The following is an 82,717-nucleotide window of genomic DNA, read 5'->3' as shown; positions in this document are numbered from 1 at the left end:
GGACCCTTCTCTGCTTCGGCGCACCCTCACGCAAGTGGCCTGCTTTTACTCCGCCGCAGTGGCCTGGAATTGCTCCGCCGTTGACACTTCAATCTCGCCTTGATGAGCCAGATCACCCGAGATCACGCAAAATTCGGTCTCGGGATGGTATCGACCAATATCCCGCAGGCATGCGTCCAGGCGGCTGAGGGGGTCCAGTCCGAGAAGGCGCTCTCCCGGTTTGGTCAGATGAATATCACTCAAATGAATGAGCTTCATCACTCCTGCTCCTCGGCGGTGGACAGCTTTCCCATTCAACTTCTCAAAGGTTTGCCCGTAGTGCAGAGACAGGATCGTCGTATCAGCGGCAGCGTCAAACAGGGCCTTCATCGAGTCGTCAGTTAGAGTCAGCAGACATTCCTCAACGACTGTCAGCAGGATCCCATACGAAAAATCGGGACGCTATCGCGGCGGCTGCGATTCCCCAAACAGCCATATTCGCTAAGTGAGGCAACATCGTGTACGTGCCATCGCTCACTTGCCACGCAAATCCCGTTCCCGTCAGATCTGGCCGAAACGCATCGCCGAACGCCAATGAAAAATGCTTCAAAGGAAAGATATCGGCCGCAGTTGTCATCCATAGGGGAAGGTCGTGAAAGGGGCGAATGAAAATGTTCGAGAGAAACGCCAAGGGAAGAAGGGTCGCGTTCGCGACAGCCTGGGTGGTCTCATTTGAACGGCAAAGTGCGACGACCATCATTCCGAGCGCTGCAAAAGCGAACGAACCCACAACGAGAACGATCAGTGCCGCAGGCAATTTCTCAGGATATAGGTGCACGCCGTAAAACGCAGCTCCTGCAAGCATGACGATCGTCGCAGACGCCATGGCAATTACAGTTACGGCCAGTATTCGGGCGCAAATGTAGGTGCTCGGCGGCAGCGGAGTGCCGCGGATGCGTTTCAGGACACCCTGGTCACGGGCGGAGGCCGTGGAGACTGCAAGATATGTATAACAGGCCGATACAACACCGAAGACGGCGAGGGCAGGGGAATAGAATTGAGCCGTAGTGTATGCTTCGCCCTCCACCAGTTCGTTGCCAAAGATCTCGGTGAAAAGGCAAAGAAGGATTAAGGGCATTACTGAGACAAAAAATACCGCCGCCGGTCGTCTTGAAAACAAAACAAGTTGATGGATCGCCTGAGACATAAGAATTCTCAAGAAATATTACTCCATTCTTTGGACGGGGCCTCGGTCCCTATAAATTTAAGATATATATCTTCCAGATTTGGCCGCTGCACCGTAAGATAATTCAGGGAGATGCGCTGACGAAATGCCCAGTTTGTCAAATCGGCAAGAACTGGAGCCGGATTCGCGACTGTGATCGCAGCCCAACCCTTGGCGAATGTCGTGATGGGTCGCAGAGGGTTTGGATAGTGCTCGGGGAGGTAACCGCCCTCCAAAAAAAACTTGATCTCGGTCGTTCCGGTGAACGCGTCACGGAGTTCTGCAGTCGTCCCTTCTGCCCGAATTGCACCATCTAAAAGGATCGCCACGCGATCAGCAAGCCGTTCAACTTCTTCCATATGATGCGACGAGAGCAGGATCGTCTTCCCGGTTGACGCCAGATCAGAGATCAGGTTCCAAATCTTTCGACGTGCTTCAGGGTCAAGTCCCGTCGTCGGCTCGTCCAAAAAAATCACACCGGGATCGCCTACCAAGCCCAAAGCTACGTCGAGCCGCCTTTTTTGGCCGCCGGACAGGGTCCTGACACGTTTGTGCTGAAGGCTAGCAAGGTCAACCCGTTCCAGGAGATTGGGAATTTCCACGGGCCGCGGATAAAGCAAGGAAAATGCCTTCACGGTCTCAAGAACGGTCAATTCGGGCTCGAGGGCTGTGGATTGCAGAACTATGCCGATTTGCTCTCGGAAGCGGCGGTTGTTTGTATCCGGGTCTATTCCCAAGACCGCCACATTACCCGAATCCCTCCGGCGATAGCCCTCAAGGATTTCGATCGTCGTGGTCTTGCCTGCTCCATTCGGTCCAAGCAGAGCAAAGGTCGCGCCACGCTCAACGCTAAACGAGATGCCGCGAAGAGCGGAAACACCCTTATAACTTTTGCAAAGGTCTTCAACCACTATAGCCGGACACAACTGGTCAACCGAAGACGGCGCCCGGCGACCTTGGATTACATTGTCTTGGGGCCAGTGCAACACGCTCTAAAATCCTAGGAATGAGGCCGGCGCATACCGCGGCTGATCATGTAGCGAAGTGCCTTAATACTGGCGATAACTCTTGCTGTCCAATTGCGACCGTGAGCAGCAACCAAATATTGCAACAGAAATTCGTGCTCGTCCGCCTGTTGCGGCTCAAAGTGTGGCCGGAAGCTGCCCTTCCGTAGAAACGTCACCTTTGGCCTCGTCATCTCCAACAAGCCATCCGGACCCCGCGTTGCTCCAAAGCCGGAGCCACGGCGACCAACAAACGAAGCTCTCGGGTCGGCGGTTGGTACGATCATATCATTAATGCAGACCATGCCGGCCTCTATTCGAGACGCAATCGTGATTGCGGTGGCCTCAGACCCAAAAATCGATGCGCCAAGTGCATAAGGTGACGCATTTGCCATGGCAACGGCGTCTTCAATCTCCTTGGCCTGAAACAGCATGAGAACGGGGGCAAAAATATCTGCGCGTGCCAAGGGTGAGGCTAGGTCGACATTCTCAATTATGAGAGGAATCATCGGTTGGCCCATCACGGGGAAGTCGCCGTGAATTTCTGCGCCTCCGGAGCGGGCGTCCCTTAGAAGCCCGGTGAGCTTAACCACTGCGGCGGTCGATGCCGGTCGACCAGTGATCTGCGTTCGGCGCAGAAGAAGGACATCACGCAAAGCCGCGTATGTCTCTCCAACCGCGATGACCCTCCTCGGAGCTATGCAGGTGGCGCTGCCATTGAGCCGCAGCCCATAAGCGAGGGCATTAGCGGTCATTTCGATGTCTGCATCCTGCAGCACAATGACAGGGTCACTTCCGGACAACTCAACGACAGCGGGAATAACTCTTTCGGACAAACGACTGAGGATGGACCGCCCGGTCTCATTTGATCCCGTCAGTACAACCTTGTCTACATGGTCGCGCAGTGCTGCCTTTGCGTCCTCCACCGTTTCAGAGGTTATCTCGAACAAACTCGGTGGAAGACCGGCCTCATCCAGCAGGACCCCCAGCCACTGCATTGCCAATGTGCCACCCTGACCCGGTTTGACAAGCACGGCGTTACCCGCGGCCAGAGCCTGGATTGCTTGTACGCCAGGCAACAGAAGTGGATAATTCGAAGGTCCGATTATCAAGATCAGACCAAATGGTTCTCGGTGGACGGTTGCAGATGACCCCATCAGCCAGAAAGGACGCCCCTCTCTGCCCAAGGGCCGGGGCCGCAGCAACTCCTCCGCCTTTTTTTCGACAAATCGGCACGCATCGGCTAAGGGGATGATCTCAGACGCGACGAATTCAGCCTGGCTCTTTCCGAGCAAGGGCGCGGCCTCTGCAGCGAACTGTGGAGCCTTTGCTGCGATAAGTTCGCGCAACTGCCCGATAACGCCGATACGACGTGCCAAGGGGCTTGCCGCCCAACTCGGTTGGGATGAGCGCAGGTTCGCAATGTTTTCGCCTACCGAAAACGACTTGGACATCTTTCCTGTGCTCGTTACGAATTTATCGCTTCTCTGCCTGCCTTACCGATGTTCGGCTAATTTGGCTAGCATGTGAGAGGCCTGATCTCGTAAAGTGCTGCTTGGCAAAAGGGGGAGCAGCCGTCAATTGGGCAACAGGCTAGTTCTGAGTGGGAGCCGTTTGATTTGAATTACCGAGATAAGCGTCGCGTCGTAATCGTTGGCGCCGGCCCTGGAGGCTTGGCAACGGCAATGCTGCTGGCGTCAAAGGGCGCTAAAGTCACCGTTCTTGAACGGCTTGGGCAAGTCGGGGGTAGAACAGGGCGCTGGCAACAGGATGGCTTCAGTTTTGATATTGGGCCAACTTTCTTCCTCTATCCGCGGGTTCTAGAGGACGTGTTCAGAGAATGCGGGCGCGATCTTTGGTCGGAGATCAAGTTCGAGCGAATCGATCCCATGTACCGTATCGCCTTCGAAAACGGTGGCTTTCTCGACGCGAAGTCGGATCCAGCTGCGATGAAAGCAGAAATCGCCCGTATCGCTCCTAAAGATGCTGAAAACCTGGAACGCTACACCTCTGATAATCGAAAGAAGCTCGCAGCTTTCAGACCTGTTCTGGAAAGCTCGTTTCATTCTCTTAAGGACTATCTGCGGGGAGACGTCCTAAAGTCTCTGTTCATGTTGCGGCCGCAAATGTCCTTGGACAAGGACCTCCGGGGTTATTTTTCGGATCGTCACGTACGACAAGCCTTTTCATTCCAGGCGAAGTATCTTGGAATGTCTCCCTATAATTGCCCAAGCCTCTTCACCATCCTCGCGTTCCTCGAGCACGAGTACGGAGTGTGGCACCCTGTGGGGGGGCATGCTGTCGTTATGGAACGAATGGCGGCCATTGCACGCGAGATGGGCGTCGATATTCGGCTCAATGAGCCTGCTAAAAAGATCGCGTTTGAAAAGCGCCGAGCGGTCGGGGTGGAAACCGATAAAGGACGCTACAGCGCTGACGCGCTGGTCATTAATGCAGACTTCGCTCACGCCATGACAACTCTAGTGCCCGACAAGATGCGACGCCGATGGACTGATAAAAAGTTATCTGAAAAGAAGTTCTCTTGCTCAACGTTCATGATGTATTTAGGCGTGAAGGGCCTGTATAAGGATGTTCCGCACCACACTATTTTACTGTCGGAAGATCTGGAAGCCAATATACAGGAAATCCATCACGGAAAAACTGTGCCGAAGGCGCCTTCAATTTATCTGCAAAACGCAGGTGTAACGGACAGTACGCTAGCGCCGGAAGGAATGAGCACCCTTTATGTCCTGGTGCCGGTGGCGCATACGAGCGAGGGGATTGCTTGGCCCCAGGTCACTGCCATGTTCAGAGAGCAGGTAATCGACCGTCTTGAGTTAATCGGTCTGAAGGGCCTCAGGGAGCGGATCGTCAGTGAGAAGATTTTGACACCCGAAGGTTGGCGAGACGACTTGGCGATCTACAAAGGTGCGACTTTCAATCTGAGCCACACGCTCGGGCAAATGTTGTACTTCAGACCTCACAACCGATTCGAAGACGTAGATGGCATCTATCTGACCGGAGGGGGAACACATCCGGGAAGTGGCCTCCCTGTGATTTTTGAATCGGCCCGAATATCGAGTGGATTGGTAGCCGAAGATCTTGGGCTCGAAAGATCCCTCGGAGCTGCACCGCAAACAATGGCCCCATCGGCGGAACTGGAATTGGAGAAGGCTTCATGAAGGCCGAAACAGCAAGAAGTGTTGCCGTTGTGGGAGCGGGGCTAGGAGGCTTAGCGGCGGCCTGCACGCTCGCGGCCCGGGGGCACAGTGTTACCGTCTTCGATAAAAACGAGTGGATCGGAGGAAAAGCAGCTGTTCTGCAGGAGAATGGCTATCGGTTCGACATGGGACCTACGATCCTGACCGTTCCAGGCGTGCTTTACCGGATTTTCAGCGAGGCGGGGAAGAAGCTTGAAGATTATTTAGAGTTAGTTCGTCTAGATCCCCAGTGGCGCTGCTTTTTCGAGGATGGGTCGGTTCTGGATCTGGTCGAGAATGTCGAGCAGATGTCCGGGAATATTCAGACCTATACGGGCGACTCGCGATCTTCCGAGGGCTACAAACAGTTCATCAAGTTGTCAGAGCGTCTCCACGATGTCTCTAACCGCTTCTTCTTCTGGAAATCTGTTGAAGATCTTAAGGATACGATCGATTTCAGGCGAAACCTGGATGCGAAGACGTTATCCGACGTGATGGCTTTAAAGATGGGTTCTACTGTCGCCAGTCAGATAAGGCGAAAAGTGCCCGATGAGCGCGTTGCTCAGATGCTGGATCATTTCACTCAGTATGTCGGATCCTCGCCCTATTCCTCTCCCGCGGTTCTTTGCTCCATCGCACATATGCAAACTGAGCTCGGTGTTTGGTATCCGATGGGTGGGACACGGGCCGTTCCTGTGGCGCTGGAGAAACTAGCGACGGAACTCGGGGTCAAATTTAGGCTCAGCACAAATGTCAACCGCATCGCCCAGGAGAATGGGAAGGTGCTAGGGATCGTTACTGATACTGGCGAGAGACTTTCCTTCGATCGTGTCGTGTCAAACATGGATGCCGTTCGGACGTATGCTGAATTGGTGGGCGGCGACATCGGAGCGAAGTTCACTGAAGCTAAGAAATACGAACCGGCCTGTTCGGGCGTTGTCCTCTATCTGGGTCTGAAGAAGGCTTACGAGCATATTCTGCATCACTGCTTCGTGTTCTCTCGCGATCCCGAGGAGGAATTCCAAGCGATCTACCATGATGGGGAGCCGGCACCGGATCCAACGTGCTATCTCGCCGCCACGTCGCGGACGGAAAAAGGTGTCGCACCAGAAGGAGGGGAGGCGCTCTACGTTCTGGTCCACACGCCCTATTTGCGTCCACACCATGACTGGTCGAAGATGCTGCCGCAATATCGGGCTGTCATTCTCGACAAGCTCAAGCGTTGCGCCGGAATGCCGGACATCGAGGAGAGGATTGAGTTCGAGGCGGCGCTTACACCTCAATCAATTCATGATCGATACAAGGTCTTGAATGGAGCCATCTATGGCCTTGCCAGCCATGGCCGCTTTTTAGGAGCATTCAAGCCGGGTAATCGAAGCCGTCAGGTTGAGGGGCTCTACTTGGCAGGGGGCGCAGCTCATCCTGGTCCTGGCATGCCGATGGTCATGATGTCGGGTTGGATCGCTGCGGATTCGCTTGATCAGGATGCGAAGGCGAAAGTTGCAGCCTAGCTGGAAAAGCAGCGAAGCATCGCGTCCGGGCCTCGATCTTTTGTTCTCCGCGCAGACATCGAGGGGCTAGACTTGAGCACGCGTGGAGTTGAGGCCGAAAAAGCACTGAAGTCTTACTCACCTAGGATTTTCAGCCTGTTCGTTCGGTACCTCGGCCGATATTTTGCGAAGAACTTCACTGCAGTTCGCGTTCTAAATCCTGGGTTGCCGACAATCGAGGCCCATCGACCCGTAATATTCTATGGAAATCACGTCGGGTGGTGGGATCCGATTCTTTATCTGCTGCTAATCGCACGATTGACCCCCCACCATCGGGGATTTGGCCCGATCGATGAAAACGCCTTAAAAAAATATGGTTTTCTTCGTCGGGTTGGCCTCTTCCCTGTGGCTCAGGACACCGCTCGGGGGGCCGTGCAGTTTCTGGCTACTTCCCGCAGAATTCTCCAGGAGCGGAACACATCCTTGTGGATGACGCCGCAGGGCGAGTTCTCGGATCCGCGAGCGCGTCCCATCATTTTCAAAGCAGGGATCGCGCATCTCGCGCGGGAAGTTCCCGGCCTTGTTTTTGTTCCCGTGGCAGTTGAATACACCTTCTGGACCGAGCGAAGGCCTGAGTGCCTCGTCGCCTTCGGGGCGCCATTCGAGGCACCGGGGGAGCAAAACCGATCCGTTGATGAGTGGCGAAAGGTGCTTGAGGAAAATCTCGAGGAGAGAATGAACGACCTGACGGCTGCTGCTATCCATCGCGATTCGACGGAATTTGACGAGTTGGTGCGGGGGTCTACGGGCATCAGCTATCCCTATGACGCGTGGAGGTGGCTGAAGGCGTTGGCCAAGGGCGAGCAGTTCTCATCCGCGCACAGGAGCAAGTGATTGTGTTTCTGACGGCTTTGATTTGTTTCATATTCGCGCTCATTCCTTTCGGCCTGTGTGCAATGAACCTTCTCATGATCCGTGGACCCAGCCCCTGGCCGGATGGCGGACTGCCCTCCGTCTCTGTGTTGATCCCTGCTCGGAACGAAGAGAAGCGGATAGTGCCTGTCCTCGAGGCAGTGTTAGCCAATCCTGGACGCTTCGAGGTGATTGTCGCTGATGATGCCTCTACGGATCGAACTGCCGAGATCGTACGAAGCTTTGCTGCCCGAGATAACAGGGTTTTCTTGATCGATACTCCAGCTTTAGGGCCGGGCTGGATGGGGAAGAACAATGCCTGCCAGGCACTAGGTGACGCGGCGAGAAACGATATCGGCCTCTTTCTTGACGCTGACGTCATCCTGCGGGAGGATGCTATTGAACGGATCGCCGGCTTCATGGCTTCTAAGAATGTGGGGCTGGCGAGCGGGTTTCCACATCAGGATGCCGTGGGATTTTGGGAAAAGGTCTTTATTCCTTTCATCCATTTTGTCCTTATCGGCTTCCTCCCGGTGCTAGGCATGCGGATGAGTAAGTCACCCGCCTTTGGTGCGGCCTGTGGACAGCTCCTAGCCGTGCGAATGTCGGCTTACAGGATGACGGGGGGACACCAAGCGATAAAGGGATACATTCACGACGGGGTTCAACTCTCGCGTTGGTTTCGCCGACAGAAAATCCAAACAGACCTCTTTGATGCAGAGCATCTTGCGAATACCCGAATGTATGAAAATCTTCGGGACCTGTGGTCGGGATTCATCAAAAATGCGCATGAGGGGATGGCCACTCCGGTCGGCCTGCCCATTTGGACTGCGCTTCTGTTCTTCGGTCAAGTTCTGCCATTCGTTCTCTTGCCGATTTGCCTCGTTCGCGACGCTGATGCGACCGTCATCGCTCTCTTGGGAGCCGCCGTTTTCTGTGCCTGGGGAGTCAGAGTTTTGCTTGCGTTCCGCTTTCGGCAATCCTGGCTCGGTGTCCTTATTCACCCCTTGGGAATCATTGCTCTCCTCGCATTACAGTGGACGGCACTGCTGGGCCGCTTGCGCGGTAAGCCGCTCCTCTGGCGGGGGCGGTCGTATCTTGATGATCTGAAGACACCTGCTCCTTAGTGCGTGGCCGTACGGTCCTTGGTTGTTGCGTAGTTACGGTGACATCGAACAGCGTATTTCCGCTAAACCAAGCCGATTGATAGGTACCGAGCATATCTTCCGGAGACGACGGTTGCGGCCTATAACTATTCGGGTCGCGAAGGGCAGTTCTCATTGGAAATGCTGAATGATGGTTGAACCGACAGGGCCTGTGCTTGAGGCGCGAAATCTGCATGCGCACCGGAGCGGGGCGCATATTTTGCGAGGAATTGATCTCGCGGTTAGGCGAGGGGAGGTCAAGGCTATCATTGGTGGCGCACAGTCAGGGAAATCGACGCTGCTCAGAACTCTGATGGGCATGATCACGCCGTCTGCAGGAGAGGTCCTTATCAACGGCCGATCGGTCGAAGGCTATCCTGCTCATGCGATCGCGGAATTGGGCGCGGCTTTCGTGCCCCAAACGCGACGGGTCTTTGGTCGTCTCACAGTTTATGAAAATATCGTGATGGGCCGATCCGCTTCGGCTGGGCGGAGTAAGGCAGCGTGGGGCGCGGAAAGAATCTTCGAAATTTTTCCTAAGCTGAGAGATATTCAAGACTGTATTGCGGATGAAGTCGATTCCGATCAAAGGCAATTTCTTACGATCGCTAGGAGCCTGTTCACGGGTCCATGTCTGCTCATGCTTGATGATCCAGCCGTTGGATTATCTCCAAATGCAATCAGTGAACTCGCTCGAGCCCTCGTTCGGCTTCGAGATGATGGTGTGGCCGTTCTTTTCACCGAGCGCGAGTCATCGTTGATGGAAGGCGTCGAACCTGCGGTCTTCGTCATGGATGCCGGGAGACTTGTAGATGTCGACGGCCGCTTCTGCGTTCTAGCCTCTGCTTGATGCAGAAGCACAAGTGAAGGGCTTGGCAGACCCATGCCATTGCCAAGACCAACCTCTAAACTACATGTGAAGGGAACGTGAATCCTCCTTGGGAGTTATTCTAAACATCACGAGGAGGGAGAGGGTCGATGCAAAGTAATCGTCGTGCATTCCTGGGATTGGCAGGCGGCGCCGTCCTCACATCAATTTTGGGAAAAGCTGCCCTGGCAGACGAATTCCTCAACGGAGAACTCCACCCCGTAAGGTACGTGCCGCCAGGCGAGTTGGAGCCGCGCTATCGCAAGCAGCTTGTTCGATATGACAGTGCGGAAACCATCGGTACTGTGATCGTGGATCCGGAGAGTTATTATCTCTATGTGACCCTCCCTGAAGGTCGCGCAATCCGATATGGTATCGGCGTTGGGCGCGAGGGTTTCGGCTGGAGCGGCGAGGCCACGATCCAGAGGAAGCAAATGTGGCCGAGTTGGCATCCTCCCAAGGAGATGCTGGCTCGCGAGCCTAACCTGCCAACAATGATGCCTGGAGGTCCAGACAATCCGCTTGGGGCGCGGGCTCTCTATTTGTTCCAGGGTAACAGGGATACGCTCTATCGTCTTCACGGGACGTCGCAGGTGAATTCGATTGGCCGATCTGTCTCGTCGGGTTGCATTCGACTTTTAAACCAGGACGTGATCGATCTTTACCGCCGGGTCCCGCTCGGAACCCGTGTCGTCGTTGGAGGCTCAGCGGCGACTGTCAGCTAGGCATCAGAAGACGCCGTCGGCCGCTTTTGAGCAAGATCGTCTTCTGATATTGGCAGAACGGGAATGCCGGCTCTAGTCAATTTCAGCCGCTCGAGCTCATAAGGCATCTGCAGGTCCTCCGGAATGTTACAGATCATGTGGCGTCTCGTCGCCGCGCCCAGGGCCGAAGATGCGGTGATCACGGCGATCGGAACTGCCAAGCAGAGGCCCACGAGGGTGGGGGCTGCCCAAATTAGAACCATAGGCGCCAATGCAGCGAGACAGAGGCAGAAGATTAATCCCGAGACTGTCTGTGGCCATAGCTGCGCAAAAGCAGTTCGTACGTTGATCTTATGAGCAGACCTGATTTGCGCGTTCCACGTTATCGAATTGCCGAAAAAAAGACTGATTAAAAATGTCGAGATGCGAAGTGAGATGATCGGGGCAAGGATCATAGAAAAGAAAATTTCTATAGAGGCATTACGTATCAGAACAAACGGACCTCCATACATTTTTGATTTTCGACTCAAATAGATGTCGGCAAAACCAGCCAGCTTCGGCCACAAGCTCATAGTCAGCATTACAATATAAATTGTAACCCCGATATCTGCATTAAGATGATCTAATTCTCCCCATATCAACTTTGATAGTGCAGATAGGATCATTATCAACCAGAATAATGACGACGAATACATAATGATCGCCGACAACAAGTTTAATCTTGATACTGGATTCAAACCCGGGAGTGTGAGGAGGCGAAAATACTGCATGTTGCCCTGGCACCATCTCGTCTCGCGGCGCATGTACTCACTTAGTGTTGGAGGATTATCTTCGTAGCTCCCGCACTCTTCGGGTATTACGCGAACCTCATATCCGCCTCTGCGCATCAGCACCGCTTCGACGAGGTCATGGCTAAGAAGGTGCCCCCCCAAGGGCGGTCCTCCGGGCAAGGGCGAGAGGCGGCAATGATCCGAGAAGGCGGCCACGCGAATGAGAGCGTTGTGTCCCCAGTACTGGCCGCAATCGGCAGTCCACCATGCGCTGCCCATGGTGTATGCCCGCATCCCTGCCCGCATGCCAAACTGGAAGATGCGGGCGAATGCGGTTTGCGCCGGAGCTCCTACAACAAGGGTTTGCATGATTCCGATTTGGCGATTTTGTTGCATTGTTCGGACCAAGCGAATGATGCACTCACCCGTCATCAAACTATCCGCATCAAGGGGGATCATGAATTCAAAGTCGTGTCCCCAACGATCCAGAAAATCCGAGATGTTGCCTGATTTGAATCCAGTATTCTGCATCCTACGGCGATAAACGAGATTATCCGATCCAAAATCTGAAGAAACATCTTTGGTATATATTTCTTCTTCCTCGGCAATCGCGATATCCGAGGTGTCGCTTAGAATGAAGTATTTGAATAGATCGCCGTAGCCTGTTTGTTGGATGCTGTGATTTATAACGCGAAGGCGATCGATCGCGGACCTTGGATCTTCGTTCCGCAATGTCATCAGAATGGCGATGCGGGATTGCTTGTGGAGAGGGCCCGCCAGGCTCAGAAATGGAGAAACGATGGGCCGCCAATCTTGTACCGCATGCAGCAGCCAGAGGCCGATTGTGGCATTCCAAAAACCCATTATCGTCCAAGGTGCTGCAGCTGAAATGGACGCGAACAGGACGAAGTCGAGTGCGGACCATCCATCACCTGCCAGGAGATAGCCCACGGACACCACCAGCAGCAGAAATGTGACTGCTACGAGTGTTGCCATGATGAGCCGGCGCCAACGTACATGCTCCGGGAGTTGAAGGGGATTAGATGGCGACCGGAAGTCTGATTGAGGTGCGGGACAGTTCATGTTTGACAATCCCGAAGATGTATCTCGGTCAGCATTAATGGGTTTTGATCGCAGCTTAATAGCCCAGAAGCAGGCTAATACGGAAGACGTGAACGATGACCATACAAAGCGCTTGTGCCTTATACTATGTTGGTCCCGGTCGGGCGGAGATCCGCACCGTGCCACAAGTCGCTCCTGGGGGTGATCAAAACTCCGACATCATAGAGGTTCGCACCTTGTACACCGGTATCAGTCGGGGAACAGAGAGACTCGTCTTCGAGGGCAGGATACCTTCATCGGAGTGGCAGCGCATGAGAGCGCCTTTTCAAGAGGGAACCTTTGAGTTTCCCCTGAAATATGGGTACTCGGCGGTGGGAGTCGTGGAGGAGGGGCCAAAGGACTTTGTAGGAAAGATCGTCTTTTGCTTATACCCACACCAAGATCGCTTTCGCGTTTCGCGTGACGAAGTGGTGCTGGTTCCACCGCACATCGACCCGAAGCGAGCGGTCCTGACAGCAAACATGGAGACAGCCCTCAACATCATCTGGGATAGTGGGCTGGGAGTAGGGGATCGCATCATCATCGTCGGGGGTGGAGTGGTGGGATTGCTGCTCGCTTTCATCGCATCGCAGATGCCAGCCACAACGGTGACCGTCATAGACATCGATCTCACTCGTGAGCGTTTTTGCCAAGGTCTCGGAGTCGAGTTTGGCGTACCAATCCAAACCTTCGATGAGGCCGATGTCGTTGTTCATACCAGCGCCACTCAGGCCGGGGCGCAGTTCTGCTTGGAGGTTGCCGGTGCGGGAGCGAGGGTCATCGAAGCAAGCTGGTTTGGGGATGAATCGGTCTGTCTGCCGTTGGGACGTGCCTTCCATAGCAAAAGGCTTCAACTGGTTTCATCTCAGGTGGGGAAGCTACCTGCATCGCATTCTTCCCGTTGGACTTTTCGGCGAAGGCTGGGTGTGGCGATCGATTTGCTAGACGACAGTCGTTTGGACAGCATCATTACTGCGGAGGTGCCGTTCCGTGACTTGCCCAATGCGATGCCTGGGTTATTGGCTAAGGGCGCTGCAGGCCTAATGACCGCTGTCAGCTATTGATTTGAGGAGACAACGTTCATGTTTGCTGTTGAAGTCCGCGATCACATTATGATCGCCCATAGTCTACCTAGGGAACTCTTCGGGCCGGCCCAGAGGCTTCATGGAGCGACCTTCATCGTAGATGCAGCATTCCTGCGGAGCAGCCTTTCTGAAGATGGTGTCGTCGTCGATATCGGCCGGGCGACAGTCGCGCTGAAAAAAATCCTCGATCAACTGAACTACCAAAATCTCGACGACATCAAGGTTCTAGAGGGGAAAATCACCACCACCGAATTCCTTTGCAGGTTCATTTTTGATGAACTGTCAAAACGGCTCAAGCAGGGAGAACTCGGGCCAGGTTCCGAGCAGGTCGAAAAGGTGAGGGTGACCCTTCAAGAAAATCACCTGGCCCGCGCGTGGTTCGAGGGGGATGTATAGCCTTGCTACCCGCTGTCCTCGTGATCCCAGGTAGTATAGAGACCCGAACCGGAGGATACGGTTACGCTCGGGAGATGCTTAAGCATCTGCCATTTCACGGCGTCGCCGCAGAGCATGTGGAACTCCCCAGTCACGGCCAGGGCGATTGCGGGATCAACGTTCGTCACTGGGAAGAAGCGGTTTCAAAAATTGACCGTAAGGCAGCAATCATCGTGGATGGACTGATCTATGGTGTCTTGCCCGCTGCCATGATCCGGAGAGTGAAAAGGAACTTCGTTGCTCTCGTACACCATCCCCTGTGTCTGGAAACTGGAATTGGTACCGATGAGGCGACGACCCTTTTCCAGAGCGAAAGAGCCGCGCTGGAACAAGCGTGGAAGGTCATCGTATCCAGCCGAACCACGGCGTCTGTTCTCGAAAATCTGTTTCGGGTCCCTCCTCGCAAAATAGCGATTGCGCCGCCGGGAACTCTGCCCGCGAAGCGTGCCAGGGGTTCCAGTCGAGATGTTGCTCAGATCATCTCAGTGGGTTCTATAATCCCACGAAAGGGTTTTGATACGCTGGTCGAAGCGCTCTCAATGATCAGAGGTGACAACTGGAATTGTTCGATTGTTGGTGACAGGAGCCGTGACAGAAGATGTTCAGAAGCCTTGCAGGCTCTGATCCATCGTCGTGGACTCTCAGAGCGGATAAAGTTGGTCGGAGTTCTGTCGGAAGCAGAGCTCGAGCCGCTCTATGATGAAGCGGACATGTTCGTCTTGCCGTCTCGATATGAAGGCTTCGGCATGGTTTATGCCGAGGCGCTGGCGCGAGGACTGCCCGTCATTGGAACTGATGAAGGAGCTATCCCTGAGGTTGTGCCACCGGAAGCCGGGATTCTCGTTCCCAAAGACTGCGCCAACTCACTCGCGGTGGCAGTCCGTCAGCTCGTGATAGATCGCGCCGCCAGGTTAAAGCTCAGTGAGGGAGCATGGTCGGCGGGGCAGAATTTGCCACGATGGAAGGACAGTATGCGTATCGTCGCGGAAGTTCTCAAGAGCTGTCCCTCATGACATTTTCAGCTGAGTGGTTGAGGTTGCGAGAACCGGTCGATCATCGATCTCGCAATGCCGTGGTCATGCGGGCGTTGGAGGATCATTTCGTCGACGCGGGCTCTGTGACGGTCGTCGATCTGGGATCCGGTATCGGGTCAAATTTACGTGGAACGTCACCTCTCCTGCCACCGAACCAGAAATGGATTCTTATCGATCACGATCCCATTCTGCTCCGCCAGACCGGTGCTACTGAGGGAATTCATGCAGAACTGCTAACCTCAGACTTGGCTATTTCACTCGAAGCGGTAATAGAGGAATTCAAACCGGATCTCATTACCGCTGCCGCCTTCATAGATCTAGCATCAGAGGCCTGGATCGAGCGGTTAGCTGAAGCTGCGCGCAGGCAACGTTGTGCTGTGTATTTGCCACTGAATTATGATGGCGTTGAACATTGGCAGCCCGCGCATGATTCAGATTGGCAAATATTGTCCGCCTTCACACGTCATCAGCTTCGCGACAAGGGCTTGGGCTCAGCACTGGGGCCGCGGGCGGCTTCGAAAGCGGTGGCAGTTCTTCAAAGCCGGCAATTCACTGTGGTAGCGGGTGAAAGCTACTGGCGCCTCGATGACGGTGACCAATGCCTCAAGCAACTTCTCGCTGCGGGGATTGCCGATGCTGTGAAACAGACGCAACTTGTACCGGAGCATGTCGTAACGTGCTGGGGCCTCGACAGGCAGATGGGGGGCAGTTGCACAATCGGTCATGTGGATATCTTTGCGGCACCCCCGTGATCGTCATCCCCTACGAAGCATGCGGTTCAGAACTTCGTCTCCCCGGATGAAGTGATGGTAGAGGGCCGCGGCTGCATGGACAAACAAGAGCGCAGTCAGCGTAAACGCAGCATATTGATGCAATGTCAGAAGCGTCGTTGCGAGATGCTCGTCCTTCGGCAGGATCATTGGCAACTCAAACAACCAGAACACTGAGATCCGCGCCCCGTATGCCGAGGTGCCGGTCCAACCAAGAAGGGGGACGATGAAGAGCAACATATAAAGAAGCCCATGAACGACGCTGGCGAGCTGCCGCTGCCAAGGTTCGATCGTGCGTTCGATACCGGGCGCCCCGACGATTCCTCGCACCGCCAAACGAAGAATCGTCAGCGCGAGGACCATCACCCCGAATGAGCGATGGAGATCAAATAAAGTGTTTTGAGTGCTGCCCCCCTCCAGCCTGATCATGATCAGGCCCATGGGTATGGTTGTAAGCACAATGAGAGCCGTGAGCCAATGAAGCACCTTGTGGAGCGGATGATATCCAGTCACTTCGGTGCGCAAGGCCAGTCCCTCCTCTCTAGAGAAGAACGTTACCGCAAGTCACAATCAAAAAGAACATTTCCATCATCAAGAATCTGAGTGGATGTTCTCGGCCGAACAGCCATGGTGATATCGGAGATCGAGGGGAGATTTATTCCAGTGGTTCCGGATCCCAGAATAATCGGAGCCACAAGCAAATGGATCCGGTCGAGCGCCTTAGCTGCAAGAAATCTGGAGACAGTCTGGCTTCCTCCCTCGATGAGGATGCGGTGAAGTCCCTGGTTACGCAATGCTCTCACAATTTCGTGAGGATCAAGCTGTCCGTCCTTGAGAGCAAGGCGGATACATTTAATCCCAGAGTTTTGTTGGGGAGCCGAAACGCTCGAAATTATTATCCGAGCTGACCCTGTGTCATCGAAGCATCTTGAAGAGATTGGAACGCGACCTCCGGGATCAATGATCACACGAGCCGGATGTTGCCCAGGCACGCGGCGCACTGTCAGCTGAGGATCGTCAGCGATCACGGTGCCAGCGCCTACTACAACTGCGTCGACGGAAGCGCGCAATCTGTGTAGATGATCCAAAGCGGCATTGCCATTAATGTGCTCGGCCTTGCCCCCCAACGTTGAAATACGGCCATCAAGGGTTTGACCAAGCTGGGCGATAACGAAGGGAGCACCACTTCGATCATGAAGCCCTTCCGGGCTGACAGATTTAAGAGATTCCTTTGATGCCATTGGTTTCCGCCGCGTCCTTCGCCATATCTTGTGCCAAAGAGTTTATGTCATTCGTTTCTCGAAACTGCGTCAACACGCCAAGGACTGATCTCCTTTCATGACAATCCTCGAAGAACTCGAAATGGTTGCCGTAGAGCGCTGCATCAACGAAGTGCGGTCCGGGCGCCCTGTCGTCGTCGTTCAGGGCGATGCCGCCAGCGTCATTGCTGCGGCTGAGAATATTCACATTGGTTTGTTCAAAAGGCTCAGAGAGGTGGCTTCAGGGCCTGTGCGGTTGGCGATGGCGGCTGCCAGACTTCGTCATCTCGGCTTTGAGGCTGCCGGTACCTCCTCCATAGTCCTGGCGGATACAAATTTTTCACGTATTGACGAGCTCATCACCTCCGAAACCGTGGAGATTACTGAAGAGCTATCGAGACCGACGGCTTTAGAGCTCGCATCCTTAGATCTCATTAGATTTGCGTTTCTGTTGCCCGCCGTCGTCTCAATCCCGATTGCATCCAAGGATCAGAATTCGCTCGCCGAGCTGTGCAGGGTTGAGGCAATCGCCATAGAAACTTATCGCGCAAAGAAATCCAGTCATTTGAAGATTATTGCAGAAACGCCGGTCCCACTCGAAGTTGCCGGTGACTGTCGCTTCGTTGTGTTTCGTGGTGGCGAGGGAATGCGCGATCAAATCGCTGTTGTGATCGGAAGGCCCGATCTCAGTCTTCCAGTGCCCGTGCGTCTACACTCTGCCTGTCTCACGGGCGATCTGTTCAGTAGCCTGAAATGCGACTGTGGAGACCAACTCCGCGGATCATTAAAATTTATGGCGGAGAACGGAGGTGGAGTGATTCTTTATCTTGACCAGGAGGGCAGAGGAAACGGTATCGCGAATAAGTTGCGGGCATACGGGCTCCAGTGGCAGGGACATGACACTTTCGAGGCGGATGAAATCCTTGGATTCGATATTGACCAACGTCGCTTCGAATTCGCCGCCAGCATGCTGCGCCAGCTTGGGCTGAAAACCGTTAAGCTCTTAACAAACAACCCAGCAAAGATTGCCGCCCTTCAGCAAGCCGGGTTGACGGTTGTCTCATCGCAACGTCTTAACGGGCGGCTTAACATTCACAACAGAGAATACCTTGCGAGTAAGCGCAACCGCGCTGGGCATTTGATCGGCAACGAAATACTTGGAAGTAAGATCAACGAGCAAGATTAGACTTATTGGTAAATTCATCCGATAATTTTAGATCCGGTTTGATCGAGACGTTGCCATTTGGTTTGCGTGATATTTGGAGTCTGTTCCACCAATTTGAGCCCAAGTTGAAGAGGCGGGATTTCGTGATTAGAAAAAGCTTCGATCAGTTGAGAATGTGAAATTTAATGGCTGCGCCGCTTCTAACACTACAAGACGTGCATCTCACTTTCGGCGGTACGCCTCTCCTCGTCGGAGCTGATCTTTCAGTGGGAGAGGGGGAGAGGTTGTGCCTGGTCGGGAGAAACGGCTCGGGAAAGTCCACTTTGTTGAAGATCGCTGGGGGACTGATCGAGGCGGACCAAGGACTGCGGGTGGTTCAGACCGGGGTCACGATGCGTTATCTTCCGCAGGAGCCAAGCTTTGGCAACTCCCAAACTACACTCGAATATGTGGAAGCCGGTTTGAGCCCAGGGGATGATTCCTATCGGGCACTCTATCTTCTTAATGAGCTTGGCCTCACTGGGCACGAAAATGTCGGGCAACTTTCCGGCGGCGAGGCGCGACGCGCCGCCTTGGCTTGCGCTTTGGCTCCTGCACCTGATGTTCTCTTGCTGGATGAGCCTACCAATCACCTGGATCTACCTGCAGTCGAGTGGCTCGAGAAGGAACTCTCGAACATGCGATCGGCTCTCGTACTCATTAGCCATGACCGGAAGTTCCTTGAAACCCTCTCGAAAGCTACAATCTGGTTGGATCGTGGTGCAACGCGGCGAACAGAGCGGGGCTTCACACATTTCGAATCTTGGCGAGACGACGTTCTCCAATCTGAAGAGGAGGAGGCAAGGCGGCTGGATAAAAAGATAGCTGCGGAGCTCGAATGGGTCCGATACGGCGTTACTGCGCGGCGGAAGCGAAACATGGGCCGGATGCGCGCTCTTGATGCGTTACGGCAGCGGCATTCAGAGCAGAGGTCCCAGTCAAGCGCGGCGCGTATGACAGCAACTGACGCCGAGGCGTCCGGAAAGCTGGTGATCGAGGCGGTCAATGTAAGCAAAAGCTTCGGTGACGCGGCAATCGTCAGGGACTTCTCGATCAGAATTGCACGTGGCGACCGTGTTGGCATCGTGGGCCGAAATGGGGCAGGCAAGACAACGCTTCTGTCGCTTCTGACGGGAGAGTTGAATCCGGATTCAGGTTGCGTTCGGATCGGCGCCAATTTGCAGATGGTGAGTTTGGATCAAAAGCGGTCCAGTCTCACTCCTGACATGACACTCACAGAGGCGCTCACTGGAGGAAGCGGCGACACTGTGTTTGCAGGTGGAGTTGCGCGTCACGTTTTCAGCTACATGAAGGATTTCCTTTTTCTACCGGAACAGGCACGCACTCCCGTCAGCAGCCTCTCTGGAGGTGAAAGAGGAAGGCTGATGCTTGCCCGTGCCCTGGCTGTACCCTCAAATCTTCTGGTTCTCGATGAGCCCACGAATGATCTGGATCTGGAAACACTCGACCTGCTGGAGGAAATGCTTTCGAGCTATGAGGGCACTGTTCTCCTCGTCAGCCATGATCGAGATTTCCTGGATCGGGTCGTGACGTCTGTGATCGCTGCTGAGGAACAGGGGAAGTGGACTACCTATGCGGGCGGCTATTCCGATATGATCTGGCAAAGGGGAGGGGACCTTGCCGCTCGAGAACGTGCGTCTACACGCAAGATCAAGAGACCTGACCCGACGCCTGTTCAAAGTGCGAGTTCGATTGCCCGCAGAAGGCTGTCGCCTAAGCAGCAGCATGGACTGAAAGTCCTCCCCGAACTCATAAAGCGGCTTCAAGCTGAGGTCGCCAAAGAGCAAGCTGCACTGAGCACTGGGGATATCTATTCACGCGATCCTGCTGCGTTTACCCTGCGCGCAGAGGCGTTGGAAAGACTGCAGTCAAAACTCAACGCGGCCGAAGATGAATGGCTCGAGCTGGAAATTCTCCGAGAGGAGATTGAAAGTTAACGCTCGGCTCCGCGTCTCAGTTTTTCAACAGTGTCTAATGCGCTTCGCCAACCAGAGAATGGCACGGCTCCCAATAGTTCGTTTAGGCCGGCCAATGTGTACGTCCCGTCTGTGGCGATACTATCGGAGATCTCTTGAAGCGACCGACCTGGCGTTTCCATCGCGTAGTTCGCCGTTCCCCTAACATTTGCCAGTACGAGCTGTCTCGCGACTTCCTCAGAAATCCCATATTTTTGGAATGTTTTTACGAGATCATCGAAGAAAGCGTAAAGCCATCCCGAAAGGCATGCTCCCAAAAGTGCGGTGCCGAACTCCTCTTCCGAAGCGAAGCTGGTTACGATGCCCGCTGGAGTTAAAAAGCTGCGGACCAAATCGTCTTCAGGATAAATTGGGAAGAACCCCAACCCGGTTTCAATGTAGGCTGCCGGCATGATCCTGACAATCCGTCTGACCCGGCCCGCATGCGTCTTCAATTCATTGCATGACACTCCCGCAACAGCTGAAATCAACGTCTGATCTGGCTCAAACTGGAACCCGGACAAGGCGGACACTACGTCCGGTGGCCGAACGGCAAGCAGCACAATCTTGCTGCTCTTCGCGACTGCTGCATTGTCTTCGGCTATTAAACATCCATGATTTGCCGCCAAATGCTCGGCAATTTGACGGTTCCTGGGAGAGACAGAAATTTCTGCCTTTGACCCGCTGCGCCGGAGCGATGCAACGAAATAGGCTGCAAAGCTGCCGGCGCCAATTATTCCAAGCGTCATTTCATCCGACATTTATTGTATCCGTCTGACAAACTAGAAGAATGGACCTTTGATCTTGAAAGCCTCGAATTCACCAATGTCTACAGGTGGCGAACAGATTGTCAAAATCTCCGGCGTCGGACGAAGGGGCGACGGCATCGCAACCCTGGGTGAGGACACGATCTTCATCCCCTTGGGTCTGCCTGGGGAAACCGTACGTGTCCAAAGGACTGGTGACCGCGGACGACTGACCCAGGTTCTGCAGACAAGCTCCGAGCGCGCAGAGCCCTTTTGTCAGTATTTCGGTCGATGCGGAGGATGTTCTCTGCAACATTGGCATGAGGCAAACTACAAAGCGTGGAAGCGGCAGCTGCTGTTGGAAGCGCTTCGCCAACGCGGCATTGATGTCGATCCCGAACCTGTGGTCGACGCTCATGGGGACGGCCGCAGACGAGTCGTTCTGCATGTCCGCCATATAGCCGGCCATGTGCAAGCAGGGTTTATGGGAGCCCGTACTCATCACCTCCAGGACATTGAAACTTGTCCCATTCTCGCATCCGGGCTGAGAGCCGCTCCAGAATTGGCGCGTGCCATCGGCCGTGTCTTCGGTCCGGATTACAAAGGATTAGACGTTCAGGTGGACGGAACTGATGGCGGCATCAGTTGTCATGTCAGGGGCCCGCGTGACATCAGTCTCGATCTGCGGATGGACCTGGCAAGTCTGGCTCAGGAGTATGGTCTGGCCCGATTAACAGTCGGTTCAGAGCTTGTCGTCGAGCAGCGACAGCCTGTCGTCCTCATTGGACAGGTGCGCGTGGTGCTGCCGCCCGGAGGGTTCTTACAAGCGACGGCCAAGGGGCAGGAGCTTCTCCGAGCACTCGTGTCGACCGCGTCAAAGGGCGCAGAAACTGTTGCAGATCTCTTTTGCGGCATCGGACCGTTCACATTTGAGCTTGCAGGCAGAAGTGCGGTTCATGCCATTGACGGAAACGCTGCTGCCATCCTTGCACTGACGACCGCGGCCCGATTTTCTCAGGGTCTTCGGCCCATACGTGCAGAAACTCGCGACCTCTATAAGCGGCCATTGTCATCTGTCGATCTGAACCGCTATGAGACCGTGATTTTGGACCCGCCGAGAGCGGGGGCAGAAGCTCAGGTTCGCGAACTCGCCAGATCAACAGTTCCCAAGGCTGTTTCAGTCTCTTGCGACGTGAACAGCTTCGCTCGCGACGCGGCAATTCTGATCGGCGGAGGCTATCGCCTAACGCGAATTGTCCCGATCGACCAATTTAAATGGTCCGCGCATTTGGAGGTCTTTGGGCTTTTTGAAAGATGATAAACGGAGAAAATCATTTGAAGCCTAAGCTGCAAGCCTGTTTATCTCACATGAATTTTAAGCCAGCAACAAACCATGACTGAAAACGTGCCTCTTTCGTTCGCTGTCGGTCTGTTCGTCGCAATCTTGTTGCTCCATCAACTCGCTTGGGTCGTCGTGAGGTCCGCTTCTCGACATGGAAAACTCGTCTTGCGGGTCGGCCAACGGATTGGATCTCATCAGTGGGTGGAAACGACAAGATCGTCGTTTATTGGATACTTTCCAAGACTCGGGGAGTATTTTAAGAAAAGGCTACAAATAAAATCCTTCTCAGGGTTGCCGCTAACATTATTGATTATTTTTTTATTTTATATTTCTATTTTAGCCGGGGAAATAATTCAGGATATGTTCGAGGCGCAGGGTTCGATCGAGATCGACAACCAAGTAAACAACGCATTATCCATCTTACGGGGATCTCCTGTTCTCGAAATATTTGTATTTATCACTTTCTACGGAACGGTTCCCTTTATGCTGGGGGCATCCGCAGTAATGACTTCGCTTCTCATTGTTTTCCAGAAGGCGACTTATATCTTCCCTCTCTGGCTCACGATGAGCGGAGCAACCGCCACTACATGGGGAGCAAAATTCCTGATAGATCGGCCGAGACCAACTTTTCTAACCGATGTCACAGAAGCTTCACCCAGCTTTCCTAGTGGCCATGCAACGGCCGCTGTAGCAACATTCGGAGTGATAGCTTATTTATATCTCCGAGAAGGGATGACGCTACGGCTCCGATTTGAGGGTGTTTACTGGGCCTGCACGTTGATTATGCTTATCTGCTTTAGCCGTCTCGTGTTGGGAGTTCACTATCTCTCGGATGTGGTCATGGGGTGCCTCGTAGGCATGTTCTGGCTCCTTATAGGAGTGTCGTTGGCAGAACATCTAAGACAGCGAAAGATTGAACATGCATCTGCCGATCGATCGGCACCTCAAAAGGGGCATTGAATCGGGCAACCAATTTTCCCCGACCGCGTTTAGGCATCAAGTTTAGTTGAAGGAGTTTGTCGATGTTAGGCTGGGCGTTGACCTTTCTCATCGTTGCCTTGATTGCAGCCGCCTTGGGCTTCGGCGGCGTGGCGGGAACGGCCGCGATGATTGCGAAAGTCTTGTTTGTTGTATTCTTGATTGCGCTTGTCGTATCACTTGTGATGCACTTTGCAAGAAGGGCTTGACGGTATCTTTCGTCAGGTGAAAGCACCGCCTTCGAGCGGTGCTTTTTTTTGGGAGTGCACGCGAATGCTGACGTCAATGACTGGGAAGTCTGTCGTCGTAACCGGAGCCAGCAAGGGGATTGGAAGGGGGATTGCCCAAGTCTTTGCTTCCAAGGGTGCCCGGGTCTTGGTCGTCTCCAGAAATGCTGAAGAGGGCGCGAGCTGCGCTGCTGAACTTGGCAACGGTGCCTCGTCATTTGCCGCCGATGTGACTAATTGGGATGATATGGAGCGGATGAGCCGTTCAGCAGCCGATCGTCACGGTGGGATAGATGTCCTATGTGCTAATGCAGGCATCTTTCCGCAGATCGGAATCGAGGACATGTCTGTCGGCCAGTGGGACGAAGTCCTAGCGACAAACTTAAAGGGGACGTTTCTATCGGTCAAAGCCTGTCTACCGTATCTCAAGAGGTCTCAATCAGGCAGGATTGTCATTACATCCTCCATTACAGGCCCGATCACGGGCTTTCCTGGATGGGCACACTACGGTGCTTCCAAAGCAGGACAGCTCGGATTTCTCAGGACGGTGGCCATTGAGCTCGCGAAGTATCGCATCACTGTGAACGCTGTTATGCCCGGCAATATCGCGACAGAGGGTCTCGGAGATCTCGGCGAGGACTATGAGCGCGGGATGGCGGCGTCGATCCCGCTTAAGCGCCTAGGACGAGTTGTGGATGTGGGATACGCGGCCCTTTTCCTTGCCTCGGAGGAGGCCGGTTACATCACAGGCCAAACGATTGTTGTCGATGGCGGGCAAATCCTTCCGGAATCCCTGGAAGCGCTCGCGTAAAATCTCCTCAATAGGCTTCTCTCTCCAAGCCAGCGACGTCATAACCGAGCATGGACAAAGCCGTCTCGAGATAGTTTGCCAAGAGAGGCATACGGCCCAGGTAAGCGGTGAGGTCAGGGTTCTCAAACTCTCTGGCATCCTGACGAAAGCCCTCAAACTCATCGGCAGAATCCCCGTCACGTCCAAACCACGTCAATGCTATGAGATCGATCTTCTCAGCGTCATTCAGGCCGCGGATTGAGCCCCACAACTCGGTCAAAGTCGCATTGTCTTTATGATCTTCAAGGATCTCAATCATCCCATCGTCCGTAGGATTGGACCCTGGGTTAGGTTCGGTCATCACGTCGGCCGCATCAAACTGCATCGACTTGGCGATGATAAACGCGACCTTATGCGGTCTGATCTGAAGCATTTTCAAGGGCTCTGCGAAGTGGTTGAACTTGAACGGACAACGTCGATATGGACCGCTCGTTCCCGGAGGCATTCATGAGGCATTTAAAGCTCAACCCGCCGCAGTTGACGCTTCAGGACGCTGAACGAGCCACTGCATTGTTCGGGGTCCAAGGGACTGTCCGAGAGCTCTACAGCGAGCGTGACCAAAATTTCTTGGTAACCGCTGGGGGCGAGTCCCAGTTCGTCTTGAAAATAGCAACCGTGGAGGATCAAACGGGAGAGGTCGAACTGCAGTTGGCGGCACTCAAACACGTTCGGGAAGTCAATCCGCAACTTCCGATCCCCGTCATTCGACACAGTGAGTCGGGGGAGGAGTATCTTGAGTTCACGACGGCTGCGGGCGTCACTCACCTTGCCTTCATGGTGTCGTTTTTGCCGGGTGTGCTCATTGAAGACTCCCCAATCAATGGGGATCTCTTATACGATCACGGGCGGATGATTGCTCGCCTTGGTCAGGCTCTCTCGGGGCTGTTTCATCCTTCGGCAGGACGAGAGCTTCTTTGGGATATCCGGCAGTTACCGAAGCTCAAACAATTCTGCGACCGCGCACCGAGCCGCGAACACCGATTGATTCTCTCCAGAACTATTGATTCCTTCTCATCTGAAACACTGCCGAACCTGAAGGTCTGCCGTGCCCAAATCATTCATGGAGATGCCAACGGACACAATGTCCTGGTCGACGTGACTCAGCCTCACCGCGTCGCCGGGATCATAGACTTCGGCGACCTTTACCATGGCCCGTTGCTTAACGACTTAGCGGTCGCGATTACCGATGTCTTGATGTCAAGGAGTCGGGACAGGTCAGAGGTTCAAGCGATCATTCGAGGGTATAATGAGACGGTTCCATTGCAGCCAGTTGAGATCGGTTTACTGTTCGACTGCCTTACCGCGCGGCTCGCCCTCACAGCCCTGATCTCCCTCTATCGACGGACGGAATTGCCCACACGCTTGGACTACAATCATATTTATGAGGCGCCTTCGGTTGCCTGGCTCGATGAGCTCCACAGCCTCGGCCGAGAGGAGGTGACGGGATGGGTTCGGGAAGCCTGCGGTGTTCGGGATGACAAGGCCATTAAAGTAAAAGGCCCCGCGCGTGACCTGTTATCCCGACGTCAACGCTTGATGAATCCGCGAATGCAGTTGTTTTACGACGCACCGCTTCACATCGTAAGAGGTGAGGGCGTCTGGCTATTCGATGCGACTGGCAGGCGCTATTTGGATGTTTACAACAATGTGCCGCACGTCGGTCACTGCCATCCGAAGGTTGTTGAGGCAATCACCCGACAAGTTAGCACGCTCAATACAAACACTCGATATCTCGGTGAGCAAGTTGTCGCGCTTGCAGAGCGTCTCGGAGAACACTTGCCGGGCGACCTGAAGGTTTGTGCCTTTGTAAACTCTGGATCGGAGGCGAATGATCTCGCCTGGAGAATGGCGAAGGCTTTCAGTGGCCATACCGGCGGCTTGCTTATGGAATCCGCGTATCATGGCATCACGGATGCGATTGATGCCTTTTCGCCTGCAGAGAGACGGATCCCTAGAGAAGACCACCACATAGAAACGCTGACGGCTCCTGATCGATATAGAGGCCCATACAAGACTGACTGTCCGGATACTGCACGACGATATGCATCAGATGCAGACAGAGCCATAGCCCGCCTGGCCGCGAGGGGTGTCAAACCCGCTGCGTTCCTGGTCGATTCGACGTTTCTCACAAATGGTGTTCTTGAGGCTCCCAGGGGATATCTGGACGCTGTTTTCAAGAAGGTTCATGCGGCAGGAGGGCTTTGCATCGCCGACGAGGTGCAGGCCGGATTTGGACGCATGGGCAATTTCATGTGGGGTCATCAAACCTACGGGGTTTTTCCGGACATCGTCACAATCGGAAAGCCGGCGGGGAATGGTCATCCTATCGGTGTAGTCATAACTCGAATGGAGATCATGGACGCACTTTTGGACCAAACGAGTTTCTTCTCAACATTTGGAGGCAACAACGTCTCCTGCGCAGCCGGACTAGCAGTCCTCGATATCATTAAGGAGGAGGGACTGATCGAAAACTCCGGAAGGGTCGGCGCATACCTCAAAAACGCCCTGAGAAATCTGATGCATCGGCATGAGATCATCGGGGACGTCCGTGGCCACGGGCTTGTCATCGGGGTGGAGTTGGTAACGGATCAAATATCCCAACAGCCTGCCCGCAATGAAACTCGCTGGGTCGTCAATGCCTTGTGCCGACGAGGCATTTTGATTGGCTCGGAAGGGCCGCATGGCTGCGTCTTGAAGATCCGGCCGCCGATTGTGTTCAACGTCAAACACGCAGATATGGTGATCGAGAACCTTGATGAGGTTCTAAACGAATGCCGAGAGCAAATGTCTTCGTGACAGATCAATTACTCGAGGAACGTCCCACAGTCCCCGAACGCAAATGATGACTTTTAGCTCAGGTTCTTCTCCCTCACAGACTTCAGCCTGGGAGCACGCATTTGGTCTGGGAGGGAGTGTGACCCTCGATGCTCCCCCTCGGACAGATCACACTTCAACTCACCTGCCTGTGGGTCGCTGCAACAGTGCCCACCTCCCTGTGATCTCGTGGTCGAGAAGGAGGATCATTTTACTGTGTGATCCTCCTACCTCCGATGTATCCTGGAGGTGATCTGGAGCCTCATTCGATGGGTGGCAAGTCATCCAGAATATCAGGCAGAGAGTTGGGATCAGCTGCACCGCCGTTCAGGAGCTCGGATTGCCGATGCTGGAGATAGGCGCTTCGCAGAGCTGAATAAAGGTCGATAGAACTCCGCTGCAGCTCTTCGAAATCATCACGATTGCTGTCATAGGCTATGAGCATCGAACCGCCCATATAAGCCCAGCCCTCATCCGTATTGGTTCCGAAGCCTCCAAAAAGCCAAAACAGCGGATCCGTCAGCACGTCCACCGCCATTCCAACTCCATCCCGAAACGTGGTCGGACCCAACAGGGGTACAACGACGTAAGGGCCATTTTTGACGCCCCAGACACCTAAAGTCTGACCGAAGTCCTCGTAGTGCCTGGGTATGCCGTTAGCGGCTGCGACATCAAGCAGCCCACCGACGCCAACGGTAGAGTTTATCAAGAACCTTGCCAAGGTCTGACCCGCGCGCTTCGGCTCGCCCTGCAACAGATCGTTCAACAGGATGACCGGGCTGCGAGAATTCTCGTAGACGTTGCTGAACGCTTGGCGTCCAGGCTCAGGAACAAGAGTGCGGTACACAGTGTTGATCGGACGCATGACAACTTTGTCGATGGCCAAATTGACACTCAAAGAAGCACGATTCACCTTCTCAAAAGGATCAGGTGCTTGAGTCACGTCTCCGCTCGTCACAATAGGACTCGTCGTCGAGCAGCCCGCGCCAGCGAGTCCCAAAAAAAGGACGCTGCTTAACAGCAAGACACGCCGCAGACAGATTGCGTGCGCCGATAGGCAACTGTTACCAGAATTCATGTAGGATCAACCCCGTATGACCGCGACGCAAACGTAACCGAAGTTAGGACATATTCCAAGATCAGTGCATCTCTCCTCGCTCGAGTGCCTGCAATGTTATCAATCACTGTAATCCAGTGAAACGGCGCGAATCCCGTGTTAATTGGGTGTACAGCGCCCAGTGTCATAAATAGCACATGAGCCCTTTAACACAGTAGGTTACAAGTCCCATGCTCCCAAACGAACCAGTGCCGCCAACCCGCATCGAGTTCTCCGCCGAGGACCGAGCTTGGATTACCGAGCGAATCGCCGAGGTGCTGACGTCAGGAAGGCTCACGTTAGGACCATATACCGAAGAGTTTGAGATTGAGTTTGCGCGGCTCCATCAGGTGAAGCATGCGGTCGCCGTGAACAGCGGCACGAGTTCACTCGAAATCATTCTCAGATCACTAAATGTGGAAGGGAAGGATGTGCTGGTCCCCGCCGACACCTTCTTCGCAACAGCGGCGGCGGTGGTCGCAGCGGGTGGAAGGCCTGTTCTGATGGACAGCGATCCCACCACCATGTCTACCGCGGCGTCCGAGATCGAACGAAGGATTACACCCTCGACTGTGGGCGTCATGATCGTCCACATCGCCGGGATTATTACTGATCAGATGCCTGAGATCTTGGCGACTGCCGAACGACGTGGCCTGTGGGTAGTCGAGGATGCAGCCCACGCGCATGCAGCGACATTAGGCGGCAAATCTGCTGGCAGCTTTGGAGTGGCAGGATCCTTCAGTTTCTACCCAACCAAGGTCATGACGGCTGCCGAAGGCGGAATGATCATCACAGACAATGACGATTTGGCAGCAGAAGCGAGGCTTTATCGCGATCAGGGAAAGGCAAGCTTTCACCAGAATTTGCATGTTCGAATGGGAAGCAACTGGCGACTTTCTGAGCCGCACGCCATCATAGGACTACGTCATCTCTCCCACCTCACTGAGATGATCCAGGGCCGAAGGCGGATCGCGGCAATTTACGATCAAACGCTTAAGAACGGAGATTTTGGTCTAGTGCCACTGTCGCCGCCGAGAGACTGCGTTGCGAATTTCTACAAGTATCCGGTGCTGTTGGCGGATGATATCGACCGAAGCATCTATAAGGGGTGGCTCAAGGACGAGCATAGTGTCATCTGCTCAGGTGAGGTTTATGAGGCGCCACTCCATCGACATCCCGTATTCCAGTCTCTCGACACGGGCGACCTAGGGGGGGCTGAGATGCTGTGTGCAAGACATATCTGCCTGCCCATCTTTGCCAGCATGAATGAGTGGCAGGCGACAAGGGTCCTAGAAGCCGTCAAATGTGCTAGAAGCGAGCTGATTGGCCGCTAGTCGGCCAGAGCCAGCTGTAAAATGCCCCAATAACCAATCCGACGACGGTCCAGATCAATTCTCGCAGACGACGAAGTATAGCGAGACCAAGGCCGATCTCGGTCGAGCCGGTAAAGATGCTGGAGACGTAAATGGTTACGGCCTCCAGTGATCCGAGATGCGCGGGCACGAAGAAAGTTGCGGATTTAATCAGTACGATGGCTGCCTCAATGATCCAGCAATCCCAGAAGCTGACAGGAGCATCAACCAGCTGAAGAATGACCCAAATTTCGGCCACTCCGAACAGCCAGTTAATGAAGAACAGAGTCAAAGTTGAAATGAAGCGCGATGGATTTCTGCGAAAGAAATCAAAGAGATGATGTTCAATTTCGACTAGGGAGGCGATCAGTGCCGAGAGCGAACTAAACCGGCTGCTTCGATCAAGAAAACGTGGAAGCGCAGACAGCCACCGGCGGTGAATTGCGATCAGGCAGAATAGCATGAGTACGGTGAGCCCCAGGGCGGCTATAATCATGGAATTGACGATGGCTGTCGGAATTACGCCCGAGGCTAGTGCAAGTCCCAGTCCTATGAGAACAAAAGGTACTTGCGCCATTGCGAACATGGTCTGGACCAAGACCAGCGACGATGACGACGTGGGGTAGGGGACGCCATATGCCCTGTTGAGAAGGAGCGCTTTGAATGGCTCCCCTCCCAAAGCACCGAAGGGCATGACTACGCTAAGAGCCTCGCCTACCATGTTGACACGCCACAGACGCCAAAGCCACTGCGCTCTAAGGCTTGTTCCAAATGTTAAGGCCCAGGCAGCAATCTCAGCAGCGAAGCCAGCTGCAAAAACGAACAGTATAGCTGTGAGACCCAGAACACCCACACGGGCGGCCACTTCAATTGCGGCATCCAAGTCAGATTCGGAGAGAATCCAGACCAGCAGAGCGATGCCTGCCGCTAGAGCCACTGTGGTCAACAGCTTGGACATGCGGTACTTACGACCTTGAAACTGTCACTTGGCCGGGCCGAACTCTAAATATCCGGCCGCGACGGTCCAACCGGAAGCGATTGCCGCGCCAGAGGAAGGTTCTCTTGCTGAGGGCTGCTGCCCACGAAACCAAGCCTAAAAGATCCCGAAAGGGCAGTAGCCAAAGGGCTCGAAGTGACTCGCGATCTCCGAGCATTCGCGAGATGACCGCTGCTGTACCTAAACGTGCCGTCAAAGCAAATGCAAAAACCATTGAACCGAGTGGCCCAAAACCATCCGCCAGCAGAAAGATGAGGGCAAAGGGAATGGCGCGTGTCAGGATTGTCAAAGCGAAACCAAGGGGATTTGCCGCTTTGGTATTTTGATCCCAATACACCTGGTGGCTCCACCACTGACGAAAAGTTCGATAATCGGGGATAATATCAACAAAGGTGGGAGACAGGCTCATTCGCTTTCCGGCCTGGACCAAACGTCGGCCCATTTCCTGATCCTCCACGAGGAACTCCGCCAGGGAGGGGATACCACCAACAGCGTCGACGTCTGTGCGCCGGACAGCCACCGTCGCACCCAAGCAAAAAACAGCGGCGTTGGTCCAAGCCGTAAACAGGAGGCTCGGTAAAAAGTCAGCGTTCATGCTCAACAGTTCGAGCTTGTCATATGTCGTGCGTGCGTCCGCCGTACGGTAAAGTGTGCACGAGAAGCCGACAGCCGGATCATGAAGCGGCGAGATGATGGTCCGAAGATAATCGGGCGCCACACGCACATCAGCATCGCTGATCACCAAGAATTCATGGAGTGCTGCCTCCAGGCCATTGGAAATGTTCTGGATTTTTCCGTTAAAGACGGGCTCGCTCTCCTTCACCACCAAGGTGACAATTTCCGGATAACGATGTGCGACCCGCCTCAAGATCGGCAAAGCGGGATCGTTTAGCCGCTGAACGCACAGAACCAACTGGAATTCTGGATAGTCCTGCCGGCAAAAGCTGAGAAGGTTGTCCTCCAGGTCGCGATCCAGACCATAGACCGGCTTGAGGATAGAAACCGGGGGGAAAAATGAAGGGGTAATGCGTGTCCTTGCCGCCAACAGACGCCAAGTTGCGAGGACACACAGAAGGGAAAAAATCGTGCCGCCCAAGATAGGGACAGATGCAACTGTCTTAATAATTTCCAACGCCAAGCCCACCAGATTCTCGTTTACCGTGTAGTCTCTAGCCTTCTGTTGCCAAAGAGTGCCTCATTTGAGAGATACATGATCCGGTCGCCAAGGCCAATGTCGGATCACGCAGGTGTATGCGAGCGTTACAATGTCCCGACGATGTGCCGCCATTCGTCGAAATTGGGCTTATTTGGTTAGAATGAAATCAAACTTCCTTCTCTTCATGACCTCACTTCAAGGAGAACTCACTTGTTCCGACGCTTCTTTATTTTAACGCCCCTGGTCCTTGGCTTAGCCGTAGCGCTTCCGGTGACAACCGTTCCTGGGCCAGCCGCGCAAGCCAGCAGCGCCGCAGAGACTTTGATCGGAAACTTTCACGCGGGCCTCCTCTCGACGATGAAACAGGGAGCCAGTTTAGGATATGCCGGACGCGCTCAACGGCTCGCCCCTTTAGTTCGACGCACTTTCGGCTTGCAGACTATGGCCCGGCTCATTGTCGGTTCACAGTGGGGATCGCTCAGTGCGTCCGAACGGCGGTCAATCGAAGATGCTTTCGCCAAATGGGTGATCGCCAATTATGCGAGCCGATTTGATTCTTGGGGTGGCGAAAGCTTTGTGACAGATGGCGTGACTGATGGTGGACGACAGACGGTGATCGTGAACACGCAGATCGTTCCGCAAGGCGTCAAGCTCGGATATCGCGTCCTCAATGGACGGGTGATCGATGTTTATCTCAGCGGCTCAATCAGTCAGCTTGCTCAATGGCGCTCCGAATTCGGAGCTGTCCTGCAGCAGCAAGGTCCCAAGGGGCTGGTCGCTCGATTAGAGGCCGGTGCACGGCAGCTCTCCCAATAATGAGAGCCGCCGCAATCAAGTTCTGACACCGTCAGTCTCTGCTCTCCAGCTGCTGGGGAGGTTTTCCCAGCAGCGACGGCAAAAAGATAAAGCTTGCGACCAGAGTAAGTCCCAACGCGATTGTCAGTAGAATCCCGAGCTGCGACGTTCCTGGGTGGCTCGATATCGCCAAGCTGCCAAAAGAGGCAAGAACCGTCAGCGCACTAAACATAACCGCCCGCGCAACAGGCGCAGAGAGCAGATTGTTTTCTCCATGCCGCCAGGAGTGAACCAGATAAATCGGAAATGTAACGCCTATCCCCAAAAGTAGGGGAAGACCAATTATATTGGCAAAATTCAGCTGAATTCCTATCAGCCCACACAAGCCAAGTGTCCACAATCCCGCCAGAAGCAAGGGCAACAATGTTCGGACGACATCAGACACCCTCCTTAGCGTTAGCCAAAGCAGAATGGCTATCGATATTGAGGCAAGGATCGCGGCTGTAATGAAAGCATTGATAACAAGCGAGCTCGATTCGTGAATCGTAATTGGCATGCCCGTCGCATCGGGAGCCACCGTTCTGACGGCATCAACAAACTTCAGCAACTCATCCGGATTTTGAGCGTCGCCCCTCGGATAGGCAACAATACGATATTGGCCATCTGGAGCAATCCAGCTGCGGCGAAGACTCTCGGGTAAGCTCTCCGGAGTGACTGTTTGCGGATCGAGAACTGCCACCATAAGGCTCCGCGCTTCTCCGAACCCACCGACAATCTCATTCGAAATTGCCTGAAGCTTGGCTGGGTCCGAAACGGCCGCCAGTCGGTTCAATGCCGCTGATAAATTGGCCGCGTCTGTTTTAGTCGGCTCATTAACCTGGTCCGATTCCAAATAGTACTGAATATCCGCGCGACTCCCGTCGAGCGCCCCCGATAAATCATCTATCGAAACTTGAGTCGGTTGGATGGGAGTGTCCATCACTGGCCCGAGCAGCAGACTCAAGTTTTCCAAAATTTCCAACTTTCGAGCCTGTTCCTCAGGAACGAAACTGAAAATCGTCATCGTGTCCCGCACCTCTGGCAGCTGGGACAACTTAGTCGCCATTTCCCTCGCCGTTTCTGGCCCGTCGGTCAGCACATTCAGCGTATAGGGAGTGGTCCATGGATCACTCGCCAATGACATGAGTGTGGCCATACTCTCAGAGGTGGGATCCTTTAGGTGTAGCGGGTCAAAATCGAAGCGGAGCAGAAAAAGCCCTACGAAGGCCAGCAACGATACAAGCGCAGATGCTCCAAGGATGCCAAGGCGCTGACGGACCAGAAAGTCATTCACAGGACGAAGGCGGGTAAATCCGACATGCTTCTTTTCGGGGCCAGGAACTAAGATCGCGAGGAGAGCGGGCAGGAGCGTGACCGTGAGCACAAAGGCGATGAGAATGCCCCCGCCAGCGATCACGCCAAGCTCGGCAACGCCACGATAGGACGTCGGCAGAAACGAGAAAAAGCCTGCCGAGGTTGCGACCGCTGCCAATAGAAGTGGCCGGGCCAGAAGGTTGCCCGTCGACTCAAGGGAGAGCCGGAAATCATCGATTCGGTGACGTTCCTCTCGGAGCCGCATGCAGAACTGAATGCCGAAATCGATGGCAATCCCCACGAACATTACAGTGAAGCCGATGGAGATCAGATTCAATTCACCGATCGCCAGAGCAGCCCACCCCATCGTTCCAAGGAAACCCATCCCCAGCACCACCAATGCCGAGAATATCAATTTCCACGAGTGGAGGGCGAAGGCGAGGATTATGATGACCAGGGATACCGATAGCAGAATGGCAATCGTGGAGCCGTGCTCAACAGTTGCAAATTCTTCGTCAGACAGAGGGACCGAGCCGGTTAGCCGAACCGAATAGCCGTTAGCTTCTGTTAGTCCCAATTCATTCGCAGTTGCTCTAATTCGGTCAGACGCTGGTTTGCCTGGGGTGAGCTGCCCGGTGTCTAGTTTGGGATGAATGAGGATGAAGGCACGGGGGGCGATCTTCGGTCCGATTGATCCGCCAAGCAGGGCACTCCAATCTAAGCTCGCGGGTTTGCCGTTCAATCCGTTGTCAATAGCTCCGGTAAGCTGTGTCAAAAAAGCATGAGAGTCCGCCACACCCGGTTCGCCCATCGTCGCTCCCTGAAATATCAAGGAAACAACGTCAAGCATTCCAACCAATGTCGGATTCGCGCTTAGAGTCGCTAAGATAGGTTGAGCCTTTGTCAGCTGATTGGAAAAAGCCTCCAGCTGTTGGGGAGTAAGATACAGAAGCCCGTTGCGGCGAAAAAACTCGCCACCGCCAGGTTGCTGAATAGACGGAAACAAAGATTTCTCTTGCGAAAGGCGTTCGACCAATTTGTCGGCAGCCTGGTCGGCTTTCAGTTTCGTTGGACCATCCAAGACCACGAGGATCTGATCAGCTTCGCCTGGAAACAGAGCGTTGAAACGATCTTCCGCTTGCAGGAATGGAGCATCACGAGAGAAGAGATCGTTCGTATCGACGTTTACCGTCAATGTGTTGGCAGCGTAGATTGCCAGACAGATGCAGGCGATGATTGAAGTGGCAATCACAAGCCATGGACGGTCCATGCTTATTCGCACAACGCGAACAAGCCATGGCGACCCCGAAGAGGAGAGATTTCCTGCCAATATAAACCCGGATTCTAATATCCGTCGTCGGCTGACCAATCCTGCTGCCAGCGAGGATCGCAGGATTTTCCGGCACGGATGAAGCGAATGTCAGTAGAGATGCGCATCATATCCGACGCAGAGTCAAGAGATGCGTGAACGATCTCGGGTGAATGCGCGATTACGTCGCCTGCACGGTAGTTTGTGACCAGCCAGCGATTCCCCGTCACATCAGACATCCACTTCAAATCGTGGGTAATCGGTCTAGAATCATCGGGCCGGTCGGTGGGAACAGTCTGGCTCTTAATCGACGTCAACGAATGGTCCCTGTGGGAGCCCTCGAGATATACAAGCCCGCCTGCTTCGATGGGACAATCTCCCAAAGGAATCCACAAAGTTACGAAATCATCTTTTCGGCTGTCGATGTAAGTCCGATCGATGTGAGCACGGGATGCTGCTTTCTGACCTCTGATGAAGTGCCTCAAGGGCGTCCGACGAACGCGAAGGGCAGGGCCTCCCAAAAGGTCTTCGGCAAGCTGCTGAAATGACTCAGAATTCACGAAGTCATAGAAGATCTGGCTCCGCACAAATGCATGAGCGGGATGACCAGGAAATCCATGCTTGGGAAGACCTACCGGGGGCTGTCCGGAATATTCCCCCCGGCGAAAGTCACCGTCCTTTACGAAGCTCCTATCGAACAAACGCAGGTAAGCCTCGCGCACATCCAATACATCATCTCGGTCGGCAACCTCCCTCATTAGAAGGTAGCCATTCTGATTGAAGTGCTCTTTGGCCAAGCCGTCAGATGCAGAATGTGCCGTTGTTTCCGCGAGATGACCGACATACTGCGCGATATTGGGGAGAGCTATCCCATTTGAAGAGAGCGAGATGTTCGACATGGGCCTGCAAAAAATATTGTTACCAAAGATTAATCAGGTCGAAGAGCGGTCGGACGCCGTCTTAGTAGTCAGAAGGTCAGAATAACCCCCTGGTGACAGCTTAAGTGCGACTACACGACTGCGAACATTCTTGCTGATCAAGGCCGCAAACTCAGCTTCGTTTTCGTAATCTGGCATCGATTTAGAAAGCTCCGCAGTATGCCGAACTGCAGGATGACAGTGGATCTCTGACACTCCGCCCGGCAAACTGTCAAGGAGTGACAAGAGCGCCTTTTCGTTGAGATGGCCGCTATCCGCGATGCCCAATAACCATTCGTTGTGAGTGATGCCATTGCGCAACAACTTTCGTCGCATCAGCGCCAACCATGGAGCCATTACCAACCATCGCGTGGCCCCCGAAATTTGATGATTTGAGGATGAATCACCAACCGCTGCCAGCCACGGTTCTCGGGGTACGCGCAAACCCACCCCTCTGTGCGTTCGGAGCTGTCTTGCCAGTTCACCGAAGACTGTGGGATGCACCTGCATGTGATTGTGGCCGTTTACATGGTCAAGCTTCAGGCCAGTGTCGAAGAATGCAGCAAACTGGGCAGATATCTCCTTCGCAAGATGTTGCCGAGCCGAGGGATGAAAGAACCAGCGCATCCCCGCTGACAGCAAATCATCGTGAAAACGGCCCAGCCTATTGACCAGAGATGGTATCTCAGTGGGAGGCAACACGGGCTTCCCTTGGACTAGCACTAAGTGCAATCCGACACGCAGGTCTGGAAGGCGTCTGGCCCGTCTCAAGGCGTCATCCAAGGCTTCACCCGTGACCATGAGGCTTGCCGCGCTTAGAACCCCTTCACGGTGGCCGCGTTCAACAGCTTCGTTGATCTCTTCGCTGAAGCCAAAGTCGTCTGCTGTGATAATCAGGGATGCCATCGGCGTCAGCTACGTCAATCGTACGCCCGGTACAAGGTGGTCGTCGACATTTGCAGGATGTTTTGGAGGGAGAATGACACGCATTGCCTTGGTCACGGGAGCGACCGGATTCGTAGGTTCTGCGGTCGCCCGTAAGCTGGTGCAGCAGGGATGGACTGTCAGGATGCTTGTCAGGAGTGGTGCGAACCGATCAAACATCGAGGGAATCATGGGCGACGTCTTTGTCGGGAGCCTGACGGATCCCACTGGATGGGCCCCTGCCTTACGGGGTATCGACGACCTCTTCCATGTGGCGGCGGACTACCGATTGTGGGTGCCGAATCCTGAAGACATGTACGCTACGAATGTCGGAGGGTCGGTGGCGCTGCTCCGAGCGGCGGCGGAGGCGGGGGCATCACGGCTGATCTATACAAGCAGTGTCGCTGTCCTCGGCGCCAAGAATGATGGGACAATCTCCGACGAGACAACACCCGTAACCCTCGAAGACATGATCGGCCATTACAAGCGCTCCAAGTATCTGGCTGAGGAAGCGATCCGGGATCTCGTCCGAAGTGAGTCACTGCCGGTCGTCATCGTGAACCCATCAACACCTATTGGTCCCCGCGATATCAAGCCTACTCCCACGGGCCGAATAGTCGTTCAAGCTGCTAAGGGACAGATGCCGGCGTATGTTGATACTGGGCTCAACGTGGTTCATGTGGATGATGTCGCAGAAGGACATGTTCTTGCTTGGCAAAAAGGAAAAATTGGTCAGCGATACATTCTTGGCGGTGAGAACATGACTTTGCAGCAAATTCTCGCCACTATTGCAGAGCTGACGAAAGGGCGGCAGCCATTGGTGAAGCTGCCCACAAAGGCAATCTTGCCGCTGGCCTATGCCGCGGAGTTCATAGCGCGCCGCCTGCCGGGTTGGGAGCCTTTCGTTACCGTCGACGGCGTCAGAATGGCCAATAAGAAAATGTTCTTTAGTCATGATAAAGCTGCCAAGGAGCTCGGCTATTCCGCTCGGCCAGCCGAGGAGGCAATTGCTGATGCCCTGACATGGTTCAAAAGCAGCGGCAGACTCTAATTGTCCACAGCTATGGCATGAAAGAATGTACCCGAAACGTGCCCCCGCATATGACCCGCCTTACCTAGGGGGCGGCCTTCTCCGTCAACCACCTCCACAAGAGGGGCATCACATCCTTCGCTCAAAATGGAGGCATAATGAAATTCGTGGCCGCGAATAACGGAAGTCTTTCCCCCCATCCATGACTGGTCGATCAGCTTCGCCCTTCGGTACCCCAGGTGGAGTTTCTTTTTCGCGAAAGTGGTTTCGTGACTGAGTAAGCCCGCCATCTCGTATGAGTTATTGTCGGAATTGATCAGCACCTGGCCTAGAACCATGTATCCGCCACACTCACCATGTACCGGCCGAGTCTCTGCAAATTCCCTTAGCCCTGACTTGAAGGTTTCAGCCCCAGCAATAGCTTGCGCGTGGAGTTCGGGATAGCCCCCGGGCAGCCAACAAGCGTCACACTGATTCGGCGGGGGTTCGTCCGCCAAAGGCGAGAAAAATACTATTTCTGCGCCTGCTGAGCGCCAACCCTCCAAAAGATGCGCGTAGGTGAAGGAAAATGCTGCATCTCTTGCCAAGGCTATTCTCTGTCCAGGGGGAGACATGGCAATGCCCTCAGCTTTGCTGTGTTGCTGAGGCAAGGTCGCAGAAGACACAATTTTCTCCAAATCGAGGTGTTGCTCCGCAAGTTCCCTTAGCCTTTCAAGAAACGCTGCTGCAGACGGATGCTCGAAAATTTGCACCAGCCCGAGGTGCCGTTCAGGAATTGCAATATCAGCCATGCGTGGAATTGCCCCGAGGAAGGGAATCCCGATCGCCTCGATTGAATTCCTTACCATCCGCAGATGACGTTCACTGCCCACCCGATTCGCGATCACTCCACATATGGTCACTGACGGGTTGTAAAGACTAAACCCCTTGGCAACGGCGGCAGCCGACTGAGCTTGGCCGCTCACATCAAGGACAAGAATAACGGGCAATCCAAATCTTGCAGCGACGTCGGCCGGGGCACCGCTTCTTCCGGGGGGAGCCTCAATCCGGTCAAAGAGCCCCATTGCCGCTTCAACGAGAAAGAGGTCAGCGTTCTCCGCGGTCTCGCACATCAAGTTGTCCAGCAAGGGGGGAGGCATCGCCCAGCTGTCAAGGTTGAATGTGGTTTGACCAGTTGCAGCCGTGTGGAATGCAGGATCGATATAGTCTGGCCCTGTCTTTGCTGACTTCATGCGAAGTCCCCGCGCCTTCAACGCGGCTAGCAGAGCAATCGTTATCGTGGTTTTCCCAGAACTTGAGCGGGGTGCCGCGATCATAAGACCAGACGCACTCATACTGCCTGCTCGAATTCACGAATTGCAGATGTGAGTGCTGCCCTCAAGGAAACGATCCCACCTATGACTATAAGTGCAGGTGGACCAACGTCTTGACGTTCGACATCGGCACAGACGTCCTTCAGGTTCGAAACGAGGATCCTCTCGTCGGCCAGGGTGGCGTTTTCGATGACAGCGACAGGTGTCGCGGCGCTCAAACCTCCTAACATCAACTGGGATGTTATGTGAGGTAACGTCCGCACCGCCATATAGAGCACCACCGGAATGGCGAGTTTCGCTAACGTCAGCCAATCCAGCTCGGTATGATCATCAGCACTGTGACCGGTGGCCAAGATGATCGCCTGATTGATGCCGCGCATCGTGGCAGGAATAGACGCCACGGCGAGCCCTCCCAAGCCTGAGGTTATTCCGGGCAGTACTCTGAATGGAATTCCAGCTTCAATCAGGGCCAATGCTTCTTCGCCACCACGACCGAAAACAAATGGATCACCCCCCTTGAGACGTAGAACACGACGATTGGCGCGCGCGAGGCTAATCAGCCCCTCGCTGATATCTTCCTGAGGGAATGAAGGCTTACCGCCCCGCTTGCCTGCAAACACGCGCTCAGCCGATGGGTTTGCCATCTCCAAGACGCGAGCGTCGACCAAAGCGTCATAGACAATAACGTCGGCCTGAGACAGTGCCGATAAAACGTTTAAAGTCAGGTGCCCAGGATCGCCAGGTCCTGCTCCGGCGAGCCAAACAGAACCCGGCCGGAAACAGGGCATCGTCCCAAGCAGTCGATCCAGAGCAAGGTTATTCACCGCGCAAGCCTCGATAACCAGGAAATAATGGCAAGATCACCCATGCCATTCTCACGATGCGCGTCCCCTAAATCTCCGTTGGTAGGTCTCATCATAAAGTGAACTGTTAGGAAAAGTCGCATGACCAAGCGTCCGACCAACAAGGATTATCGCAGTACGTTCTGGGGCTTTTTCGCTCATCATGCTGCAGATGCTCCCCAGGGTGCCTCGGGTGATCTGTTCGTCCGGCCAGGACGCCCGATAAACTATGGCAATGGGGCAGTCCAAACCATAGTGGGGGAGCAACTCCGAGACCACCTCATGCAGCACATGAATAGACAGATGCAAGGCCAAAACGGCGCCAGTCGCTGCAAATGCCGCCAAGTTCTCGCCCTTTGGCATTCCGGAGGCGCGGCCTGCGACCCGGGTAAGCACAAGCGACTGCGAAACTTCTGGGAGGGTCAGTTCACTCTTAAGAACAGCGGCGGCCGCAGCGAAGGACGGAACGCCTGGGGTTACGGTGTAGTCAATGCCGAGGTTATCAAGACATCGCAGTTGCTCCCCCATTGCACTCCAGATGGAGACATCGCCGGAATGCAGCCGCGACACATCGAGGCCAAGGCTGTCGGCCAGTCGAAATTCTTCTGTGATCTCGGCAAGGCTCATGGGTGCCGTGTCAACCACGCGGGCGTCCGGTGGACAAAACTTCAAGATATCCCGATGGACCAGAGACCCGGCGTACAAGCAGACTGGACATTTCGAAACCAGATCGCGGCCCCGAAGCGTGATCAGGTCGGGGGCTCCTGGTCCTGCTCCGATAAAATGTACAGTCACCGTTCATGCCTCCTTGCCAAGGCGCAGGTGGCATTCTTTCCCGTAATCTTGGGAACTAAGAGTTCCGAGTCTCTGCCGGCAGCGCCCAAGGCGGCCCCTTCTGCAACTGACGCGAACCCGGTCTTAAGGAGGCCGTGAACCGAAAGCGTCGCACATCGAGTCTGTGCAGTTTTCATAGCTTCTTCATCGACTGAAATCAGCGGCACGCCAAAATGTTCGGCAACTTCGAGAATGAAGGGCTGAGACCCTTTGAACTTCGGGATCGCGATCGCAGAAATCGAAACTCCCTCAGCCGAAAGCTCTACCGCGCGCTCGATTGTATTAATCACGTCTTCTTTGGAGGTCACTGCCCGCCATCCAATGCCCGCGAAGATCATGGTTTTGCAACTCGCCAATGAGTCACTGTCATCATCGGGCGGAACGCGTGGCGGTTGCCAATCTCATCTAGCCGATCAATAGAGATCCTGGTCAGTTTTCCTCCCAACCGCTTAAATGCCTGTCCAAGTAGCATATCGGTCTCCATGCTGACGCTGTTAATCACCAGCCGCCCCTGCGGCAGTAGGGCGTCCCAGCAGAGATCAACGAGTTTCTCATCCATTCCACCGCCAATAAATATTGCATTGGGTTGAGGAAGATCAGTCATGACATCGTTAGTCGAACCGACCATGACCTGCAGCCGTGTTGCACCCAATTCTCTGGCGTTGGATTCTGCCCTTCTTGCTCTGTCGGCTCTTCTTTCGATCCCTATCGCACGATTGAGAGGGTGTCGAAGGAGCCATTCGATGGCGACCGATCCCGAGCCACAACCGATATCCCAGAGCATTTCCCCGGCCCGCGGCGCCAAACTTGCAAGAGTAACTGCTCTCACTTCCTGTTTGGTCATTTGTCCGTCGTGTTCGAAAAAATCATCCTGAAGACCGTGGGTCAGCGGAATAATCGAGGCGTCAGGACCAGCCACTACCTCGATCCCCACGAGGTTCAGTTTCGCTACGTCCCACAAGTCGTAATCCACTGCTCGGACCGTTCTTCGCCTCTCGGCCTCGCTCCCCAGTCGTTCCATCACGTGCAGGCAAGACAGTCCATAGCCACGGGCGGTCAAGAAGACCGCTAGCTTGCCCGGAGTGGTGTCATCGGCGGAAAGGGCGACAATTCGATGCCCATGGTGCAGAAGCGGAGCTAGTGTCTCCAGTGGTCTACCACACAGGGATAAAAGCGAGGTCTCGTGCTGCGTCCAAAGCATCCGCGAGCACGCCAGCGAATATGATGAGACCGCCGGGTATGAGCGGATTTCATCACCCGGAACTATCGCCGCCAATGATGAGCCGACCCCATAAAGGAATGGGTCTCCCGAGGCCAATATGACGACGTTTTCGCCTCTGTACCCTAGTATCAGAGGAAAAGTACTGTCGAGAGGGCTGGCCCAAGACGCTCGCTCACCGGTAATGAGATGTCCAACCATCTCAAGGTGGCGTTGGCCTCCCACGACGAGCTTGGCTGTTTGGACGAGCGCGGATGAGAAGCGGGACAGACCAGCTTCCCCATCTTCGCCTATTCCAATGATATGTAGCCATTCCGCGGACATTCAAAAGGACTCGTCTTGGTGTACTGAATGGTAGCCTGTCTCCGACAGCTGTCTGTCTTTCGGCGTTTCCTCGGGCAAATTTAAACGGATCGATCCTGGTGCCGATGAAGGTTCTCATTCTGGGAGGAACAACTGAGGCCTCTGCCTTTGCGAGGATGATTGCAGGGGATTCCCGCTTCGAGGCGACCCTTTCCCTGGCCGGCGTAACCAATAAACCCGCCTCTCATCCCATTGATATGCGCATCGGTGGGTTTAGCGAAGAGGGGGGCTTGGCCATGTTCCTCATGGATCGGAAAATCGACGTCCTGGTCGATGCCACTCATCCATTCGCTACTAATATTTCCATGGCTGCCAAGATCGCAGCGGACAGCTGTGGTGTTCATTTGATCAACATCGTCAGGAGCGAATGGACCGCTGGGGTGGGTGACCGTTGGACAATGGTGCCCACTTTGGCCGATGCCATCAGGGGCCTCGGATTCAATCCGAGGCGAGTGTTCATGCCTGTAGGCAAAAAGGAGGTGGAGATCTCCAAACTGGCACCGCAGCACATCTATATCATTAGAACGATCGATCCCGTTCCACTGGCGAGGCTGCCACCGCTGAATGTGACGATTACAGCGCGAGGTCCCTTCGATGCCGAAAGCGAGCTCAACCTCATGGTTTCTAATCGCGTCGATATCATCATTGCCAAGAACTCCGGAGCAGCAGCGACGCAGGCCAAAATCGTAGCGGCCCGGACGCTCGGATTGCCTGTCATTATGGTGCAAAGGCCGCCAAAACCGCATGGTGATGCTTGCTTCCATTCGGCCCAGGAAGCCCATGAAGCTCTGCTGATTCACGCCAAATCCATTTTGCGGAACCGTGGCGTATAGACCCACGATGCTTTCTCCGGCCTGGAAATGATGCTGGTCATGCTCGATCCGATCATAACAAGGGTGCGCATATCAGCCCGTGATGGATCGGCGTCTTTGAGCGATACGACGTCGATCTTTTGGTCGGGATGACTCACCGCCGAGGCAAATATAACTGGTGTGTCCCCAGTTCGATATTTGCGAAAAACATCAAATGCCTGGGCTAAATGATCGGGTCGAGCCTTCGAGGCCGCATTGTACAAGGATATCACGAAATCCGCCTTTGCCGCAGCGTGAAGGCGATCCAGAATGACACTCCAGGGCTTTAAATTGTTTGAGAGCGAGATCGCGCAGAAATCATGCCCCAAGGGAGCGCCAACTGCAGAGGCGACAGCAAACATTGCAGAGACCCCGGGCACCACTTCGATTTCAAGATCGCGCCAGGCGCGGTCGCCGAGGTCAACCGCCTCAAATATAGCAGCCGCCATAGCAAAAACGCCGGCATCGCCAGAAGAGACCACCGCCACTTTCCGCCCCTGCGAGGTCATTTGTAGTGCATGCCGTGACCTGTTCAGTTCCTCTCGGTTGTCCGAAGAGTGGCGGCGCTGACCCTCTCTAAAGGGCACCCGGTCAACATAAGGACCATATCCCACAATGTCTGTTGCTTCCGCCAGAGCAGAGGCCGCAGCAGGAGTCACAAGTTCCGGAGCTCCTGGCCCGAGGCCTATGATGGTAAGCTTTCCTGTCATCGCTGTCTCTGACGGCCAGGGACCAGTACGATCGTGAAGTAACCAGCGTCATCATCAGTCTTGTCGATCATTCTTGAAATTCGCTCATTTGGCATCGACCCTTGCTCAATACAGAACGCCCGATCAAGCAGGCCGCTGCGTATCAATGCTGAACGAATCTTCGCCAGATTTCTGCCGACCTTCATGAAGACCGCCGCGTCGGCTCCGATGAGCCTCTCAACAAGTGCTTCTTCTGGAAGTGTTGCGGGGAGGACGACCAAGACATCGTCGCCATGGGTAATGGGCTGCATAGCACGCGTCCAGCATGCGCTCATACCAGTGACACCTGGAATAACTTCGACAACAAAAGATGAGCGAAGTCGGTCAAAGATATACATAAAAGAGCCATAGAAGAACGGGTCCCCCTCGCATAAAACGGCAACATCCTTGCCATCCAGGAGTTGGCTTTCAAGCTGCTCGGCGCAGACATCGTAGAACCTAATCATCTCGGTCTGGTACCGCGGATCCTTCAGATCCATCTCTGTCGTAAAAGGGTAGTGCAGTCGAATCTCGTTCGTTTTGGGATTCAAGAAATCGTTTGCAATCGACCGAGCATGACCTGTCTTCCCTCGTTTTGAGAAGAACGCTGTTACAGGGGCGGTTGCCAGGACCCTCGCAGCCTTGAGAGTCATCAACTCAGGATCGCCTGGACCGACACCCACGCCGAAAAGCTTTCCCCGCAGTGTCATTCGAACTCGCTGGCAAGTGCGTTCACCGCAGCAGCGGCCATCGCGCTTCCACCTCTGCGTCCTTTGACCACTACTGTGGGCAGCCGGCCATCAGTCAGAACAGCTTCCTTGGATTCCGCAGCCCCGATAAAACCGACCGGCATGGCGACGACGGCGGCCGGCTTTGGCGCACCTGCATCGATCATTTCCAGCAAATGGAAGAGCGCCGTTGGAGCGTTGCCGATAGCGACGAGAGAACCCTCCATCACATCCAACCAGAGGTCCAGAGCGGCTGCAGAACGCGTGTTGCCGATGCTGGCCGCATGAGACGCGACTCTTGGGTCATCAAGTGTGCATATAACCTTGTTTTCCGCCGGTAGACGCGAACGAGTAATTCCATGGGCGACCATTTTGGAATCGCAAAGGATGGGTTTTCCGGCAAGAAGGGCGTTACGCGCAGCGTCGTAAAAAGTCGGAGTGAAAGCAAGGTCCCGAGCTGTCTCCGTCAAACCGCAAGCGTGAATGATGCGTACGGCCACCCTGGCCTCTGCATCCGAGAAGCCACTAAGATCAGCCTCCTCTCGAATGGTCGCAAAAGACCTCCTATAGATTTCTGCGCCATCTCGAATGTAATTGTACACGGGCCGCATATGGTCAGCTTCCTCGCATCCGCTGCGCTGCTTGTTCAATATTCAGTCCGTGACTTTCGGGAACGTCAGTCGCGCGACCGTAGCGGACGAGGGAATATAGTCCGTCAAGGTTCCCGACCAGAGTAAAATCCGCCGCCGTTTGACGCGCACAGCCTTTGCCGCATGCGGAAATGTGCACACTGTTCCTTTCTGGAAGATCCAACGAAGCGATGAAATCAGCATCCTCCCTTGATCTCACCGTTGCGTTTGCACATCGCGGGCTACCAGGACAAGCGGCGATCTGGAGCCTGGGATCGCATGGTCTGGTTATCAATCCAGCGGACTCGGCCCAAGCCTTGACATGGTCTGCATCTGGCAAAGAAATTCCTGGAAAAACGAGGCTGCGCCATGGAGTGAGACCCAAGCGGCCCGCCCCTGCAGTCCGTGCTGCAGTTGCAAGGCCGATCATTTGGTCGGCGGAAATCTCTCCGTATGGGAGGCTCACTGCCAAATATCTCGGTGAATTGAAGCTCAACAATCCGGAAACGGAGACATTTGAGCCGCCTCGAGCATTCCGAGGTGAACACGGTTTCAGACCCGCTATGTCAAAGATCGCCCTCGTCCCGAGGCTCCCCACTAAGTCTCTCATCCGTCCAAACGGGTGATCATGAGAGGCGTTCACCCTTACGAATGCACGAGCCAAGGATGTGGCCGCCTCAGCCGCATCAGTTGCAGAACAGGTGGCAAACTCCGAAGATCCGTCAACCTCAATAGAGATAAGATCCCCGACGGCGCGTATCATGATATCTGCCCGAACGCCTGAGAGGGCAAGCGCCCCTCCGCCATCCACCAAAAAACCGAACTTTGGAGGCAGTGCAAAAAGATCAGGGTAGGATGCGATGGACGTTTCAACCGAAGATGCCAAAACATGAGAATTGAAGAGCGCGTCGGGATCGTCTCCGCCCAAAGGACTTGTCAACACATTGCGGATTTTCTCGCGCCGTGGATCGGCCGATCCCAAACCTAACGAGACAGCGAGTTCCGAAAAATCGGCCACTGTGGATGAGCTGAAGCCTCGAAATTGGAGATTTGCGCGGCTCGTCAATTCAACGATGCCGTTGCCATAGAGGGATGCGGCTTCAGCGACGGCAATTGCAGCCTCTATAGAAAGGTTGGAGCACGATGGCTTCAGCCGCACAAGCAGTCCGTCACCTGCGGGCATCGGCTCGAATAGAGTAGGGCACCATCCCTGACGTTTCGTGTCGGGTTTGGTCAAACGGACTTCCTCTCTTCAAGGAGCTTTACCACCGAATTTCGCCGAGGTTGCCACAAACCCCGACGTATCGCTTCATCAAAGCGCTCAATCATCGCCTGATGGGCGGCAGCATTTGACTTGCTCAAGAACTGGTTGACTGCATCACTTCCCAAGGTCTCTTCAAAGACTTGATCGAACTGGCGGTCGAAACGGTGGGAGAGAGTGGCAGAAAAGCCGAAGAGCCCATCTAATCCGCGCGCGATTTCTGCCGCGCCCCTGTATCCATGCCGCATCATACCAGCAATCCAGGCCTGGTTTGCCGCTCGCCCTCGCACCACCCGATTTACCTCTTCCTGGACGGTGCGGACCTTGGGATTCACAGGATTGATCATTTCCAAATGATACAGCGCGGGAGAACGTCCCATCTTCTCCGCGGCTGCGCTGAAACCGCCCTCGTGCGCAGCGAAATCCAGGCTATCGAGCAGGTCGACCTCACCGTGATCCTGCGGATGAACAAAACTGTCAGCTGTGTGAATCCGCTCCCGAAGCCCTACTGGATCATAAACAGCCTCGGCATTGCCGCCAAAAGCGAAACACGAGCTCTCGACGTAAGACTCGGCGAGGTCTTCCCGACTCTCCCACAGGCCACGCTGTAGCTGTTCGGCCGCCTGTACGCCGTATCTCCCTGGCGCATTGCCATAAATCCGGTGGGTCGCCGCTCTAAAGAAATCGCCTGCCAAAGGCCTGGCCACCGCAGCAACAGGATTGAAATCACTCGGCTCATCAAGACGCGCAACGGCCATAACCGCTTCATCAAACAGCTTCATCTGACTTGCAAAGACATCGCGAAACATGCCTGAGACGCGCAACGTAACATCCACTCTTGGTCCATCCAGATTTGCCATTGGCAGGATCTCGAAGCCTGTGACTCGGTTCGATCCATGATCCCAGGTGGGCCGTACGCCAAGCATGACAAGCGCCAGAGCAAGGTCTTCACCGCCGGTCCTGAGCGTTGTCGATCCCCAAACATTAATCACGGTCGCCCGCAGCCAATCTCCCTGATCCTGGAGGTGGCGACGGTTGAGCTCCTTCACAGATCGCTCGGCCAGCAGTACAGCAGACCTTGTCGGGATGGCCCTCGGATCAATCGTGTAAAGGTTGCGTCCTGTCGGCAGAACATCGGCGCGACCACGACTTGGAGCTCCGGCCGGACCTGGAATTATAAATCGGCCGTCCAAAGCTGCCAGAATGGCTCCTTGTTCAGCCTTTGCAGACTGTTCCAATCGTTCGTTCACCAATTCCAGGGGAAGCGCCGATGTCCTTGCAATCGTTGCTGCGAGACTACTCCGATGCTCTGGGCGGGGATCCTGGCCAAAGATGTGCAGTCCGTCTCTGATCTGTAGATCTTTGACGTCACATAAAAACGCATCAAGCCGCGTGAGCGCTTCTTCGTCCGGTGTCTCGGGTCGAACGCCGCTCTCCTCCAGCAACCCGGCTGATCCGGCGCGCTCCAGGATTTCCCGGCGCAAAAGGTTCATTCGGCGGCGGTCGAGTCCGTCCGCAGCCCCATATTCATCCAAGAGCTTCTCTAACTCGAGCGCGTTTCCCGATATGTCGGCAGCTCTCAAAGGAGGTGTCAAATGCCCGATCGTGACGGCTCCCAAGCGACGCTTAGCGACTGCCGCTTCGCCGGGGTTGTTAACAATAAACGGATAAATTACAGGAAGACCGCCCAACAGCGCCGTCGGTGCGCATTCCTTGGACAGAGCGACAGCTTTCCCAGGCAGCCACTCAAGGGAGCCGTGGGTTCCAAGATGAATCATCGCATCCACTGCTTGGACCGCTCTCAGCCACAAATAGAATGCTATATAGCCATGGCGGGGAGGTTGCTCCGGATCATGGTAGGACGCTTTTCGATCGAAGCTGCTCCCGCGATCTGGTTGGATGGCGAGGGTGACGGCGCCCACTTGAAATGTCCGGAAGCAAAATGCTCCGTCCACAAAGAATCGATCCTCATCTGCACCTCCCCAGGCTTCCATGACCTGACGCTGCAGCTGCAATGGAAACTCTTGGAAGAGTTTGAGATACTCGCAAAGCGTTAGCTTCGGGTTTGGAGGACCGGCAGTTAACACTTCTATCATTTGGGCAGAGAACGAATCTGCGCCAATCTCGCCTATGCCATACCCGTTTTCCGCCAGTAAATTCAGGATTGAATAGGCACTGGCTAGCGCGTCAAGTCCTACGGCGTGTGCAATCTGTCCCTTTGCCGCAGGATAGTCGGACAGCACCAGGGCGAGCCTCCGCTGCTTAGGCTGCAAACTGGACAATCGCGCCCAGCCCACGGCTCTCCGAACGGCAAGGTTTACGCCATCTGGATCGGCCGCATGAATTGTCCGGGTGAAGCCGGTTCCCGGAACATTCTCGCTCTCCGCTTTGAAAGATATGGCTGTCGTCAGAAGCCGGCCGTCCAGCTCCGGAAGGACGACATGCATTGCAAGGTCAGTCTCGGAGAGACCACGGGTTGACCTCTGCCACATCTCTTGAGATGACCCCGACAGGATCACCTGAAGGACTGGAACATTTGCCACATCCAGAGGTGAGCTGCCATTGTCGGTCCGGCGCGCAGCAAAGGCTGTGGCATTCAGAATTATGGAGGGACGCACCTCCCTCAAGACTTTGCTGATATACGCGGCACTCTCTTGCTGCTGGAGGCTCGTTACAAAATAAACGCGAACATTAAAATGCTGCGCCAACGCTGCGGCCAGCGTCGTGATCGGTTCGAGGTCTGAAGCAAGGAGATAAGCCCTATAGAAGATTAGAGCTGCAGATGGCTTGCCCTCCTCCACAGCCAAATTCAGTTGATATTCTCCCGCTGCGGGTAACTGTTGCGGCACCTGATCAGGATCGGGAGCCAAGCCCCCGAGATGCGCAGCATATTGCAAGGCTGCCAGAAGGTTCTCTTGTCCACCGAAACGAAAAAAATCCCGCAACCTAGAAAGGGCCGACGGTTGTAGGGTGGATAAGGCATTTAATCTGGCATCATCGATGTTGTCTCCGTCGAGAAGCGCAAGTGCGATGCCATGCGATTTACATAAACCGGATACTTCTGCTGCTCCATAGGGCCAGTAGTCCACACCGCCCAACAGTCGGACGATGACGCAACGGGCACTCCTCATCGTCTTCTCTAAATAGAGGTCCACCGACATCGGATGGCGGAGAGCCTTGAGATTTGCCAGCTGTAATGAAGGAAGTCCGTCGCGAGACTGCTCCCAAGCTGAAGCCACCGCTCCGAGATCTGAATCGGAAAATGACAGAAACACAATGTCGGCCGGCGACGGGTCGAGATCGATAACGGTGTCGGCCTCATCCAGGGATCTGGTCTCTCGCGCCAGGATATGCATGTTTTGCTTTGAGCGAGTTATTTATCGAACCGTGTCTTGCGCTTGGTCACCGACGATCATCGCCGCTATGCCTGACTTGTCGAAACCAGAGCGACCGATAACTACTATTCTTCCTGATCGGTCTTCGGACTTATCCCAAGGGCGATCGTATTGATGACGGAAGCGGCGGCCCACCCCCTGAATGAGAAGGCGAAGCGGTTTACCGTCTATCCCGATGAAGCCCTTTATTCTGAGGATATCATGAGCTTCAGCCGCCTTCTGAAGTTGAAGAAGAAGGGTCTCGGGAGCGCGCTGCTGAGGAACTGTCAGAATAAAACTATCAAAATCATCATGCTCATGATCATCGAGCCCGTCGTGATGAGAGGGTCGGGCGGCCAAGTCGTCCTCCACACCGGCACCCATGCCGAGGAGAATGGCCACATCTACCTTTGATTCCGTTGTCGTCAGGATCTTGATTGCGCGCGGAGTAGCCGACGCGATTTCACTCTTAACCCGGGACAGCGTGGCTTCGTCCATCAAGTCAATCTTGTTGATGATGATGAGATCCGCTGCGTTGATCTGGTCTTCATAGACCTCTTCCAGAGGATTGTCGTGATCGAGGCTGTCATCGGCCTGACGTTGCAGCGCGATGGCTTCGGGGTCATCGGCAAACCGTCCCTCAGCTACTGCGGGTCCGTCGACGACGGCAATAACACCGTCAACGGTTATCCGAGACCGCACGGTCGGCCAATCAAACGCCTTGAGAAGCGGCTTGGGCAATGCGAGACCCGATGTTTCGATCAAAATATGCTCAGGGGGCTCCGACCGGTTCAGCAATGCTTCCATCGTTGGCAAAAACTCATCCGCCACCGTGCAACACAGACAGCCGTTAGATAGCTCGACGATGTTTTCCTCCGGGCATGAGGTGATGCCGCAGCCCCGAAGGATTTCGCCATCCACTCCAACGGTACCAAACTCATTCACGATAAGCGCTAGGCGTCGGCCCCCTGCATTCTCAAGCAAATGCCGCACGAGCGTTGTCTTTCCAGCCCCTAAAAAGCCGGTGATGACCGTCGTTGGAATCTTCTCTGCCAAAATGTTCATTCGGTAAACTCCGTGTTCGGCAAGATCATTCCCGTGGAAGGCACTCTTCCGGCGATCGAGCTGTGCATTGAAGACGGTCTTCGAGACCTAAACACGTTGCCCGTCTCCGACCGCTGATAGGTTTCACAATAGGTCATCAGATCCGCAGCCATCTCCGCATTCAGGTCGCGCAGGAGATAGGTCCACTTTCCCGTGGCGGATATGCTTGCCGAGCAGGCGTGATCACAATTTGCCAAGCATGCCACCGGGCGCACTTCCACTGGCGCGTCGTCTCCGAAATCACCGGCAAGAGAGCGCATTGCTTCATAAAGCTGACGGCCGACAGCATTCTTTGCCTCAGCGTCAGCCGGGAGCGACGATTTGCAGGTCACGCAAATATGGAGTTTCGCTTTGGTCACTTTCTGATGCAGCCCTTCATCGCCGGTCGCTCGGGGTGGCATCAGTCGCGATGATCCAGGGGATCCCAGCATCAGATTCGATGCTGCCCGCCGCTGACACACCCCGTCCAGCTATCGGACCACATAGGACGGCAGGTCTCCTGGCTCGCGGATACAATCGCCTCTCGTACTTGCCTTCCCGACAAACTCGTCAGTGGCGCTAGCACAGGCTTTCCGCTTACAGTTGCGGGGGCAGCTTCAGCATGGTCGAAGTTCCCTTCAACGCCACTGAATTCCCTTTTCATCTTCCTAGTGTGGAAGAACCGTCCAAGGTTAGGTATGACCATTCTGACGGGACTGTCAATCCGCCAAGCTCCGACTTAGGTATACAGAGTTGCAAGTTGCAAACCTCCTCCTCACGCTTGTGCTCGGTGGTGCCCGTTCGGGCAAGAGCACTTATGCGGAAAAGTTGGTCCAGGACTCGCCAGCGCCGTGGTGCTATTTGGCGACTGCTGAGGCAGCAGACCACGAGATGCAGACACGGATAGATCAACATCGGTCGAGGCGAGGAGCAGGCTGGATCACTTTGGAGGCGCCAGTCGATCTGGCATTGGCCGTTCGATCAGTCCCTCTCACCCAAGCCGTCCTCGTGGATTGTCTGACCTTGTGGCTCACTAATCTGATGTTAGGAAATCATCGCCTCGAAAAGGCTTACGGGGATTTGGAGGGGGCGCTCAAGGCTCGAGAAGCACCCACGGTGCTTGTATCTAATGAGGTCGGGCTGGGGATCGTCCCCGACAATGCGCTAGCGAGATCCTTTCGCGACGAAGCGGGCCGGCTCAATCAACGAATGGCAGCGATCGCGGACCAGGTCATTCTTCTGGTGGCGGGTCTTCCAATGAAAGTCAAATGACGTGAACACATTTACCGATGCGGATCGCCATAAGGCAAAGATGGCAAAGCGCAAGGCGATCCAGGATGCGGAGGTTGCGTCCAAGACGATTGCTGAAAAAGGCCTTCTGATCGTTCACACGGGTCCGGGGAAAGGAAAATCGACTGCGGCATTCGGCCTGGCTCTCAGAATGATGGGGAATGGCGGCCGGGTCGGGGTGGTGCAGTTTATCAAAGGCGCTTGGTCGACTGGCGAGCGGGAGATGTTGACCCATTTTCGAGACCTCATCGAGTGGCACTCCATGGGGGAAGGGTTCACCTGGGAGACCCAGGACAGAGGGCGTGACATTGCTGCGGCTCAGGCTGCATGGGACCAAGCGGTGGCTCTCATGAAGGACCAAACCATCAGGCTGCTTATCCTGGACGAGCTCAACATCGTTCTTCGGTATGACTATCTGGCTCTCGCTCCCATCCTGACGGCGCTAACTGAACGGCGGGCGGATCTCCACGTTGTGGTGACGGGGCGCAATGCTCCGAAGGACCTCGTGGACATGGCTGATCTCGTCACCGAGATGGGGCAGGTGAAGCATCATTTCGCGGCGGGTGTAAAAGCACAGGCTGGAATCGAGTTCTAAGCCCATGGCCGCGATCATGTTCCAGGGCACCGGATCCAATGTTGGAAAATCGTTGATTGTGGCCGGATTGGCGAGAGCGTTCGCCAATCGGGGCAAAAGCGTAATCCCCTTCAAGCCGCAGAATATGTCGAACAATGCAGCCGTTACCGTGGACGGCGGAGAAATCGGCAGGGCGCAAGCTCTACAGGCAAAAGCGGCGCGTAAGCCATTGTCTGTGCACATGAACCCCGTTCTGCTGAAACCGCAAAGCGATATTGGCTCTCAAATTGTCGTTCAAGGAAAAGTGTGGGGGAACGCGACTGCGAAGCAATACCAGGCTTTGAAGAGTCAACTCATGCCGGCGGTCATGGATAGCTTCGCGCTGGTGCAAGCTCAGGCGGATCTCGTCCTCGTTGAAGGTGCGGGCAGCGCATCTGAAATCAACCTTCGTCAGGACGACATCGCCAATATGGGCTTTGCACGCGCGAGCAATACGCCGGTGGTGCTGGTTGGCGATATCGATCGCGGTGGCGTCATTGCCAGCCTCGTCGGGACCAGATCAGTCATCGACCCGCTGGATGCGCGACTGATCAAAGGATTCATCGTCAATAAGATGAGGGGAGACCGTAGTCTTTTCGATGCTGGGATGCGCGCAATCTCCAAGGCATCAGGATGGCCAGCGCTAGGGCTCGTTCCCTACTTTACCAGAGCGAAATTCCTTCCGGCGGAGGATGCCTTTGAACTCGAGCAGAGGCTGTCTGCATCGGCAAGGCCAGCGAAGCTCACCATCGCGGTGATCATGCTGCCTAGGATTTCGAATTTTGACGATCTCGACCCTTTGATCGCCGAACCTGATGTTAATCTCGTCTTTCTGAAGCCAGGGGAGGTGCTCCCCATTTGTGATGTTGTCATCCTGCCGGGATCAAAATCCACGATCTCCGACCTCGCGGAGCTCTTCGAACACGGTTGGGATATCGACATCAAAGCTCATGTCAGGCGCGGCGGCCGGGTGCTGGGAATTTGTGGCGGCTTTCAAATGCTTGGCCGGGAAGTCAGGGATCCAGAGGGGACGGAGGGTCCGATCACCCATATTGAGGGGCTGGGTCTGTTTGACTGCGTAACGGTTCTTAGGGGAGAAAAGCTGCTCAGGGAGGTGGAGGGGCTCGATCTTAAGGATGGCGTCCCATTCAAGGGTTACGAGATGCATATCGGCGAGACCCGCTTCGACGTTCCCCCTGATCGATTTTTGAAGTTCAGTGACGGGCGGGAGGACGGCGCAGTCTCTGCTCACGGTCGAGTGCAGGGAACATATGTGCACGGATTGTTTGCGCATGACGGCTTTCGGATGGCATGGCTTCAGTCTCTTGGACAGGCTCCGGAGCCTCGTTCCCATGAGGCAGAGGTGGATGCAGTTCTGGACGAACTCGCGGCCCATCTCGAGGAACATATGGACATTGATCAGATCCTCAAGCTTGCCAGGTGAGTCCCATCAACACTAATAATATTGCAGCCAAGCCAAGGATTTGGACGCTGCAGGCAAGGCGGTAGAGCTTCAGGGCGCGTCGGATATCACTTGCACTGGCTGCGCTGCGTCCGGCTCCCATCCAAGCATCGTCTGTGACACTGGCGCCATAGGTTTTCGGCCCGTTGAGCTGCAGGCCAAGTGCTCCTGCAAAAGCAGCCTCCGGCCACCCCGCATTCGGGGACCGATGACGGGAGGCGTCCCGCCGCACTGCTGTCCATGCGGATGTGGGATCCGCACCCTCCAGCATGAAACTCGCCAATAAAATCCATATGACGGACAGACGAGAGGCGGGCAAATTTATCAGGTCGTCGAGGCGAGCGGAACACCAGCCAAAGTCTGCGTATTTTGGGCTCTTATGGCCCACCATGCTGTCCGCCGTATTAATGGATTTGTAGAAAACCACACCAGGCAGACCAAAACAGGCGCACCAGAACGCGGGGGCTACGACACCGTCCGAAAAATTCTCCGCTAAACTCTCAATCGCCGCCCGAGCGACGCCCGCTTCATCGAGCTTCTGAGGGTCCCTGCCAACGATGCTTGAAACGGCTTGGCGCGCCGCAGAGAGACCCTGGCGGTCAAGAGCAGTTGCGACTGCCTCAACATGTTCATGCAAGCTTCGCTGTGCGAACAAGGTGGAACAGATTATTGCCAGAAGAGCCAGTGCGACTATCGGAGGCAAGTATTGGACCGCCAAGACCTGCAGGATCACTGCAGGAACCACGAAGATGAAGATGGTGAGCGCCGTAGCCGCGATACCGGCGAACCGCCGCTGGGTTGACCCTAAGGCTTCACGATTGAGAGACGCATCCAGAGACGCGATCAATTTACCGATCCAGACGACCGGATGGCTCAGTCGCTTGTATACAGAAGCAGGATAGCCCACCGCCGCTTCAATGAGTAATGCAGACACGGCGAGTATAAGCCACCAAACCATGAATGTCTTTCTTGATGGCGCATGCGCCTTGTGAAAGCATCAAGCCGTATGGGCTCATGAACTGAAAGGCCATTCGACCTTCGGCCAGAACACATTATTCAGCTTGGTGTAAGGTATAGTTGCAAAGTTCGAGTCCAGTGCGCCGGGCGTTGCGGCATAGATTATCTTCGCGCTGACGGGCGCGAAACCCGCATGAAAATGTTGGGTGGACTTCACGACAACGATCTTTCGGGACGTAATGTCCAGCCCAAGGGCCTGGAACCCATCAGGATTGAACACCTGGGTTCGAAGCGACGTGACTATGATGTCAATTCCCTCGGCTTCAATCCAGGCAGACGGACCTAGGCTGTTTGGGGACCGGCCGAAGTGCTGAACCGGCTTTTCTTCAAGGCCACGGACGATAACATTCAAGTCCAATGGCATGCCCGATGCCGCACCACATTTTCCGCCCAGACGCAGCTGGAATCGAGCGCCACGGCCAGCGTCGAAGCAAAACTTCACGGCCATGGGATCCCAGAAGTAACCGCAGGCGGTGTTGCTAATCCCTCGCTCCAACAATCTTTCCAAGCAGAAGGTCGAATCGCTCGGGGCTCCCCCACCGGGATTGTCAGCCACATCGGCTATGACAACGGGACCGGCAGGGTGTTGCAGCGCCTCATCAAGGGCTTGGTCAAAAGAGACAAAGCGGGGCGCGATCTGGTGGCGCATCGAGAAGAATTCCTCACCCAGGCTCCGCGCCAGCAGAGCGGCCTTTTCGCGGTCGCCATCCGCGATAACAAGAACCTTGGCTCCGACATCCGGATTATCTGCCCAGGGAAACGAATGTGAGAGCGTGACCGAGAGGATGCCGTCCTTGCCTTCCAGGGAGATAATACGATCGATGAAGCCCCTCAGTGGCTGCTCAGTTGTGCGAAACGTGCCAATCATGCGACAATCAAAAACGGCCATGCATGGCGTCGTGCGCCCGAGAGCCGCGTCAAGGGCAAGGCCAATAAGCTCCTCGGCACGCTCGGAAATGTCCACATGCGGATATTCTTTATAACCCACCAACAGATCTGCATTCTCAACCATGCGATCGGAGAGGTGGGCATGAAGATCGAACTCCGCTCCAATGATGATAGCCGGTCCGACAATACTTCTGACCTTTGCCAGAATATCACCTTCACAATCATCATATCCTTCGGCCGCCATCGCGCCATGAAGAGCCAGAAGCACAACATCAACCGGCCCAGCGGCCCGCAGATCCCGAAGGATCTCGTCCCGAAGCTCCTCATAAACGGCGCCGATGATCAAGCCGCCAGGTTCTGCATAGGTGCACAGGGACTCGACGATTTCGCATCCGGCGGCCTCGCCAATTCGGCGCCACACATGAAGCTGCGCCGAGCAGTAATTCGCAGGCAAGCTCGTGGCATTGCCATGGGCCATAAAACCGTCTTCAAATCCTCGCCGGCCCGTGGGTAACGGCGCAAAGGTATTGGTTTCCGTGTCAAATCCGGCGATGAAGATTTTCATGTAGGAGACGGGACTCAGTTGAAGAGACAGTGATTCAGGGCTTTAAAGGACCATAGCAGAGGAACGCTTTCTCGCGCCACGCACCCGATCTTGCTACTTCGTCTCAAAGAGACCATTTCCTAGGGCCATTTCCGGCTTTCGATAATCGATCGCCTTAAGATAACGAGGCATGATCTTTCATGAAGCAGATTGTCGTGTTCACCGCCGGAGATCTGCTTTGCGCCTTCACGGCGAGCGCCGTGGAAGAAATTTTGCCGATGCCGCGATTGTGGCGTCACCCCAGTCTGCCCAGGGTTGTCGAAGGCTTCTTCCGGTTCGGATCGACGGTCGTTGCGACCCTCAACTTCAATCTGCTTTTCGATATCCCGAAAAGCAGAGGCGATGAAGGCGAACTCTATCAGCATCTGGTGTTGATCAAGGCGAGAGAAGGTCAGTTGATCGCAGTGCTGGTGGAGCGGGTCGTCGACGTGACAATGGCCGACATGGTGGCCGTCGAGGTGACATCGGAGAGTGAGAGCCTCAATGATTGTGTGGAACAAGGCGTTGCTTATGGGGAACGTTTCGTTTCGGTTCTGAATTCTCAAAGGCTGATGATCGAAACCGAGCGCCAGAAGCTCACCGACATGACGCGGGAAGCGGAACGTCGAGCGGCCGAATGGAGCGACCTGCCAGGCGAATCTCGTCCATGAAGAGCCGTGTTTCAGACTCCTGGCAAGGGGATCCGGCCTTTGCCAGATTGAAGAAACTAATCATCGACCGCACAGGGCATGCCTATTTCGATGACAAAGACAGTGCCTTATGGGAGCGGATCAAGCGGCGGCTCGTCGCAACGCAGTCGTCAAGCAGCGATGACTACATGGCCTTCCTCCAGGACTCTCGCGCCGGTGAAGCCGAATGGGCGCGGCTGGAAGCGGAGATTACCATTGGAGAGACCTTTTTCTTCCGTTACCTCGAACAGTTCGCCGCGTTGCGGACGACCATCCTGCCCGACATCGTTCAACGGAACGCCGAGTCCCGGAGGATCCGAATCTGGAGCGCCGGCTGTTCCACCGGAGCGGAAACCTATTCCATTGCGATCGTTCTCAAGGAACTTCTTGCAGCAGAATTCGACGCCTGGCGGGTGAGGATCGTCGGGACCGACATCAACGAGGATTCCCTGGCTGTGGCTCGCCATGGCTGGTATGGCCAATGGGCTCTCCGGACCGTGAGCAGTGCGGAGCGCAGCAAGTATTTCGTCGTCAATCCTGAGGGAAAGCAATGGCGGATTCGGCCCGAATTCCACAGCATTCCGGCTTTCGAGCGACATAATCTTCTCAGTCTGCTGAACGACACTTCTCCGCTGCAGTTTAGTGATTTCGACCTGATTTTGTGTCGCAACGTTCTCATTTATTTCGAGCCGGACACGGCCATTGCCATCATGGGCAAACTTCGCGACCGACTGGCCCCCGACGGATGGCTGCTGGTGGGGACGGCGGAGCCTAGTCCAATCTTTTCAGGCATGTTGGGGGTCGTTACTCTTCCCGGAACTATTGCCTATCGCCGCTCCGAGATCTTGGCGGCGGAGGAGACTCATCTTCGCGGCGGCTTTGAAGACACCAATGTCCGGCCCATCGAGCCAGGCCCGGGCAAGGCGATTTCAAAATCCCCAACGGCCCGGGCGAAAAAGACATCAAAGAGTATAATACCTGCGGTAGCACCCGAGAAAGAACAGTCGACACCTGTCGATGAAGTCAAGGATCTGGCGGGTCGAGGAGATCTGACCGCTGCTCTCTTGAGGTGCCGAGAAATACTGCGTAAAGAGTCGGAAAATCCATTGCCTCATTACTATGAGGGGTTGATTACTCAGGCTCTCGCCGATCAGAAATCGGCAGATCTTGCGTTTCGAAAGGCAATCTATCTGGACAAAGGTTTCATCATGGCGCATTTCCAGCTTGGGCTGCTCAAGCTCCGCGAAGGCGACAGACAATCGGGGCGGCGATTCATGATTAATGCAGTTCGACTGGCCAATGCTCTCCCAGATCATTCGCTGGTCGATGAAGGAAACGGGCTTTCCGTGCTACTGCTCAAGCAAAGCATCGCGCTTCATCTCGGCCAGGATGCCACCGGATAATGCCTAAAAGAGCCAAATTTTCGCCTGAAGCGCAGCGGCGGCAACAGGAAATCATCGGACATCGCCGCGATGCGAAGCGCACGGCGAAGGAATTCCGGGAAGCCATTCTCGACGAGCGGACACGGCGTTTGGTGCAACGCGAGGCGGAAGATGTCGCGCAGGCGCCCTGGGACCGGGAGGGTGTGGTCCTGTGCCATGCCGGCGGTGAACGCTTCGGCCTCCGGCTCAGGGAAGTCCGCGCGATCGTCCCTGATGAACATGTTGTGTCATGCCCAAGTACAGTCTCAGACCTTTCAGGCATATACGCTGCTTCCGATGGTCTCTACAATGTCATCGACCTTGCAAGTCTTGTCGGATTGAAGTCAACCGCTGCGGACAATGCGAAGCTGGTTCTCCTTCACTTTCCCAATGGGCGTGTCGCCTTTAGGGTGGATGATGTCGAGCAAGTCGATGACTTCCGATATACTGAGGGGAATTTTGAACTTGGTCTGCCACTGGAAGCGAGCGGTGCAATCCGCTATGCAGACGGTCAGGAGGGAGGCGGCGAGACGGTCGCCTTCTTGACGCTTGGCCCTTTGCTTGAACCATTGTTCGCAAAATCACTGTCGGGAGCACGATGATCGTGGGCTTGTCCATCGGAAATAGAATACTTCTGGGATTTGCACTGATCATCGCAGTCTTGATCGGAGTATCCTTTTACATCTTGGCGCAGTTCGGAACTGTCAGGGATGCAACGGATCTTATTGTCACGCGCGATTTCGCGACGATGCGGCAGTTTGATCGTGCGCTTACTGAAGAGCGGACTTTAGGAGCGGCGCAAGAGCAGAGTCTCGCCGCGTTTCTCTTCCGACAACTGGGACGGGTCACGCCGGGCGAAGAGCCCAGCGCCGTCTGGAGACGGCAGGCAGCGGTCACCGAGGGGGTCCTCTCCGAGACACTTTCCTCAGTCGAAGGCTATCGCGACCAAGCTATCGCCATCGAACGAAAAGAAGCCTGGACCCGTTTGACGCAAAGCTTGAAGCAAGCAAGTGAACAGTTCCAGAAATTGCGGACCGAGACTGAACGTCAGTTCGCTGCGATTAGTGCCAATAACCTCGATGAGGCCATTGCTGCGCAGGATCGGATTGTTGCAGAGCGTGTCGAATTCTTGAGAATATTTGAGGATAGCCGAGATGTCCTGACGGGCGTGGTGGTGGCGGGCCAGAACCGGTCGACAGAAATCTACAATACCAGCCGGCAATCGATCGTCATTGCACTGATCTTGACGGTTATACTGGGCATCGTCGTGAGTTATGCTTTGCGGCAGTCCATCGTCCGGCCCCTGACCGCCTTCATGGATTTCGCCGAGCAGGTGGGTCAAGGGGACCTCAATGCGCGCGCCCATACCGGAAGTAACGAGCTCGGCCGGCTGGGCGGCTCGCTCAACGAAATGGTGGGCGGACTGAGAACACTCACCCTGCAGGGGCGCGAGGCGACGGGCAATCTCAACGCAGCGGCGGAAGAGATCCGCGCCTCAACCCAGGAGCAGGCCGCCAGCGTCGCCGAGCAGCTGGCCGCCGTGCAGGAGACGGCCGCAACCGTCGACGAGATCACTCATGCCGGAGCGCAAATCGGCAAGCGCGCCCAAGAGGTTATCGCCGGTGCGCAAAGCACGGTGCAGACCAGCAATGCCGGTCTGAAAGCTGTCGATGATGCCACCAAAGCCATGGATCTCATTCGCGAGCAGGCCGAAGCCGTCGCCGAAAACATCGTGTCCCTGAGCGAAAAGACACAGGCCATCGGCGATATCATCGCCACTGTGAACGATATTTCGGAGCGCTCACATCTCTTAGCGCTCAACGCGGCGATCGAGGCCGCTGCCGCCGGCGAGGCCGGACGAAGCTTCGCGGTGGTCGCCGCCGAGATGAAAATGCTGGCGGATCAAGCCAAGGAGGCGACCAGCCAGGTGCGCTCCATCCTTGGGGATATCCAGCGCGGCATCAATTTTTCAGTCATGCTGACCGAAGAAGCCGTAAAAAGAGTTACGGCAGGAAAAGAGCAGACGGACACGGCTCAGCAGACAATCGAAGAAATCACCGGTCAGATGCAAGAAAACGTGCAGACTTTCCAGCAAATCGTTGCTTCCACAAATCAGCAACAGCTGGGCATCGAGCAGGTCATGGGGGCGCTACAGAATATCCGAGAGGCCAGCCAGCAGACTGCGGAAAGCACCCGGCAATTGGACCAAGCTGCTGAAAACCTTACCAAATTATCCCAGCAGCTGGTCGGATTGACGGAGCGGTACAAGGTTTGAGGGCCGGCGGAACCGGGTTTCCGATGAGGCGCAGGGAACTTCCTAAGCCATTCTAAAACAGGGATCTTCAGGACATCTTGGTGCAGAGCATCCGCGATCAGCTATTGGCAGCCTTCGATGCCGAGCACCGGGAGCACCTGGCAGCGATCCGCCATGCGCTGACCCTTGCAGAGAAGGGCTTAGCGGCTGATTTCCTTGATGTTTTTCGCCGGGCACACAGTCTCAAGGGTGCCGCCCGGGCCGTGGACATGCCGGATGTCGAAGAACTGGCACATCATCTGGAGACACTGTTCTCAGAAGTGGCCAACGGGGAGCGGACGCTCGACCGGCCGCTGAGTCTAACAATCGAACGGGTGCTCGATTCGCTGGAGGCACATGTCGCCGCGGTGCTCGCCGGGGAGAGCCCTCCCGCCGTGACGTCCGTCCTGGCTGACATGGACGCCGCCCCGGCTGCGGAGCCCGCCCCGGCCAACGCCACGGTCGCTGGGCAAGCTCCTGAAAATCCACCGGAAATCATGGGCGCGCCGGACACTGCTCCAGTCCAGGAATATCTGCGGATCCGCGCCGAGACCGTCACCAAAGCCAGCCAATCGGCCCATGAACTGGCCCGGGCGATACAGTCTCGCACCCGTCTGGACCAAGAGCTCAAGGGGTTGGCCGGCCAGCTCCACGCCCTTGAATCCACCTGGGGTAAGCTGCGCGGGACATTGCAAAAAGCCGGCAACAGTTACGAGCGTTTCAGTGCGTTCCAGAGCGATCTGCGCACTGTCACGCGCCAATTCTCCAGATTGGTGCAAAAGCAGCGGCGATCACAATGGCTGGTTGAGCAACTTGGGAAAAATATCCGAACGGATGTAGAGCGTCTGTCGCTCGTCTCGGCCGAGTCGGTCTTCGGAAGTTTCGGGCGGATGACCCGAGACATCGCCCGCGGTGACGGCAAGGTCATCGAGGTGCAGATGGAGGGTCTCGAGCTGCTCGTCGACCGCGGTCTCCTGCAGGCCCTGAAAGATCCCCTCATGCATCTGCTGCGCAATGCGGTGAGCCATGGCGCCGAGATGCCGAGCGAGCGCCTGGCGGCCGGCAAGCCGGAGGCGGTCCAGATCAGCCTTGCCTTGCAGTCGCGGGGAAGCCAGCTGGAAATCCGCGTCAGCGACGACGGACGCGGGTTGGATTTCGACCGGATCGAGAAAATCGCGGCCGAACGGGGATTACTCGAGGCGAATCCGGGGATAAGTCGTCAACAGCAGCTCACATCGGTGCTGCTGCGGCCCGGCTTCACAACCAGCCGAGAGATCGACCGGCTTTCGGGGAGAGGGATCGGCCTGTCGGTCGTCCATGAGGCGATCCGGAAAATGCATGGCTCGCTCGACATCAAGCCTGGGAACTCCGGAGGCACCGAAGTCATTATTTCGGTTCCGATGTCGATGTCCCGGCAAGCCTTGGTCATGGTGAGTGCCGGAAACCAGATCTACGGGATCCCCGCCCATGCGGTCGAAAAAGTCATGAGGGTGCACGCCGACGACCTCGGAACGATCACCGGGCAGCCGGTGGTGTCGGTGGAGCTCGAGGACGGCGAGCTGACGACGACCCTGCGCGGCCTGGAGACGCTGGTCGCCGGCGCCGGGGTCGAGATCCCGGCCGAGGCCGGGCGCATCAGGGCCATTCTCGTGCGCTCTGCCGGCGATCATTGCGCCCTGGCGGTGGATGAATTGCTGGATGTCGACACCCATGTGATCGAGGATCCGCTCATTCTCGGGGCGGACCGGACGCTGATCAGCGGCGTGGTGGTGCTGGAAGACGGCACGCCCGCCCTGGTGCTCTCACCGGAAGGCCTGGCGGAGCGTTGGCGCCTCGATGGCGGGCGCCCGCAAATCGGCGAGATCGCCGCGCGCGGGGCCGACCCGATCATCGCGCAGAAGGTGATCCTCGTGGTCGATGATTCCATCACCACGCGGACCCTGGAGAAGAACCTGCTGGAGACGCAAGGATTCCGCGTGCTGGTGAGCGTCGACGGCATCGACGCGCTGGACACTTTGCGGCGATCCATGCATGTCGACCTGGTGCTCGCCGATATCGAGATGCCGCGGATGGACGGCTTCGGCCTCCTGACCGCCATGAAGAGCGACCCGCGGCTGGAGAGCATACCGGTGGTGATGATGACCTCGAGGGCCGCGCCGGAAGACATCAAACGCGGCCTGGACCTCGGAGCGGATGCCTATATCACCAAACAGAAATTCGACCAGCGCGAGCTGCTCGCCACGATCAATCAATTGATATGAGTTTCGAAAAAGGTCGCGTCCGCGTTCTCATCGTCGAGGATTCCCGGGTCGTGCGGGAACTCCTCGCCCATATCATCAGCCAGGATCCGCGGCTTTCCCTCGTGGGGGCGGTGGAGACGGCGGAAGAGGCTCTGGCCCAGCTTTCGGTGACGCAGCCCGACGTGATCTCCATGGATATCCGCCTGCCGGGCATGGACGGGCTGGAGGCGACGCGACGCATCATGGCCCAGCGGCCGACGCCGATCGTGGTCATCGCCGGGAGCATCGAAGACCAAGCGCTGCAGATCTCCATGAGTGCGCTGCGCGCCGGGGCGCTGTCGGTCGTGGAGAAGCCGGTCGGCACCACCAACGCCAATTACCAGAAGATCGCCGAAACCATCACGACCCAGCTCTACATCATGAGCCAAGTCGCCGTGATCCGGCGCCGCGAGGGCTATGTCCGACGGCCGACGGGATCCGAACTGCCGCCGGTCGATGCAACCAAACCAGTGACGCGGCCCGCGATCATCGGCATGGCGGCGTCCACGGGCGGCCCGCCCGCCCTTGCCCAGGTGCTCGGCACCCTGCCGCGCGGCTTCCCGGTGCCGATCGTGCTGGTGCAGCATATGGGGCCCTCCTTCATGGAGGGGTTCGCCTCCTGGCTCAGGAGCGTCGTGAAGCTGGATGTGACGATCGCCGAAGATGGGATCGTCCCCAGTCCCGGCACCGTCTATGTGGCCCCAGGCGACCGGCATCTGGTGATCGGTCCACAGCGCCGGCTGGCGATCAGCGACGCAGCGCCCTATAACGGACAGCGTCCCTCGGCCAATCTGCTGTTCAAATCCATCGCCCGGGGGTTCGGCGCCTATTCCATGGGGATCCTGCTCACGGGAATGGGCGAGGACGGCGCAGAGGGGCTGGCGGAGATCCGACAGGCCGGAGGTTTCACCATCGCGGAGCATGAGAGCACAGCCGTGGTCTACGGCATGCCGGCTGTGGCCATCCGCCGGGGGGCGGCGAGCGTCAGCCTGCCCCTGGGGCTCATCGGACCGCGACTGATCAGCATCTGCGAGGGCGTCACGTGAGCCCGCCCACGAGCGCTGCCGGGGCCGAAATCCTGCTGGTGGAAGATTCGGAGACTCAGGCGCTGCACCTGCGGCTGACGCTGGAGGCGCAAGGGTTCAAGGTGGAGCGGGTCGCCACGGCGGAGGCGGCCCTGGAATCCCTCAATACCCATATGCCGAACCTGGTCATCGCGGATTATCACCTACCGGGCATGAACGGGGACGAGCTCGCCCGCCAGCTGCGCCTCAACATGCGGACACGGGCGGTGCCGGTGCTGATGCTGACGGAGGCCCGAGAGCGAGACGCCGAACGGCACGGGCTGGAAAGCGGCGTCGATGCCTATGTGTCGAAGTCCGCCGACCAAGAGCTGATCCTGTTGCGGATCCGGGCGCTGATCCGGCAAGTGAGTTCGGGCAGCAGCGAGACGCCGGCGCCCACCGGGGCAGGCGGCGTCCTGTTCCGCCGGGCCGCCATCCTGCTGGTGAGCGATCACGCGCCCGATGAGGATGCCCTGCGCGGCGTCCTCATCCAGGACGGCTATCTGACCACCATCGTCGAGGACGATGCCGCGGCCGTGGCGGAGGCGAGCGGCGAAGACAAGAACTGGGACGCCATCATCGTCAATCTCCAGGACGACCTGCAGGGCACCGCTCTGTGCCGCCGGCTGAGCGGGCTGCGCGAGCGGCCCGGCGGGACCGTGTCGCCCTCGTTCCAGCTGATCACCTTCAGCGACGGGGACACGGCCGCCCGGCGAAGTGCGACGGTGCGCAATTTCGAGGCCGGGGCCGACGACGTCATCCCCCGGTCCATCGATCCGGAAGTGCTGAAGGTGCGCATCCGCAGCTTGCTGCGGCGCAAACTGGTGGATGACGAGAGCCGGCGCATCAGCAGCGAGGCGCAAGAGCGCGAGATGGTGCTGGAGCGGGCGAAGGCCGAAGCGCTGGCGGCGGAAGCTCTGGCGCGGGCCAATGCGGAGCTCGAAACCGCCAACCGCCAATTGGTGGAAACGCAAACCCAGCTGGTTCATGCCGCGAAGATGGCGTCGCTGGGCGAACTGGTCGCGGGCATCGCCCATGAGATCAATAATCCGCTCGCCTATATCCTGGCGCATCAGGACACAATCGAGAGACTTTCCCGCGATATACAGGCAGGATTGTCCAGCGGCGAGGTGCAGGGGCTGGACCAGAAGGCGGCAAAGGCGCGGGACCGGCTGAGCGCCGTCCGGGTCGGGCTCACCCGCATCCAGGAGCTGGTGCTCAACCTGCGCAAATTCTCGCGGCTCGAAGAAGGAGGCTATGAAACTGTCAATGTGCCCGAGGCGATCGACATGATCCTCGCATTGCTGGCCCCGAAGCTCACCGGCCGGATCAGCGTCGAGCGCCGCTTCGGTGCGCCGCAGCATCTGACCTGCTCGCCGGCACTCCTGAACCAGGCGGTGATGAACATCGTCAGCAATGCGGCCGATGCCATCGATGCGGGCGGCCGCATCCTGATCGAGACGCGGGCGGATGGCGAGAGCTATACAATCGCTGTGAGCGATTCAGGGCCGGGCGTGCCGCAGGAGCTGCGGGAGCGGATCTTCGAGCCGTTCTTCACCACCAAGCCGGTGGGCGAGGGCACGGGGCTCGGACTGGCCATCGCTTATCGCGTGGTGCAGGCGCATAAAGGGTCGATCAAGGTCGTGGATGGGGCCGAAGGGGGGGCGAGCTTCGTGCTCACCGTGCCGTTGCGAGCCTCCTCATGAGTATGGCGGGAGAGATGGAGGCATTGCAGAAACGTAGGGTGCTGCTGGTCGACGACGAAAGCGAGATCCTGACGGCGCTCGAGGATTTGCTGGAGGAGAGCTACGAGGTGATCTCGACCACCTCGCCCAAGCATGCGCTGGAGCTGCTGGCGCGCATGGACGATGTCGCCGTCATCATCTCCGACCAGCGCATGCCGGAGATGACGGGAGACCAGTTCCTCGCGCAGGCCCGCGGCGTGAGCAAGGCGCAGGCGATCCTGCTCACGGGATATGCGGACATCAATGCGGTGATCTCGGCGGTGAATACCGGCGGCGTGGTCGGCTATGTGCACAAGCCCTGGGATCCGGAGCTGTTGCGGGCCATCGTCGCCAATGCGGCCGACCGCTACCGGCTGGGGCGGGAACTCGCCCTGGAGCGGGCGCTGCTGCAGGGGCTGCTGGAAAGCTCGGGAGAGGCGGTGTCGTTCAAGGACGCGGCCGGGCGCTTCGTGCGGCTGAACGCGCTGAAGGCGGACAGCCTCGGGGCCGAATGGAGCGCGTGCCTGGGCAGGAGCGAGGCCGATTTCGTCGATGCGGCCCGTGCCGAGACGATCGCCCGCCACGAGGCCCAGGTGATCGAGGGGCGCAAGCCCGTGGTCGAGACCGAGGACCGGGTCAGCGGCGACGATCCGGCGCGCTATTTCTCGGTGAACCGGTTTCCGATCCTGGACGAGCAGGACCAGGTCAGCCATGTGGTGACCATCGAGCGCGACATCACCGAGCAGCGCCTGATGGAGGACCGGCTGCGCCAGTCGGACAAGATGCAGGCGCTCGGCACCCTGGCGGGCGGGGTCGCGCATGACTTCAACAATCTGCTGATGGCGATCCTCGGCAGCCTGGAGCTGGCGCAGCGGCGGATGCCGCAGGACGAGCGGGTGTCGCGCTATCTGGACAATGCCATCATGGCGGGCAAGCGGGGGGCGGCCCTGACGCAGCGGCTGCTCTCCTTCAGCCGACGCAAGGACCTGGCGACCCAGGCGGTCGACGTGAACCGGCTGGTGGCGGACATGGACGAGCTCCTGGAGCGGACGCTCGGCGGCGTCGTCAAGGTGACGCTCCAGGCGCAGGACAATCTGTGGTCGGCGGAAGCCGATCCGGACCAGGTCGAACTCGCCATCCTCAATCTCTGCATCAATGCCCGCGACGCCATGAATGATGGCGGCATCATCACCATCGCCACGCGCAACATGCATGTTGAGGACGAGATCTCCGACCTGGCGCCGGGCGATTTCGTGGTCGTGTCGGTGACCGACACCGGTACGGGCATGACGGAGCAGGTGCTGCGGCGCGCCCTGGAGCCGTTCTTCTCCACCAAAGCGGGGAAGGGCACCGGGCTCGGCCTGTCCATGGTCTATGGGCTGATGACGCAGCTGGGCGGCACGGTGCGCATCGACAGCCGCGAGGGACGGGGCACGAAAGTCGAACTCTATCTGCCGCGGGGCCAGAGCGCGCTCGAAGCGCAGGAGACCGTGGCGGCGCCGGAGATCGCCAAGACCCAGGCGGCGCGCATCCTGCTGGTGGATGACGACGAGGGGGTGCGCGAAGTGACGGCGGCCTATCTCGCCGATCTCGGCCACAGCCTGATGGAGGCCGCCGACGGCCCCAGCGCGCTCGCGATCCTCGACAAGGAGCGGCCCTTCGACCTGCTCATCGCCGATTTCGCCATGCCGGGCATGACCGGCCTCGACCTCGCCCGGCAGACCCGGGCGAAGCGGCCGAAACTGCCGATCCTGCTGGTGACGGGCCATGCGGATATGGAGGAGACTCCGGAGCAGATGGCGGTGCTGGTGAAGCCGTTCCAACAGGCGGAGCTCGCCGCGCGGATCGCCGAGCTGTTGCGGCCGTGAGGGTGGCCTGGGGGAGTGTAAGGCGGCGTGGGGTTCCCGAGCCGCATGGGGTCCCGAGCCGCATGGGGTCCCGGCTCTGCGCTGCGCTTCGGCCGGGATGACGGGAGTTGGCCTTAAACTGTCGTCCCGGGCTTGACCCGGGATCCCGGGCGTCCGTCGAGACGGCCCTTCGGGCCTCCTCAGGATGAGGCCTTCGAGACGCAGCCTTGCGGCTGCTCCTCAGGATGAGGGGTCCTCGAGCCGCATGGGGTCCCGGATCTGCGCTGCGCTCCGTCGGGGATGACGGGCTGGTCAGGGCTCAGGGGGTGGCGGTGATGGCGTCGATCTCGTCGAGCTCGGGCTCGTCGAATTCGTAGACGATGGCGCGGGCGTTGGCCTTGACCTGTTCGGGGGTGGTGGCGCCGGCGATGACGCTGGAGAGGCTGGGATTGGCGGCGAGCCAGGAGAAGGCCAGCTCCAGCAGGGTCAGATTGCGCTCGGCGGCGAAGGCGGTCAGCTTCTCCACGACGGCGAAATTCTTCTCCGTCATGTAGCGCTCGCCGAGATGGGTCCAGGCGGCAAAGCGCGTCTGGCCCGCGGGCGCCTCTCCTGCCTTGTACTTGCCGGTGAGCATGCCGCTGGCGAGGGGGAAATAGGGCAGGAGCCCCAGGCCATAGGATTCGATGGCCGGAATCAGCTCCTTCTCGATGCCGCGCCGCAGCAGGCTGTACTCGTCCTGGCAGGAGGCGAAGCCGTTCAGCCCCAGGCCCTGGGCGGTCCAGTCGGCCTCGACCACCTGCCAGGCGGCGAGGTTGGAGCAGCCGATATAGCGAACCTTGCCCTGCGTGATCAGGTCGTCGAGGGCGCGCAGCGTCTCCTCGATGGGGGTCAGGGGATCGGGCTGGTGCAGCTGGTAGAGATCGATCCAGTCCGTTTTCAGGCGCTTCAGGCTCTGTTCGACCTGGGCGATGATGTAACGGCGCGAGGCGCCGGTCATGCCGCGATCCTTGTCGAAATCCATGCCGAACTTCGTGGCGAGAACGATGTCGGCGCGGCGGTCGCCGAGGACCTCGCCCATGAGCGTTTCGGAGGCGCCCTTGCCGCCATAGATGTCGGCCGTGTCGAAGAGGGTGATGCCCTCGTCGAGGGCGGCATGGATGACGTCCTTGGTGGCCGCGAGATCCAGGCGGCCGCCGAAATTGTTGCAGCCGAGGCCGACAAGGGAGACGCGGAGGCCGGATGAGCCAAGATTGCGGATTTCCATGGGGGTGCTCCAGGGCGAGAGAGGGGTGGCCTAGGTGTGGGGGATGGGGGGCGGGAATGCAAGGGGGGGATTGGGACCCTCTCCCCTTGCGGGAGAGGGAGGGGCCCATTGCGTAAGCAATGGGAGGGTGAGGGGTTCACGGCTGGCGCTTTCCCCTGCCGCCCCCTCACCCGTCCGCTTTGCGGCCGACCTCTCCCGCAAGGGGAGAGGTGAAGGAAGGGGAGAGGTGAGCACGGGGATTGACAGGGTGGAGGGAGCTGCGGTAGCGTTTTCAATAATAAAACGCTGTTTCAATAATCAAAACACTGCAGGGAAACGTCTTGGCTTTGGCGCGGATAAAGGTCTCCGATCATCCGGAACCGGCCCCGGGAGAGGGGCGGGTGGAGCCCGGGACGGGGACGCTCGATCTTGCCCTGCGGGTCGTGGAGTTTCTGGCGCACCAGCCGGGGCCCGTGCCGCTCACCACCATCGCCAAGACCTTCGAGGCCTCCAAAGCGACGGTCTATCGCCATCTGCAGACGCTGATCCGGCACGGTTTCGCCCGGCGCGATCCCGATACCGGGCGCTACGAAGTCGGGATCAAGCTCGTGGTGCTGGGAGAGGCGGCGCGCAACCGCTTCGACGTGGTGCAGGCGGCGCGCGACGAACTCATCCATCTGCGCGACAAGACGGCCCAGGCGGTGACCATCTGTTCGGCCATCGACAATGAGGTCGTGGTGCTGGAACTCATCCAGGGCCAGAGCGTCATCGAATTCGGCACGAGGCCCGGCACGCGGATGAAGGGCCATGCCAGCGCCCATGGCAAGATCTGGCTCGCCTTCGGGCCGAAATCCATGCTCGACCATATCCTCAGCGGCCATCGCGAGGCCTTCACCACGGAAACGGTGGTGGACGATGCCTCGCTCAGGGCCGAGATCGCGGCGGTGCAGGCCCGAGGCTGGTCGGTCGCCCCCAACGAGGTCGTCACCGGCGTGAACGCGCTCGCCGCTCCCATTTTCGATCACCGCAGCGCGCTCGTCGGCTCCGTGGCGATCGTCGGATCCACCCAGTTCATTCCCGCACAACCCGAGGCCGCGCAGGTCGAGACGGTCGTCGAGACCGCCCGCCGCATCTCGCGCGCCCTCGGCTGGAGACAGACATGACCTATTCGCTGGCCGTCGATATCGGCGGCACCTTCACCGACATCGTCCTGCGCCATTCGGACGGACGGCTCACGGTGGACAAGACGCTGACCACGCATAACGACCTCTTGGAGGGCTTCTTCCGCGGCGTGGACGCCGTGCTGCTGAAGGCCGGGATCGACGCGAAGGGCGTGGACGGGGTGGTGGTGCATGCAACGACGGTCGTCACCAACGCGCTGATCGAGCGCAAGGGCCAGGTGACGGCGCTCATCGTCACCGAAGGGTTCCGCGACGTGCTGACGATCCGCAACGAGCATCGCTACGAGATGTACGACCCGCAGATCGAGTTTCCCGAGCCACTGGTGCCCCGGGACCTGACCTTCGGGATCGCCGAGCGGGTGACGGCGGACGGGCGCGTGCTGATCTCGCCCAAGGCGGAGGACGTGAAGGCGCTGGCCCATACGCTGGAGGCAGCCGGCGTGAAGGCGGTGGCGATCTGCTTTCTCAACAGCTTCGCCAATCCGGAGAACGAACGCTTCGTGTTCGAAGAGCTGACCCGGCTGATGCCGGAGGCCTTCCTGTGTACGTCTTCCGACGTGGCGCCGCAGATCCGCGAATATCAGCGCGCCTCGACCGCCACGGTGAACGCCTATGCCATGCCGATCTCGCAGCCCTATCTCAAGCGGCTGGCGAAGCGGCTGGAGACGGAGGGTTTCGCCAACACGCCGCTGATCATGCTGTCGTCCGGCGGCGTGGTGGGGGCGGAGACGGCCGGGCGCAATCCGGTGCGGATGATCGAGAGCGGGCCCGCGGCCGGGGCGCTCGCGGCCTGCCATTATGCGGAGGTCTTGGGCATCGACCGGCTCATGTCCTTCGATATGGGCGGCACCACGGCGAAGGCCTGCCTGATCGAGAACCGGGAGCCGCTGGTGACCGGTCTGTTCGAGGTCGACCGCCGCTACCGCTTCAAGGAAGGCTCCGGCCTGCCGGTGATCGTGCCCTCCATCGACATGATCGAGATCGGCGCCGGGGGTGGGTCGATCGCGCATGTGGATGCGCTGGGCCTGTTGAAGGTGGGGCCGGAAAGTGCGGGCTCCAATCCGGGACCGGCCTGTTATGGGCGCGGCGGGCAGAGCCCGACGGTGACCGATGCCGATCTGGTGCTCGGCCTGCTGGATGCCGACAATTTCCTCGGCGGCGACATGAGGCTCGACCTCGCGGCATCGCAGGCGGTGACGAAGACATTGGCGGGCAGGCTCGGCCTGTCGACGGTGGAGACGGCGCGCGGCATCTTCCGCATCGTCACCGAGGCCATGGCCTCGGCGGCGCGGACGCATGCGACTGATCGCGGCGTCGATTATCGCGGCCTGCCGCTGTTTGCCTTTGGCGGGGCCGGGCCGGTGCATGCCTGCGAGGTCGCGAGCCTGCTGCAGAGCACCTACGTGATCGTGCCGCCGCAATCGAGCGTGCTGTCGGCCTTCGGCACCCTGGTGACGCCGGTGAGGCTCGACCTGGTGCGCTCGGACCTGTCTAAGATCGACGAGCTGAACTGGTCCCGCGTCGACCAGGTGCTGGGCGAGATGATGACGGAGGCGGCCGCCGCCCTGGAAGAAGCGGGCTGCCAGCGGGCCGACATCACGGCGGTGTTCGGCGCCGATCTGCGCTATTTCGGCCAGCAGAACGAAGTGACCGTCAGCTTCGACGCCGATCCGCGCGCGGCGCGCGATGCCCATGCGATCGCAAAGGCCTTCGAGGCCGCCTATCACGGGCTCTACGGCGTCAATCCGAGCCATGTGCCGATCGAACTCGTGACCTGGCGCCTGACGGCGCGCGGCCCCGTCGTGCCGTTCCACCCGGCCGGCCAGCCGCCCAGCGCCGAAGGCAAGCCGAAGGGTCACCGTATGGTCGAGGCCTGGAGCGACGGGGCGACGGCACCGGTCTATGACCGGGCGAGCCTCGCCGTCGGCCAGACGATTGCCGGTCCCGCCATCATCGAAGAGCGCGAGACCACCACCATCCTGCCCCCGAACTGGACCGCCACGATCGACGCCTATGGCTGCATCGTCGCGAGGAGTGCTTAAACCATGGACGGCGTCGAACTCGAAATCCTCTGGTCGAACCTCATCGGCATCGTCACCGAGCGGGCGAAGGCGCTGCAGCGCATCGCCTTCTCACCCATCGTGCGGGAGGCGGGCGATCTCGCCTGCGCCCTGTTCGACCGGCGCGGGCGCATGGTGGTGCAGGCGAATACCGGCACGCCGGGGCACATCAATTCGCTGGCCTTCGCGGGCGCCCATCTGGCACGGATCTTCGGCAACAACATCGCGCCCGGGGACGTGCTGATCACCAACGACCCGTGGCTTTCGGCGGGGCATTTCTTCGACATCACCACGCTGACGCCGATCTTCGACGGCGACCGGCTGCTCGCCTATATCGGCTCGACCATCCATCATACGGATATCGGCGGCTACGGCATCGGGGCGGGGGCGCGCGACGTGCATGAGGAGGGCCTGTGGATCCCGCCGCTGAAGCTCTATGACAAGGGCCAGGCGAACGAGACGCTGCATGCCATGATCCGCCGCAATGTGAGAACGCCCGATGCGGTGTTCGGCGACCTCTCGGCGCAGGTGTCGGCGGGCGAGCATGCAGCCGAGCGCTTGATCGCCATGTGCGGCCGCCACGGGCTTGTGGATATCGAGAGCCTGTCGGACGAGATCATCGACCGCTCGGAAGAGGCGACGCGGACGGCGATCCGCGCGCTGAAGCCCGGGACCTATCACGGGGAGAGCAATTTCGACGTGCCCGGCGGCCAGGTGATCACGCTCAAGACCGCGGTCACGGTGGATACGGACAAGGGCGAGATCATCGTCGATTTCGACGGATCCTCGATGCAGACCTCGACGGGCATCAATGTGGTGTTGAACTACACCCATGCTTATTCGACCTTCGCGGTCCGCAGCTGCCTCAATCCGGAGCTGCCGAACAACACGGGATCGCTGGCACCGATCAAGGTCAAGGCACCAGAAGGCTCGATCATCAACTGCAAATATCCGGCCCCTGTGAATGCGCGCCATGTGGTGGGCATGTATGTGCCGATGCCGATCCTGAAGGCGCTCTACCAGGTGATGCCGGAGCGGGTGCTGGCGGAGGGGTCGGGGGCCGTGTGGACGATCCAGATCCAGGGCAAGCGCGCCGATGGCGAGCCCTTCACCTCGTCCATGTTCAACTATTCCGGCGGCATGGGGGCCAGGGCCGAGAAGGTGGGGCCGAGTGCGACCTGCTATCCGACGGGCGTCGCGGCCGTGCCGATCGAGATCCTGGAGGCGGCCATGCCGATCCTGTTCGACCGCAAGGAGCTGCGCGAAGGCTCCGGCGGCACGGGGCGGATGCGGGGCGGCGAGGGGCAGACCATCGCCTTCCACATGATGACGGAGGACCCGTGGCTGTTGAACGCGGTGCCGAGCCGGCTGCATGAGGGGCCGGAAGGCGTCGGCGGCGGCGGGCCGGGCGCCCATGGCCGGTTCACGGTGAATGGCGAGGATGTGAGCGAGGCGCGCAAGCTGACCATGAATGCCCATGACGTGGTGGTGCTCGATACGCCGGGCGGCGGGGGGTACGGGTCGGTGGTCGGCGACTAGGTCGTCCCGGGCTTGACCCGGGATCCCGGGGGGCAGGGGGTCCCTGGCGGCGCGGGGTCCCCGAGCCGCATGGGGTCCCGGCTCTGCGCTGCGCTTGGCCGGGATGACGCCGTGGGAATACGCGGGATGACGATGTTAGAGTAAGGTTCAACCAAAGGGAGGAGACAAGAATGAGTGCAAGACGCAGTTTGCCGGCCACGCTTGCCGGCATCATCGCCGCCGGGATCATGGCGACGTCGGCGCAGGCGGAAGACCCCTACAAGATCGGGATCTCGGCCGGCCTCACCGGCTATGCGGCGACCGTCGACCGGGCCTGGTCGGACGGGGTGCAGACCGCCGTCGAGGTGGTCAACGCCAATGGCGGCGTGCTCGGCCGCCAGCTCATGGTGACGGTGGAGGACAATCGTTCGGAGCCGCAGGATTCGGTGACGGTCTATCGCAAGATGATCTCCGACGGGGTCAACATCTTCATCTCCGGCTGCGTGTCGGCCGGGAACATGGCGGCCGCCCCGCAAGTGGTGCGGGCCGAGACGCCGATGATGCTGTGCTCGATCCTGCCGAAGACGCCGAAGGATGTGGAATGGGCGTTCACGACCCTGCCGCCGGCGCGGTTCGAGGTCGAGACGCGGCTGCAATATCTCAAGGACAAGACGCAGATCAAGAAGATCGGCGTGATGCACGACCCCTCGCCCTATGCCAATCTGCAGAAGGACGTGGCCGCCAAGATCGCGAAGGATTACGGCCTCGAGATCGTCGGCATCGAACAGTACAAGACCAATGACGCGGACCTGTCGGTGATCATCTCGAAGATGAACGCCGCCGGCGCGGGCGCGATCCTCAAGATCGGCCTGGGCGGGACCACCCTGACCGCGGCCAAGAACATCAAGCAGCTCGGCCTCGACATGCTGCTGCTGACGAGCCTCGAAGACCTCGCGGTGTTCCGTCCGGTGGCGGAAGTGCTGGGCGACAAGTTCTTCTTCGTGGCCTCGCCGAGCCAGGTCTATGACGCCCTGCCGCAGAGCCCGCTGAAGGACGAGATCGGCGAGTTCCTGGGACCCTGGAAGAAGAAGTTCGCCGACCGGGACCCGAACTGGGCCAGCCGCGGCTGGGACGGCGTCATGCTGACGGTGGCCGCCATCGAGAAGGGCCAGTCGGTCCTCGGCCCCGACGTGCGCAACAATCTCGAGACGATCTCGGGCTATCAGGGCACGACGGGCATCTACAACTTCTCGGCCCAGAACCACCAGGGCATCACCGAGAACCCGTTCGTGCTCGGCCAGATCATCGGCGGCCAGGTGAAGGTCGTCGAGTAATGGCCGTCGCCTCGCCCCAGTCCAGGATCATCGAAACGGACAAGCTCTCCGCCCGCTACGGGCATGTGGAGGCGCTGCATCCGACCGATCTCGTGGTGGGCGAGGGCGAGCTGGTGGCGGTGCTGGGACCCAATGGCGCGGGCAAGTCGACGCTCATGCGCGCCATTCTCGGCCTCGTCACCACGAGCGGCAGCGTCACGTTCCGCGGGGAAACGCTTCCCCGCGGCAATCCCGTCAAGACGGCGGCGCGCGGCGTGGTGCTGGTGCCGGAAGGGCGCGGCATCTTCGGGCCCATGAGCGTGAAGGAAAATCTCGAGCTCGGGGCCTATCTGCTCAATGACCGGGCCGAATTCCAGCGCCGCGAGGCTCGCGTGCTGGGGCTATTTCCCCGCCTCAAGGAGCGCATGAGCCAGATCGCCGGCTCGCTGTCGGGCGGCGAGCAGCAAATGCTGGCGGTGGGCCGGGCGCTCATGGCGGAGCCCAAGGTGCTGCTGCTGGACGAGCCGTCGCTGGGTCTCGCACCGCGCGTCATCGGCGAAATCCTCGAAACTCTTGGCGAACTCAACCGCGCCGGGCTGTCGATCCTGCTGGTCGAGCAGAAGGCTCCCCTGGCGCTCAAGCTCGCGAACCGGGCCTATCTCCTGTCGGTGGGCCGCGTGGTCGCGGAACTGGATCCCCGTGAAATCAAGTCTCATGACGACCTCGCCCAGTATTACTTCGCCTGATCCCGCCTGGCGGAAGGCGATGGCTGTCGTGCCGTGGATCGCCGGGGCAGGCCTCATCGCCTACGCCTATACGGGCAGCGGCTATGTCATCTCGGTGGTGAATTTCGCGCTGATCTACACGATCTTCGTGACCGGGCTGAACCTGTTCATGGGCTATGCCGGACAGGTGTCGTTCGGGCAGAATGCGTTTGCGGCCATCAGCGGCTATGCCTCGGCGGTGCTGACCACGACCTATGGCTGGAGCCCGCTGACGGCGCTGCCGGTCGGCATCATCGGGGCGGTCACCGTGGCGGCGATCGTCGGCTATCCGACGCTCAGGCTCAAGGGGCACTATCTCGCCATGGCGACGCTGGCCCTGGGGCTGATCGCCTATGAAATCGCGGTCGAATGGGATTCGGTCACGGCGGGCTATATGGGCATCTCCGGCGTGCCGCCCATGGGGGTTGCGGGCTACGAGGTCTATTCGGACCGCCAGATGCTCACCATGCTGCTGATCGTGGCGGGCCTCACCCTGGCGGCTGCCGCCGGGATCCGCCATTCGCGGCTGGGGAGGGCCTTCGTGGCGATCGCCGGGAGCGAGGATGCGGCCCGGGCGCTGGGCATCAATGTGGCGCGCTACAAGCTCATGGCCTTCCTGATCTCGGCGGGCTTCGCTGCCCTGGCGGGCTCGCTCTATGTGCATGTGGTGGGCTTCGTGAGCCCGGAAGTGTTCGGGCTGCACATGGTGATCCTCGCCTTCACCATGCTCTATATCGGCGGCATCGGCACCATCATGGGGCCGCTGATCGGAGCGGTGATCATCAATGTGCTGCCGGAGACGTTTCGGCAATTCGCCGATTACCAGGACCTGGTCTATGGCACGGCGCTGATCCTGATCCTCATCTACATGCCGAAAGGGCTCGCCGGCCTCGCCGATCTGTGGCGGCGGCGGGAGGGCGGGTCATGAGCGCGCGCCTCAGGCTCGACAACGTGACGCGACGCTTCGGCGGCTTGGTGGCCGTCGACGCCGTGAGCTTCGAGGTGCCGGCTGAGGGCGTGACCGCGGTGATCGGGCCCAATGGCGCCGGCAAGACCACGCTGTTCAACCTGCTGTCGGGGGCGATCGCGCCCAGCGACGGGCGCATCTTCTTCGAGGGACAGGAGACCACGGGGCTCTCGCCCGACAAGGTGGCGGCGCGGGGGCTGGTGCGGACCTTCCAGCTGGTGCAGCTGTTCCAGGACCTGACGGTGCTGGAGAACGTCAAGGTCGGCCGGCATCTGCATACGACGGGCGGGCTGTTCGCGGCCCTGTTCCGCACGCCGCAGGCCCGGCGCGCAGAACAGGCGGTGACGGCGAAGGCGCTGGAGCTTCTGGATTTCGTCGGCCTCCATACCCAGGCCAAGACGAAGGCCGCCGTCCTGCCCTATGGCCAGCAGCGGCTCCTGGAGATCGCCCGGGCGCTGGCGACGGAGCCCAAGCTCATCGCACTCGACGAGCCGGCGGCAGGCCTCAACACGGATGAAAGCCGCAAGCTCGCGGAGATGATCCGGCGCATTGCGGACCAGGGCACGACCGTGCTGCTGATCGAGCACGACATGACGCTGGTGATGAATACGGCGGACAAGGTCGTGGTGCTGGATTTCGGCAAGAAGATCGCCGAGGGCACGCCGGGGCAGGTGAAGGAAGACCCGGCGGTGCTGCGCGCCTATCTGGGCGATACGGAGAGTCTCGATGCCTGATCCGACATTCCTCGCCCAGGCCATGATCAGCGGCATCGGCACGGGCCTCATCTACGGGCTGATCGGCATCGGCTTCTGCGTCATCTACAATGCCAGCGGCATCGTGAATTTCGCGCAAGGCGCCTTCGTGATGCTGGGGGGCATCGTGACCTATACGTTCTTTGCGAGCCTGGGCTGGCCGATGCTGGCGGCGGCGGCCGCCGCCACGGTGCTGGTGGCGCTCAGCGGCGTGGTGCTGGAACGGGTCGTGGTGCGGCCGCTGTGGGACCGCAAGGCGACGATCTTCGTCATGATCCTGGCGACGCTGGCCGCGCAAATCGTGGTGGAGCGGGCCGCCCTCATCCTGGTGGGCGACCAGCCGAAAAGCCTGCCGGTGTTCACCGACCTGCCGCCGCTCAGGGTGGGGACGGTGGCGATCAGCTATCAGTTGATCTGGATCGTGGTCGCCTCGCTGCTGATCATCGCCGCCCTAGGGATCTTCTTCAAATCGACGAAGGTGGGCAAGGCCATGCGGGCCTGTGCCATCAACCGGGAGGCGGCCATGCTGCAGGGCATCCCGGTGTCGCGGATGCTGGCCTTGTCATTCGCGCTCAGCGCCGGACTGGGGGCCATCGCCGGCATCCTCATCACGCCGACGCAGTATACGGCGTTCAATGTGGGCGTGCCGTTTGCGATCTCCGGCTTCATCGCGGCCATCGTCGGCGGGTTCGGCAAGCCGTTCGGAGCGTTTCTCGGGGGCATCGCGCTGGGGCTCGCCCAGGCGCTGGCGGTCGTGTTCCTGGATGCCGGCCTCAAGAACGTAGCGGCGCTGACCGTGTTGCTGCTGTTCCTGTTCATCCGCCCGGGGGGCATCCTGGGCGCTGCAAAATAGAGGATTTTCGTCATGAGCCTGCACCACATCGACTGGAACAGCATTCCCTGGACGCCGGTGCGCGAGGGGGTGGAGCGCAAGGTGTTCCATGGCGAGGGGGCGACCGTGACGCTGCACAAGCTCATGCCGGGGCACGAGCCCAAGCCGCACAGCCATCCCAACGAGCAGATCGCGTATATCCTGCAGGGGAGGATCAAGTTCTTCGTGGGCGAGGACAGCCACATCCTCGGCCCGGGCGGGCTCCTGGTGGTGCCGCCCAACGTCACCCATTGGGGCGAGGTGATCGGGGACGAACCGGTCCTCAATTTCGACGTGTTTACGCCGCAACGGCCGGAGTATGTTTGAGGGGTGGGGGGGGTTTCCTCTGGCTGTCATCCCGGGCTTGACCCGGGATCCCCGAGCCGCATGAGGTCCCGGATCTGCGCTGCGCTCCGTCCGGGATGACGTGGAGGGGGTGGGGGTGGCTGAGCGCGGGTGGCTGCCGCTTGCAGTTCGTCATCCTCGGGCTTGACCCGAGGATCCAGGGTTGCGGGGGAAAGGGTGTGCCGTGTGGCTCCTGGATCCTCGGGTCAAGCCCGAGGATGACGGGAGGAGAAGCCCGAGGATGAGGGGCTTTCCCGAGCCGCATGGGGTCCCGGATCTGCGCTGCGCTCCGTCCGGGATGACTCGGAGGGGGTGGCAGGGGGCCCGGCTCGGCGCTGCGCTTCGTCCGGGATGACGGTGGAGTTCAGGAGGTGAAGTCATGAATGTCGCGATGTGGCTGGAGCGGTGGGGGCGGGCGGAGCCGGAGCGGGTGGCGGTGGCGCTGGGGACGCAGCCGGTGCTCAGCTATGGCGCGCTCAGCCGGCGGGCCGGTGCGCTTGCGGCGTCGCTGCGCGCGACCTATGGGCTCGAGACCGGCGACCGGGTCGCCATCATCGCCAAGAACACCCCGGACTATCTCGAAATCCTCTATGGCATCTGGATGGCGGGCCTGGTGGCGGTGCCCTGCAATGCCAAGCTGCACGGGGCCGAGTTCGGCTATATCCTGGAGCAGTCGGGCAGCCGGCTCGCCTTCGTCTCCGACAGTCTCGCCGAGACGGTGGAGCCCTTCGCCCCGAACAGTCTCGAGGCCCTGCTGATCATCGGCGATGGCGCCTATGAGGAGTGTCTCGCGCCGGCCCCGATCGCCAGCGTGGCGCGGGCCGACGATGACCTCGCCTGGCTGTTCTATACGTCGGGGACGACGGGCCGGCCCAAGGGCGCCATGCTGAGCCATGGCAATCTCTCGGTGATGTCGCAGGCCTATCTGGCGGAGGTCGACCCGACGGCGCCGGGAGATTCGATCCTGCATGCGGCTCCCATGAGCCATGGCTCGGGCCTCTATATCCTGCCGCACATCCTGCGCGGGGGCATCAATGTGATCCCCGAAAGCGGCGGCTTCGAGCCGGAGGAGATCTTCGCACTCGCCGCCCATTGGCGGAACCTTTCGATGTTCGCCGCACCGACCATGGTGAAGCGGATGCTGGCGAGCAATCTCGATTTCGACGAGACCGCCTTCCGCAGCATCATCTATGGAGGGGGCCCCATGTATGTGGAGGATGCCCGCGCCGCCCTGGAGCGGTTCGGGCCGCGCATGGTGCAGATCTTCGGCCAGGGGGAGAGCCCCATGACGATCACCACCCTGAGCCGGCAGGTGATCGCGGAGAAGACCCATCCGCGCTGGCTGGAGCGGCTCGCCTCGGTGGGCGTGCCGTTTGCCTGCCTGGAGGTGCGGACCGTGGATGGCGAGGGGCGCGACGTGGGCCTCGGCGAGACCGGGGAGATCGCCGTGCGCGGGCCCATCGTCATGAAAGGCTATTGGCAGAACCCGGAGGCCACGGAGACGACGATCCGGGATGGCTGGCTGATGACCGGCGACATGGGTGCCCTCGATGCGGAGGGCTCGCTGACGCTGAAGGACCGGTCGAAGGATCTCATTATTTCCGGCGGCACGAACATCTATCCGCGCGAGATCGAGGAGGTGCTGCTCGAACACGAGAAGGTGGTCGAGGTCTCGGTGATCGGCCGGCCGGATCCGGACTGGGGCGAGGTGGTCGTCGCCTATGTGGTGGGCGAGGCGAGCCCCAAAGCGCTGGATGCGCTGTGCCTGGAGCGGATCGCGCGGTTCAAGCGGCCGAAGGACTATGTGTTCGTCGAGGCGCTGCCGAAGAACAATTACGGGAAGATCCTCAAGACGGCGCTCCGGGAGCAGGATGCGGCGCGCGGGTAGGATGCGGCGTGGGGGTGCCCTGCCGCGGGTGCCTGGCGCGGGTGCCTGCCGCTTGCACTGCGTCATCCTCGGGCTTGACCCGAGGATCCAGGGTCGCGGGGGAAAGGGTGTGCCGTGTGGCCCCTGGATCCTCGGGTCGAGCCCGAGGATGACGGTTTGAGCGAAGCCCGAGGATGACGGGGGCTTTCCCTTGCGGGACGGGGTCCCGGATCTGCGCGGCACCGCTTCGCGCGGCGCTTCGTCCGGGATGACGGGGTGGTCAGGGGGTCAGGACGACGCGGCCGGTGACGCGGCCGGCGGCGAGGTCGGTGAGGGCCTGGTTGACCTCCGTCATGGGGCGGCGGTCGACGGGGATGGGGGCGATCTTGCCGGCGCGGACCATGTCCATCATGGCATGCGCCTCGGGGAGGGAGCCCGCATAGGTGCCGATGAGGCTCATGGGCCGCAAGGGGAACATGGCCGAGGACAGGGACAGCTTGCCGCCCATCAGCCCCACCACCACGATCGACGCCCCGCGCCCCAGCAGGCCGGTGGCGAAGCCGATCGTCTCGGGCGTGCCCACATAATCGGTGGCCGCCGCGATCTTGCCGAAGCGGGAGAGGACCGCCTTGCGCGCCTCCCGGTCGGTCGGATCGACGGCCATGGCCGCGCCCAGAGCGAGGGCCGCCTCGCGCTTGGCGGGGGCAATGTCGGCGGCGATGATGGGCTGGCTGGTCATGGCTTTTGCAAATTGCAGGGCCATCATGCCGAGGCCGCCCATGCCGAGGAGGAGGAGCGGGCCGTCCTGCATGGGTTTCTCCACCTTCTTGAGCGCCGAGAAGGTGGTCAGCCCCGAACACATATAACTGCCGGCAAGCAGCGGGTCGACGCCGTCGATGGGGATCAGATAGCGGGGGTGCGGGACCATGACATGGGTCGCATAGCCGCCATCCTCATAGATGCCGATATGATGCTGGACCTCGCAGAGATGCTCGTCGCCGCGGGCGCAGCGGGAACACTCGCCGCAGCCGATCCAGGCATAGACGGCAAAGCGCTGGCCGGGGGAGACGCCGGTCGCCTCGGGACCGAATTTTGCCACTTCGGCGGCGATCTCGTGGCCCAGAGTGAAGGGCAAAGTGCGGCCGGCCTTGACGTCGAGCTGCTTGCCCTCGCCGAGGTCGAAATGGCCCTCATGCAGATGCAGATCGCTGTGGCAGACGCCGCATTGGGTGACGCGCAGGAGCACCTGGGTGCCGGTAGGCTCCGGCGTTGCGATCTCGGTCTCGGTGAGCGGCTCGCCATAGGCGACCATGGATTGACGCTTCATTGGGGTCTCCCTGTTTCGGTCAGGTTATCGCGGGGGGAGGCGGGGTGGATAGGGGAAAATGGGCGGG

Annotated in this window: 73 protein-coding genes, 1 pseudogene and 1 riboswitch; of the genes and pseudogenes, 42 read left to right on the top strand and 32 right to left on the bottom strand. The window is 57.9% G+C overall.

From position 1 onward, the window contains the following. Window positions 1-45 precede the first annotated feature (45 nt). From FKM97_RS23655 to FKM97_RS23640, 4 genes are all read right to left on the bottom strand, one after another. Window positions 46-369, bottom strand: coding sequence for a metallophosphoesterase family protein (locus FKM97_RS23655; protein WP_170241109.1), 324 nt, complete (start codon window positions 367-369; stop codon window positions 46-48). A gap of 31 nt (window positions 370-400) precedes the next feature. Continuing rightward, complete coding sequence (locus FKM97_RS23650) at window positions 401-1,186, bottom strand: ABC transporter permease (protein WP_144294931.1); 786 nt, start codon at window positions 1,184-1,186, stop codon at window positions 401-403. 8 nt (window positions 1,187-1,194) lie between these two features. After that, window positions 1,195-2,115, bottom strand: a complete 921-nt coding sequence (locus FKM97_RS23645) for an ABC transporter ATP-binding protein (protein ID WP_205015291.1) — start codon at window positions 2,113-2,115, stop codon at window positions 1,195-1,197. Between the two features lie 89 nt (window positions 2,116-2,204). Continuing rightward, entirely contained in the window at window positions 2,205-3,662 is a 1,458-nt protein-coding gene (locus FKM97_RS23640) for an aldehyde dehydrogenase family protein (protein ID WP_144294930.1), read from the bottom strand. Between the two features lie 165 nt (window positions 3,663-3,827). Here FKM97_RS23640 and crtI point away from each other — a divergent pair, with 165 nt between their 5' ends. From crtI to FKM97_RS23610, 6 genes are all read left to right on the top strand, one after another. Continuing rightward, a complete protein-coding gene (crtI, locus tag FKM97_RS23635; protein ID WP_246105241.1) occupies window positions 3,828-5,390 on the top strand; it encodes a phytoene desaturase family protein in 1,563 nt (520 codons plus the stop codon). Next, the gene (locus tag FKM97_RS23630) at window positions 5,387-6,919 is read left to right on the top strand and encodes a phytoene desaturase family protein (RefSeq protein WP_144294928.1); all 1,533 of its coding nucleotides are present in this window, start codon (window positions 5,387-5,389) and stop codon (window positions 6,917-6,919) included. Before crtI ends, FKM97_RS23630 begins: the two co-directional genes overlap by 4 nt. A 72-nt stretch (window positions 6,920-6,991) precedes the next feature. Next, window positions 6,992-7,792, top strand: coding sequence for a 1-acyl-sn-glycerol-3-phosphate acyltransferase (locus FKM97_RS23625; RefSeq protein ID WP_170241108.1), 801 nt, complete (start codon window positions 6,992-6,994; stop codon window positions 7,790-7,792). A 2-nt stretch (window positions 7,793-7,794) separates the two neighbouring features. Then, entirely contained in the window at window positions 7,795-8,937 is a 1,143-nt protein-coding gene (locus FKM97_RS23620) for a glycosyltransferase family 2 protein (RefSeq protein WP_205015290.1), read from the top strand. A gap of 166 nt (window positions 8,938-9,103) precedes the next feature. Next, on the top strand, window positions 9,104-9,805 hold the full coding sequence (locus FKM97_RS23615; protein ID WP_144294926.1) for an ATP-binding cassette domain-containing protein: 702 nt from the start codon (window positions 9,104-9,106) through the stop codon (window positions 9,803-9,805). Between the two features lie 128 nt (window positions 9,806-9,933). Beyond that, window positions 9,934-10,548 carry a L,D-transpeptidase gene (locus FKM97_RS23610; RefSeq protein ID WP_144294925.1) on the top strand — a complete coding sequence of 205 codons (615 nt, stop codon included), beginning with the start codon at window positions 9,934-9,936 and terminating at the stop codon, window positions 10,546-10,548. On the opposite strand, the gene mdoH is transcribed toward FKM97_RS23610, so the two are convergent. Then, window positions 10,545-12,380: a glucans biosynthesis glucosyltransferase MdoH gene (gene mdoH / locus FKM97_RS23605; RefSeq protein ID WP_144294924.1), complete on the bottom strand. Its 1,836-nt coding sequence runs from the start codon at window positions 12,378-12,380 to the stop codon at window positions 10,545-10,547. The genes FKM97_RS23610 and mdoH overlap by 4 nt on opposite strands. A 290-nt stretch (window positions 12,381-12,670) precedes the next feature. Between mdoH and FKM97_RS23600 the strand changes: the two genes are divergently transcribed. From FKM97_RS23600 to FKM97_RS23585, 4 genes are all read left to right on the top strand, one after another. Continuing rightward, window positions 12,671-13,462: a zinc-dependent alcohol dehydrogenase gene (locus FKM97_RS23600; RefSeq protein WP_246105240.1), complete on the top strand. Its 792-nt coding sequence runs from the start codon at window positions 12,671-12,673 to the stop codon at window positions 13,460-13,462. A gap of 18 nt (window positions 13,463-13,480) precedes the next feature. Continuing rightward, a complete protein-coding gene (locus tag FKM97_RS23595) occupies window positions 13,481-13,879 on the top strand; it encodes a 6-pyruvoyl trahydropterin synthase family protein (RefSeq protein WP_144294922.1) in 399 nt (132 codons plus the stop codon). A gap of 74 nt (window positions 13,880-13,953) precedes the next feature. Continuing rightward, window positions 13,954-14,931 carry a glycosyltransferase family 4 protein gene (locus FKM97_RS23590; RefSeq protein ID WP_144294921.1) on the top strand — a complete coding sequence of 326 codons (978 nt, stop codon included), beginning with the start codon at window positions 13,954-13,956 and terminating at the stop codon, window positions 14,929-14,931. Continuing rightward, window positions 14,928-15,704 carry an SAM-dependent methyltransferase gene (locus tag FKM97_RS23585; RefSeq protein WP_144294920.1) on the top strand — a complete coding sequence of 259 codons (777 nt, stop codon included), beginning with the start codon at window positions 14,928-14,930 and terminating at the stop codon, window positions 15,702-15,704. Before FKM97_RS23590 ends, FKM97_RS23585 begins: the two co-directional genes overlap by 4 nt. A 3-nt stretch (window positions 15,705-15,707) precedes the next feature. Here the strand turns inward: FKM97_RS23585 and FKM97_RS23580 are convergent, their stop codons facing one another. Together FKM97_RS23580 and FKM97_RS23575 are read right to left on the bottom strand one after the other, a co-directional pair. Continuing rightward, window positions 15,708-16,247 carry a cytochrome b gene (locus FKM97_RS23580; RefSeq protein ID WP_246105239.1) on the bottom strand — a complete coding sequence of 180 codons (540 nt, stop codon included), beginning with the start codon at window positions 16,245-16,247 and terminating at the stop codon, window positions 15,708-15,710. Window positions 16,248-16,276: 29 nt separating this feature from the next. Continuing rightward, the gene (locus FKM97_RS23575) at window positions 16,277-16,963 is read right to left on the bottom strand and encodes a RibD family protein (RefSeq protein WP_144294919.1); all 687 of its coding nucleotides are present in this window, start codon (window positions 16,961-16,963) and stop codon (window positions 16,277-16,279) included. Between the two features lie 97 nt (window positions 16,964-17,060). On the opposite strand from FKM97_RS23575, the gene ribA reads away from it, so the two are divergent. Both ribA and FKM97_RS23565 read left to right on the top strand, forming a co-directional pair. Next, window positions 17,061-18,167: a GTP cyclohydrolase II RibA gene (gene ribA / locus FKM97_RS23570; protein WP_144294918.1), complete on the top strand. Its 1,107-nt coding sequence runs from the start codon at window positions 17,061-17,063 to the stop codon at window positions 18,165-18,167. A 164-nt stretch (window positions 18,168-18,331) separates the two neighbouring features. Next, the gene (locus FKM97_RS23565) at window positions 18,332-20,143 is read left to right on the top strand and encodes an ABC-F family ATP-binding cassette domain-containing protein (RefSeq protein WP_144294917.1); all 1,812 of its coding nucleotides are present in this window, start codon (window positions 18,332-18,334) and stop codon (window positions 20,141-20,143) included. Here the strand turns inward: FKM97_RS23565 and FKM97_RS23560 are convergent. Next, a complete protein-coding gene (locus tag FKM97_RS23560) occupies window positions 20,140-20,922 on the bottom strand; it encodes a pyrroline-5-carboxylate reductase family protein (protein ID WP_144294916.1) in 783 nt (260 codons plus the stop codon). The two genes, FKM97_RS23565 and FKM97_RS23560, sit on opposite strands and share 4 nt — an antisense overlap. A 64-nt stretch (window positions 20,923-20,986) precedes the next feature. Here FKM97_RS23560 and FKM97_RS23555 point away from each other — a divergent pair, with 64 nt between their 5' ends. The 4 genes from FKM97_RS23555 to fabG all read left to right on the top strand — a co-directional run bounded on the left by FKM97_RS23555 (window position 20,987) and on the right by fabG (window position 24,265). Continuing rightward, the gene (locus tag FKM97_RS23555; protein WP_144294915.1) at window positions 20,987-22,225 is read left to right on the top strand and encodes a class I SAM-dependent RNA methyltransferase; all 1,239 of its coding nucleotides are present in this window, start codon (window positions 20,987-20,989) and stop codon (window positions 22,223-22,225) included. A 75-nt stretch (window positions 22,226-22,300) separates the two neighbouring features. Beyond that, window positions 22,301-23,209, top strand: a complete 909-nt coding sequence (locus tag FKM97_RS23550; RefSeq protein ID WP_144294914.1) for a phosphatase PAP2 family protein — start codon at window positions 22,301-22,303, stop codon at window positions 23,207-23,209. 62 nt (window positions 23,210-23,271) lie between these two features. Further along, window positions 23,272-23,436, top strand: a complete 165-nt coding sequence (locus tag FKM97_RS23545) for a DUF1328 domain-containing protein (protein ID WP_144294913.1) — start codon at window positions 23,272-23,274, stop codon at window positions 23,434-23,436. A gap of 64 nt (window positions 23,437-23,500) precedes the next feature. Continuing rightward, complete coding sequence (gene fabG / locus FKM97_RS23540) at window positions 23,501-24,265, top strand: 3-oxoacyl-ACP reductase FabG (RefSeq protein WP_144294912.1); 765 nt, start codon at window positions 23,501-23,503, stop codon at window positions 24,263-24,265. A gap of 7 nt (window positions 24,266-24,272) precedes the next feature. On the opposite strand, the gene FKM97_RS23535 is transcribed toward fabG, so the two are convergent. Continuing rightward, window positions 24,273-24,677, bottom strand: coding sequence for a DUF3775 domain-containing protein (locus FKM97_RS23535; RefSeq protein WP_170241106.1), 405 nt, complete (start codon window positions 24,675-24,677; stop codon window positions 24,273-24,275). Window positions 24,678-24,751: 74 nt separating this feature from the next. Here FKM97_RS23535 and FKM97_RS23530 point away from each other — a divergent pair, with 74 nt between their 5' ends. Further along, the gene (locus FKM97_RS23530) at window positions 24,752-27,100 is read left to right on the top strand and encodes an aminotransferase class III-fold pyridoxal phosphate-dependent enzyme (protein ID WP_170241105.1); all 2,349 of its coding nucleotides are present in this window, start codon (window positions 24,752-24,754) and stop codon (window positions 27,098-27,100) included. Window positions 27,101-27,380: 280 nt separating this feature from the next. On the opposite strand, the gene FKM97_RS23525 is transcribed toward FKM97_RS23530, so the two are convergent. Continuing rightward, entirely contained in the window at window positions 27,381-28,061 is a 681-nt protein-coding gene (locus FKM97_RS23525; RefSeq protein WP_170241104.1) for an MlaA family lipoprotein, read from the bottom strand. 344 nt (window positions 28,062-28,405) lie between these two features. Here FKM97_RS23525 and FKM97_RS23520 point away from each other — a divergent pair, with 344 nt between their 5' ends. After that, window positions 28,406-29,548, top strand: coding sequence for a DegT/DnrJ/EryC1/StrS family aminotransferase (locus tag FKM97_RS23520; protein WP_144294908.1), 1,143 nt, complete (start codon window positions 28,406-28,408; stop codon window positions 29,546-29,548). Here the strand turns inward: FKM97_RS23520 and FKM97_RS23515 are convergent. Beyond that, window positions 29,523-30,524, bottom strand: a complete 1,002-nt coding sequence (locus tag FKM97_RS23515; protein ID WP_144294907.1) for a lysylphosphatidylglycerol synthase domain-containing protein — start codon at window positions 30,522-30,524, stop codon at window positions 29,523-29,525. The genes FKM97_RS23520 and FKM97_RS23515 overlap by 26 nt on opposite strands. A gap of 7 nt (window positions 30,525-30,531) precedes the next feature. Next, window positions 30,532-31,707, bottom strand: a complete 1,176-nt coding sequence (locus FKM97_RS23510) for a glycosyltransferase (protein ID WP_170241103.1) — start codon at window positions 31,705-31,707, stop codon at window positions 30,532-30,534. A gap of 369 nt (window positions 31,708-32,076) precedes the next feature. On the opposite strand from FKM97_RS23510, the gene FKM97_RS23505 reads away from it, so the two are divergent. Next, on the top strand, window positions 32,077-32,535 hold the full coding sequence (locus tag FKM97_RS23505) for an ABC transporter substrate-binding protein (RefSeq protein WP_246105243.1): 459 nt from the start codon (window positions 32,077-32,079) through the stop codon (window positions 32,533-32,535). 31 nt (window positions 32,536-32,566) lie between these two features. Here the strand turns inward: FKM97_RS23505 and FKM97_RS23500 are convergent, their stop codons facing one another. From FKM97_RS23500 to hpnK, 3 genes are all read right to left on the bottom strand, one after another. Next, entirely contained in the window at window positions 32,567-35,149 is a 2,583-nt protein-coding gene (locus FKM97_RS23500; protein WP_281290139.1) for an MMPL family transporter, read from the bottom strand. Window positions 35,150-35,211: 62 nt separating this feature from the next. After that, on the bottom strand, window positions 35,212-36,075 hold the full coding sequence (locus tag FKM97_RS23495) for a phytanoyl-CoA dioxygenase family protein (protein ID WP_144294903.1): 864 nt from the start codon (window positions 36,073-36,075) through the stop codon (window positions 35,212-35,214). A gap of 33 nt (window positions 36,076-36,108) precedes the next feature. Further along, the gene (hpnK, locus tag FKM97_RS23490; RefSeq protein ID WP_144294902.1) at window positions 36,109-36,999 is read right to left on the bottom strand and encodes a hopanoid biosynthesis-associated protein HpnK; all 891 of its coding nucleotides are present in this window, start codon (window positions 36,997-36,999) and stop codon (window positions 36,109-36,111) included. 73 nt (window positions 37,000-37,072) lie between these two features. Here hpnK and hpnA point away from each other — a divergent pair, with 73 nt between their 5' ends. Further along, window positions 37,073-38,068, top strand: coding sequence for a hopanoid-associated sugar epimerase (gene hpnA, locus FKM97_RS23485; RefSeq protein WP_144294901.1), 996 nt, complete (start codon window positions 37,073-37,075; stop codon window positions 38,066-38,068). Here hpnA and FKM97_RS23480 read toward each other — a convergent pair. The 6 genes and pseudogenes from FKM97_RS23480 to cbiE form a co-directional block, all read right to left on the bottom strand. Beyond that, on the bottom strand, window positions 38,065-39,381 hold the full coding sequence (locus FKM97_RS23480; protein WP_144294900.1) for a cobyrinic acid a,c-diamide synthase CobB: 1,317 nt from the start codon (window positions 39,379-39,381) through the stop codon (window positions 38,065-38,067). The two genes, hpnA and FKM97_RS23480, sit on opposite strands and share 4 nt — an antisense overlap. After that, window positions 39,378-40,148: a uroporphyrinogen-III C-methyltransferase gene (gene cobA / locus FKM97_RS23475; protein ID WP_144294935.1), complete on the bottom strand. Its 771-nt coding sequence runs from the start codon at window positions 40,146-40,148 to the stop codon at window positions 39,378-39,380. The genes FKM97_RS23480 and cobA overlap by 4 nt, the downstream gene beginning before the upstream one ends. An 87-nt stretch (window positions 40,149-40,235) precedes the next feature. After that, the gene (cobM, locus tag FKM97_RS23470) at window positions 40,236-40,997 is read right to left on the bottom strand and encodes a precorrin-4 C(11)-methyltransferase (RefSeq protein ID WP_144294899.1); all 762 of its coding nucleotides are present in this window, start codon (window positions 40,995-40,997) and stop codon (window positions 40,236-40,238) included. Continuing rightward, the gene (locus FKM97_RS23465; RefSeq protein ID WP_144294898.1) at window positions 40,994-41,374 is read right to left on the bottom strand and encodes a cobalamin biosynthesis protein; all 381 of its coding nucleotides are present in this window, start codon (window positions 41,372-41,374) and stop codon (window positions 40,994-40,996) included. The genes cobM and FKM97_RS23465 overlap by 4 nt, the downstream gene beginning before the upstream one ends. After that, complete coding sequence (gene cbiT, locus FKM97_RS27105) at window positions 41,371-42,009, bottom strand: precorrin-6Y C5,15-methyltransferase (decarboxylating) subunit CbiT (protein WP_342783574.1); 639 nt, start codon at window positions 42,007-42,009, stop codon at window positions 41,371-41,373. The genes FKM97_RS23465 and cbiT overlap by 4 nt, the downstream gene beginning before the upstream one ends. A gap of 12 nt (window positions 42,010-42,021) precedes the next feature. Next, a pseudogene (cbiE, locus tag FKM97_RS27100) lies at window positions 42,022-42,579 on the bottom strand (precorrin-6y C5,15-methyltransferase (decarboxylating) subunit CbiE); the annotation flags it as partial. Between the two features lie 104 nt (window positions 42,580-42,683). Here cbiE and FKM97_RS23455 point away from each other — a divergent pair. After that, window positions 42,684-43,451: a cobalt-precorrin-6A reductase gene (locus tag FKM97_RS23455; RefSeq protein WP_246105242.1), complete on the top strand. Its 768-nt coding sequence runs from the start codon at window positions 42,684-42,686 to the stop codon at window positions 43,449-43,451. On the opposite strand, the gene cobJ is transcribed toward FKM97_RS23455, so the two are convergent. The 7 genes from cobJ to FKM97_RS27280 are packed head-to-tail and all read right to left on the bottom strand — an operon-like array spanning window position 43,415 to window position 51,694. After that, window positions 43,415-44,179: a precorrin-3B C(17)-methyltransferase gene (gene cobJ, locus FKM97_RS23450; RefSeq protein ID WP_144294895.1), complete on the bottom strand. Its 765-nt coding sequence runs from the start codon at window positions 44,177-44,179 to the stop codon at window positions 43,415-43,417. The genes FKM97_RS23455 and cobJ overlap by 37 nt on opposite strands. Then, entirely contained in the window at window positions 44,176-44,907 is a 732-nt protein-coding gene (locus FKM97_RS23445; protein ID WP_144294894.1) for a precorrin-2 C(20)-methyltransferase, read from the bottom strand. The genes cobJ and FKM97_RS23445 overlap by 4 nt, the downstream gene beginning before the upstream one ends. Further along, window positions 44,904-45,536: a precorrin-8X methylmutase gene (locus FKM97_RS23440; RefSeq protein ID WP_144294934.1), complete on the bottom strand. Its 633-nt coding sequence runs from the start codon at window positions 45,534-45,536 to the stop codon at window positions 44,904-44,906. Before FKM97_RS23440 ends, FKM97_RS23445 begins: the two co-directional genes overlap by 4 nt. A 4-nt stretch (window positions 45,537-45,540) precedes the next feature. Beyond that, the gene (cobG, locus tag FKM97_RS27285) at window positions 45,541-46,791 is read right to left on the bottom strand and encodes a precorrin-3B synthase (RefSeq protein ID WP_144294893.1); all 1,251 of its coding nucleotides are present in this window, start codon (window positions 46,789-46,791) and stop codon (window positions 45,541-45,543) included. Beyond that, a complete protein-coding gene (gene cobN, locus FKM97_RS23430; protein ID WP_144294892.1) occupies window positions 46,788-50,171 on the bottom strand; it encodes a cobaltochelatase subunit CobN in 3,384 nt (1,127 codons plus the stop codon). Before cobN ends, cobG begins: the two co-directional genes overlap by 4 nt. A gap of 21 nt (window positions 50,172-50,192) precedes the next feature. Further along, window positions 50,193-51,254, bottom strand: coding sequence for a cobalamin biosynthesis protein CobW (gene cobW, locus FKM97_RS23425; protein WP_144294891.1), 1,062 nt, complete (start codon window positions 51,252-51,254; stop codon window positions 50,193-50,195). After that, window positions 51,251-51,694 carry a DUF1636 family protein gene (locus FKM97_RS27280; RefSeq protein WP_170241102.1) on the bottom strand — a complete coding sequence of 148 codons (444 nt, stop codon included), beginning with the start codon at window positions 51,692-51,694 and terminating at the stop codon, window positions 51,251-51,253. The genes cobW and FKM97_RS27280 overlap by 4 nt, the downstream gene beginning before the upstream one ends. A 71-nt stretch (window positions 51,695-51,765) precedes the next feature. Further along, window positions 51,766-51,974: riboswitch (cobalamin riboswitch) on the bottom strand. Window positions 51,975-52,025: 51 nt separating this feature from the next. Here FKM97_RS27280 and cobU point away from each other — a divergent pair. From cobU to FKM97_RS23405, 3 genes are read left to right on the top strand one after another with little or no spacing between them, the layout of a single operon-like run. After that, a complete protein-coding gene (gene cobU / locus FKM97_RS23415) occupies window positions 52,026-52,544 on the top strand; it encodes a bifunctional adenosylcobinamide kinase/adenosylcobinamide-phosphate guanylyltransferase (RefSeq protein ID WP_144294889.1) in 519 nt (172 codons plus the stop codon). 1 nt (window position 52,545) lies between these two features. Next, window positions 52,546-53,157 carry a cob(I)yrinic acid a,c-diamide adenosyltransferase gene (gene cobO / locus FKM97_RS23410; protein ID WP_205015288.1) on the top strand — a complete coding sequence of 204 codons (612 nt, stop codon included), beginning with the start codon at window positions 52,546-52,548 and terminating at the stop codon, window positions 53,155-53,157. Between the two features lie 4 nt (window positions 53,158-53,161). Then, window positions 53,162-54,619 (top strand): cobyric acid synthase, encoded by a 1,458-nt coding sequence (locus FKM97_RS23405; RefSeq protein WP_144294888.1) that lies wholly within the window; start codon window positions 53,162-53,164, stop codon window positions 54,617-54,619. On the opposite strand, the gene cbiB is transcribed toward FKM97_RS23405, so the two are convergent. Next, on the bottom strand, window positions 54,603-55,595 hold the full coding sequence (gene cbiB / locus FKM97_RS23400; RefSeq protein ID WP_144294887.1) for an adenosylcobinamide-phosphate synthase CbiB: 993 nt from the start codon (window positions 55,593-55,595) through the stop codon (window positions 54,603-54,605). The two genes, FKM97_RS23405 and cbiB, sit on opposite strands and share 17 nt — an antisense overlap. Before the next feature lie 54 nt (window positions 55,596-55,649). After that, the gene (locus FKM97_RS23395; RefSeq protein WP_144294886.1) at window positions 55,650-57,107 is read right to left on the bottom strand and encodes a M81 family metallopeptidase; all 1,458 of its coding nucleotides are present in this window, start codon (window positions 57,105-57,107) and stop codon (window positions 55,650-55,652) included. Window positions 57,108-57,286: 179 nt separating this feature from the next. On the opposite strand from FKM97_RS23395, the gene FKM97_RS23390 reads away from it, so the two are divergent. From FKM97_RS23390 to FKM97_RS23355, 8 genes are all read left to right on the top strand, one after another. Further along, entirely contained in the window at window positions 57,287-57,796 is a 510-nt protein-coding gene (locus FKM97_RS23390) for a chemotaxis protein CheW (RefSeq protein ID WP_144294885.1), read from the top strand. Continuing rightward, window positions 57,763-59,217 carry a CheR family methyltransferase gene (locus tag FKM97_RS23385; RefSeq protein ID WP_342783573.1) on the top strand — a complete coding sequence of 485 codons (1,455 nt, stop codon included), beginning with the start codon at window positions 57,763-57,765 and terminating at the stop codon, window positions 59,215-59,217. The genes FKM97_RS23390 and FKM97_RS23385 overlap by 34 nt, the downstream gene beginning before the upstream one ends. After that, window positions 59,217-59,837: a chemotaxis protein CheW gene (locus FKM97_RS23380; protein WP_144294883.1), complete on the top strand. Its 621-nt coding sequence runs from the start codon at window positions 59,217-59,219 to the stop codon at window positions 59,835-59,837. Before FKM97_RS23385 ends, FKM97_RS23380 begins: the two co-directional genes overlap by 1 nt. After that, window positions 59,834-61,510 carry a methyl-accepting chemotaxis protein gene (locus tag FKM97_RS23375; protein WP_246105237.1) on the top strand — a complete coding sequence of 559 codons (1,677 nt, stop codon included), beginning with the start codon at window positions 59,834-59,836 and terminating at the stop codon, window positions 61,508-61,510. The genes FKM97_RS23380 and FKM97_RS23375 overlap by 4 nt, the downstream gene beginning before the upstream one ends. An 80-nt stretch (window positions 61,511-61,590) precedes the next feature. Then, entirely contained in the window at window positions 61,591-63,789 is a 2,199-nt protein-coding gene (locus tag FKM97_RS23370; protein WP_144294882.1) for a response regulator, read from the top strand. Further along, window positions 63,786-64,853 (top strand): chemotaxis-specific protein-glutamate methyltransferase CheB, encoded by a 1,068-nt coding sequence (gene cheB / locus FKM97_RS23365; RefSeq protein WP_144294881.1) that lies wholly within the window; start codon window positions 63,786-63,788, stop codon window positions 64,851-64,853. The genes FKM97_RS23370 and cheB overlap by 4 nt, the downstream gene beginning before the upstream one ends. After that, the gene (locus FKM97_RS23360) at window positions 64,850-66,577 is read left to right on the top strand and encodes a response regulator (RefSeq protein WP_144294880.1); all 1,728 of its coding nucleotides are present in this window, start codon (window positions 64,850-64,852) and stop codon (window positions 66,575-66,577) included. Before cheB ends, FKM97_RS23360 begins: the two co-directional genes overlap by 4 nt. Window positions 66,578-66,591: 14 nt before the next feature. Beyond that, window positions 66,592-68,463, top strand: coding sequence for a response regulator (locus tag FKM97_RS23355; RefSeq protein ID WP_246105236.1), 1,872 nt, complete (start codon window positions 66,592-66,594; stop codon window positions 68,461-68,463). 298 nt (window positions 68,464-68,761) lie between these two features. Here FKM97_RS23355 and FKM97_RS23350 read toward each other — a convergent pair whose 3' ends face one another. Next, on the bottom strand, window positions 68,762-69,706 hold the full coding sequence (locus tag FKM97_RS23350) for an aldo/keto reductase (RefSeq protein WP_144294878.1): 945 nt from the start codon (window positions 69,704-69,706) through the stop codon (window positions 68,762-68,764). Window positions 69,707-70,026: 320 nt separating this feature from the next. On the opposite strand from FKM97_RS23350, the gene FKM97_RS23345 reads away from it, so the two are divergent. From FKM97_RS23345 to FKM97_RS23300, 10 genes are all read left to right on the top strand, one after another. Continuing rightward, on the top strand, window positions 70,027-70,848 hold the full coding sequence (locus FKM97_RS23345) for an IclR family transcriptional regulator (protein ID WP_170241101.1): 822 nt from the start codon (window positions 70,027-70,029) through the stop codon (window positions 70,846-70,848). Further along, window positions 70,845-72,908 (top strand): hydantoinase/oxoprolinase family protein, encoded by a 2,064-nt coding sequence (locus FKM97_RS23340; RefSeq protein ID WP_144294876.1) that lies wholly within the window; start codon window positions 70,845-70,847, stop codon window positions 72,906-72,908. Before FKM97_RS23345 ends, FKM97_RS23340 begins: the two co-directional genes overlap by 4 nt. A 3-nt stretch (window positions 72,909-72,911) precedes the next feature. Further along, a complete protein-coding gene (locus FKM97_RS23335; protein ID WP_144294875.1) occupies window positions 72,912-74,465 on the top strand; it encodes a hydantoinase B/oxoprolinase family protein in 1,554 nt (517 codons plus the stop codon). 170 nt (window positions 74,466-74,635) lie between these two features. Next, on the top strand, window positions 74,636-75,778 hold the full coding sequence (locus tag FKM97_RS23330) for an ABC transporter substrate-binding protein (RefSeq protein WP_144294874.1): 1,143 nt from the start codon (window positions 74,636-74,638) through the stop codon (window positions 75,776-75,778). Continuing rightward, window positions 75,778-76,503 (top strand): ABC transporter ATP-binding protein, encoded by a 726-nt coding sequence (locus FKM97_RS23325; protein WP_144294873.1) that lies wholly within the window; start codon window positions 75,778-75,780, stop codon window positions 76,501-76,503. Before FKM97_RS23330 ends, FKM97_RS23325 begins: the two co-directional genes overlap by 1 nt. A 19-nt stretch (window positions 76,504-76,522) precedes the next feature. Beyond that, window positions 76,523-77,449: a branched-chain amino acid ABC transporter permease gene (locus FKM97_RS23320; protein ID WP_170241100.1), complete on the top strand. Its 927-nt coding sequence runs from the start codon at window positions 76,523-76,525 to the stop codon at window positions 77,447-77,449. Then, on the top strand, window positions 77,446-78,222 hold the full coding sequence (locus tag FKM97_RS23315; RefSeq protein ID WP_144294871.1) for an ABC transporter ATP-binding protein: 777 nt from the start codon (window positions 77,446-77,448) through the stop codon (window positions 78,220-78,222). Before FKM97_RS23320 ends, FKM97_RS23315 begins: the two co-directional genes overlap by 4 nt. Continuing rightward, complete coding sequence (locus FKM97_RS23310) at window positions 78,215-79,093, top strand: branched-chain amino acid ABC transporter permease (protein ID WP_144294870.1); 879 nt, start codon at window positions 78,215-78,217, stop codon at window positions 79,091-79,093. The genes FKM97_RS23315 and FKM97_RS23310 overlap by 8 nt, the downstream gene beginning before the upstream one ends. Before the next feature lie 12 nt (window positions 79,094-79,105). After that, on the top strand, window positions 79,106-79,438 hold the full coding sequence (locus FKM97_RS23305; protein WP_144294869.1) for a cupin domain-containing protein: 333 nt from the start codon (window positions 79,106-79,108) through the stop codon (window positions 79,436-79,438). A gap of 397 nt (window positions 79,439-79,835) precedes the next feature. Further along, on the top strand, window positions 79,836-81,344 hold the full coding sequence (locus tag FKM97_RS23300; RefSeq protein ID WP_144294868.1) for an AMP-binding protein: 1,509 nt from the start codon (window positions 79,836-79,838) through the stop codon (window positions 81,342-81,344). A 259-nt stretch (window positions 81,345-81,603) separates the two neighbouring features. Here FKM97_RS23300 and FKM97_RS23295 read toward each other — a convergent pair whose 3' ends face one another. Continuing rightward, entirely contained in the window at window positions 81,604-82,650 is a 1,047-nt protein-coding gene (locus FKM97_RS23295) for an alcohol dehydrogenase (RefSeq protein ID WP_144294867.1), read from the bottom strand. Window positions 82,651-82,717 lie beyond the last annotated feature (67 nt).

Source organism: Rhodoligotrophos appendicifer (genome assembly GCF_007474605.1).
In the GTDB taxonomy this organism is placed as follows: domain Bacteria; phylum Pseudomonadota; class Alphaproteobacteria; order Rhizobiales; family Im1; genus Rhodoligotrophos; species Rhodoligotrophos appendicifer.
This window is presented reverse-complemented; position numbering and strand designations above follow the sequence as displayed.

Bases quoted from the DNA above. Each gene is read 5' to 3' on its own strand.
- FKM97_RS23655 (WP_170241109.1), bottom strand. From the start codon at position 369: ATGAAGGCCCTGTTTGACGCTGCCGCTGATACGACGATCCTGTCTCTG.
- FKM97_RS23650 (WP_144294931.1), bottom strand. From the start codon at position 1,186: ATGTCTCAGGCGATCCATCAACTTGTTTTGTTTTCAAGACGACCGGCG.
- FKM97_RS23640 (WP_144294930.1), bottom strand. From the start codon at position 3,662: ATGTCCAAGTCGTTTTCGGTAGGCGAAAACATTGCGAACCTGCGCTCA.
- FKM97_RS23630 (WP_144294928.1), top strand. From the start codon at position 5,387: ATGAAGGCCGAAACAGCAAGAAGTGTTGCCGTTGTGGGAGCGGGGCTA.
- FKM97_RS23615 (WP_144294926.1), top strand. From the start codon at position 9,104: ATGATGGTTGAACCGACAGGGCCTGTGCTTGAGGCGCGAAATCTGCAT.
- FKM97_RS23610 (WP_144294925.1), top strand. From the start codon at position 9,934: ATGCAAAGTAATCGTCGTGCATTCCTGGGATTGGCAGGCGGCGCCGTC.
- mdoH (WP_144294924.1), bottom strand. From the start codon at position 12,380: ATGAACTGTCCCGCACCTCAATCAGACTTCCGGTCGCCATCTAATCCC.
- FKM97_RS23600 (WP_246105240.1), top strand. From the start codon at position 12,671: ATGAGAGCGCCTTTTCAAGAGGGAACCTTTGAGTTTCCCCTGAAATAT.
- FKM97_RS23595 (WP_144294922.1), top strand. From the start codon at position 13,481: ATGTTTGCTGTTGAAGTCCGCGATCACATTATGATCGCCCATAGTCTA.
- FKM97_RS23590 (WP_144294921.1), top strand. From the start codon at position 13,954: ATGCTTAAGCATCTGCCATTTCACGGCGTCGCCGCAGAGCATGTGGAA.
- FKM97_RS23585 (WP_144294920.1), top strand. From the start codon at position 14,928: ATGACATTTTCAGCTGAGTGGTTGAGGTTGCGAGAACCGGTCGATCAT.
- FKM97_RS23575 (WP_144294919.1), bottom strand. From the start codon at position 16,963: ATGGCATCAAAGGAATCTCTTAAATCTGTCAGCCCGGAAGGGCTTCAT.
- ribA (WP_144294918.1), top strand. From the start codon at position 17,061: ATGACAATCCTCGAAGAACTCGAAATGGTTGCCGTAGAGCGCTGCATC.
- FKM97_RS23565 (WP_144294917.1), top strand. From the start codon at position 18,332: ATGGCTGCGCCGCTTCTAACACTACAAGACGTGCATCTCACTTTCGGC.
- FKM97_RS23560 (WP_144294916.1), bottom strand. From the start codon at position 20,922: ATGTCGGATGAAATGACGCTTGGAATAATTGGCGCCGGCAGCTTTGCA.
- FKM97_RS23555 (WP_144294915.1), top strand. From the start codon at position 20,987: ATGTCTACAGGTGGCGAACAGATTGTCAAAATCTCCGGCGTCGGACGA.
- FKM97_RS23550 (WP_144294914.1), top strand. From the start codon at position 22,301: ATGACTGAAAACGTGCCTCTTTCGTTCGCTGTCGGTCTGTTCGTCGCA.
- FKM97_RS23545 (WP_144294913.1), top strand. From the start codon at position 23,272: ATGTTAGGCTGGGCGTTGACCTTTCTCATCGTTGCCTTGATTGCAGCC.
- fabG (WP_144294912.1), top strand. From the start codon at position 23,501: ATGCTGACGTCAATGACTGGGAAGTCTGTCGTCGTAACCGGAGCCAGC.
- FKM97_RS23535 (WP_170241106.1), bottom strand. From the start codon at position 24,677: ATGCTTCAGATCAGACCGCATAAGGTCGCGTTTATCATCGCCAAGTCG.
- FKM97_RS23530 (WP_170241105.1), top strand. From the start codon at position 24,752: ATGAGGCATTTAAAGCTCAACCCGCCGCAGTTGACGCTTCAGGACGCT.
- FKM97_RS23520 (WP_144294908.1), top strand. From the start codon at position 28,406: ATGCTCCCAAACGAACCAGTGCCGCCAACCCGCATCGAGTTCTCCGCC.
- FKM97_RS23515 (WP_144294907.1), bottom strand. From the start codon at position 30,524: ATGTCCAAGCTGTTGACCACAGTGGCTCTAGCGGCAGGCATCGCTCTG.
- FKM97_RS23505 (WP_246105243.1), top strand. From the start codon at position 32,077: ATGAAACAGGGAGCCAGTTTAGGATATGCCGGACGCGCTCAACGGCTC.
- FKM97_RS23495 (WP_144294903.1), bottom strand. From the start codon at position 36,075: ATGTCGAACATCTCGCTCTCTTCAAATGGGATAGCTCTCCCCAATATC.
- hpnK (WP_144294902.1), bottom strand. From the start codon at position 36,999: ATGGCATCCCTGATTATCACAGCAGACGACTTTGGCTTCAGCGAAGAG.
- hpnA (WP_144294901.1), top strand. From the start codon at position 37,073: ATGACACGCATTGCCTTGGTCACGGGAGCGACCGGATTCGTAGGTTCT.
- FKM97_RS23480 (WP_144294900.1), bottom strand. From the start codon at position 39,381: ATGAGTGCGTCTGGTCTTATGATCGCGGCACCCCGCTCAAGTTCTGGG.
- cobA (WP_144294935.1), bottom strand. From the start codon at position 40,148: ATGCCCTGTTTCCGGCCGGGTTCTGTTTGGCTCGCCGGAGCAGGACCT.
- FKM97_RS23465 (WP_144294898.1), bottom strand. From the start codon at position 41,374: ATGATCTTCGCGGGCATTGGATGGCGGGCAGTGACCTCCAAAGAAGAC.
- FKM97_RS23455 (WP_246105242.1), top strand. From the start codon at position 42,684: ATGAAGGTTCTCATTCTGGGAGGAACAACTGAGGCCTCTGCCTTTGCG.
- cobJ (WP_144294895.1), bottom strand. From the start codon at position 44,179: ATGACAGGAAAGCTTACCATCATAGGCCTCGGGCCAGGAGCTCCGGAA.
- FKM97_RS23445 (WP_144294894.1), bottom strand. From the start codon at position 44,907: ATGACACTGCGGGGAAAGCTTTTCGGCGTGGGTGTCGGTCCAGGCGAT.
- FKM97_RS23440 (WP_144294934.1), bottom strand. From the start codon at position 45,536: ATGCGGCCCGTGTACAATTACATTCGAGATGGCGCAGAAATCTATAGG.
- cobN (WP_144294892.1), bottom strand. From the start codon at position 50,171: ATGCATATCCTGGCGCGAGAGACCAGATCCCTGGATGAGGCCGACACC.
- cobW (WP_144294891.1), bottom strand. From the start codon at position 51,254: ATGAACATTTTGGCAGAGAAGATTCCAACGACGGTCATCACCGGCTTT.
- FKM97_RS27280 (WP_170241102.1), bottom strand. From the start codon at position 51,694: ATGCCACCCCGAGCGACCGGCGATGAAGGGCTGCATCAGAAAGTGACC.
- FKM97_RS23405 (WP_144294888.1), top strand. From the start codon at position 53,162: ATGGCCGCGATCATGTTCCAGGGCACCGGATCCAATGTTGGAAAATCG.
- cbiB (WP_144294887.1), bottom strand. From the start codon at position 55,595: ATGGTTTGGTGGCTTATACTCGCCGTGTCTGCATTACTCATTGAAGCG.
- FKM97_RS23395 (WP_144294886.1), bottom strand. From the start codon at position 57,107: ATGAAAATCTTCATCGCCGGATTTGACACGGAAACCAATACCTTTGCG.
- FKM97_RS23390 (WP_144294885.1), top strand. From the start codon at position 57,287: ATGAAGCAGATTGTCGTGTTCACCGCCGGAGATCTGCTTTGCGCCTTC.
- FKM97_RS23385 (WP_342783573.1), top strand. From the start codon at position 57,763: ATGGAGCGACCTGCCAGGCGAATCTCGTCCATGAAGAGCCGTGTTTCA.
- FKM97_RS23380 (WP_144294883.1), top strand. From the start codon at position 59,217: ATGCCTAAAAGAGCCAAATTTTCGCCTGAAGCGCAGCGGCGGCAACAG.
- FKM97_RS23375 (WP_246105237.1), top strand. From the start codon at position 59,834: ATGATCGTGGGCTTGTCCATCGGAAATAGAATACTTCTGGGATTTGCA.
- cheB (WP_144294881.1), top strand. From the start codon at position 63,786: ATGAGTTTCGAAAAAGGTCGCGTCCGCGTTCTCATCGTCGAGGATTCC.
- FKM97_RS23355 (WP_246105236.1), top strand. From the start codon at position 66,592: ATGGAGGCATTGCAGAAACGTAGGGTGCTGCTGGTCGACGACGAAAGC.
- FKM97_RS23350 (WP_144294878.1), bottom strand. From the start codon at position 69,706: ATGGAAATCCGCAATCTTGGCTCATCCGGCCTCCGCGTCTCCCTTGTC.
- FKM97_RS23340 (WP_144294876.1), top strand. From the start codon at position 70,845: ATGACCTATTCGCTGGCCGTCGATATCGGCGGCACCTTCACCGACATC.
- FKM97_RS23335 (WP_144294875.1), top strand. From the start codon at position 72,912: ATGGACGGCGTCGAACTCGAAATCCTCTGGTCGAACCTCATCGGCATC.
- FKM97_RS23330 (WP_144294874.1), top strand. From the start codon at position 74,636: ATGAGTGCAAGACGCAGTTTGCCGGCCACGCTTGCCGGCATCATCGCC.
- FKM97_RS23325 (WP_144294873.1), top strand. From the start codon at position 75,778: ATGGCCGTCGCCTCGCCCCAGTCCAGGATCATCGAAACGGACAAGCTC.
- FKM97_RS23320 (WP_170241100.1), top strand. From the start codon at position 76,523: ATGGCTGTCGTGCCGTGGATCGCCGGGGCAGGCCTCATCGCCTACGCC.
- FKM97_RS23315 (WP_144294871.1), top strand. From the start codon at position 77,446: ATGAGCGCGCGCCTCAGGCTCGACAACGTGACGCGACGCTTCGGCGGC.
- FKM97_RS23310 (WP_144294870.1), top strand. From the start codon at position 78,215: ATGCCTGATCCGACATTCCTCGCCCAGGCCATGATCAGCGGCATCGGC.
- FKM97_RS23305 (WP_144294869.1), top strand. From the start codon at position 79,106: ATGAGCCTGCACCACATCGACTGGAACAGCATTCCCTGGACGCCGGTG.
- FKM97_RS23300 (WP_144294868.1), top strand. From the start codon at position 79,836: ATGAATGTCGCGATGTGGCTGGAGCGGTGGGGGCGGGCGGAGCCGGAG.
- FKM97_RS23295 (WP_144294867.1), bottom strand. From the start codon at position 82,650: ATGAAGCGTCAATCCATGGTCGCCTATGGCGAGCCGCTCACCGAGACC.